73 protein-coding genes and 1 tRNA gene are annotated in these 83628 nt (G+C 62.3%); 16 read left to right on the plus strand and 58 right to left on the minus strand.

Annotation, left to right across the window (positions count from 1 at the left end; genetic code table 11):
- Nucleotides 1–143: 143 nt before the first annotated feature.
- On the plus strand, nt 144–512 hold the full coding sequence (locus P9L99_13865; GenBank protein ID MDP8224442.1) for a DUF2304 domain-containing protein: 369 nt from the start codon (nt 144–146) through the stop codon (nt 510–512).
- On the opposite strand, the gene P9L99_13870 is transcribed toward P9L99_13865, so the two are convergent.
- Genes P9L99_13870 through P9L99_13880 form a run of 3 tightly spaced genes read right to left on the minus strand, consistent with a single transcriptional unit; the run spans nt 509 to nt 4300 of the window.
- The gene (locus P9L99_13870) at nt 509–2215 is read right to left on the minus strand and encodes a glycosyltransferase family 39 protein (protein MDP8224443.1); all 1707 of its coding nucleotides are present in this window, start codon (nt 2213–2215) and stop codon (nt 509–511) included. The genes P9L99_13865 and P9L99_13870 overlap by 4 nt on opposite strands.
- A complete protein-coding gene (locus P9L99_13875) occupies nt 2196–3296 on the minus strand; it encodes a glycosyltransferase (GenBank protein MDP8224444.1) in 1101 nt (366 codons plus the stop codon). Before P9L99_13875 ends, P9L99_13870 begins: the two co-directional genes overlap by 20 nt.
- The gene (locus tag P9L99_13880; protein MDP8224445.1) at nt 3293–4300 is read right to left on the minus strand and encodes a glycosyltransferase; all 1008 of its coding nucleotides are present in this window, start codon (nt 4298–4300) and stop codon (nt 3293–3295) included. The genes P9L99_13875 and P9L99_13880 overlap by 4 nt, the downstream gene beginning before the upstream one ends.
- Nucleotides 4301–4417: 117 nt before the next feature.
- Between P9L99_13880 and P9L99_13885 the strand changes: the two genes are divergently transcribed.
- A complete protein-coding gene (locus P9L99_13885; GenBank protein ID MDP8224446.1) occupies nt 4418–6667 on the plus strand; it encodes a glycosyltransferase family 2 protein in 2250 nt (749 codons plus the stop codon).
- A 6-nt stretch (nt 6668–6673) separates the two neighbouring features.
- Here the strand turns inward: P9L99_13885 and P9L99_13890 are convergent, their stop codons facing one another.
- From P9L99_13890 to P9L99_13925, 8 genes are all read right to left on the minus strand, one after another.
- Entirely contained in the window at nt 6674–7933 is a 1260-nt protein-coding gene (locus tag P9L99_13890; protein MDP8224447.1) for a glycosyltransferase, read from the minus strand.
- Nucleotides 7930–8793 (minus strand): glycosyltransferase, encoded by an 864-nt coding sequence (locus P9L99_13895; protein ID MDP8224448.1) that lies wholly within the window; start codon nt 8791–8793, stop codon nt 7930–7932. The genes P9L99_13890 and P9L99_13895 overlap by 4 nt, the downstream gene beginning before the upstream one ends.
- An 8-nt stretch (nt 8794–8801) precedes the next feature.
- Nucleotides 8802–9641: a hypothetical protein gene (locus tag P9L99_13900; protein ID MDP8224449.1), complete on the minus strand. Its 840-nt coding sequence runs from the start codon at nt 9639–9641 to the stop codon at nt 8802–8804.
- The gene (locus tag P9L99_13905; protein MDP8224450.1) at nt 9634–10893 is read right to left on the minus strand and encodes an ABC transporter ATP-binding protein; all 1260 of its coding nucleotides are present in this window, start codon (nt 10891–10893) and stop codon (nt 9634–9636) included. The genes P9L99_13900 and P9L99_13905 overlap by 8 nt, the downstream gene beginning before the upstream one ends.
- 3 nt (nt 10894–10896) lie before the next feature.
- Nucleotides 10897–11733 carry an ABC transporter permease gene (locus tag P9L99_13910; protein MDP8224451.1) on the minus strand — a complete coding sequence of 279 codons (837 nt, stop codon included), beginning with the start codon at nt 11731–11733 and terminating at the stop codon, nt 10897–10899.
- 73 nt (nt 11734–11806) lie between these two features.
- Nucleotides 11807–12982: a glycosyltransferase family 9 protein gene (locus P9L99_13915; protein MDP8224452.1), complete on the minus strand. Its 1176-nt coding sequence runs from the start codon at nt 12980–12982 to the stop codon at nt 11807–11809.
- 6 nt (nt 12983–12988) lie between these two features.
- Nucleotides 12989–15196 carry a peptidylprolyl isomerase gene (locus tag P9L99_13920; GenBank protein MDP8224453.1) on the minus strand — a complete coding sequence of 736 codons (2208 nt, stop codon included), beginning with the start codon at nt 15194–15196 and terminating at the stop codon, nt 12989–12991.
- 64 nt (nt 15197–15260) lie between these two features.
- Nucleotides 15261–15929 carry a BON domain-containing protein gene (locus tag P9L99_13925; protein ID MDP8224454.1) on the minus strand — a complete coding sequence of 223 codons (669 nt, stop codon included), beginning with the start codon at nt 15927–15929 and terminating at the stop codon, nt 15261–15263.
- Nucleotides 15930–15998: 69 nt separating this feature from the next.
- Here P9L99_13925 and P9L99_13930 point away from each other — a divergent pair, with 69 nt between their 5' ends.
- Nucleotides 15999–16829, plus strand: coding sequence for a hypothetical protein (locus P9L99_13930; protein MDP8224455.1), 831 nt, complete (start codon nt 15999–16001; stop codon nt 16827–16829).
- 264 nt (nt 16830–17093) lie between these two features.
- Nucleotides 17094–20678: a chromosome segregation protein SMC gene (gene smc / locus P9L99_13935; GenBank protein MDP8224456.1), complete on the plus strand. Its 3585-nt coding sequence runs from the start codon at nt 17094–17096 to the stop codon at nt 20676–20678.
- Nucleotides 20679–20803: 125 nt separating this feature from the next.
- Here the strand turns inward: smc and P9L99_13940 are convergent, their stop codons facing one another.
- The 7 genes from P9L99_13940 to tolQ form a co-directional block, all read right to left on the minus strand.
- Complete coding sequence (locus tag P9L99_13940; protein ID MDP8224457.1) at nt 20804–21538, minus strand: OmpA family protein; 735 nt, start codon at nt 21536–21538, stop codon at nt 20804–20806.
- A gap of 100 nt (nt 21539–21638) precedes the next feature.
- Nucleotides 21639–22466 carry a tetratricopeptide repeat protein gene (locus P9L99_13945; protein ID MDP8224458.1) on the minus strand — a complete coding sequence of 276 codons (828 nt, stop codon included), beginning with the start codon at nt 22464–22466 and terminating at the stop codon, nt 21639–21641.
- Nucleotides 22467–22567: 101 nt separating this feature from the next.
- Nucleotides 22568–23257: an OmpA family protein gene (locus P9L99_13950; GenBank protein MDP8224459.1), complete on the minus strand. Its 690-nt coding sequence runs from the start codon at nt 23255–23257 to the stop codon at nt 22568–22570.
- Between the two features lie 108 nt (nt 23258–23365).
- Entirely contained in the window at nt 23366–24787 is a 1422-nt protein-coding gene (locus P9L99_13955) for a hypothetical protein (protein ID MDP8224460.1), read from the minus strand.
- Between the two features lie 21 nt (nt 24788–24808).
- Nucleotides 24809–25507, minus strand: coding sequence for a cell envelope integrity protein TolA (locus tag P9L99_13960; GenBank protein ID MDP8224461.1), 699 nt, complete (start codon nt 25505–25507; stop codon nt 24809–24811).
- Nucleotides 25508–25577: 70 nt separating this feature from the next.
- Nucleotides 25578–26000 carry an ExbD/TolR family protein gene (locus tag P9L99_13965; GenBank protein ID MDP8224462.1) on the minus strand — a complete coding sequence of 141 codons (423 nt, stop codon included), beginning with the start codon at nt 25998–26000 and terminating at the stop codon, nt 25578–25580.
- Between the two features lie 22 nt (nt 26001–26022).
- Nucleotides 26023–26763, minus strand: a complete 741-nt coding sequence (gene tolQ, locus P9L99_13970; GenBank protein ID MDP8224463.1) for a protein TolQ — start codon at nt 26761–26763, stop codon at nt 26023–26025.
- Nucleotides 26764–27009: 246 nt separating this feature from the next.
- On the opposite strand from tolQ, the gene P9L99_13975 reads away from it, so the two are divergent.
- The gene (locus P9L99_13975) at nt 27010–28395 is read left to right on the plus strand and encodes a hypothetical protein (protein ID MDP8224464.1); all 1386 of its coding nucleotides are present in this window, start codon (nt 27010–27012) and stop codon (nt 28393–28395) included.
- Nucleotides 28396–28437: 42 nt separating this feature from the next.
- Nucleotides 28438–29715, plus strand: coding sequence for a hypothetical protein (locus P9L99_13980; protein MDP8224465.1), 1278 nt, complete (start codon nt 28438–28440; stop codon nt 29713–29715).
- A gap of 53 nt (nt 29716–29768) precedes the next feature.
- On the opposite strand, the gene P9L99_13985 is transcribed toward P9L99_13980, so the two are convergent.
- The 4 genes from P9L99_13985 to P9L99_14000 all read right to left on the minus strand — a co-directional run bounded on the left by P9L99_13985 (nt 29769) and on the right by P9L99_14000 (nt 35429).
- Nucleotides 29769–31181: a kelch repeat-containing protein gene (locus tag P9L99_13985; protein ID MDP8224466.1), complete on the minus strand. Its 1413-nt coding sequence runs from the start codon at nt 31179–31181 to the stop codon at nt 29769–29771.
- A 182-nt stretch (nt 31182–31363) separates the two neighbouring features.
- The gene (locus P9L99_13990) at nt 31364–32614 is read right to left on the minus strand and encodes a hypothetical protein (GenBank protein MDP8224467.1); all 1251 of its coding nucleotides are present in this window, start codon (nt 32612–32614) and stop codon (nt 31364–31366) included.
- A 188-nt stretch (nt 32615–32802) separates the two neighbouring features.
- Nucleotides 32803–34062, minus strand: coding sequence for a hypothetical protein (locus tag P9L99_13995; GenBank protein ID MDP8224468.1), 1260 nt, complete (start codon nt 34060–34062; stop codon nt 32803–32805).
- Between the two features lie 110 nt (nt 34063–34172).
- A complete protein-coding gene (locus P9L99_14000; GenBank protein MDP8224469.1) occupies nt 34173–35429 on the minus strand; it encodes a hypothetical protein in 1257 nt (418 codons plus the stop codon).
- 80 nt (nt 35430–35509) lie between these two features.
- Here P9L99_14000 and P9L99_14005 point away from each other — a divergent pair, with 80 nt between their 5' ends.
- Nucleotides 35510–35899, plus strand: coding sequence for a hypothetical protein (locus P9L99_14005; GenBank protein MDP8224470.1), 390 nt, complete (start codon nt 35510–35512; stop codon nt 35897–35899).
- Between the two features lie 12 nt (nt 35900–35911).
- On the opposite strand, the gene P9L99_14010 is transcribed toward P9L99_14005, so the two are convergent.
- From P9L99_14010 to P9L99_14030, 5 genes are all read right to left on the minus strand, one after another.
- Nucleotides 35912–38497: a molybdopterin-dependent oxidoreductase gene (locus P9L99_14010; GenBank protein ID MDP8224471.1), complete on the minus strand. Its 2586-nt coding sequence runs from the start codon at nt 38495–38497 to the stop codon at nt 35912–35914.
- Nucleotides 38494–40452, minus strand: coding sequence for an FAD-dependent oxidoreductase (locus P9L99_14015; GenBank protein MDP8224472.1), 1959 nt, complete (start codon nt 40450–40452; stop codon nt 38494–38496). The genes P9L99_14010 and P9L99_14015 overlap by 4 nt, the downstream gene beginning before the upstream one ends.
- A 181-nt stretch (nt 40453–40633) precedes the next feature.
- Nucleotides 40634–41479, minus strand: a complete 846-nt coding sequence (locus P9L99_14020; protein MDP8224473.1) for an ABC transporter permease — start codon at nt 41477–41479, stop codon at nt 40634–40636.
- Complete coding sequence (locus P9L99_14025; protein MDP8224474.1) at nt 41476–42297, minus strand: ABC transporter permease; 822 nt, start codon at nt 42295–42297, stop codon at nt 41476–41478. The genes P9L99_14020 and P9L99_14025 overlap by 4 nt, the downstream gene beginning before the upstream one ends.
- A complete protein-coding gene (locus tag P9L99_14030; GenBank protein ID MDP8224475.1) occupies nt 42284–43264 on the minus strand; it encodes an ABC transporter ATP-binding protein in 981 nt (326 codons plus the stop codon). The genes P9L99_14025 and P9L99_14030 overlap by 14 nt, the downstream gene beginning before the upstream one ends.
- A 274-nt stretch (nt 43265–43538) precedes the next feature.
- On the opposite strand from P9L99_14030, the gene P9L99_14035 reads away from it, so the two are divergent.
- The gene (locus P9L99_14035; GenBank protein MDP8224476.1) at nt 43539–44411 is read left to right on the plus strand and encodes a DUF4397 domain-containing protein; all 873 of its coding nucleotides are present in this window, start codon (nt 43539–43541) and stop codon (nt 44409–44411) included.
- A 71-nt stretch (nt 44412–44482) separates the two neighbouring features.
- Here the strand turns inward: P9L99_14035 and P9L99_14040 are convergent, their stop codons facing one another.
- Together P9L99_14040 and P9L99_14045 are read right to left on the minus strand one after the other, a co-directional pair.
- Nucleotides 44483–44911 carry a hypothetical protein gene (locus P9L99_14040; GenBank protein MDP8224477.1) on the minus strand — a complete coding sequence of 143 codons (429 nt, stop codon included), beginning with the start codon at nt 44909–44911 and terminating at the stop codon, nt 44483–44485.
- Between the two features lie 206 nt (nt 44912–45117).
- The gene (locus tag P9L99_14045) at nt 45118–45954 is read right to left on the minus strand and encodes an SDR family oxidoreductase (GenBank protein MDP8224478.1); all 837 of its coding nucleotides are present in this window, start codon (nt 45952–45954) and stop codon (nt 45118–45120) included.
- On the opposite strand from P9L99_14045, the gene P9L99_14050 reads away from it, so the two are divergent.
- The 4 genes from P9L99_14050 (at nt 45953) to cysS (ending at nt 50031) form a co-directional block, all read left to right on the plus strand.
- A complete protein-coding gene (locus P9L99_14050) occupies nt 45953–46387 on the plus strand; it encodes a hypothetical protein (protein ID MDP8224479.1) in 435 nt (144 codons plus the stop codon). The two genes, P9L99_14045 and P9L99_14050, sit on opposite strands and share 2 nt — an antisense overlap.
- Before the next feature lie 195 nt (nt 46388–46582).
- Nucleotides 46583–47536 (plus strand): energy transducer TonB, encoded by a 954-nt coding sequence (locus tag P9L99_14055; GenBank protein MDP8224480.1) that lies wholly within the window; start codon nt 46583–46585, stop codon nt 47534–47536.
- A gap of 84 nt (nt 47537–47620) precedes the next feature.
- Complete coding sequence (locus P9L99_14060; GenBank protein MDP8224481.1) at nt 47621–48529, plus strand: thioredoxin domain-containing protein; 909 nt, start codon at nt 47621–47623, stop codon at nt 48527–48529.
- A 29-nt stretch (nt 48530–48558) separates the two neighbouring features.
- The gene (gene cysS, locus P9L99_14065) at nt 48559–50031 is read left to right on the plus strand and encodes a cysteine--tRNA ligase (GenBank protein MDP8224482.1); all 1473 of its coding nucleotides are present in this window, start codon (nt 48559–48561) and stop codon (nt 50029–50031) included.
- Nucleotides 50032–50082: 51 nt separating this feature from the next.
- Here the strand turns inward: cysS and P9L99_14070 are convergent, their stop codons facing one another.
- The 6 genes from P9L99_14070 to P9L99_14095 all read right to left on the minus strand — a co-directional run bounded on the left by P9L99_14070 (nt 50083) and on the right by P9L99_14095 (nt 58028).
- Nucleotides 50083–51483, minus strand: a complete 1401-nt coding sequence (locus P9L99_14070) for a radical SAM protein (protein ID MDP8224483.1) — start codon at nt 51481–51483, stop codon at nt 50083–50085.
- Complete coding sequence (locus P9L99_14075; protein MDP8224484.1) at nt 51480–52565, minus strand: radical SAM protein; 1086 nt, start codon at nt 52563–52565, stop codon at nt 51480–51482. Before P9L99_14075 ends, P9L99_14070 begins: the two co-directional genes overlap by 4 nt.
- On the minus strand, nt 52565–53977 hold the full coding sequence (locus P9L99_14080) for a radical SAM protein (GenBank protein ID MDP8224485.1): 1413 nt from the start codon (nt 53975–53977) through the stop codon (nt 52565–52567). Before P9L99_14080 ends, P9L99_14075 begins: the two co-directional genes overlap by 1 nt.
- Nucleotides 53978–54029: 52 nt before the next feature.
- Nucleotides 54030–54455, minus strand: coding sequence for a hypothetical protein (locus P9L99_14085; protein ID MDP8224486.1), 426 nt, complete (start codon nt 54453–54455; stop codon nt 54030–54032).
- Nucleotides 54452–55987, minus strand: coding sequence for a hypothetical protein (locus tag P9L99_14090; GenBank protein ID MDP8224487.1), 1536 nt, complete (start codon nt 55985–55987; stop codon nt 54452–54454). The genes P9L99_14085 and P9L99_14090 overlap by 4 nt, the downstream gene beginning before the upstream one ends.
- Nucleotides 55988–56186: 199 nt before the next feature.
- The gene (locus tag P9L99_14095; GenBank protein ID MDP8224488.1) at nt 56187–58028 is read right to left on the minus strand and encodes a DUF4388 domain-containing protein; all 1842 of its coding nucleotides are present in this window, start codon (nt 58026–58028) and stop codon (nt 56187–56189) included.
- 108 nt (nt 58029–58136) lie between these two features.
- Between P9L99_14095 and P9L99_14100 the strand changes: the two genes are divergently transcribed.
- The gene (locus P9L99_14100) at nt 58137–58985 is read left to right on the plus strand and encodes a secretin N-terminal domain-containing protein (GenBank protein MDP8224489.1); all 849 of its coding nucleotides are present in this window, start codon (nt 58137–58139) and stop codon (nt 58983–58985) included.
- 3 nt (nt 58986–58988) lie between these two features.
- Here P9L99_14100 and murA read toward each other — a convergent pair whose 3' ends face one another.
- The 5 genes from murA to P9L99_14125 form a co-directional block, all read right to left on the minus strand.
- A complete protein-coding gene (gene murA, locus P9L99_14105; GenBank protein ID MDP8224490.1) occupies nt 58989–60245 on the minus strand; it encodes a UDP-N-acetylglucosamine 1-carboxyvinyltransferase in 1257 nt (418 codons plus the stop codon).
- A 26-nt stretch (nt 60246–60271) separates the two neighbouring features.
- Nucleotides 60272–61123: a peptide chain release factor N(5)-glutamine methyltransferase gene (gene prmC, locus P9L99_14110; protein ID MDP8224491.1), complete on the minus strand. Its 852-nt coding sequence runs from the start codon at nt 61121–61123 to the stop codon at nt 60272–60274.
- 19 nt (nt 61124–61142) lie between these two features.
- Nucleotides 61143–61216 (minus strand) — tRNA-Pro (locus P9L99_14115).
- Between the two features lie 118 nt (nt 61217–61334).
- The gene (locus tag P9L99_14120) at nt 61335–63092 is read right to left on the minus strand and encodes a PKD domain-containing protein (GenBank protein ID MDP8224492.1); all 1758 of its coding nucleotides are present in this window, start codon (nt 63090–63092) and stop codon (nt 61335–61337) included.
- Between the two features lie 136 nt (nt 63093–63228).
- A complete protein-coding gene (locus P9L99_14125; protein MDP8224493.1) occupies nt 63229–64047 on the minus strand; it encodes a hypothetical protein in 819 nt (272 codons plus the stop codon).
- A gap of 205 nt (nt 64048–64252) precedes the next feature.
- Between P9L99_14125 and P9L99_14130 the strand changes: the two genes are divergently transcribed.
- From P9L99_14130 to P9L99_14140, 3 genes are all read left to right on the plus strand, one after another.
- Entirely contained in the window at nt 64253–66001 is a 1749-nt protein-coding gene (locus P9L99_14130) for a PKD domain-containing protein (protein MDP8224494.1), read from the plus strand.
- A 367-nt stretch (nt 66002–66368) separates the two neighbouring features.
- Entirely contained in the window at nt 66369–66920 is a 552-nt protein-coding gene (locus tag P9L99_14135; GenBank protein ID MDP8224495.1) for a hypothetical protein, read from the plus strand.
- 29 nt (nt 66921–66949) lie between these two features.
- Nucleotides 66950–67450: a helix-turn-helix domain-containing protein gene (locus P9L99_14140; GenBank protein MDP8224496.1), complete on the plus strand. Its 501-nt coding sequence runs from the start codon at nt 66950–66952 to the stop codon at nt 67448–67450.
- Between the two features lie 111 nt (nt 67451–67561).
- Here the strand turns inward: P9L99_14140 and P9L99_14145 are convergent, their stop codons facing one another.
- The 18 genes from P9L99_14145 to P9L99_14230 form a co-directional block, all read right to left on the minus strand.
- Complete coding sequence (locus P9L99_14145; protein ID MDP8224497.1) at nt 67562–68149, minus strand: TIGR02594 family protein; 588 nt, start codon at nt 68147–68149, stop codon at nt 67562–67564.
- Between the two features lie 8 nt (nt 68150–68157).
- Nucleotides 68158–69366: a hypothetical protein gene (locus tag P9L99_14150; GenBank protein ID MDP8224498.1), complete on the minus strand. Its 1209-nt coding sequence runs from the start codon at nt 69364–69366 to the stop codon at nt 68158–68160.
- A complete protein-coding gene (locus P9L99_14155) occupies nt 69366–70745 on the minus strand; it encodes a DUF2313 domain-containing protein (protein ID MDP8224499.1) in 1380 nt (459 codons plus the stop codon). The genes P9L99_14150 and P9L99_14155 overlap by 1 nt, the downstream gene beginning before the upstream one ends.
- Nucleotides 70745–72127 carry a baseplate J/gp47 family protein gene (locus P9L99_14160; GenBank protein ID MDP8224500.1) on the minus strand — a complete coding sequence of 461 codons (1383 nt, stop codon included), beginning with the start codon at nt 72125–72127 and terminating at the stop codon, nt 70745–70747. Before P9L99_14160 ends, P9L99_14155 begins: the two co-directional genes overlap by 1 nt.
- Nucleotides 72127–72489 carry a hypothetical protein gene (locus P9L99_14165; GenBank protein MDP8224501.1) on the minus strand — a complete coding sequence of 121 codons (363 nt, stop codon included), beginning with the start codon at nt 72487–72489 and terminating at the stop codon, nt 72127–72129. Before P9L99_14165 ends, P9L99_14160 begins: the two co-directional genes overlap by 1 nt.
- Nucleotides 72486–72905, minus strand: coding sequence for a hypothetical protein (locus P9L99_14170; protein ID MDP8224502.1), 420 nt, complete (start codon nt 72903–72905; stop codon nt 72486–72488). The genes P9L99_14165 and P9L99_14170 overlap by 4 nt, the downstream gene beginning before the upstream one ends.
- Complete coding sequence (locus tag P9L99_14175) at nt 72905–73975, minus strand: hypothetical protein (protein MDP8224503.1); 1071 nt, start codon at nt 73973–73975, stop codon at nt 72905–72907. The genes P9L99_14170 and P9L99_14175 overlap by 1 nt, the downstream gene beginning before the upstream one ends.
- Before the next feature lie 9 nt (nt 73976–73984).
- On the minus strand, nt 73985–75253 hold the full coding sequence (locus P9L99_14180; GenBank protein MDP8224504.1) for a DNA circularization N-terminal domain-containing protein: 1269 nt from the start codon (nt 75251–75253) through the stop codon (nt 73985–73987).
- Complete coding sequence (locus tag P9L99_14185) at nt 75250–77274, minus strand: phage tail tape measure protein (GenBank protein ID MDP8224505.1); 2025 nt, start codon at nt 77272–77274, stop codon at nt 75250–75252. Before P9L99_14185 ends, P9L99_14180 begins: the two co-directional genes overlap by 4 nt.
- Before the next feature lie 65 nt (nt 77275–77339).
- On the minus strand, nt 77340–77876 hold the full coding sequence (locus P9L99_14190; GenBank protein MDP8224506.1) for a hypothetical protein: 537 nt from the start codon (nt 77874–77876) through the stop codon (nt 77340–77342).
- Between the two features lie 10 nt (nt 77877–77886).
- On the minus strand, nt 77887–78264 hold the full coding sequence (locus P9L99_14195; GenBank protein MDP8224507.1) for a hypothetical protein: 378 nt from the start codon (nt 78262–78264) through the stop codon (nt 77887–77889).
- 12 nt (nt 78265–78276) lie between these two features.
- On the minus strand, nt 78277–79749 hold the full coding sequence (locus P9L99_14200; GenBank protein MDP8224508.1) for a hypothetical protein: 1473 nt from the start codon (nt 79747–79749) through the stop codon (nt 78277–78279).
- Nucleotides 79736–80062 (minus strand): hypothetical protein, encoded by a 327-nt coding sequence (locus P9L99_14205; protein MDP8224509.1) that lies wholly within the window; start codon nt 80060–80062, stop codon nt 79736–79738. Before P9L99_14205 ends, P9L99_14200 begins: the two co-directional genes overlap by 14 nt.
- 15 nt (nt 80063–80077) lie before the next feature.
- Nucleotides 80078–80719 carry a hypothetical protein gene (locus P9L99_14210; GenBank protein ID MDP8224510.1) on the minus strand — a complete coding sequence of 214 codons (642 nt, stop codon included), beginning with the start codon at nt 80717–80719 and terminating at the stop codon, nt 80078–80080.
- Nucleotides 80716–81210 carry a phage virion morphogenesis protein gene (locus P9L99_14215; GenBank protein ID MDP8224511.1) on the minus strand — a complete coding sequence of 165 codons (495 nt, stop codon included), beginning with the start codon at nt 81208–81210 and terminating at the stop codon, nt 80716–80718. Before P9L99_14215 ends, P9L99_14210 begins: the two co-directional genes overlap by 4 nt.
- A complete protein-coding gene (locus P9L99_14220) occupies nt 81210–81653 on the minus strand; it encodes a DUF1320 family protein (GenBank protein ID MDP8224512.1) in 444 nt (147 codons plus the stop codon). The genes P9L99_14215 and P9L99_14220 overlap by 1 nt, the downstream gene beginning before the upstream one ends.
- 76 nt (nt 81654–81729) lie before the next feature.
- Nucleotides 81730–82632 carry a Mu-like prophage major head subunit gpT family protein gene (locus P9L99_14225; GenBank protein MDP8224513.1) on the minus strand — a complete coding sequence of 301 codons (903 nt, stop codon included), beginning with the start codon at nt 82630–82632 and terminating at the stop codon, nt 81730–81732.
- Nucleotides 82633–82647: 15 nt separating this feature from the next.
- On the minus strand, nt 82648–83628 hold a 981-nt coding region (locus P9L99_14230; protein MDP8224514.1), incomplete at its 5' end, for a hypothetical protein.

An 83628-nucleotide genomic window follows, 5' to 3' on the forward strand; every position in this document is an offset into this window, starting at 1 on the left:
GAAGTACCGATCACCATGCGCGCCAACCCGGCGGGCAAATCGATGCACGGCGGTGTGCTGAGCGTGTGGTATGTGATCAAAATGCTCATCAGCATGTTCGTAGTCTGGATTACGCGCTTCGAAGCGCCGCCCGAGGAGGAGTCATGACCCCAACCCAACGCGTGTTCGCCGCCGTGGTGGCAATCGTGTTTTTCCTGTTCGTTCTCGACGCCATTCGCCGCCGCCGGCTGGAAATTCAATACGCCGTTCTGTGGTTGCTCATCGCGGTGGGCATCGGCGTGTTGGCCGTCTGGTACGACGCCCTCGTGTGGCTGACCGGCTTGATCGGCGCCGTGTTACCCACGACCACATTATTCCTATTCGGCATCTTGGTGCTCGTCGCGATCAACATTCAATTCTCGATGCGCATCAGCCAACTGCAGACGCGCCTGCGCCTGTTGTCACAGGAACACGCGCTGCTCGAACAGCGTTTGGAAAAGCATGCCTCGGAGGAGGAACCGGCGGTCGGCTAATCGCCGGGCGCGCGAAACAAATACACCGCCTTGCCGCCGTGCGTCGTGCCCGCCTGCAGCGTCCAATCTCCCAACCGATCCGCACCGAGCGTCCCCTGCCGCTTGGCCAGGAGCCAATCGCGCCACACGGCGAACCCTTGCGGATCTTCCAGAGTCAACAGCAGACGATCAGCGGCGACCCATCGGTGCAACTCGCGCACCTGCTCCGGCCGCAACGGCAGCCAAATGCTGGCGCGATCGGCATACCAACCCGTGATCCAGGGGATATCCGAAAAGACAACGTCCTCCGGCCCGGTCTCGCGCCGCAGGAAATCGCCGACCGCGACCGCTTTCTCGTGCGCCGCCGCCGTGCCCCTCGCCTCACGCACCGTGGCGTCGCCGGGCAGGACGGGCAACAAGTGGCCGAAGGGCAGCGGCATAGAAACCGCCAGCACGACAACGGCCGCCGCCGCGCCGCTCAGCCGTGTATCCCATTTCGCCAAGCGCTCGACGAGCAACCCTAAGCCGTAACCGCCGACCAGCGCCATGAAGGGGATGAAGAGGTGGAAGTAGCGCGGCATCACAAAATAGACGATCCCGGCAAAAGCGGTCGCCGCGTACAGCACGCCGACGAGCCCCGTCAGCCGCCGCACCCGGCGATGGCCCCACCCGAGCCAACATGCCGCCAGAAAGAAAGCCGCCCACAGCGGCGCGCCGCTTTCCAGCGCGACAATGCGCGGCAACAGTCGCAGGTTGGTCGCGAGCTTTTGCGCAAACAGCGAAGTCGCCGATTCGTCGCCGCCGCGCGGGTTGTCGATGGAACGCTCCAAGGCGTGCCCAGGAAAGCGTTGCGAGAAGGTCAGGAAGCTGAAGCCCAGAAAGCGATGCAGCAGTTTGTCCGTTGCGCTTTCCGGAGACGCGGTAATCGCCGACGAAGAGGCCGCGACGTACTGCCCGCTCGGCGGCGGACTTGGTGGGAACAGCACCGGCATCATCACGGCTCGCAGCGCAAAAACGGTGACGACGCCCGCGGCGATCCAACCGGCGCGACGCCAGCGGCCGTCTTCGCGCAGCAGCAAGAAACCGGCAAAGGTGAGCGGCGTCACAAAGAGCATCGGCTGCCGTACGAAAAAGCTAAACGCACCCAGCGCGCCGGCCAGCATGCCGGTCCACCAGGCACGGCGGTCGGTGAGAATCAGCCACGCCCCGACAAGCAACAGCACGATGCAAAACGGTTCGGATACGCCCTTCACGGCGTACGCCACCAGCTTCGCCTGGAGGGAGTAGAGCAGCACAGCCAAGCCGCCGGCTTTCACGGAAAACAGCCGCCGCCCGAGCCAAAACACGAGCAGACCGCCAAGCCACCAGAGCAGCGCGTTGAATGCGAAGACCGTCGCATCGCTCGGCCCCAAGAGCGCGAAAGGCAGTGCAAGGACCAGCGGATAGCCGAAATGGCGAACGTATTTTTCCCGCACCTGCGCCGCGTGCAGGCGTTCGGTGAAACGCGAGTCGGCCAGGTTGCGCGGGTAGACATTGTTGGTGACGATGCCCTCGCCTTGCAGAAAATTGCGGGCCGCGTCGGCGTACCGCATGGCATCGGGTGAGGTCAGGCCGCGAAATGTCGGCAAGTGAACCAGCAGCACAAAGATCGCCAGATACGCGGCGACCGCCGTCGTCGCCCATCGTTCCCACTGCCGGGATTCGTTATGGATTGCGCCGGTCATCCCACCACCGTTTCAGCACCGCCCGTAAACCCGCCGCGTCGCCGGGCGCAAAGAGCCGCGCATCGTCTTCCACCATCTCCGGGATTCCACCCACGCGCGAGGCGAACACCGGACGACCCGCCGCCCGCGCCAGGCCGATAACCGTCGGCGAGTTCTCGTGACACAACGAGGGCACGACCAGTGCGTCGCAACGCGCGAAAGCCGCGGCAAGATCGGCGCCCGCCAGAAAGCCGTGCGCGGTGAAACGCTCGTCGTCCCGCACGGAACGCGCCACCGCTTCGCCCCGGGTGCCGTCGCCGACGATTTCCAGGTGCCACGGCACTTCCCGCCAATCGCGCAACGCGTCGATCAAAAAGAGGACGCCCTTGTGCTGCTCGATCTGGCCGAGAAACAACAAGCGCAATGTCTGCGGGTCGCGCGGCGGCGTCTCCACCGCGGGCAGTTCCGGAATCTCGTTGGGTTCGACCTTCGTTTCCGAACGGGGGAAGAAGCCGCGTTCCGTGTGCCGCGCCAGCGCCCACTTTGACGGCGAGACGACGATTTGCGGCGACGCGATCAGCCAACGGGTTACCGCCTGGTAGGCGCGATGCAGGCCGTCATCCAACGTTTTCTCCCGACCGGCCATGACCAGACCGCTGGGCTCGACGAGCTGCGCGTCGTGCAGCCGATGCACGCAAGGCACACCGGCGGCCCGCACCGCCCGCCAAACCAGGTAGCCCAAACCCTTCAGGTTGTGGGTGAGTACGAGGTCGGGCCGCTCGCGCCGCAAGATACGTCGCACGGTGAAGTACGCGTGCAGGTTGAACAGATCCAGCAGGTGGTACACCCACCGTAGCGGCCGCGGCGTCGAAAACAGGCGCGGGTAAAAAAACAGGTTCAGCGCGAAAAAGCGAACCACGCGCAGGCCGTTTTCGATTGTGTCGACGGGGCGTAGGTCGCTCAACCGGCGCAGCGGCTTGGTGGTGATGACGAATACGTCGTCGCCGCGCTCCTGCCGCGCCCGCGCCTCGCGTTCGGCCACGACCTCCGCACCGCCCACGCCGTGGGGGGCCAGCAAACCGCTGATCACCGCGACCTTCACGTCGTCTCCCGTGGAAGGCGAGCGCCCGCGGCTTCCCTGTAATAGCGGCGCAGACGCCACAGGTGCCTCACCGCAAAGCGCCACACCGCGCCCGGCCGGACAGTGGCGAAGCCCGCCGTCTCGCAGGCAATCTCGACCGCCAGACGCCAACGACGGCTGACGAGTGCTTTGGCTCCCGCCGTACCGAGCGTGATGAAATCCAAGTCAGTCGCTTCGCGCGTCGTTTCCCGCGGCCAGGCTCGGGATTCGTCCCGCAGCCAACGCCCGCCTTGCCGACCCGCAAGCCACCGGCGAAACAGCGAATCGCGACGCGGCAGAATGTCCAGCGCCCGCCGGGCAACCTGCGCCGCATTTCGCCGCTGCTCATCGCTCGCCGTCACACCGACGGCCGTGTCATGGACCCGGTAATCGACCAGCGGCCACGGCAGGTTCGCCAGACGCGCCTCGCGCCCAGCCCGGACCCACAAGTCGTAATCCTCCACGTGACGCGCGCCGACCAGATACGCGCCGTGGCGGTCGAAAAACAAGCGTCGCAGCAGCACTGTCGGATGCGACAAAGGCGAGCCGAGCACCAGGGCGCGTTGCACTGCCAGCGGCGTTGTCGCCCGGCGAATGCCGCCGCTGAGGGGGCGACCGGCCCCGTCGATGTAGCGCACCCAACTGCCGACGCCGTCGATCTTCGGATGCCGATCGAGGAACTCGACCTGTACGGCTAGGCGGTGGGGCGCGGCGATATCGTCGGCGTCGAGGCGGGCGATGAGTTCACCCTGTGCGTGTTGCAGGCCGGTGTTGAGCGCCGCTGAAACGCCCGCGTTTTCCTGCCGAACGACGCGGATGCGGGCGTCGTCGCACTTGGCCAGGATGTCGGGCGAGGCGTCGGTACTGCCGTCGTCCACGGCCACCAACTCCCAATCGTCGTAGGTTTGCGCGGCGATGCTCTCCAGCGCAGCCATGAGGTAGTCGGCGGCGTTGAAAACCGGCATGATCACGGAGACGCGCGGCATCCATCAGCCTTTCGTCGCAGCGTGTGTGTGGTGTTGAAAGGTCCGCTCCGTTATATATGATGGTTTTTCACAACGCAAAGGCGACGGCGGCCGTCGCCTCCTGGGAACACAAGCAAAATGGAATCGACCGACCGCACGCCGGCGGCCCGCGCCCTGGCCCAGCGACGCTCATTTGATGCCGCGCCCTACGACGCGCCGCAACTGGTGAACGCGCTGGCGGCCTTCGTGGCGGCCGACTCCCCCGCACCTCCCGCCATCGCGGTCGATGTCGATATTGTGGTGCCCGCCTACAACGCCGCGCGAAACATCACCGAGACGCTGGAGAGCCTACTGTCGCAAACTCACAACCGCCTGCGCGTGATCGTCGTGGACGACGGCAGCACGGACGAGACCGCGAGTGTGGTCGAGGCGGTCGCCGCCCGGGATGCCCGCGTCGAACTGATTCGCACGGTAAACGGCGGGGTTTCCAGCGCCCGCAACACGGCGTTCGCCCAGTGCCGCGCGCCGTACGTCGCCTTGTGCGACGCCGACGACCTGTGGGAGCCGACCAAGCTGACGCGGCAACTTGCGGTTTTACAGGAGCGCGACGCCAAAATCGCCTACTGCGGCGCTTTGTATTACTACGAAGACACCGGGCTCGTCGTGCCGAAGGATTTCATCACGCCTGAAGCGATGCCCGACGCCTTGTGGGCGGGCTGCTTCGTCACCTGCTCGGCGGTGTGTTTCGACCGCAAGTGGTTTGCCGAAAATGTCGGCGGTTTCGACCCGACGCTGCGCGGCTCGGAAGACTGGGATTTCTTCCTGCGCGCCACGGTCAGGGGCGGCAATATCTGGACCGCCGTCGACCTGCCGCTCGTGGTGTGGCGCGATCACTCGGCCAACGCGCAGCGCGACCAAACGATGATGGTGGACTCGCACACCCGCATCTATCGTCGCTACCAACCGATGATGTCGCCGCGCATGCGCCGCCGCTTCCTGGCGCACTACTTCGGGCCGGTCGTTTTGGCGCGTCACCCCGGTGCCCGGTCGGCCATCGCGCGACTCGGCCTCGGCGGGTTGCTCGTCGCCTACGCGCAACGGGCGTGGGACCACTTGGCGAATCGCCGGTGGCCGCAGCGGGAAGCGGACGACGCCGCGCCGCTGGTGTCGATTGTGCTGCCCACGTATAACGGCGCCCGCTATTTGGCCGATGCGCTGGCGGGATGCCTCGCGCAAACCCACCGTAAACTCGAAGTGGTCGTCGTAGTCGACGGCTCCACCGACGAAACCGACGCCGTGCTGCGGCGTTTTACCGACCCGCGCCTGCGCGTCGTTCGCCACGAAAAAAACCGGGGGCTGCCCGCCGCCCTGAACACGGGCCTGCACGCCGCGCGGGGCGACTTTCTCACGTGGACCTCCGACGACAACTACCATCACCCGCGGGCGATCGCGGCGATGTTGCAGCGGTTGCGCAACGAGTCCCGGTGCGACCTGTTGTACACTGACCTGTTCCTGATCGACGCCGACGATTGCGTGCTCAGTCGCACGTATCGGCCGCCACCGGAACGCAGCGTGGCGCGCAGCGATCAGGTCGGCGCGTGTTTCCTTTTCACCCGGCGGTTATTCGAGGAAACGGGCGATTACGACGACTCGCTGATGAGCGTCGAGGACTACGATTACTGGTTGCGGGCCACGGCGCGTTTCGCTTCGACGCATGTGCGACGGGCGTTGTATTTTTATCGCCTGCATGCCGCGTCGCTCACCGAGACGGACGCCGACCGCGTCGCCCGCCTAACGCGTCGCATTCGCGCCAGGCATTTGCCCGCTGCCGCCTACGAGCAGGAGACCGCGCCGGACGCGACGGTTTCGTGGCTCACCCTCGGCAAGCGGTGGGATGAAACGGCTCGCCGGCGGTTGAACGAGTCGCCCGCCAACCTCTGCGCCGTGGCGTGGCCGACTTTGCCGCACGGCGTCGCGTCCCGCTTCGTGACGATCGATTTCCTGCCGCCCTACGCCGCGTTCGCGGTGCCGCAAGCGCTGGCGGACCGCCTGGGCGTCACGCCCGACGCGCCCCTTGCGGAGACGTGGAGAAAAATCCTGGTAGGCGGGGGGGCCGCTTCGATTTCCGTCGATTCGCCCGACCAACCGGCGGCGACGCCTTCGACCGCAGATGATTTTCGACTCGGCTTTCGGATGAACGCATACGCCAACCGGACCGCGCGACAAGAGGCCGCGGGCCTGCTCACGGCTCGCGCGGCGTATCACGCGGGCAGCCTCGCGGCGAAAGCGGTGTTGCTGGCGCGGCATCTTTCCGGGTTGGCGCACGGGCGGCTCGAACAGTGTCTATCCAAACGGCGCTTACGGAAGATCGAGGGCGTCGGCGAATAATCGACCCTACTGAGTCGACGGACTCCGCTTTGCGCGGATGGCGGCGAGCAGTTCCGCGGCGCGGGCGGTCCACGTGTTTGCCGCGGCTTCGCGGGCGAGTGTTTCGCGGTAGGTGGCGTTCTCGGCGAAGGTGACGGCCGATTCAAGCTGCCGGACGAACGCGCCGGGTTGTTCTCCCCACAGCACGCTTTTGTACTTGATGATTTCGCGCATCGGCGTGGCGACGATCGGCTTGCCCGCGGCCATGTATTCGAAAAGCTTGAGTGGGCTGGTGGCGTGGGTGACGTCATTGAGCTTGAAGGGGATCGTGGCGATGTCCATGTGCGCCAGGTAGGCGGGCAGTTCGGCGTAGGGCTTCGAACCCAGATAGAAAATATTCGGCGCCGACGAAGTGAGCGCATCGACCTGCGCCGCGACGGCGGCCGTGGCATGTCCCACGAGCACAAACGACCACCGCGTTTTCTTTGCCGCGACCTGCGCCCACAATTCGAAATCAAACCACGATTCGATGATGCCGTAGTACCCGACAACCGTTTCGGCGCGGCGGGCTTCGCGCATGTCCTCGGGGACCGACGGCGGCGGATCGATTCGCCAATCCTCCACACTTGTCGCATTGGGCAGCAGCATCGCGTCATCACGCTCGCGTCGCAACTGAGATAAAAGGCGGTCGGCCGAGGCGACCACAATGTCGGCCCGCCGCACCCATGCGGCGTGGGTCGCATGCCACCACGGCGCGGCGTCGGGGAGCAGCGCGTGATCGTCGATCATTTCGTAGACGGTCGTGCTGCCGACGTCCTCGACGAGATAATCGACCTGGTGCGGCCAGGAGAATATTTGAGCGTCGGGCCGCAGCAGCCGAATGGCTTTTCGCAGGAAGTGCTCCGGCACGCGCAGATGCCACAGCCGCTCGTCCAATGGCTGCAAACCGTTTTCGCCGGCCCGCTCGCGGCCTTCGGCGGACAACAGGTCATCGTGCCGGCCGGGAATCTCGGCGTAGACCACAACCGCGCCGCATTCGGCCAACGCGCGCGCCATCTGCTGCGGTCGCTGAAAGGCGATGCTGAACCACGGATGACTCGGCAGGAACACAACTACCGTTTCGGATGTTTCCCCGCGCAGCTTCTGCAGCTCGTCCGTCACGTTCGCCCGCGAGGCGCGGCCGAATCCCTTCCCCGAAGAAAGCCGCAACCATCGCTTGAGGGCAAAACGAAAGCCCGGCGGCAAAAGGCGAATCCAACGGTATAGGAAGGCGAGCACATGTTTCATGTCGCCTCCGACCGGTCTTGGTTCGCGGCTAGATATGGCGGCAACCGTCGCGGCGCGCGCGGTTCGAACAGGCGGGCAAAACGACGACGCCACACGAGCGCGATGTGCAGCAGTGTCTCGCGCAGGGTGAAATGATTGTCGGGCAAGCGCCGCTCGCTACTGCCGTAGAGAGCGTGCTCGACCTGCCCGTCGCCGCGACTCCACACTTCGACGAAATCCCGTCCGCGGTCTTGAAGCCGCAGCGAAAGCTCGGTGTCGTTGAAATACAGCGGCAGGTCGTCGCGAAATCCGCTTAGCGCCAAGATCGCCTCGCGGTCGAGCAGCACGCAGGCGCCGTCGATGCGCCGGATGACCACCTCGCGCCAAGCGCCGGAGGCGAACGCCTCTGCCAAAGCGGCGAAACGGTGGACGGCCTCGAAGAAAGTGAACTTGTCCGCCGGGCGCACGGGCGCGTCAAAATCGAACTGTTCGCCGAGAGTTGTTTCGTTCACGCGGCCGGCCATCACCACGCGCTGGTCGGCGGCGATCGCTTCCCGCCCGCGCTCGAGGAACGCGGCGCTTTTAATTTCGGCGTCGGGGTTGAGCAGCAGCAGGAAACGGGCCGACGAGCGTCGCAGCATGTCGTTCCAAATCGGGCTGAGCATGTGATTGCGCCGGTAGCGAGTTGCCGTCACGTTCGGGAGGCGCGAGACGATCCGCCACGTGCCGTCCCACGAAGCGTTGTCGAAAATATGGACTCCAGCGCCGGGCAGTTGGCGGCGCACTGACGCCACGCACGCTTCGATCCAGCGGGCGGATTGGAAGGTGACGATCACCACGTCCACGTCGGCGAAGTCACGGCCGGCTGGGGCCTGTGTCATCGGCTCACTCATCGCCGCCGGAAGCGCCACCACGGCGAGGGTGGCGGCGACGGCTCGGACAACAATTCACGCCAGGCTTCTTCGTCGGCAAAATCGGCGACGATTTCGCCCGGCAATTCGATTTCAAACAGCCGCTTCCAGGCCTCGGGCCACACGGGATGGAAGTTCCGCGAGCCCGGGCCGATGGCGGGCCAGACTTTTTCGAGCCAGTCGGGCCGGATCTCCTGCGAGTGTCCGAAGCTGCCCAACTTCTCCCGCAATTTGTCCTCCGGCAGCAGGTAGGAAAAATGGTAGCAGCAGCAAAGCTCGCGCGGCACGTCGTGTCCTTCCGGCGTCGTAAAATTACGCTTGTCGGCAAAGCGGACGTCGTGCTGCAGATCGATGGCAAACTGAAAGCGCGGCAGGCCCTCGGACGTTTCGATGGCCCAGTGCGCCTTCTTGATCAACTGAATATGCGGCATGTGGTAGGTCGGCGCGGGGTGATCGCGCAGCCATTGCTTGGCGCGCTGGATATCGGCGGCGCGGAAGAATTCGTCGGTGTCGACCACGAGCAGGTAGCGGCCGCCCAGCTTCCGCGCGAGTTCGACCGCCTCGTTGCGCTCGTCGGTTTCGTTGTCCCACTCGCCGCGCACCACGTGCAGCGTGTCGTATTCCTTTTCCAGGCGGGTCAACATTTCGCCGGTGGCGTCGGGCGGAAACAAGTCGCGCGCCCGCGGGTTATAGCCCCACGGCTTGTCGGAAAACATGACGACAACCGCGTCGGCGTAGCGAACGGCGTTTCGCACCCAGGGGCGGAGAAAGTGCTCCTGGTTGAAGACGACTGCATGCACAATCCACTTGTCAGTCATCGTGCGGCGATTCCCTGAACGTCCACGACGCCGGTTCGAACACCGAGCCGCCGCGCGGGTTGAGATAGCGCGTCACGCCGTACGCCGCGCCGGGCACGACTTCGAAACCGAAGGCCGGGTCGATGAAGTCGAGCAATTGGCCGGACGCGTTGCAAATGCCGAACTTGGCGAAGTAGCGTCCCGGGTACAGTTTCACTTCGTTCATCTTGAGTTCGAGATGCACGGTGCCGGTGCGCCCGCCCAGGTCCATGTGATCGTCGGTGCTCACGAATTGATACAACGGCGCACCGCGTTCCGTGGAGATCTCCACCGACACATACGGGTCGCGCATTGCCTCGCGGAATTCGCAATCCAGGCTCAGCGTGAACGGCTTGCCCATTTCCACGACGTTCGGCGGCAAATCGTCCACCGTCGCCAATTCAAAAGCCAGCAGGCGCGCGGGCAGATCTTCGTCGCGCTGCGCACGCGTCGCGAGGAACTCCGTCATGTTCTGGAGGTGCTGCGCGACGATCTCCGCGGTCGACCCGTCGGCGACCAAGCGCCCGCCGTCCAGCAGCACGCAGCGATCGGCGAGCGTGCCGATCATCTCCATATTGTGGCTGACGAACAGCACCGTGCGCCCGGCTTGCGTCGCCTCGCTCATTTTGGCGAGGCACTTGCGTTGGAATGCCGCGTCGCCCACGGCCAGCACTTCGTCGACCAGGAGGATTTCCGGTTCCAGGTGCGCCGCCACCGCGAATCCGAGGCGTACGTACATGCCGCTGGAGTAACGCTTGACCGGCGTGTCGAGGAATTTATCGATCTCGGCAAAGGCGACGATCTCGTCGAGTTTGGCGCGAATTTCCTTGCGCGACATGCCCAGAATCGCGCCGTTGAGAAAAATGTTTTCGCGGCCCGTCAGTTCCGGGTGAAACCCGGTGCCCACTTCCAACAGCGATCCGACCCGCCCGCGCAGCGTGACGCGGCCTTCGGTCGGCGAAGTGATCCGCGACAGGATTTTCAGCAGGGTGCTTTTGCCCGCGCCGTTGCGGCCGATCACCCCGAGCACCTGCCCGGCCGGAATGTCCAGATCCAAGCCGCGCAGCGCCCAGATGGTCGGCTCGCCGCTTGGGCCGGTCGCCGCGTCGCGGCCGCGCCACAGTCTCCGCGACACGTCGGTGACCACATCGCGCAGCGTACCGTAGGCCTGCCGAATCGTGCCGATGCGGTATTGCTTACCGAGGTTTTCGCAACGGATCGCCACGTCGCTCATCACTTACACCACGTCCGCGAAGTTTTTTTCCATGCGACGGAAATAGTACGCGCCGCCGATCAACAAGGCCGGACTGACCAGGATCGATAACGCCATCATCGACGCCGCGGGAAAGGGCGCGTCGGTCAGCGCCCAACGATATCCTTCAATCACCGCGACCATCGGGTTGAGTCCGTATAACCAACGAAACGCGGCGGGCACCATGGAACTGGGGTACACCACCGGCGTGAGAAACAGCCACATCTGAATGGCGAAGGGCACGGTGTACTGCACGTCGCGGTATTGGACGTTGATCGCCGAGAGCAACATGCCGCAACCCAGCGCCGCGGCGACGGCCAGGCCGGTGAAGGGTATCAGCCACAGGGCGCGCAGCGTCGGTGTATGTCCGTACGCCCACAAAACGACAAACAGCACCACGAGGCTGATCAGCAAATCGACCAGCGCCGCGAACGCCGCGCCGGAGGGAATGAACAGCCGTGGGAAGTAGATTTTAGTCAGCAGTTGTTGGTTGGTCACCAAGCTGGTGCTGGCGAAATTCAGCGCGTTGGCGAAGTAGGTCCACGGGATGAGCGCGATCAGCGAGAACACCGCGTAGGGCAGATTGCCGGAGGGGATTTTCGCCAGTTGTCCGAAAAACAAGGTGAACACGGCGGTCATCAGCAGCGGCTGCAGCACGGCCCAGGCAATGCCGATGTAGGTTTGCTTGTATTTTACCTTGATGTCGCGAGCCACCAAGATGCCAAGCAGTTCGCGGTAAGCCCACAATTCGCGGAAATCGATCGGCAGCCACCCGCGGGGCGGCGTGATGATGGTTTGCTTGGGCTGGCCGTCGCTTGCCATGGATTCCTTCGTTGTCGGTCGGTGGCCGAAGTTTGTGTTGTTGCTGAGTAATAACACAGCGGCGCAAACGCGATCAATCTTTCGTCGCGGACTCCAACACCTCGGTCAGCGCCGCGAATACCTCGCTCGCGGATATCTTCACCATGCACCATTGATCGGGATTGACGCATTCGCCGCGCTGATAACACGGGTTCATCGCGCACGGCCGATGAATGATGCGAATCTTCTCGCTCAGCGGCGCGAACTGCTCCGGTTGGCCTGAGCCGAAAAGCATCACGCCCGCTGCGTCGACTCCGGCCGCCAGATGCGCGGGTCCCGAATCGACCGCCACAAAACCGCGCGTCAGGGCAAAAGCGGCGGTCAACTCCCGCAGGTTGAAACGACCGATCAGCGAAATCGTAGCAGGGTCGCGCTCGGTGATCGCTGCGTGAAAATGCTCGTCGCCCGGCGCTCCAATCACGGCCGTCTGCCACCCCGCTTCATGCAGGCGATGGGCCAGATCGCCGAATCCCGGCCACCACTTCCATCGCCATTGCGCGCCCGGCGCCAGCAACACCGTTCGCTTGCGCGACAGACCGGCTTCCCGCAGAACCTGCGTCGCCTTCCGCACGGCCTCGTCGCCCGGCGACAAGGCGAGCCGTTCGTCTTGCGCTTCGGCATCCAACCGCGCCACAACGTCCAACGTGCGCCGCACTTCGTGGCTGCGGGCGGGATCGACCGGCGGCACTTCGTGCGTGAGGGTGAAACCGCCGCCGCGTGTCGCCCGCCCCACGCGCACAGGTATCGCCCACCAGGCCATGGGCAGTAGCGTGAGGATATCGCTGCGCAGATCTATGGCGAGATCGTAGCGCCGCCGTCGCAATCGCCACAGCCAGCGCCAATCGACGCCGAGGCTCAACTCCCGGCGTACGGTGCGCAAGAAGCGGTAGCCCCACGGCGCGTAGGGCAGCACCTCGTCGACATCTTCGATCATGCGCGCCACGTCCGCGGCCCACGGGCCGACCATCAGTTCGATGCGCGCATCGGGGAAACGTTTTCGCAGGCTGCGAAGGGCCGGGGTGGATTCCACGAGGTCGCCGATGCCGTCGCAGCGGGTGACGAGAATTCGTTGCGGGTGGCGTGGGATGACGCGGCGACGCCATCGCCATCGCCAGAGTGCGCTCCGGACGGCCCCGAAACGATCGATCAACCACAAAAAGAGTCGGACCCGCGGGCTGAGGGATTCATACTCGGCGAGTTTTGGCGGCACCGGGGGTTACATCTCGTCGGCCATGTCCGTGCGCACTTCGAGAATACGATCGCCGGGCACCAGGGCTTCGATGACGTCAAGCGAGGCGTCGTCGGTCACGAGCCCGAAGGCTGTGTAGCGATCGTCCAAATGCGGCGTCGGCACGGCGGTAAAGAAGAACTGACTGCCGCCGGTGTCGTGGCCGCTGGTGGCCATGCCGATGGTCCCGGCCGCGAAGCGCAGCATGCCCTCTTCCTCCCGTATGGCGTAACCGGGCCCGCCCCAGCCGAGTCGTTGCGGATCGCCGCTTTGGGCCGCGAAGGCAGGCACGACACGATGGAAAACGAGATTGTCGTAGAATTCGGTGATCGACAACCGCACGAAGTTGTCGCTGCTCAGGGGCGTCAGGTCCCGGCGCACGGCGAAGTTAATGGTGCCCTTCGAAGTGTGCATGTACATTTTGGTGACCGCGTCCCTGCCCTCCAAGAAACGGCGCGCCAGACTTTGGTAGTCGCCGATGCTTTTGCCGGTGGCCACGCCGAACAGTTGTTTTTTGTGAATCTCCCGCGTCAGGCGATGCATTACGCCCACCGAGCGGCGCCGCACGTCCAGACGCTTGTTATCCAGGCCCACGCGCGCCACTTCGCTTAACACGACTTCGGCGCTGACGTTGGCGTCCTTGCTCTTGGCCAACGATTCCAGCGCGTCGAACACCGCCATCGTGACGTCGCTTTCGCGGTCGTCCTCGGCCCGCCGAGCGATTCCCACAAGCTTCTTGATGGCGTCGCGCTCGCCGGTCGCACCGAGCGAATCCACGGCCCTTGCCAGCACGAAGGGATCCTGATCCATCAGCCAACTCTCGTGCTTCTTGACGGCTTGGCCGTCCGGCTCGCCATTTTTATCGTAGGTCAAGGCAAACACGATGCGACGGCGCACCGGCTGACTCTTGACGAAGCGCACCGGCACGCTGGCTCCACCGGCCAACCAGTTCAGTTTGTCCCGCGCGTCGGCGGCGGCAAGCAATTCCACGTAATGCAACGCGTTCTCGTCATTGCCGGCGTAATCCGTCGGCATCAGCCCGACCACGTAATCGGCCGCTCCAGCCTCGGCGGCGGCGAGCTGCGCCAGCTTTGAATAGGGCGTGTTTTGTTCGGATATCTTCCACAGATCACGGCCGATATCGGGCCGGTCGAGTTTCGCCATGGCCGTCAAAATCGCCTGATGCAGGCTCGTAGCCTGTTCGATGCCCGCTTCGTTGAGCGCCTTTTTGAGCATGTCGAAGGCCTGCTCGGGCGTTTCGAGCACGGCGCAGGCTTCCGCGGCGGCGATTTTCTCCTGCAACGACCCGCTTATCAGCAAATCGCGGGCGGCGGCTTTGACTTCCACGTCTTTGATGCCGCGCCGAACCAGCGCTCGCAGCGCCTGGGCCCGAGTCCACGAGACAATCCGCGCGTTGCCATTTTTCTCGGTGTCGCGTTTCAGCAGATTTTTCAACTTAGCCGTCAACTCGAGTTTCGTCGTTTCTTTGCGGCCGGCGAAATACGCGGCGTAGTACACGATATCCCAGTCGGGGTGCGTCAATGCATACCCGAAAACGGCCTCGCGCTGGTTCTTTTTCTCGGTGATCAGCGGCGGCGGTTCAAAAGGAAATTCCGCGCCCTCGGCAGCGGCAACGCGCACCGCGGCCCGGACCAACGGCTTGATATCGCCCTCGAATTTCCCGGCGACGATACCGTCGATCACATCGCGTGCTTGCTTGTAGCCCGTGCCCGGTAACGCCAGGGCGACGGCTTCCAGCGCGGCGGCCCGCACGGCGGGGGATGAATCTTTTTCCGCCACGGCAAGCAGTTCCTTGGCCAACACCGGCGGACGGCGGATGTGGTACGTGTTTTCCGGTGAGTTGGCCCACAGTAGGCCGATGTATTTGGCGATCAGGGCGCGGTCAAGACTCTCGTCACGCAGGGCCTTGAGCATTTGGGGCGAGGCGTCGACGTTGCCGATATGCGCCATGGCTCGTGCGGCTAGGTGACGTTCCAGGGTCGGTCGCTCCTTGTCCAGCAATACCTTGACCAGGAAGGCGTCAAATTGCAGCGAATCCTCCGCCTGGAGAATTTTCGCAATAGTGTCAACGTCTTGGGCCATTACGGGCGTCGCGCTCGTGACGCCGAGAACGACGCACGCGCCGCAAAGTAATGACACAATCAGACTTCTCGCCACAAAGCGACGTATTCTCACCGGCTCCTCCCAACTGTGATTACATCGTGAGTGTGCGGCCCCGAAGCCCCGCGGTCAAGCCGCGTCAGGGTTCTTCGTTCTCAACATACAGATTCAGCACGAACGAATGAAGGTCGTTGACGTAGGTCAAAGAATGCCGGACGCGCTGTGCTTCAATCGCCGAAGACACGACGCCGCCGACCACCGCCACGCCGCACTGCACCTCCACCTGCAACTGGCTGGGGCGCACGCCGGGTACGCGCATCAGGCGGCGGATGACCGTCTTGCGCAGTTTTTCGTCGGCCGCGATTTGGATCAAACTTCGCCGGTCTCCGTGTGTGACCTGCGGGCGAAAACCGCTCTGCAGTTTGATTTCGCTTTTGACGCCGCGAACGCCGGGCAACGTGCGGGCAACGGCCTCGGCAAGGGCCTTCTCCTGGTGCGTGCGTACGGTGCCGCGCATCGTCACGACGCCTTTTTCCACCAGCAGGCGCACGCGCTGGACCTCGGGCCGTTTGGTTGCGGTCAGACCTTCCCGTACGCGCCTAGCGATGACCGGGTCGGGTACGGGCTTGACCTTGAACCTGTCCGGCTCGCCGGGATCCTTCAGCGGCTGGGGGGAAGCGTCGGGCGTGCCTTGGTCGTCACCCGTCGCATCGTCGGCCCAAGCGGGACAGGCGAACATCGCAATTACGACTATGGCGGCTAACCAACGCATCGACGCCAGTGTGCCGCGACGGCCGCGCAATCGCAAGTGTTTCCGCCCTTTGCAAGCAACGCGGCATCTGCTAACACAAGGGGACTTTTTTTTCTGGGGTAGATTTTGTTTCGACGCACTTGGTTGATTTTTCTACTATTGCTCCTTCTGCCCGCCGCGGTTTGGGCGCAAACCATACCGACGCCGGGCGACCTGCCCACCGGGCGACGCCCCAACAGTTGGCACATTTTCAACGGCATGGCCGCCGGTTTGAACGGTCCCGTGCTGGGCGACGTACTCAAAGTGTATCGAAAAATGCCCTGGGGCGTGGGCGACACGCTGCTCAATTGCGACAGCCATTGGCGCGCCGGCGGACAACTCATGACCACGCCCGCGTTTATCCGCCCTTCGGTGATGGCGGGCTTTTCGCCCTGGCTATTCATGGATTTGGACGTTCACTACGGCACGGTCATCAATTTTACCGAGGTTAATTTCGATTCCTATAACGACAGCTACGATGCCCAAAAGCCCGGCGAACCCGACCGTTATTTTACGTTGCAGCAACAAGCGCAGGCCAATCTCACTCTGAAAATGGCTGCCGGGCCCATCGCGGTGCTGCACTTCACCGATTTGGACTGGTGGCTTAGCGACGACTACTACTTCAACTGGGAGTTCGCGACCGTCGTCCGGGACGGGTTTTCGCTGCGCAACCGCACGTTTCTTCTCTACGAGTTCATGAAAAACTGGCGAATCTTCATCAATTACGAGAACAACAACTACTTTGAATCCTATTACATGAACGAGTTGGTCTCCTCCGGCTTTGTCATCATGCATCCGCCTTGGAACAACTTCCTCTGGCTGTTCCAGCTCGGTTACCACGTCCACAACCCCGATTTCGAGGGTCTCAAGGTTTGGTCGGCGTTTGTGATGGAGTGGGATTTCCCCGACGCCGAGTAGCGCTCTTTTTTTCAGCAATTATCGTGTTTATTGAGTATTTCGAGGGGGTTCTTTGTCGAAATAACCAGCCCCTTTCGGCGCTTTTTTCTGTAAATGAAAGGGGTTGGCGGGCGCGGCTTTTTATGTTGACGGATTCGCGTGGGCCACTATATATTGTGGTGTCACACCAGGTGGTTTCAATAACTTGCGTTTGTCTCGTGTTTTGGCGGCTTGGTGTACATGCTAAGTGTATGCGCTAAACAGGTGCGCGAACAGGGGAATTGGATGCGAATTAAGGAAATCGAGCTCGTTGGGTTCAAAAGCTTCGTCGACAAGACCAAAATGACCTTCGACGAAGGTATCAGCGGCGTTGTGGGACCCAACGGTTGCGGCAAAAGCAATATCGTCGACGCCATCCGCTGGTGCATGGGCGAAATGAGCGCCAAGAGCCTCCGCGGCTCCGAAATGCAGGATGTCATCTTCAACGGCACCGAATCTCGCAAGCCGATGGGCATGGCGCAGGCGTCGATCTTATTTTCGTGCGAAGACGGCGTATACCCCTCCGGGTATGAGGGAATGACCGAGATACAGGTGACGCGGCGGCTGTACCGCTCGGGCGAAAGCGAATACCTGATCAACCGCCGGCCCTGCCGCCTGAAGGATGTCATCGACCTTTTCCTGGACACCGGCATCGGCAGCCGGGCGTATTCGATCATCGAGCAGGGGCAGATCAGCCGCATTATCGCGGCCAAGCCTCTGGACCGCCGCGTGCTGATCGAAGAGGCGGCGGGTATCAGCAAATACCGGGTGAAGCGCGAGGAAGCCGAGCGCAAGATCGAAGCCACGCGCACGAATCTCAACCGGGTTAATGACCTGCTCTTTGAGATCAAGCGCACCCTGAACAGCCTGCAACGGCAGGCCGGCAAGGCGCGTCGCTACCACGAATTCAAAGCCGAGCTACGCGAATTGGACGTCGAATTGGCGGCGCGTGAAAAGCGTCACCTGGGCAACGAGTCCGAGCGCGTGCGCACCGACCTGGCCCGCCTTCGCGACCTGCGCGCCGAGGCCGCGGTGCAACTCGAAGCCGACGAAACCCGGCTGGCCGCGCTGCGTTTGGACGTGCTGGAGCAGGAAAAGGCGATCAACACGGCCGTGGAGAAAGTCGGCGGAATTCGCGAAAACGTGCGTGCCGACGAGTCGCGCCGTGAAATCCTCGCGCACGACATACAAACCCTCGAAGAGCAAATCGGCGCGTGGCAGGAAGATGTGGAAAACGCCCGCGGGCGCATCGAGGAAATGGATCAGCAGGTCGCGGCGGCCGTGACCGAAATGGAACAACTCGACGAACAGATTCTCGCTGCCGAGGCCGTGCTTGGCGAGCATCAAGCGCGACTCGAAGCTGCCCTGCTGCGCCGTGCCGAACTGGACAAAACCGCGGAGGCGGCCCGGAACGAATTGCTGGGGCTGGCCGGTCGCAAAGCGTCGCTCGAACGCGCCGTGCAAAACCACGCGGAGAATGTCACGGCCCGGCACGAGCGGTTGGAGCAGACTCGGACACGGCTGGCTGACACCGACAGCGCGTTGGTTGCCTCCGTGAGCGACAAGGAGAAGCTGCACGAGGAAATCGAGCGGCTTACCACCGAGCGCCGCCACCTGGAACAAAACCTGGGTGAAAAGACGGCGCGTCTGGCCGAACTCAAAAGCAACACCGACGGTCGCCGGCACGCGCTCGATGAAAGCCGCGCGGCGTTTCAAAAGAAAAAGGTCCGCCTCGAAAGCCTGCAGGAGATGGCCCGCAATTTGGAGGGCTATCAGTTCGGGGTGCGGCGCATTCTCGAAGCGGCACGCAGTGATTCCGGCGCGCTCAACGGCAGCAGCAAATCGATTCTGGGCGTGCTGGCCGACAAGATTGAAATCAACGAGAAATTCGAGACCGCGCTTGAGGCCGTACTCGGCGAGCGCTTGCAGGCGGTGCTGGTCACCGACCAGGAAACGGGCGCGGTAGCGGCCGATTTTCTCAAGACCGAACACGCCGGGCGTAGTTCCTTCGTGCCGGTCGCGCCGCGATTGATTGAAGCCCACTACCCCGCCGCCACGGCCGGCCAAACGCTCGGCCCGTTGACCGAACACGTCAGCGTGGCATCGGAATTCGAAGATGCCGCCCACGCGTTGTTGGATAACGTGTTGGTGGTCGACAACCTGGAGACGGCGCTTCGTCTGCACAAAGCCAACGGATACACGGGCGCGTTCGTCACGCTCGACGGTGAAGTTGTCGACCCCTCGGGCGCCATCACCGGCGGCCAGGTGGACGCGGTGACCAGCGGTTTGTTGCAGAAAAAACGGGAAATCGCCGCTCTCTCCGAGGGCATGGGCGACGAAGAAGGCGCGGTCAAGAAAGCGGAAGACGAGTACTACAAAGCCGAGGGCATGATCGCCCGCCTGCAGGACGTGGTCGCCCAGGTCCGCAAGGAACTGGACGAGAATCACATTGCGCTCTCGGAAAACCGCGGTGAACTGGGGCGCCTGGACCGCGAAATCGAACGGCTGAACACCGAGAACGCCCGTCTGGCGCAAGCGGCGCATCGCATCACCGAAGAGTTGGACGAATCGGCTCGCCGGCACGAGGCGGAGGGAACCGATCTCGCCCAGATCGAGCACACGCTGGCCGCCGCACGCCACGCCACCGACGAAAAAACGGCCGCGCAACAGGCGCTCACAGCCGAAATCGACGGCATCCAGAACGCGGTGCGCGAGGCGATGCTGCGCGCGAACGAGTTGCGGCAGGCGAAGAACGCCGCCATGTCCCGGCGCGACAATTTCCAGCGGGCCAAGCAGGAAGCGCAGACGCTGGTCGCCCGTCGCGGCGAGCAATCCGAGGAGGCACGTACCAGGCAAAATGCGCACCGGGAACAGATCGGCGTGCTAACCAGCGGCTTGTCGGAGAAGCTCGACACGTTGGAGCAGGCCGAACGCGCCGCGGTGGAAGTGCGTGAAGGCGTGGACGAGAAAGTCACGACCGTCGAGCGGGCCGAAGCGGCGCTTAAGATGTTGCGGCGTGATATCGAAGGCTACGAGAAAGAGATTCACTCGTCGGATCTCAGCGCGTCGGAAATCAAGATGAAGTTCGAGCATCTGGCCGAACGCCTGATGGAAAAGTATGAGATGGCGTTGGAAGACATTCCCGAACCGGCCGACGAGGCCGAAATCGACACCGAGGCGCTGCGGACGCGCGCGCGGGAAATCTCCCAGAAAATTTCGCAAATGGGCGAGGTCAACCCGAACGCGGTGGAAGAATTCGCCGAACAAAAGGAACGCTACGACCACTACGAAGCGCAGAAACTGGACCTCGATAACGCCATCGAAGAGTTGCGGCGCGCGATTGCCAAGATCAACAAAACGAGCAAAGAACGCTTCGAGCAGACCTTCAATTTGGTCAACCACAAGTTCGGCGAAGTGATGCCCGTGCTCTTTGGCGGCGGCATGGCCCGCCTCGTGCTGACCGAACCGGATAAGCCGCTCGAAACCGGCATCGATATCGTCATCCGCCCCCCGGGCAAGCGTTTGACCAACGTGACGCTGCTGTCGGGCGGCGAGAAAGCGCTGGCTTCGATCGGCCTGATATTCTCGATCTTCCTGGTCAAGCCCAGCCCCTTCTGCCTGCTGGACGAAGTCGACGCGCCGCTTGACGACGCCAACATCTACCGTTTCAACAAACTGGTGAACGAAATGGCGGCGCACAGCCAGATCATCTTGATCACCCACAACAAGTCGACGATGGAAGTGGCCGACCGCTTGTTCGGCGTCACGATGCAGGAAAAAGGCGTTTCCCGCATGGTGAGCGTCGAGATGGTGAAGGACGAACTCGACTAGTTCCGCGCAACGACAATCTCACGGCCCACCTCATTTGGGGTGGGCTTTTTCATTTGGTGATAAACGGAAAAAGCCGACCCAGTCGGGTCGGCTTGATAGATTCGTCGTCTTGTCAGTCGGCGTGTCTAGTCGAGGGCGGAATTGAGCAGCACATTCGTCGGCCGCTTGAACAAGACCGTGATTTCCACCTTCCGCCATTCGGGTATCGCCTTGCGCGAGGCATTGGCGCCGATGGCCCGCGTCGCCGGGGTTTTGCCCAGCGCCTGCATGTACACCTTGGAGCGGGAAATACCGTTTTTCGACAAGTAGTACCGCGCCACCAGCGCACGTCGGCCGGCCAGTGCGGTGTTGTCTTCCACGGTGCCGGGCGGGTCACAAAATGCCGAAATCAGCACGTAGAATTTGTGCTCCTTGGCCATGCCCTTCAAGAAGGCGATCGCTTTGTCGAGCTCGGCGCGCGATTCGGCGTTGATTTTGTTGGAGTTGTAGTCGAAGTAAATGACCGCTTTGAAATTCTTCAGTTCGTCAGGCGCGCCGTGAACGTTGGGCGCTTCGCCCCCGTGGACTTTGGCGGTCTCGGCGCATTTTTTCGCCAGATCAGCCAGATTAACGGTCTGCCCCGCAACTATCCCGGCCTCGTCGTCTTCCTCGTCGGCCAACAGCAATTCGGCCTGCTTGAGTTTCAACTCGGCGCTCTGAAACTCTTGCGGACACCATTTGTCGGCACCCTGGTCCTGAGCGTCGGCCACGGCCAAACGAGCCGCTTCGACTTGGGGTCCGGCTCCCAACGGTTGGCTGGCGCATCCGGCCAACATCGCCAGAATGGAGACGGCAAACACGACAAAGATCATCCTTCTCATGGTCTTCCTCCCGGACGAAACCGTGCCGCCCGCACGAAAGGTTGGTATTCCTCTGATTTAGAACGCTTATACCGCGATTGCCGGTACCGTGCAAGTATTCTCAGCGCAAGCCTTTCAACTTCTTGCGGGCCACGATCGCTTCGCGGCTCTTGGGAAATGACGCGATGACTTTTTCGAAAAACAGCTTCGCGTCGGCCGGCTGCCCGACTTCGTAAAACGCCACGCCCATGTGCAAGTAGGTCGGCGCCAAGTGACTGCTGCGGGGGTAATCGGCCGACAAGGTGTCGAAGGCCAGAATGGCGTCCATCCAACGGCCCTGTTTGAAATGCGATTCGGCCAGATAGAACTGCGCCGTGTGGGCTCTTTTGCTCTTGGGATAGAGTTTCAGGAATTCCCGAAATTTCACCTTCGCGGTTTCCAAATTGCCCTGGTTGAACAGCGCGATGGCGGTCTTGAGAAGATCCTGCTCTTTCGGTTTCTTGCCAACATCGACTGGAGCAGTCGTCACGTTCGAAGTGAACACTTCGAGGTTGCCTTTGTCGACGTCCCGCAGGCGCGCCCGCTTTTCGAAGGTGACCAGGCGCTTGTCCAGGGCTTTAAACTGGCGGCCCAATTGCCGCCGCAGGAGGGTGATTTGCTCGGGTGAGAGCTGGCCGCCGCGCGCCATCTCGTCGAGTTTCCCCTGCAAGATACCGACTTCCTGCTGCAACTGTTCGAAACCCAGCACGGCGTCGCCGGCCATCTGCGAACTGGCGTCGAAACGCGATTTGAGATCGGCGACTTGTTGTTCCAGCGTGTCGACTCGCGTATTGAGGCCCCCGACACTGGCTTCGAGTTGGTTGCCTTGCGAAGTCTTAATGGGGCAACCGGGAAGCATCAGTGCCATAAGTCCAAGAGCCAGCGCGGCCAAAAGCCATCGTTTCACCATAACGCACCTCGTCTGTCGATTCGGTTCGGCGGTAAAGAAAAAGCCCGGGGGGCATGTGACTCCCCCCGGGCGATGTACGCTATTGCGTTTGGCTATCCGTCTTATTTCGTCATCGCCGAAATCTCGACGCGACGATTAAGCTGGAAACCCTTTTCGGTCAACGCAGCGCTGAACTTGGTGGTCTCGCCACCAGACTTCTTGGTCAGCCGGGCCGGAGCCACGCCGGAAGCAACCAGGAAGTTGTATACGGTGGCCGCACGGCGTTCGCCCAAAGCAAGGTTGTATTCCTCGGTACCGCGGATATCGCACCAGCCGGTAAGCTGGAAACTCCACGCCGAGAACTTGCCCTTCAACTTGCCCGCTTCGTCTTTCAAACCAAGGATCTGATCCTTACGGATGCCGTACTTGTCATAGTCAAAGTACGTGGTGTAGGTCTTTGGTTTTACGACCGGTTTGGGCGGAGCCGGGGGCGGCGGCGGAGGCGGAGCCTTCGCTGCGTCTTTTGCCTTGATGGCACACATTTTGGCCACGTCGTACAGGTTTTTGGCCTGCTCGAACAGCGGCATAGCAATATCCCACTCTTCGGCAGCGTCAGCTTCCAACGCCTGTTTCATGGTCTGCTCGGCGGCAGCCCACTCCGTGGCACAGTACTCGTCAGCTTCGTTGGCTTTAGCGGCAGCTTGTGCATCAATGGCGTTCTGCTTTGCGACATCATAGCCTTCGGGAGGCCCGCAGCTCGCCACGAGGAACATGCTGACCAGAGCCAACAAGATGAACAAGGTCCTTCTCATGATACCTCCCTTTCGTCACCTTGATAGTTTCTGAACAACGTTTCTTCACTCTGTCATTTGATCGCTTGCAATATAACTCACAAAAGCGTCAATGCAAACGCCCAAAAGTTAATTTAAGAGCCTAGGAGACCACGCCGGATTCTTATCATCGACCCCTACTTTTGTCAAACGTTTTGTATAGCTTCCGTCGACATTGAAAATTCTTAAGGTCCTTCCGGCCCCTTCGCGCGTGGTCATCGCCAAAGCCCGGCCGTCGGGCGAAAAATGCGGGTATTCGCAGGCGGCAAAGCCGTGTCCCTGCGTGATGTTAATAGCATCGGTGCCGTCGGGAGCGATCATCAAAATGTGGTACTGCCCGCTCTCCCGCGCGCTGTAAACGATGCGCCCGCCCTTTTCCGTCGAGGCCCAGTCGGGGCTCTGATTGTACGCGCCGTGGTAGCTGGCGCGCTGCACCTCGCTGCCGTCGCTTTTCATCGTCCAGATTTGCGGCCCGCCGCTGCGGTCGGACACAAATGCGATACGGTCGCCCCGCGGCGACCAGGCCGGAAACAGTTCGATCGCCCGGCTGACGGTCAACCGTTTGGGTTTTCCCCCGCGTGCGGAAATCGTGTAAATCTCCATGTTGCCATCGTAGCTGATGGCCAGGGCAATGCGGCTGCCCGAGGGCGAGAAGCGCGGGCTGAGAATCAATCCCTTGACTTTGAACAACAACTTCGGTTCGCCGCCGCGGGCCGGTATCGAATAGAGGTAGTTAAAGAGATCCTGTTCGTTGCGGTTGTTTTCCCAGGCGAAGACGATTTGGCTGCCGTCGGGCGACCAAGTCGGGTTTTTCGCCTTGCCGAACATCGTGGTCAGCTTGCGCAGGTTCCGCCCGTCCAGGTCGATCACATACAGTTCCTGAGGCAGCGTCGTGTCTATTCCCTTGCGTGAGACGAAGGCGATCTTGGTGCCGAACACACCCTTCTGGCGTGTCAACTCGTACACGAGGTCGTTGCCCCACTTGTGCACCATCAAATACCAGTCGGCGGTCTTGCCGGTGTATTCTTTACCCAGCAGCATCATTTGTTGCGGCACGTGGTAGAGACGGAATTGCACGGTCACGCGGTTGCCGTCGAGCGCGAAATTGCCCTTGATCAAATACTCCGCCCCGATCGGTCGCCAATCATCAAAGCTGAAGGTGCCGGGCTTCACGCCGGCCGTGTGCGGATTCTCGACATACAGTGCGCGGTCGATCACGTCGAAGCGGCCCGTCATGCGCATGTCTTCGGCGGTTTCGTCCGCCAGCCTTTTAGCCAACCCCATCGTGTCGGCGCCCGTCCCGGTGTTTTTGAAAAAGGGAACGGCGATCGGGTCCTTCTTCACCGTCGGCAAGCCTCCGACATTACCGAAGATATCCACCGCGATGCCGTCGCCCTCCTGAGGCGGTGCGGGTTCCTGATCGAGCAAACCGGCCATGAGCGCCGGTGTGCCGAAAAACGCGGCAAGCGCTGCGAGGGTGAAAACGAATAAGGAAAGCTTGGACCATTTCATCAACGAAACCTCATTTTCCGACTAAGGTTTTTTGCTTTTCGGGTGAAAACGGACGGTAATGCCCTTCTCACGCATGTCTTTTTCCAACAACTGGGGCGGCGGCGGCAGCGGGCTGGCTTTCGTAATGGCCGACAGGCAACTGCGGTCCAGCGGTTCGAAACCCGATCCCTTGGTGATGATCTTGTTCGTGATACTGCCCGAGGAAGAAACGTAGATCCGCACTTTGACCGTCGTGCGCAGATATTGATCCGGCAGGCCGCCGGGGAACGACCATACCGAAAGGATGCGCGATTGGACATTGGAAATGTATATGCCCAGCACTCCCTTCGTGTTGGTCGTGCCGGTGCCGCCCCCGCCGGTGGAATCGACCAGCGCCTGTTTCTCGCGGACGCGTTCGATGGCCCGCATGCGCGCCCGATCCTTCCAGCCCAGGCGATTGCTTGTAACATCCCGTTTTTTCGTTATTTTCACGGCATCGGCGCTGGCCTTCTGCCGGCGCTCCTCCATGATGTCCTTCGCCTTGCGTGGATCGGAGCGCCGCACCGCCTCCTGGTTGCGGTCGGGAGCCTTAGGCCCCAAACCCGGCCCCTTGGGCAGGTTGTAGGACAAGTCGACCTCGATCGCCTCCGGCAACGCTTTGTGTTGACTGCCCAATACGTCGGGAGCGAAGGCGAAGATAAGAAAGGCGGCGATGTGAAACGCCAAGGAGATCGCGATCATTTCTCCCAGTAACTTTTCCGGACTGACTGAGAGAAGGTATCGAAGTCTGATCGGCGACCTCTTCAGCATCTCATTTCTCTTGCGGCGGTTGGGTGATCATGGAAAGCTTCGTGGCGCCGGCCTGCTTCGCCAGGGCCATGGTTTGCACGACCACGCCGTAAGACACATCTTTGTCGGCGCGCAGATACAGGGTTTTGTCGGCTCGCTCCGCGAAGATTTCCTGCAACTGCTTGCTGAGTTGTTCCATGGGTACGGCGGTGCGCTTGATGCTCAAGCCGCCGTTTTTGTCCACTACCAGGATGACAGGCTCCTGCTCGTGTTGTTCCAGCGGTCCGGCTTTCACTTCCGGCACGTTGACCGACATGCCTTCCTGCAACATCGGCGCGGTCACCATAAAAATTATCAGCATCACCAACATCACGTCCACCAAAGGCGTCACGTTGATTTCGCTCATTAGGCGGCGATGGCCGCCCCCGCCGGTGCTTATGGCCACGATCTATCTCCTTCGCCCGCTTCTATTTAAGAATGTGGCGTTCCAATATATTCATGAACTCGCTGGAGAAGCTCTCGATGCTGCCCTCCAGGCTGCGCAATTTCGCCGAAAAGTGATTGTAAAACACGACGGCCGGTATCGCGGCGAAAAGCCCGACCGCGGTGGCCACCAACGCTTCGGAGATGCCCGGCGCCACGACGGCGAGCGAAGCCTGCCCCGACGCGCCGATGCTCTGAAAGCTGTCCATGATGCCCCAGACGGTGCCGAACAAGCCGATGAAGGGCGCGGTGTTGCCCACGGTGGCCAGGAAGGGAATCGCCTTTTCCAGTTTGGCGATCTGGTCGGCCGCCGAACGCTGCAAGGCGCGGGCGACGTTTTCGCGCGCTCCGGCGACGGTGCTGCGGGTCATCGGGGCGGGCCCTTCGGTCGTGTAGGCGTCACCTTGCTGGCGAAAGCGCTTCAATTCCTCGAAGCCGGCGGCGAACACTTCGGCGACCGGTGCGTGGATCAGTTGCTTGCTGTGCCGGTGAATGTCGTCCAATTGACGCGATTCCCAAAACGCCCGCAAGAAGATTTCGTTCTCGTTTTGCGCACGGCGCAACAAGAGCCACTTCAAGAAAATGATCGCCCAGCTCACAACGGAAAAAACAACCAACAGTGCCAGCACCGACTTAACGACCAAACCGGCATCCTTGACCAAGTCAATGACGTTGGCCGATTCGGCGGGTACCTGCGCGATGACACATAGAATTTGTTGAATCAAAATGGTTCATCTCCCATAGTAGAAATCGACTTTCGGTCGGCGTCAAAAGTATTGCACAATGTCCGGCAAGTCAAGATTTTCCACCATTTTCGATAGCTTGAGTAAGAAACACGATCTCGCGACACGGCGTGCGAATCGTCTTAACTTCCTTGGAACCCCACTGCACACAAAAGGTTGCACGCCTCCTGGCCGATGACTCTGTTTTGAGTTAGATTAAGTTGTTTGGTCGGCTGCCGGGAGGAATGGATGAGACTGATTTCGAAAATACTGATTTTTTTCGCGATTGCGATGTTAAGCGTCACGTTGGTTATCGTCTCCTGCGGCGACGATGATGATGACGACGACGACAATGACGAGCTCGAAGACGTGCCCAAGGTCTACGACACGACGATCGACGGATGGGCGTTCGGCGACGGCTTGTACCGCTACGCGCAGGGCCATTGGAACAAGGAAAGCCAATCGCCCTTCAACGTGCAGGTTATCGGTTCCGTGTTCACCGACCGCAGTTACGGCTTCGTTTACAGCGGTCAGCGCATATACCAGTACCGCGCCGGCGACTGGATTCCCGTCAACAATTCCAACTTCCCGCCGGGATCGATCACCGACGCCACCTTCATCCCCAACGGCTCGGCCTGGTTCGCGGTCAATAACGCGTACGGCCGCGGCTCGCTGGTCGGCGTTACCGAAGATGCTCAACCGATGATCTTCGACTCGGAAGGAACGCTCGCCTCCGTACCCCTCAAGCTCTCGGCCCTCTTCCAGGTCCCCGAGGACAACGCGCTGCACCTGTGCGCGGTCGTGCCCGAGGCGACGGACTACTTCTTCCAACACCTCCGCTGGGACGGCACCACCGTGACCTCCGAGGTCATGTTCCGCATCGATTTCATGCCGGTCGATCCGCCCGCCGATGACGACGACACCACCACCGACGACGACACGACCGCCGATGACGACACCGCCGGCGACGACGACCAACCCGAGTGGTTGCAGATGGTCGATATCCTCGACATGAAAACCGCGCCCGACGGTACTATCTGGGCCGCCGGTTGGGATCGCGCCGATGATGCCACTCCGCGCGGCGCGCTCTGGCACCGCGTGGCCAACGGCGAAGAAATCACGTGGGAGCGCACGTTGCTGGAAACCTCCACCGGCTGCAAAACGACCATGGCGAAAAAATTCGTCTACGCCCCCGACACCGGACGCGCTTTCGTGATCGCCGATTGCGGCAACTCGCAGATCTATCGGCAAAACGACGACGGCTCTTGGTCGCAGATGCTACTGCCGGGCATCAAAGGCAGCACCTACCGTATCAACGACTTGTCCCTGGTCACCGAAACCAAGGGGTGGGCCGTGGGTTATACCTCCGACAAGAACGCGCCCCTGTTGCTGGTGCGCAGTACCGCGGGGTGGGAGATCGCCGACGCACGTACCTTTGACGTCGGCGACGAGTTGTTCAGCGCGGCCCTCTATTCGGTGCAGTCTCCGGGCGGGTTCTCCGACGACGACACCACGGCCGACGACGACACCACCACCGATGACGACACCACCGGCGACGACGATACGACGACCGACGACGACACCACGGCCGACGACGACGACCTTGTGGGAGACGATGACACGGTCGGCAGCTAACGCAACGCGCCCGACCGGGCGAGCAAGGACCGACCCGGTGTCATGAATCCGGCAACCCGTAAATACCTCGGCTTAAGCGTCCGCTTCTTGGCCGGCGGCTTTTTACTGAGCCTGCTGGTTTCGATGCGCGCTTACCAACTGCCCCACTTCCATTTCGGCTTAATCGCGGTGGTAATCGGCGGCTTCCTGCTCGCCCGACGACGTAATAACCGCGTGCTTTTATTGGACGCCGTCATCGCCTACCTGGCGTTATTTCTCATTCCGCCGGGCTTTATCGGGTGGTCCCTTTCCTTCGCCTGGACGTTTTCTTCCCTCACGCTGGCGTTGCTTGTCGGGCTGGCGACCTGGCGATTATCCGACAGCCGTTTTACGCCTTTTGTGGCGGCGGTAACCGTCGCGGCCATCGCGTCGGCCGGGGCAACGGTCAACACCTTCCGCTTGCAACTCGCCGACATGCCCGTGGAGTGGGCGGGCGTTCCCACAATGATCAACGACGCGGGCATCGACCGCGGCGCACCAACCTCGCGCATGCTGAAAGTCGCCCCACGCCGCAAGCTGGGCGAGTTGCCGCAACCGGTGCCCCACGGCGATCCGCCGGCCGGGCGTGTCGTCGGCCTCGTGGAGCGCGGCGACGCGGAGTTCTATGTCCGCGGCTTCGCCCATGCCTCGAGCGCGGAAATCACGCCCTCGCGATTCGTGGTTCCGGAGTGCAATCCGGTGCGCGACATCGATTTCGATCGCGCCTGGCGCCAATGGCTGGTGTTGTGCGGCGCGGGCAAACAGCTCGTGTATTACCAAGGTGACGCCAGGATCACCAAGCTGCTCGACCTGCCGGGCATCTGGCCCTTTCGGCTGACGGTGCACCAGGAACTCGAGCGCGTGTTTATCGTCGATCCCGGGGGCGGATACCTGATCGAAGTGGCTTTGGAAAGCAACGAAATCCTACGCCAGCCGCACGTCGGCTTCGGCATCAGCGACGTGGAGATCACGCCGGACGGCCGCTTTTTGTACATCCCCCAACCCTATCGCTCGCGTATCATCGTCCTGAGCGTCACGGACCTGGAAACCGTGCGGGAAGTACCGCTTTCCTTCGGCGTCGCCCATCTGGCCGTCGACCGGACCCGCGGCCGGATATACGCCGTTGCCATGGGCAGCGGCAAGCTGTTTTCCCTCGATCCGCAAACGCACGAAATCGTCGGCGAGGGCGACCTCAACAGCCCGGTGCTCGATGCCGAGTACGACGACGCCGCGGCGCGTTTGTACTGGACGACGCCGCGCGGGTACCGCTGGTCATCCATCGACTCACTGTTGACCAAATAAAAAAAGACCGGCACCCGCAGGCGCCGGTCTTGGTGGCTTGTTTTTCCCCTGAATCAGCAGCCGCAACCGCTATCGTCATCGTCGTCGTCACCGCCGATCGGTGCCGTATCGTCGTCGGTGGCGTCGTCGTCGGTGGCGTCATCGTCGGCCGCGTCGTCGTCGGCCGCGTCGTCATCGCCGGTGTCGTCATCGCCGGTGTCGTCATCGCCGGTGTCGTCATCACCGGTGTCGTCATCGCCGGTCGTATCGTCGTCGCCGGGAGCCGTCACGGTAACCGTGAAGGCTTGAGTATCGGTGCCTTTTGGGGTGTCGCCGTCATCCACGCTTACTTCCACATCGTAATCATCGGGATCCACGTCGGTGGTATCCCAAGTGATCTCGCCGGTTACGGAGTCGATCACCATTCCCATCGGACCATCCAGCAGTTCGAACTCCAGCTCATCGTAAAAGTCGATGTCGAACGCTTCGACATCGTACTCGTACAAGTCGTCCGCAACCACTTCGGTCACCGCGTCGGACGTGATTTCCGGATCCGCGTTGGCCATCTTCAGGTAGTACGTGGTCGTGTTCTGTCCGGCGGTAATGCGACCGCCGCCCGCGAAAAGATAGTTTTCGGCGTTCACGGCCCACGCTCCGGCGACCGCCACCGGCAGGGAGTCAATTGCCGTCCACGTTCCCTTAGCCGGTGCGAAAGTATACACGTCGTCAAGGAAATCATCCCATCCGGCGAAGCGACCGCCGAGAACGTACAGTTCGTCGCTGTACAACGCGCAACCGTGGTCCCATCGCCCCAGCGGCGCGACAGGCGACAAGGTCGACCACGTCCCGGCGCCGATATCCAAGGCTTCGGGCGTTAAAGGAGGCGGGCTGAATATCAGCGAGTCGACACCACCGGCCACGACGAGATCGCCGCCGATCACGCCGCCGCACGTCAGGAAATCCCCGCCCGGCTGGGTCGCCACGTCGCTTTCGAAAGTATCGGTTTCCGGGTCATAAACCTTAGTCGGCAGGCCGCGTCCCCAGGTGTAGATATATCCGGATACCGGGTCGAAAGCCGCTTGTACGCCTTCCGCCAAAGTAACCGCCGCGCCGGTCGACCAGCTATCGGTTGCCGGATCGTAAATGTTCACGACGGTAGTGCTGGCGCCGTCATCTATCCCGAAGATGAAATAGATTTTCTCGCCGTCGGTTGCGGCGGCGTAACGCGTCAGCTTAATGGGCGCGGTCGCGCCGCTGGTCCACGTGTCGGTCACGGGATCGAATATCCGCACGGCGTCACTAAATGTGAAGGTTGCGGAATCGAAGCCGCCAATGGCGTAGATTTTGCCGTCGATAAAGAACGCCTTGCCGGCTTCATTGCCCGGGCCGGGCATGGTAGAGCCCGAAGTTTCCCATTGCGCCGCGGCGACACCGCAGAACGCGATCAGAAACGCGCCCGCGAGAATTCCAATTAGCATTTTTTTCATTGTAGAAACCCTCCTCCAGTTTGTTTCGATTATCCAATGCTGCACAACCTAGTCGCATAAGGTCCCCATGGACACACTCAAATAAACATCGTTCACGAGCTTTTGGCAAGCGTCTTGAGAAGAATTCATATTACGCCTGGGTGGCGCAGGTGTACGAAAGCGAAAACCTAAAAGATATGTGGTTAGCAGCCGCAGAACATGTCGTCGTCGCCGGACGTGTCGTCATCGCCGGCCGTGTCGTCATCGTCGGCCGCTTCGTCATCGTCGGTCGCGTCGTCGTCGCCGCTCGCGTCGTCGTCGCCCGGACCCACGTCGTCGTCGGAGGCATCGTCGTCGGTCGCATCGTCGTCGTCATCACCTCCCAGGTCGGGAAGGCCGGATTCGTCGCCGCGCGCCACAAAGAGCGGGCTCGGGTGCGCGCCCCGGTAGGCAATCGTCACCACGCCCGCGCTGTCGACGGCCAACGAGCAATCGCGCCCGGCCGCGTCGTCTACTTTGTAGATGTGCCACCAGCCCTTGTCGTTGAGGTTGGCGTAGAGCAACGCGCCGCTGGCTTCATGAACGAAACAAACGTGCGGATTGCCGTCGCCGTCGAGGGACTGGTCGAAGGACGTCCCGACGCCGGTGACCATTTGGTCCGTATGCAAATTGTTCCATGTACCGCGCGCGTAGTAGAGCGCGCCTTTGTCTTCGTTGAGGTAAACGAGGTGGATGCCGCCGGTCGCGTCCACCTGCACGTCGCTATACCTGCCGATTACGTCCCACGATTCGTCGCCGTCGACGAGTTTGAAGTCCCACCCCGCTGTGTGCCCGCGGGCCAACCACATGGCACGACAGTTGGTATCCGGATAGTACCACGACACGATTGACTGACCGTCCGGCGTCACTGCCAGGCCTAGCGCCTCGCCGCCGATAGTATAGAGATCGCCACCTACGTATTTCGTGTGTGGACCGATCGCATTCATGTAGGTATAAGCGATCTCTTCAACGTTGGTCTGGACCGACGCCGTGCGCAACCAGTAGTCCCCGTCGTGCGCGACGGCCAAGCCGGTACCGGTGGGGAATGCTTTATCAATAACTCGGATATTCCAGGAATCGCCGTCCCACGCCGCATACCGCACTTTCCCGTCGCCGTCGTCACGATAGGCCATGTGTGGATCATCGGCGGCATCAAAGAAAATCCCGCAGTTCGAACCCACATTGCCGTCAGCATCGACGGTTTCGGTTTCCCAGGCCGCGCCGGTCCATTCGGCGTAATGGGCCGCGTAATTATCCTTGTTGAGATAACAAATACCGGGGCGGTCGTCGCTGGTTAGCGCGATTTCGGTAAAATACCCGGTATCGCCTTCTTCGACCGTATCGATCACAAATCCGGCGTGGGCAACCGCTGCCATCGCCAATACAAAAACTACCGCATAGATCATTCGCTTCATCGAATGTCCTCCCATTAGATATTCGTTATCAGGAATATGCCGAAAGATAGAATACGACTGCTCTCAATTCCCGTAAAGGGAATATTCTATTTTTCAGCAAAAAGTGTCGGGAGATACGGAAATACTTTAAGGGCCTAGTAGATAACCAAAGGGCTAACGTGCCGGTCGGTAACTATTTTTCCGAAAAACTAGCAGGCGCAACCGCCGCCGTCGTCGTCGTCGTCATCGTCGCCCGCGGCCGTATCGTCGTCGGTCGCATCGTCGTCAGTCGCATCGTCGTCAGTCGCATCGTCGTCGGACGCATCGTCGTCGGACGCATCGTCGTCGGTCGCATCGTCGTCGTCGTCGCCCGTGGTATCGTCGTCGTCATCGCCGATCGCGCCGCCGTACTGCGGCAAACCCGAAGCGTCGCCCCGCGCCACATAAAGCGTGCTTGGCTTGGCGTCACGGTAGGTCATGGTCACCAAGCCGCTATCGTCGACCACCAGCGAACACTCCAACCCGGCGCCGTCGGCCACTCGGTAGGTGCGCCAGCCCGGCGTGTCGCGATAGGCGTAACGCAGCATGTCTTCGGCGGCGTCGTAATAACAGGCGTGGGGAGTCCCGGCCGCGTCGAGGGTCAAATCGAGAGAGCTGCCCGCGTCGCCGTCACCATCAAGCAACTCGACGGAGAAATCCGTCCACGTACCCGCCGCATAATACAGCGACCCTTCGGTTTCGTTGTAATAAGCGATGTGAAATTCGTTGCCCTCGAGCGCCAAGGCCAGGTCGGTACCCAACTGGTCCGTGGTTTCGTCGCCGTCGATCAACAAAAACTGCCAGGCGTCGTCGTGACCGCGCGTCAGCCAAATATCATTCCATTCCGTTTCGTGAAACGCGATGTAGGAAACGTCGCCGCTATTGACCGCCAAACCCGTGGCGCGCCCGCCGACGGTTTGCCAATCCGATACATAGGTCGTGTACGCGCCGCCGCCGTCCATCCAGCTATAGGCCACTTCGACGTAGTCTTCCTGCACCGAGGAGGTCCGCGGCCAGCCCAGGCTGTCGCGCGCCACGCTCAGGCCCAAGCCGGTGGGCGCGGTGCCATCGAGCGTGATAATCGTCCAGGAGTCGTCGTCCCGATAGGCATAGCGCACGAACTTGTCGCCGTTGTCGCGATAGGCGACGTGCGGCTCGTTGTCACCGTCGAAAAACACGCCGCAATAGGAGCCGACATCGCCGTCACTATCGATCGTGTCGATATCCCACGCGTCACCGGTCCAGTGGGCGATTTTGGCTGAGTCGTCGGTTTCGTTGGCGAAGCAAATACCCGGACGCGATAGGCCGTCCAGGGCAATCTCCGGCGTGTAGCCGGTATCGCCGGTTTCGACGGTTTCAACAGTGAATTCGGCAACCGCGGTCGCGGCAAACGCCACGACGACCACCACGATCAGCAACAAACGGCGCATCGCATCCTCCCAATGATTTCCCTGTACCAGCCACGCGCGCACTTCTCCGGTGACTTCCTGTTAATCATTTCTATCGGCGTGAGGGGCGTCGGACTCAAGGTCCGCCGGAGCTAAAAAAGCCACACGAAGCAGAAAATCATCTCCAACGACGTTTGCGAATCCACCGCGCAATGCAGACCGTCGGTGATAAACGTCTTCACGTCGGCCATCGGCGGATCTTCGAAGAACGCCGCGATATCGGCCTCGCTGGAAGGAATCAACGGCGGCAGGCCCAGATCCTCCAGCAGCAGGTTGAAAACGGCCGTGTCGAAGGTTTGATAGGTCAGTGGATAAGCGTCGATTGGTGTGCTTTGGGCGAACGAGGTGTGCAACTCGTCCAAAACAGCCGTCAGCGACGGCACGAAGTCGTTCAACAAGGCGCTGTATTCGGCACCGAGAAAATAGAAAGACTCGCCGTCATCCATTTGCCCGTTACCGTTTTCGTCCAGATAGCCCAGCACGTCGTCTTCTTGCGGATCGGTTTCCGCGGCGGCCGTGCGCCATACCTGTGAGCCGTACCGCGCCGCGAGTGCAAACGCCACCTGCGCCTCCTGAAGACGCTCAAAACCTTCGGGCAGCGGCAGCAGGAAGTGCGTTTTTTCGGGATCTTCCAGAATCACCAGCATTGTCACGGCGACTTCTTCCAGCAACTCGGCGATCTCGACCGGCTGCCCGGATATCAGCTTGCGCAGCGAATTCATCGCCAATAGCGGGCCGATGTCGAAATCCAGATCGATCGATTGCACGAAATCGATGCCGCCCTTCAACGTACACGCGAAGGAGGCAAACCACAGAGCGTCGGCGGCATCCCATTCACCGCCCAAATTGAGCAACTCTTCGCCCTGCAACGTCAGCGGCAGCGAGGGCACGTTGAGCACGAGGTCCGGATCGGACGCCGCAAGCTGGGCAGCCGGAACCATCTCATCGATCACGGGACCCATGATGTACTTGATGAAGTGGTGCAACGTATCGCCCAGCGTCGATCCCGGTTCCAGACCGCCGGGATTGTGCACGGCCTTCGCCAACGCCGGGGTTTCTTCGGCGGTGAAGTCGGCCAGGAAGACCAGCAGGCCGTCGACCAGTTCCACCATGGCCTGCGCGTCCGACAGTGCGACGCCCAAGGCAGCGGCCGCGTCCTCGGGCCGTACCTTTTGCGCCCGCACGAAGCTGTCGTGGGCCGTGTCGCTGTCCCCGTCACCCAGGGCGGCGACGCCGGCGGTCATCAACTCGTCGTAATTCTCCTCGGCCTCGATGCCGTACTCGACAGCGCAGGCAGTGAGAGCCAAGCAGAAAAACACCACGATAATACCGAAATATAGGCGTTTCATAATCGCTCATCTTAAACGGAAACCATGGGGTGTCAAGCGCTCGGGTTGCGCGCGCCGCAACCGAAAGGTAGCCTGCATACATGCGACGCGCAGCCTATTTTTTGGCAACCCTTATCCTGTTCGCCTCGGCGTCTTTGCTTCTGGCCGAAGGTTCGGAGGGCGAACTGCGCGTGTTTCTGATTCTCTCCCAGCGCAGCGGCCCCGACATGCTCAATAAAGTCATTGCCGACATCGGGCCCACTCAGCCGGTGCAGGAAGTGTGGGGCCGCAAACAAACGCTCATCAAGAAAGTCGCCGCCGATCACTACGTGCTCGCCGTGCGCAACGTCGAAGCCTGCCATTTCGACAAATGTGTCCCCTGCCCCGATCAGAGCCGTGACATACACGTGCTCGCCAACCAACGCACGGATGTCATCTTCCGCTTCAAGGCCAAGTACGACCGCGCCGAACATAAGTGGGTGTGTTACTGAGCGAAAAACGTCTTAAGGCGTATGCCTGGCCACCGTGACCGGCGCGCAGGCGCAGTTTTCCAATAAGCGACCAACCGGGAATTCTTCGAAATGGCTCGGGGCGAAAACCAGACCGCGCGCCAATCGCGGATTGAAGCGCAACGGCACGTCCAACTCCACGTTATCCCGCCCCACACACACGATGTCGCCTTCGGCCAATTCCCGGTCCGCCGCATCTTCCGGATGCATCTCGAGCCACGGCGCAGCGCACACCTCGGCGATCGCCGGGGAATACGTTGACAACGTGCCGTTGTGATAGAGAACCGGCCCGCAAACGAGAATCAGGTCGCCTTCCATCGCTTCGATGGGTTCGGGGATTTTGCCGAAATCGAGTTTGACGTCCTCGTCGAGTTGCAGCCGCGGCAAGAGCGCGCCGCGTCGTCCGTCGCTTTTCGCCGCCGCCGCCGCTAAATCGGGCACGTCGACCGACACTTTGTCCCACAGTTCCGCCAGCGTCTCGCCGGCCGGCTCGCCGTCAAGCAAGCGCGCCAATTCGGCCAAGATGCGCCACTCGGTCCACACCCCTTCGGGCGGCTCGACGGCACGGCGCAGCTTAAGCACCCGCCCCTCCGCCGACACATACGTACCCGAACGCTCGGCGGCCGCGGCCACCGGTAAAAAGAGGTGCGCCTTGCGGGCCGTGGCGGTCAGGAAGGTGTCGCACGCCACAACGAAGCCGGTCACTTCCATCGCCTTGCCCAGCGGCTCGGCTTTGGCCGCCTGCACCAGCGGGTTGGCCCCAAAGGTGATCAGCGCGGACAGACGCCCGGCCATGCCCGCCTCGATGATCCCCTCGTAACCCATACCGGGCTCCTCGGGCAGACGCGGCCAACCCTCCGGAACGTGCTCGTAGGTCGCCAAACCCGGTCCACGCCCGGGCACCAAGCCCGCCAGCATCGAGCCGTACAGGTTGCTGCGATCGGTCGAGAGCAGCAGGCCTTTGCCGACCTTGCCCAGCACCATCAGCAAATCGATGGCAAGCCCGCAGATGTCCCGCGCCTGCCGGCCGCTGAGCGCCTGCGCCCCCAGCACAACCACCGGGCGCTCGGCTGCGGCTAAAATGCCCGCCGCATGCGCGACGGCGTCCAAATCCAACCCCGCCTGTTCGGCCAAGGCTGCGGCGTCCAGGCGGTCCAGCGCCGACTTGAACGCGGCGAAGCCCTTGGTGTTCTTGTGAATGAAACGCACGTTCTGCAGCTTGTTTTCGACCAAAGACTTAAGCAGCAACACGAGCAGATTCCGTTGCGCGCCGGGACGATAAGGCAGTTTCACCGTCGCGAAATCATCCAACTTCGTGGGCACCGGATGCGCTTGGATGAGCCGCGCGTCGTCTTCCCGCACCGCGGCGATGACATCCAGGTGCGGCACGGGCATTTCGGCGGCGAGGTCCGAACCGAAAATGAACACCGCGTCGGCGCGACGCAGGTCCGCGAAGGTCGCGGTGGAACCGGGCCTGCCGAAGCGATCGTGCACGGTCTTCATCGCCTCGCCGTATTCGTCCTGTCCCGAAATCGCCACCCGTCGCGTGCCGATGACGGCGCCGAAGGTGTACGCGAGCGCGTAGGCGTCTTCGACCGGCAACCGGGACCCGGCGAGCGCGCCGACAGCTTCCGGACCGCCGGTGGCCAGCGCGTGCCGAATGCCCTCGGCCATCGATTCGAGAGCCTCTTCCCAGGAAAGCGGTACGAGTTCGCCGTCGCGGCGAATCAACGGCGTGGTGGGCCGGTCTTCGCGGCGAAGGATATCCCACCCAAAGCGACCGCGAATGCACAGGCGGCCCCAGTTCGTGGTCGTGTCCACGTCGCTGGTGACGCGAAAGACCTTGTTGCGCCGCACGTGCATTTCAATTTGGCAGCCCGCCCCGCAGTAACCGCAGACGGTCTCAACGGGCTTTAGATCCCACACCCGCGCCGTGTTCTTGAATTGCTTGGTCAGCAACGCGCCGACCGGGCAGATCGCAACGCACTGACCGCAGAATTCGCAATCGAGCGGTCCGCCATCAAACGTGTTGATGCGCGTGTTGTAGCCACGACCCTCAAAGACATACGCGCTCACAGCCTGCACTTCGCGGCACACGGCGACGCAACGCCCGCAACGGATGCAGCGCTCGTCGTTACGCTCGATCAGGGGGCTGAGGGTGTCGATCTTCTGCTCGCCGACGCGCGCCCGATAGGGCACGTTTTCGACGCCAAGCTCGTACGTCAGATCCTGCAACCGGCATTCGCCGGCCTTGTCGCACACCGGGCAATCCAGCGGGTGGTTGAGCAAAATGAACTGTAGTTGCGTCTGCCGCATGCGGTGCAGTTCGTCGTCGTAGGTCGTGACGACCATGCCCTCGTTCGCCATCGTCGTGCATGAGGCGACGGGTTTCTCCAGGCCCTCCACCCGCACGATGCACAGGCGGCAGGAGGCCAGGCGGTGAATCCACGGGTGTTCGCACAACGTTGGGACGTGAACGCCCAAACCACGCGCGGCGTCCAGGATCGACGTGCCGTAGGGCACCGTCGTTTCTTGACCGTTGATCGTGAGGGTTACCGTCGCCGGATCGGTCGTCTTCATAGCGCCACCCCCACCAGACGGTAGCAGCGCAGGCAACGGGCCGCTTCGGTTGTGGCGTTGCGCGCGCTCATAACCGCCTCCACCTCGTCGAAATTCGTGATGCGTGTCTCGACCGGCAGATGGTCGAAGCCCCGTCGGTGCATGCCCTCGGGCAGGTTGATGACCTCGTCGGGATCGTAGGTTTTGACCGAGGCCAACACTCGCTCCATGCGCTGGTAGTGATCCAAATCCACGATCTCGCCGCGCAGAAACCGGTCGATGCTGATCGCCGCGCGATTGCCCGCCGCCACAGCCTCGATCAGCGTCGCGGCGCCGGTGACGCAGTCGCCCCCGGCAAACACGTTGGGCAGCGCCGTCGCCCCGGTGTACTCATCGGCCACGACGGTATTCCACCGCGTGAATTCCAGGCCCTCCGCTTTGGCCAAAAAACCCAGGTCGGGCGATTGGCCGATGGCGGGGATGACCACGTCCACTTCCATCATGAACTCACTGCCTTCCATCGGCACCGGCCGGCGGCGTCCCGACGCGTCGGGTTCGCCCAGTTCCATGCGAATGAGTTCGATCGCGGTAAGCCGGCCCTCGTCGTCGGCGATAAGCTTGGTTGGGTTGCACAGGAAATTGAACGTGACCCGCTCTTCATGCGCGTCGCGGATCTCCACATCGTCGGCGGGCATTTCTTTTTCGGTGCGACGGTAGACGATGTTGACGTCCTCGAAACCCAGCCGCATGGCCGTGCGCACGCAGTCGATCGCCACGTTGCCGCCGCCGACTACGACGATCTTCTTGCCCTCAGGCGTTTCCTTCCCCTCGGCCACGGCCCGCAGAAAATGCACCCCGTGAATGAAGCCCTTGTAGCCTTCGTCTTCGCCTTCGCACCGCAGTTTGTTGGAATGGTGTGCGCCCACGCCGATGAAAACCGCGTCGTAGCCCAGCTTGTGCAGCAAGTCGTCCCACGCGGGTCCGTTTTCGCCGATGCGCTGCTGGTAAAGGATATCGACGCCCAATTCCTGAATGAGTTCGACTTCCCGACGCAATACCGCGCGCGGCAGGCGGTAATCCGGAATGCCCACCGCGGCCATGCCGCCGCCTTCGGCCAGCGCCTCGTAGATCGTCACCGCGTGGCCCATCTGCGCCAGCTTTTCCGAGGCGGCCAACCCGGCGGGACCCGCGCCGAGCACCGCAACCTTCTTCCCGGTGGGCGGCTGAAGAACGCGTCCGCCCGGCCGGTGGCCGTGCAGCATTTCGTAATCGGAGGCGAAGCGCTTGAGGTCTTTGATTTGAATCGCCTCGTCCACGTTGGCGCGGCGGCAGTGCGACTCGCAGGGGCGCACGCACACGCGGCCCAGCACGGCGGGCATCACGCAGTTCGCGCGCGCAACGTCGCTGGATTCCAGGTAGCGCCGCTTCTTGATGTTCTCCACATAGAGGGGAATATCCAGGTGCGCCGGACATGCTTCGGTGCACGGGGCCGCCATGCGGGTGAGTAGTTCGACCGGTTCGATTCTCCGGCCGGACCCGACGCAGGCATTGAAGGTGTCCGCATAATGTTCCAGCGCCTTGAGCACCGGGCGCGGAACCGTCTGCCCGATCTGACACTTGGAGGCGTTCGCGACGCTTACCAACACGTCGCGCAATTGCTGCAAGTCCTCGGCGGTGGCGTTGCCCTCGCACAGCTTCTGCAACAATTCGGCCGCGATGTGCGTGCCTACGCGACAAGGAAAGCACTCGCCGCAACTCGCCTCGCTCTGCGCCGCTTCCATGTACGCGCAGCACAACGCCACCACGTTCACCGATTCATCGGCGATGAAAAACCCGTCCCAGCCAATGAACGCTTTGATGTCATCCGGTTCGCGGTAGGTGAACGGCAGTTTGAGGTCGTCGGGCGCCTCGACGGGCGCTTTGCCGCGGTGGTCGATCAAGCGATCCGACCAGCAACCGAAAGCTACTTTGCCCATGATTCCCCCAGGCTGACGCCGGCGAGCGCATGCCGGCCCACCGGGTGATCGCTGTACCGACGCCGACGCCGGTGAACTGCCAGGGGCGCGGCGTATGCCGGTCGCGCTTGGGTGTAGCACTCAGGCGGCAAAGCGTCAAGATATTGCATGGTTTCGCCGCACGACCGAGCGCGGGCGCTACTTAGTAGTTCGTGGTTTGGTCGATCTTGCCGTGGCGCTTGGCGAGTTCTTCAAAAAAGTCGAAGGCCTTCATACCCCCGGCGGCGGTCACGACGGTCAACGCGAGTAGAACCAGCAGCAACAACTCGGTGGGCAGCCAGGCGAGGTTGGCGTCAAAACCCGTAACGCCGAACGCGCGGCGGCATCCTTCGATCCAGTACGTGACCGGCGAAAGCAACGCCAGGGGCCACAGGAAACCGGGCAGGAAGGTCGTGGGATACAACACGCCGCAAAGAAGCATGAACATGCCGCCGACGCCTTCGGCCAACAGCAGCGAATGCCGCGCGGTCACCAGCAGCATGCCGGCGAAAAACAAACCGAGCGCCAGCGTGGAAATAACGCCCAGCACCGACGTGATCATCAGCAGCGGCCAGTTGATTTGCGCCAAGCCGATGGGCAGGTCGAGCGTCAGCCGGCCGACCACCAGCACGATCACCACGCTGGAGAGCGCCACGATCAAGAAGGTCACCGCACGACCCATGATGTTAAGCTTGAAGGGCGCGGGCGCAATGTAGACGTAGCGGATCAGTTGATAGTGTTCGCGATCGGAAATCACGGCCCAAGAGAGTGACGAGGCCATCGTGCCGAAAATCGTGAAAAACGCGTTGCCAACGAACACGGCGACAAAACGGGGGTCGTCGGCCGGTGTGGCGCTGACCACCTTGAATAAAAAGTAGAGCAGCAAACACAACGCCAGCGGCCGCACCGCCGCATACAGCAAGTACAGCGGCCACTTGGTCCAGTTGGATTCGATTTCCCAACCGATCCTCATCGCCGCCCAGAAGGCGCGCAGGTGTTTGGTTTTCACTGCCATCTCAGCGTCATCGTCCCGTCGTGTTTGCCCTTGATTTCCAGCGCTTTCATCAGCTTCATCGCGCCGATGGTGAACACGATGGTCATGACCAGCAAAATGGCCGCTTCCACCGGGGGCGCCAGAAAACCGATTCCCTTCGCGTCGGGAATCATCAATTGGCGCACGCCGTCCAGGCCGACGGTCAGCGGCAGCAGCGCGGCCAGAGTCAGCAGCACCTTGCCGAACTTATTGACCGGAAAGAACAGCCCGGAGAGAAAATAGACCGGCTCCATCAAAATCATGTTCAGCTTAATGCCCACGCGCCCCACCATGAAGTAGACGCTGGAAGCCGCCATGCCCATGGAAAACAGCGCCGTGAGAGTCAGCACAAAAATGACCGCCAAAAGCAGCGGCTGCCGCACCGTGAAATCGACGCCGAAGATCAACACGCCGAACACCAACACGCCCGCCGCCCGCACCGTGCTCATGAACATGCCGCCCAACGCCATGCCCAACAGCAGCCACACCGGTTCCATCGGCGAGGCCATGTACAAATCGAGGTTGCCCATCTCCTTCTCCCAGTAAAACTGGGATGCCATCGACCACAATACGCCGAGCCAGAAGGGGATCATCGCGCCGCCGAGCACCACGATCGCCTCGTAACGACTCGGCGCGCCCAGGCTGCGATAAATGAAGATATAGGCCGCCAGCGCAACGATCGGCAGCAACACTTCGCCAAGGAGCCATGAGATCTCGCGGTTGGCCCCCACGATGCGCACGTAGGCGCGGGCGCGGATCGCCCGCAGGGCATGCCGTAGTCTACTCGTGCTCATGCAACCGCCGCCCCACGACCTTCAGAAACAGGTCTTCCAAATCGGGTTGGCTTTTAGCGAAGCTCTGCACATGGTAACCCCTTGCCGCGGCCGCCGCGAAGATGTCGGTCAGCTTCTGGTCGTCGTCGAGCACGAACCGCAATTCGTTGCTCTCGCCGCTCGGACCTTCCTTCAAATACGCGTCGGTAACGCCGGGAATGCCGTCGACCAGCGACGTGTCGGTTACCGCGGGAGTCAACTGCAGAATGAACGAACCGCCCTCGCCGACCTTCTTGCGCAACGCGGCGGGCGTGCCGGTCAACACCAGCTTGCCGTTGTCGATGATGCCGACGCGGTCGCAAAGCTGCTCGGCCTCGGCCATGTAGTGCGTGGTGAGCAGCAGCGTGCGGCCCGCTTTCTCGGCGACCCATTCACGAATGTACTTGCGCACCTCGCGCGCCACATGCACGTCCAGGCCCAGCGTCGGCTCGTCGAGAAAGAGAATCTGCGGGTCGGTCACAAAACCGCGGATGATGTTCATCTTCTGCCGCATGCCGGTCGACAAGCGATTGACCTTCGTGCCCGCGTCCTTGGTCAGCCCGAAGCGATCGAGAAACGCGTCGATGCGCTTTTTGGCGACCGCTCCGGGGATGCCGTAGAATTGGCTGAACATCCAGATGTTTTCCCGCACGGTCAAAATGCCGTATCCGCTGGTCTCGCCGCCCGAGACCATGTTGATCAGCGGCCGCACGGCGTCGGCGTCCTTCACCACATCATGACCGGCGACAAACGCCTGGCCCGCCGACGGGTATAGCAGCGTAACCAGGATCTTGATCAGCGTCGTTTTGCCCGCCCCGTTGGGACCGAGCAGGCCGAACACTTCCCCCGGCGCCACCTGCAAATTGACCTTATCAACCGCCGTAAACACGGCGCTTTTTTTCTTCTTGAAAGTGCGAACTAGGTCTTTGGTCTCAATAGCATGCGTCATATCGGCATCCCTGGCCTGTGGAGCAGACAAACTAGTGACTCGGCCGAAATGTGTCAAACCAGCCGCGGCGGGGATACGAAGATACGGCTTAAAAAAATGAGGCCGATAAGCGACCGTTTATCCTGTGTTTACGGCACCGCCGTCTTTTGTCGAGTTTATTTCTGGACAAAAATCGTTGACAAGGCCAACACACTGCTTATCTTCACGTCGTGACCGAGAAAAAATAAAACAACTTAGTGAGAAGTGAAAACTGAACTGTCCGAAGGAGGAGAAAATGAAAAGCTTGACTCGATTCAATTTCTTGTTCGCCATGATGCTCGCCCTGGTCATGGTCATGGGCGTGTTAGCCGCATGCGATGACGATGACGATGACGATGATGATGATGCCGGCGACGACGACGCCACCGACGACGACACCACCGACGACGACGCCACCGACGACGACGCCACCGATGACGACGACGATGATGACGACGACGATGATACGGCTCCCGGTAATGCGCGCATCCGCGCTCTGCACCTAAGCCCGAACGCGGGCATCGTTGACATTTGGGTCGACAACACCCTCGAATTCGTGGCCGACGTTGACTTCACCGAGGGCTCGACTTACGGCGAAGTGCCCGCCGGCATGTATACGATTAACATCGTGCCCGACGGCGGCGACCCGGCCACTGATAGCGTGTTCGACATCCCCGTCGATCTCGCGGCCGACACCGATTACACCGCCGTGGTGTACGGTGAGATCCCGATCTCCAAAGAAGACAGCGGCCTGGCCGCCTTGCTGATCATCGACGACGCCTCGGCGGCGATGGACCCGGCGAACTTCATCCTGTTCGTGGGCCACACGGCTGACGCCGCGATTCTCAATCCGGTAGACGTGTACGCCATCCTCGACGGCAGCGACGATTTGCTGTTGATCGACGAATTTGCGTACGGCGGCGGTGAGTTCTTCGAACTGGCTCCCGCCAGCTACGACATCGGCTTTGACTTGAACGAAGACCCGTCCGACTACGACGCCGCGTTCACGACGCCCGATCTGCCCGGCGGCGCGCAGTACAACGTCTTTGCGGTCTACGACGATCCGGACATCTTCCTGATCGCCCAGTTGCCTGACGGCACCACGGCCCGCATCGACCCCAACATGTAAAACCCACAACAACTAGTCCGCAAAAGGCGCCCTTCGGGGCGCCTTTTTTATTGCATTCGTTTGGCGCGCTCTCACTCCGCCATGGCGGCTTCCAGCGTTTCTCTACACTTTTTGAATTTCGCCTTGTCGTCAAAACGGAGCGTGATGGGGCCGGCGATCTGTTCGCCGTCGTGTTCAATCGTGACTTCGCCGAGGAAAACGCCCGCAGACGCCAAAGCCAGCGCATTCAACGTACTAAGATTGACGATCGACAGGTCAGGCCCCCACGTCATGCCCCGAATGGCAGAATAGGGTATGCTTCGCGCGCCGCCGTTGTCCCCGCGCCAGAGGATGCCCGACGTGGAGAAGAACACCCGCATGCCCGGCCGTGAATTCCCGCTGGAGCGATCGTGGTAAACCAGCGTGCAGGTGCATTTCCACACGACGGCCTCCCCTTGGCCGAGCATCGACGGAACGGCCCGGCCAAACGACATCTGGTCGAAAAAGGCTTTCAATCCCATGGTTTCCCCTTCGCCGGTGAACCCGTGTTTCGGCAAGTCGAATTTTGAAGCCCGAACTCCGCAATGAATGGCAACGGTGGGAGAAATCTTTGGTGCGCTGCGGAGATGTCGTTGATCGTACACTTTACCCAAGCGAAAGGTCAAAGAAACCGATTCGCCCCATGCCCGCGTCGCGCCCCCCAAAAAAAAGGGGATGGAGATGCCGACTACGCGGAGTCCGCCGTCACGCTGTCGGCCAAGCGCTTGACGATCGCCGCCACCACGCTGCGCGGCGCGAGGCGCACCGAAAAGGCCAACAGGTTGTTCAAAAAGCCGGGGATGACCGAAAGGCGCCGGTCGAACATGGCGTCCAGACCGATTTGTGCCACGGTGCCGGCGGACATGCGGAATTTCTTGGACATCGGCCCGGCCTCGCTGACTTCCATCCCGGCCGCGTCGAAAAAGCCGGTGTCGGTCGCGCCGGGCGAAAGCACGGTGACGCTCACGCCGTAGTCTTCCAACTCTTTGGCCAGCGCCTCGCTAAAGTTGAGCACGTACGCCTTGCTCGCCCCATAGGCGGCGATCCGCGGCATGGGCTGGTAGGCCGCACCCGAGGCCACGTTGAGAATGTAACCGCGACCGCGCTGCTTCATGTCCTTACCGAACAGACCGCATAAGGTCGTAAGTGCCACAACGTTGAGCCCGAGCATCTGTTCGACGCGTTGCGGATCCTGTTCCACGTGGTCGCCCCACACGCCGAAGCCCGCATTGTTGACCAACACATCGATGGCGAATCCGCGCCGCGTGATTTCGTCGTACAGGAACCGGGCCGCTTCGATGCCGGTCAGATCCACCTGGATGGCAACGACTTGCGTGCCGCTTTCGGCGAAGCGATCCCGAATTTCGTTCATGCGCTCCAGATTGCGGCTGGCCAACACGAGGTCGTAGCCGCGCCGGGCGAGGCGGTCGGCCATTTCGTATCCGATGCCCGAGGTGGCGCCGGTGATCAACGCGATGGGCCTCGAGGATGAAGTCGGTTCGGTCGTCGCATCAACGTGAGACATGCGTTCCTCCCTGCGTGTGAATCTGCTGCCGGTGGTCGTTGGTAACACGGAATATAAGTCGATTGAAGAGAAAATGCGCGTTTGCGGCGGCTTCGGCTTTGCCCCTACAATCGCCCAAACGCAGGAGAATAGGTTGGGCGACAAACAACGACGACGGTTTTGGTGGCGCACTCTGGGGCTGGGTCTGGCGCTGTCGCTCGTCCTGCACGTGATACTTTTCTTTTTGGCCACGGCGGTTTACCACCATTTCCGGCCCCCCTCAGACCAGTGGGACACGATCGACATCGACCTGACCGAATACACCTACGAAGAACTCATGGACGTAGCGCGGCGCATCGTCACGCGAGACGAGACGAGCGACCCCACATCCGTGCCCGAGGAGCCGAAGGAAAACGACGAACTCGACGCCGAGTCCTCTCCACCGCCGGATTAACGCGGCATTTCCCCTCTGAACGCCCCGCTCTTCCGTTTTGCAAGAAACCGCCGGTCGGCCGACTTGCGCGGTGGCTATATTTGATTGAACAAGGGCGCGCCGTGACGGTCTAATCACCGAGGCGGGCCGTTGCTTGGTAAGCGCGCTTGTCGTATACAGGGCTTGGCGCCCATTTGGCGACCGGAAGGAGAGTTGTTGCCCGAATCCTGGCGCGATCAGATGCGACGATATCGCGACCGTTGGATCGTCGGTGTGGCGGCGGTGCTATCGCTATTGCTGCATGTAGGCCTCGGCTTGCTCTTTTTCGGCGGCGTGATGGATTTCAACGCTCCCACGGACACATCTGAGACGATCGATTTTGACCTGGCCGACATGGCCGCGCTCGAAGCGGCTCTCAAAGACCCCAACAACCCCGACCGCTACCTTTTCCAAAAACCGCCTGCCAACCAGAAAACACCCGACAAAGCGGATGCTTGGGGCTATGAAGACCACGACGCCGGACCGCCGAGCCACCTAGCCGACAGGCCTATCAACGAAATCGATCGCGCGCCCGGTCCCCGCGGACCAGGGCGCGGTACGCGACCCGGCGGCGCTTCGGCTCCGGGCCGCAGAACGCCGTCCATACCCGATATCGGCCAAGGGGTGCCGAACCCCCGTGGTGCGGGCTCGCAAACGGCGGTTTCCTCCCGCACGCCGGGCGGAAGTCGAACGGGGCCGAAAAGTGTGGACCAACTGCTGGCGCGCACCGGCATGGATGCTCCGGGCGGCGGGGAGGACGGCGTCAATCCGTACAATCCGGACGTGGGCGCGCCGGGCAAATCGGTATCGATTTCCACCAAGAAGCTGCGCTACATGGGCTACTTCAGCCACATGCGGGAGAAGATTTACCTCGCGTGGGTGTATCCGCAGGCCGCGCAGCGTTCCGGTCAGCAAGGCGTGACCTTCATGCGCTTCACTGTGGAACGCTCGGGTAAAATCAGCGACGCCCGCGTGCTGCAAAGCAGCGGGTTTCGCCTGCTGGACAATTACGCACTTAAGGCCGTGCGCGAATCGGGGTTCAATCCCTTCCCCTCGCACTGGCCCGATGACAAGCTGACTGTGTCGGCCAGTTTCCATTACCGCCTCATCGGCGCGCGCGCGATTTATTAGCGCCGATTCGCTTGACAACAAAAACGCGGTCGGTATGTTCATAAGGCTAATTTTGAACATTGTTATCCACCGGGAGGGAAAACCGTGGCAAAAAAAGTATTGATCGTATTATTCGCATTCAGCGTGCTCTTTTTGGGCTTCTCGGTCGGCCGCTTCACAAGCATTATCCCGACAAGCAAAATGAGCTACGCCGCGAAACAGAATAAGCAGTTCAAAGAACTCGACGAAATGAACCAGGCTCTGGCTTTGGCGATCGCCGCCTCGAGCCCCACCATCGCCGAGGAAATGGTCAAAAACCTGAAGAAACAGGAAAACCTGCCGCGCGAAGCCTTCACGACCTTGGTCGCCTTGGCCAAAGGCGTACAGGGCAGCGGCAAAGGCAAGCAGGGCCAGCGGCCTCAGCGAACCGCCCCGTCCAACGATCCCAAAGACGTATTCAAGCAGGAAAAAGTCACGCTCGACGTTCCCCAGGGCTCATACTCCGTCGGCAATAAAAACGCCCCGGTTCAGATCGTGACCTTCACCGAATTCCTCTGCCCGTATTGCGCCCGTCTCGACCCGTCCATTCGTCAGTTACAGGAAGAATTCGGCGCCGACAAAGTGCATGTCACCTTCCAGTCGCGGATCGTCCACGGTGAACGCGCCGAGTTCTATCACCGCGCCGCCGCAGCCGCCGGATTGCAGGGCAAGTTCTTCGAATTTGTCGACGCGCTGTTCAGCACCCAAAAGGACTGGATCCGCACACCGCCGGAAAAAGCCTTCGACGAAGTCATTGCCCCGAAAGCCAAGGCGCTGGGCCTGGACGTGGCGAAGCTGAAAAAAGATATGGACGGCGACAAAGTCAAAGCCCAGGTTGGCGCGGAAGACGCGCTGGGACAAAAGCTTGGTGTCCGCGGCACGCCGACTTCCTTCGTCAACGGATACATGGTGCGCGGCGCCAAACCGAAGGAATTCTTCAAAGGCGTGATCGAGATGGCGCTTGAGAAGAAGTAGTTTAGCCGTAGCCTGACCAGGAGCGAACGATGGCACTAGTCGTTTACAACACGCAAAGCCGGACAAAAGAAGAGTTCACACCGCTGCAGCCGAACAAAGTCGGCATGTATGTGTGCGGCGTGACCGTGTACGACTTCTGCCACATCGGCCACGCGCGCAGCCAAGTCGTTTTCGACGTGGTGTTTCGCTGGCTCAAGCACAAAGGCTACGACGTTACCTACGTGCGCAATTTCACCGACGTGGATGACAAGATCATCGCCCGCGCCAACGAGCGCGGCGTTCCGACTACCGAATTGGCGCAGCAGTATATCGACGAGTTCTACACCGACATGAACGAACTCGGGATTCAATCCCCGACCGTCGAGCCGCGCGCCACCGAGCACATCGAGCAAATTATCGAGGTGGTCAAGAAGTTGGAACATAACGGCCTGGCGTACAACGCGGGCGGTGATGTCTACTACGCCGTGCGGAAATTCGAGGGTTACGGCAAGCTCTCGCGTCGGGATATCGATGAGATGCGCTCCGGCGCCCGCGTCGATGTCGACGAGCGCAAGCAGGATCCGCTCGATTTCGCGCTGTGGAAAAATTCCAAACCCGGCGAACCGACATGGAACAGCCCGTGGGGTGAAGGACGGCCCGGGTGGCATATCGAATGCTCGGCGATGAGCAATCACCACCTCGGCGCGAGCTTCGACATTCATGGCGGCGGGCAAGACCTTGTGTTCCCGCACCACGAAAACGAAATCGCCCAATCCGAGGGCGCCACCGGCGAGCCTTTTGTCAAATACTGGATTCACAACGGTTTCGTGCAGGTGAATCACGAAAAGATGTCCAAGAGCTTGGGCAACTTCTTCACGATTCGCGACGTACTCAAAACCATCCCGCCCGACGTGCTGCGCTTCTTCCTCATGGCGGTGCACTACCGCCACCCGTTGGATTATTACGACGAAGCGCTGAACGAAGCTCGGGAGGCGGTCGATCGCGTCTTCACTGCACTGGAAACGCTCGACGCGAATCTGCCCAAAGAGGTTGAACTCGACGAAGCGCAATTGACCGGCAAGCAAAAAGGGCAACTACCGGCTTTGCGGCAGGCGGTCGACGGCTTTACCGCGGCCATGGACGACGACTTCAACTCGCCCCGCGCCATCGGATACATGTTCGAGTTGGTCACCTTGGTCAACACCATCGCGACCAAAGGCAAGCTGCAGGACGAGCCGGGCAAGTCGATGCTGCTGACCGAAGCGAAAAAAGCCTTCGACACCATCCGCGACGTACTGGGCTTTCCCATCGTCGGGACCGCCGAGTACCGCCGGCGAAGCGCCGAAATCGCCATGGCCAAGCACGGGATCACCGAGGCCGACATCGAGGCGAAAATCGTCGCCCGCAACCAAGCGCGCGCGGCCAAGGATTGGGCCACGGCCGACAAAATCCGCGGCGAACTTGAAGCCTGGGGCCTCTCGATCAAAGACGGCCCCGAAGGCACAACCTGGTACGCGAAGTAATAGAAAGCAAATAGGTTCGAACGACGACCGGGTTCGCCCCGGTCGTTTTTTTTAACCCCGTACGATGTCGCCGGCGCGGCGGGCGATCGCCCACAGGTTGCGCGGAGTGAGGCGCCTGGCTTGCCGCCAGATCGGCGTCGGACGCAGGTAGAAACGCCGATAAGCGCGGCGCAGTTCGCGGTACAACACGGCGGGCGTCAGAAATTCGGTCCAAACCGGCGGCTGGAACGAGGAATCCGGATGCCGGGCGAACGACCGCCACACCTCGGGATCGATCAGCCCCCGCGCGACCGCCACCTCGAAAAGCGGCGTCCCCGGGTACGGCACCAACACGTTGAACACCGCGTAATCCGGATCGAGTTCCACCGCGAATTCAACCGTCCCGCGAATATCCGCCACCGCGCGATCGGTCGGCAGGCCGATCATGAAATACGCCGCCGAGGGCACGCCCGCCTCCCGCAGCAGCGCGACGGCTCGCCGGGCGTCATCGGTCGTGATGCTCTTGCCCAGCACTTCCAGGGCCTCGGGCGTGGCGGCTTCGACGCCGAGCTGCACGCGCACGCAACCGGCCGGTTTGAGCAGCCGCGCCAGTTCCGGCGTCAACCGGTCGAGGCGGGCGCGACACGTCCAGGTAAGCGGCAGCTTGCGGCGGATGAGCTCCTCGCACAGCGCGGCGGCCCGCTCGGGTTGCAGGTTGAAAGTGTCGTCAACGAAATACACCTCGCGGAAACCCTGCCCGGCCAACTCCTGCAATTCTTCGGCGACGGCCTTCGGGTCGCGCAGGCGCACCGGCGGACCGGGCGTCGAGCAAAAAGTGCACGCAAAGGGGCAGCCGCGGCTGGTTGATACCGTGGCCAGCGGCCCCGCGCTCACGGCGACGTCGCCATACAGCGAGCGATCCAGCAGCGAGCGATCGGGAGTCGGCAGTTCGTCCAAGTCCTTTGGCCGGCAAACCGGCTCCCCACGCACCAGCTTGCCGTCGCGCATGAACAGCACGCCCGGCGGCGCCGTTTCCGGCAACCCGCCCTTCCACGCCGCCAAAAACGCGGGCAGCGATTCGTCGGCTTCATCCAGGAAAGCTGCGTCAACTTCCTCCAACCCGGCCGCTTCGACCGCGAAGGCGTTGACGTGCGGCCCGCCCAGGACCCGCAGCGCCTCCGGCCGCTGTTGCTTCACCGCGGCCAGCACGTGCACGGCGTCGACGAGTTGATAGGTCGTGGCCGTCACACCCACGACATCGGGCGCGAATTCCTGCACGTGCAACAGTACCTCGCGCACGCCCGCGCCGCTGTTGCCCGCATCGAAAAAACGTACCTCGTGCCCGGCCCGCTTGAGCGCCGCGGCGACGTACAGCAAGCCCAGCGGCGGCAGCCTGCCCCCCTCGCGCACGACGTCGGGAATTTCCCCGGAAATCGCGTTGTCGCCCGGCGGGTTGATCAGCAAGACCTTCATGACACCAACCCTGCGAGACGGCGGATGTCGGCTTCGCTCCGCGGCGAGCGGCGACGCGACATGCCGGCGGTCTGCAGCCGCACCTGATCCCACATCGCGCCCGGGTCTACCGCCAGCAGCGCGACTTCCGCCCAGCAAGGGCGCAGGCAGTCGGGGCAAGACGCCGTTTCCCGGCGGATGAATTCTTCGGTCCATCGCGCGGCGATCTGTTCGACCTCCACCGCGTCAATGGTTTCGAAATGGTGGCAAAGGCTGGCCTTGCCGTCGGGCCGCAACGACAAATAGGCCCGCCCCGCCAGGCAGCGCCACGTCGTGCGGCCTTCGAGAAGGTAGCCGGGGATTTCAGCGAGAAAGGCTCGCGAGTTGGCCACGTGCCCGCGACGCTTTTTGTCGGCCACGGCTTCGTTCACGAAGGCCCGCAGCGCATCGGCCTGCTCGGGCGGAAAGGCGTGCGATGCGTCGCTGCCGAAAAAGGCGTCGCCTTCGACGTCGGCTAGATGCACCGGAATAAAACTCACCTGCGCGCCCAGGTTGTAGGCCAGGTCGGAAATGCGCGGCAGGTCGGCCAGGTTCTTGGCGCTGACGATGGTGTTGATCAACCACCCGGCCGTGTGCGGCAGGGTTTGCGTCAACATGGCCAGGTTGGCCAGTCGTTTATCGAGCCCGCCGGGCAGGCCGTCGAATTCTTCCTGCACCGCCGCGTCGAGGCTGTCGAGCGAAAACGACAGGTCGGCCATGCCCGCGGCCAAACAGGCGCGCACCTTCGCCTCGTTGACGGCCACGCCGTTGGTCAACACGCGCACGCGAAAACCGTGATCGGCAAACGCGGCGACGACCTCCGCCACATCCTCGCGCACAAAGGGTTCGCCGCCGCCGAGACTAATTGTCGTGGCGCCCCGCTCGGCCAGCAAGCGAGCGATCTCCCGCCAGCGCTCCGGCGTTGCTTCCTCGAGCTCCCCCGCCCGCTTGTAGACGCCGCACATGCCGCATCGCAGGTTGCAGCGGTGCGTGATCCCGGCGTGCACGTAGGTAAGGTTTCGGCGCAGCAAATTGACGGCGGTGCGTATCACGCGCGGCGTCATCAGGCGCTCCGTTGGTCGCGGCCGAGTATCAGGTAAAGCACCAGGCGAATCGCTTCGAGGTACCGGCGCACGTCCCGCCAACCATGGATGTTCCTCAAGTGCCGCCACCACAGCTTGGGCCGCAACAGGAAGCGACGATAAAAGCGGCGCTGCGCCGCCATCAGGCTTTCGCGCGTCCAACCGTGCGGTACGAACACCGGCTCCCAGAAAGAAAAATCGGTCGTATCGTGACCGGTCAGCGACCCCCACGACGACCACTGCTCGTATTGCGGCGTGCCGCGCATGGGCGTGTTGATCTGCACGGTCACTTCCATCAACGGCAGACTCAGCGCGAATTCGATCGATCGCCGCACCGACGCGTCGGTCTCGCCGAAATGGCCGAGCATGAAAAACGCCTTCATCTGGATGCCCTGCTTATCGCCCCATTCGGCGGCCTGCCGAATCTGCTCCGTCTTCACGTCTTTATCGATGCGCCGCAGAATCTCCGGATCGCCCGACTCGATACCCAGGCGCGCCCGCCAGCAGCCCGCCTCGCGGAACAAGGCGAACATCTCTTCGTCCACCGTGTCGGCGCGTAGGGTGCAGGTCCACTCAGTTTTGATGCCGCGGGCGATCATGCCGCGCGCGATATCCTTGGCGCGCTCGTCGAGGGTGGCAAAGGTGCTGTCCAAAAAGGCGATGCCCCGCGCGCCGTGTTCCGCAATGCAGTGCTCCACCTCGTCCAACACGCGCTCGACGCTGTGAGCGCGCATGCGCCTGCCGAACACGTTCTTGTCGCAAAAGATGCAGCCGTGCGGGCAGCCGCGGGTGGTGATCATCGGGATTTTCGGCAACTCGCGGTAATCGGCGGGGATGGGCCGGTACAGTTCTTTTTTCATCAGGTGCCGCGCCGGATACGGTAGTTCATCCAGGTGCGAGACGACTTCGGCCGGGCCCGTGTTTCGCAGCCGGCCGTCCTCGCGCACCAACAAACCGGGAATTTGCGGCCACGGCTCGCCGGCCAGAATCCGCGCGAAGGCCGTCTCGCCCTCGCCGAGCACGCCCGCATCGAAGGGTGTATCGCTCAGCGCGTCCTCACGCCACGCGGCCAGGTGCGGCCCCCCCACAATTAAAGGTATCGACGGCCACCGTTGCCGGAAGGCGTTCGCGGTGGCGACGCTCATCACCCAACTGGTCGTCACGCCGGTCAGGCCAATGAGGTCCGGCCCGAACTCGCCGGTACGCCGCATCAGTTCGGCCATCGTGAGGCGCTCGACCGCGGCGTCGATAATCATCGCCTCGTGCCCGTCGCGTTCGGCGATGGCGGCTAGGTAGCCCAGCCCCAGCGGCATGCTGTTGTAAAACAGCCGGGCCACTACGGCGTTGCCCCTTTCCCGCGGGGCAATCGGCGGATTGACGAGCAATACTTTCATCTTGGGAAAGATACCAGGGTAGTCCCGGTCGCAAAAGAGCGAAGGGGGGTTCTCAGTTACGGATCGCTTTTGACAACGAATACCCGGCGCCGCCGAACAGGATCGTGCCGGCAACCAGCAGGATAATGATTCCGGAAATCGGCGGCGAGGGAAAACGCACCGCGATGTTGGTTGTGACCTTGGCGTCTTTGGTCGGGCCCTGCGCTTTGATTTCCACGAGACCCGAAGCCGTCGGTAGCCACCGCAATCGACCGTCGGCGGCGGGCGGGCCGAGCTGGTTGATTTGCGCCGTGGCGGAGTTGGGCCGGTAGGTGACCACGAACGACCAGGCGGTCGGGTCTTCGACGTCACTTAGGGTGACGAACACTTCCTGTCCCCGAATCGGAAACTCGGGCTCGCATTCGATTTTCGCGGCCCAAGCCGGCGCAGTCAGGGCCAACACAAATACCGCCAGCAAAATCGTCGCCGTCGTTTTCATGCCGCGCCTCCTTTCTCACGCCGGTTGCGGAAGAACATAAACACGCCCGCGCCGCCCAGCGTAAAGGTCAACCAGCAGATCACAACCGACCAGTGCATGAAGCCCTGGTACGGACCGGCCTTGAAATCGTGACCGTAGAGCCCGCCCGTGATTTCCTTGTAGATCCCCGAGCCGACGACCAGGATGATCAAGCTCGGCAGCACGTAACGCAGCAGCACTTTGAACCACGCGCCGAGTTTGATCGAACTGTGCCGGTTGATGTGGGCGATCAGCTTGTCGGTGTCGAAAAGCCAGCCCAGGAAAATGCACTCGATCAACCCGCCCAGCAGCAGCCCGTAAGAAAACGCCCAGTGGTCGAACATGTCCAGCAGCGTTAAGCCCAAGGTGCCGTTGTTATCCAACCCCTTGTCGATCACCTGCGGCATGGCGAAGGAAATCGAACCGATGGCCCCCAAAAACGCCACCGCGACCACCACTCTTTTGCGCGTAAAGCCAAAGGCGTCGATGATCGAAGACACCACGGTCTCGACCAGGCTCACCGCGCTGGTCAGCCCCGCGGTCAGCAGCAAGACGAAAAACAGCACGCCGAAGGTGCGCACCCAGAAGGGCATCTGCGCGAGGCCCTCGGGGATAACGAAGAACATCATCCCCAACGTGCTGGCCTTCGGGACGATGGCAAAGGCGAACAGCAACGAGAAAATCGCCACGCCCGCCAGGTACTCGAAGCCGCAGTTCATCAACGAGATGGTCAGGGCGCTTTGCACGTCGTCGTTCTTTTTCGGCAGATAGGATGCGTACGTAGCCATGATGCCGAAGCCCAGCGACAACGTGAAGAAGATTTGGCTGATGGCGCCGAGCCACACCTCGCTGCTTTTCATCACGGCCCAGTCCGGCGTGAACAGCAGGTACACGCCCTCGAGCCCGTTGTCCAAGGTCAGCCCGCGGAAAATAAGGACGATCATAAACAGCCACATCGCCGGCACGAACACCTTGACCACGGTCTCGATGGATTTCGTTCCCCAAAGCACCGTGAAGATGTTCAACATCCATACGAGCACGACGAACGCCAAGGCGTCGTAACGGCTGATCATGTCGAAGAAATGGCTCATCGAATTCGACAGCGTTCCCGCCGCCAACCCGAAGGCCTGCACGTCGGTCGGCGTCCACAACGGCCCGATGGAACGCAGGAGCATGCCGACGACCCAGCCGAGAATCGTGATGTAGTACATCGTGATGACGCCGGCGTTGAGCACGCCGAACCAGCCGAAATACTCGCCGCGCTTGCCGCCGATTTCCCGCATGGCCAACGGAAACGCCTTGCCGGTCATCCGCCCCAGGCCCAACTCGACGATCATCAAGGGTATGCCGATCACGATCAGCGCGAGGAAATAGGGCAGATAAAACGCCCCCGCCCCAAACCGGTAGGCGTTCGCACCGAAAAACACGATGTTACCCAAACCGATGGCGCTGCCCGACGCGGCCAGGATGAAGCCTATCTTGCTACCCCAGGCTCCCCGTTTAGAGGCTGCCATGAATCCTCCCGTCACATCTGCACTTGGATAATGAAAAATCAGGCTAAAAGGCGCGTTGCGCCAAGTCAAGCAAGGTCACGATCGGATACCGGCCGGCGCGACCAGTGTGTTTTCGTTAATGTGGGCGGCGGCGGCCCGCGCTACGGCGTCCAGGTGCTGGGTGGGGCAGACGAAAACGACCAGGCGTTCGCGCGCGGCGTCAGCGGGCGGAGTAGATGTCGCGGATCGCCTCTTTGGCGGCACGGCAATCCGGATCGATTTCCAGGGCTTTGACGAAATACAACTCCGCCATGCTCGTATCGCCCGCCTCCTTGTGAATGCGGCCGAGGTAGACGTAGGCGGTGGTGTTGCGCTGGTCCACTTTGAGCGCTTCGCGCACGCGGGCCGTCGCATTCTGCAGCGTTTCAGGAGTTCGTTCGTGGGTTTTGAAATACGCCCATCCCAGGTACACGTGCAGACTGGGCTCGGCGAAACCACGTTCCTGAGCGATGTTCAACGCTTCGAAACCGCGTTCGAATTCTTCCTGTTCCAGAAGAGCCACGCCCATGCGATAAATTTGATCGGCAGGATCATCGGCTGCGAAATCAAGATGGTCCGGCTCCATATCTTCCCCCATCGCCAACTCGTCCGGCGCGTCGAAGTCGATGTTCAACCCGTCGTCTTCGGCCGCAGCCACGTTGGTGCGGTCGACCATTTCGCCGAAATCGTCGTCGGCATTTTCGGCGTCGATATCCGGCAGCTCGCCGATATCGAAATCGTCGAGTTGATCCAGTCCGATTTCATCCGGTTCCGCCTGCCCGTCGTCGGCATCGGCCAACCGGCCTTCGATAATCTGCTGAAACTCTTCCGCCACGTGCCGCGCGGCGTCCGATTCGACATCGTCCGCCGACGTCTCCGTGGGAGTCACGTCAGCCGGTCTTTCGTGAATGCTTTGTTCCGCTTCCTCAACGTCGCCGGCCCGACCGCCCCGTACTTCCTCAAGCCGTTGCTTGATTCGCGCACGCAGCAAGACCGCCAGAGATTCGGTGGAATCGGCTTGCCGCAAATCGGAGATGTCGACACCCTGCTCGGCCGCTCGGCGCAGAATCTCCGCGGCGAGCTTCATACTCTCGGCATGGTGGTGTTCGTCCTGACCCGCCGCCGCCGGCTCCGGTTCGGGTTCCTGGGCGACTTCCTCGTGGATACGATCCACGCTTTTTTCAGCCTGCCGGAACGCCCATTCCCATTTTCCCTCTTCGGCCGTGGGCGCGGCGGTTTCGGTTTCGCCGCGTTTTTTCTTTCGAGAGACGCCGCTGCGGGCGAATTTCGCGCATTCGATGGTCAGCAGGCCGAAAATCAGGGCGCGCACGTCCGGCGCATCTAGTTCCGACTCCGCGACGATGTCCCCCGGCGTCTTGCCCTCGCGAATCCATTGGCCGATCTGCTTTTCGGCGTCGGTGACCAACACGTCATCAAGGTCGATCAGCGCGTCCTTGAAGGTTTTCAAGGGCGTCGCGGAGCGTTTGCGTAACCGATCCTCGATCATCCCGGGGTGATAATATTTGCGGATACCGTCGATCAGCCAACGCAGCGTGCGCTGGGGGTCGGGTAGCTCCTGAGAATCGGGCATCTCCTGCTCGTAAAACGCGTAATCGCCGCTGCGCCAGTTGAACAAGCCCATGATATTGCGTTCGTAATAGATGCCCGCCAGACGACGAATTTGCCCGTACTGGACCATTTTCTGTTCGATCATCAGGTGCAGCGCGGTGGTCTCTTCCGCCTTCGCCTTCGCGCCGAAATTCTGTAACTCTTCACTGGTAATGACACCGTGGTGCACTAAAAACAAACCGAACTCGGGCTCCTCGAACAGAAACCGCTCACACAGCACCAAACAGCCTTCGTTCAGGTAGAGCCGAACGCGGGTCGGATCACCGTCGAAAGAAAGCACACCCCGTTTTTTGGCCTTGAAGAATCCATAAATTAACCTAGCGGGATGAATCTGGGTTAAACTACCCTTAATAGCGGGCGTTTCTAAGGGGCGAGTGTCGTGATTAATAGGCATCATGTACGAAAATTTGTTCGAGTCTCTGGTTGCGTGTCAAGCCACGTGCGAATTTTCCACTATTTTCGCCACGTTGGAAAGACTAAATTCCAATTTGTCGAAAAAAAAATGTCCTGCCTGCTGATTATTGCCGCCATATCGGCGCTCTTCGCGGTCTCCACATTCGCGGCCGACGACGTTGTCGTGCTGCAACCACGCCACCGGACCGCCCAAAGCCTCCTGCCCGCCCTGGAGGCGGCGGCCGGAAAAACCGCCACCATCGGCATCGATTCGCGCACCGGCCGCATCATCGTGCAGGGCGACCAGGCCGCTATCGCCCGGGTCAAAAAAGTCCTGCAGCAACTCGACGTTCCCCTGCGCAACGTGCTTGTCGAATGGCAGCGCGTCGGCCAAACCGAATACGAAAACCTCGGCATCGACGTCACATGGCGTGTCGAAGGACGCGGCTGGCGCGTGGGCACCCTGCCCTTGGAAGGCACCGAACGAGGTGGCCTCGTCGGCACCCGAGGCGGCGTCACCAAACGCATCCACCGCAGCACCGACGCCTCCCGGCAAACCGTCCGCGTGCTGGAAGGGGGCACCGCCGCCCTGGTGACCGGGCGCAAGCAAGGTTTCTCGCCCGATCGAGTCGCTGTCGGACGTGGGCGGCGCCCGCTGGTCGCCGGAAGCATTCAAGACGTTCAGGTCTCGTTGATGGTGCGCCCGCGCGTGGTGGGCGAGCAGATTGAGCTGGCCGTGTTCCCGCAGACGGTATGGTTCACCGACGCCGGGCGGCAAGTGCAAGTCGCCGAAGATTTGGCCACCGTCGTGCGAATTCAAAGCGGCGAACAGTTCCTACTCGGCTCGGTGACCGGGCAATCGCAAACGACGATATTGCAGGGAGTCTTCGAACAACTGGAGCAGAACCACGCGGCGACCGATACCGTCTATTTGATGCGGGCGACCATCGAGCCCTAACGGTTAGGGTATCGGTTGCTTGGCGCGGCGGATTTTCGCGCCCAGCGCGTTGAGCTTGTCGTCCAGGCGTTCGTAGCCGCGATCCAAATGATAGATCCGCAGCACTTCGGTCACGCTGTCGGCCGCCAGCCCGGCCAACACCAAACTCGCCGACGCGCGCAAATCGGTCGCCATCACCGGCGCGCCGGACAGCAGCGGCACGCCGCGCACCAGGGCGGTGTTTCCTTCGATGCTGATTTGCGCCCCCATGCGCTGCAATTCCGAGACGTGCATGAAGCGATTCTCAAAAATCGTTTCGGTGATCACCGAAAGCCCGTCGGCCAGGCACGCCAGGGCCATCAATTGCGCCTGCATATCGGTGGCGAAGCCCGGATAGGGGCGCGTCTTGACGTCGACGGCGTGTATGCGGTGCGGACCGATCACGCGCAGGTCGCCGTTTTCCGGCTCGATCGTCAGGCCCGCCTGCCGCAGCTTTTCCACGACGGTCTGCAAATGGTGCAGCGGCGCGTTTTTCAGCAGGATATTCCCCCGCGTGACGCCGGCGGCGACCATCAGCGTACCGGCCTCGATGCGATCGGCGATCAGGGTTTGTTCGACACCGTGCAATTCGCTCACGCCCTGAATGCGAATCACGTCGGTGCCGTCGCCCTCGATGCGCGCGCCCATGCCGCGCAGCCAATCGGCCAAGGCGGTGATTTCCGGTTCCCGCGCCACGTTTTCCAGCACCGTTTCGCCTTCGGCGAGCGCGGCGGCCATCATGAGATTCTCGGTGCCGCCGACGGTGACGAAGTCGAAACATACCGTGTTGCCGCGCAGACCGTGCGGGGCCGACGCTTCGATGTATCCGTGCTCCACGGTGATTTTCGCGCCCAGCCGCTGCAAACCCCGCAGGTGTTGGTCCACCGGTCGCGCGCCGATGGCGCAACCGCCGGGTAGCGAGACGCGGGCCCGGCGCAACCGCGCCACAAGCGGCCCCAAAATGAGCACGCCCGCGCGCATGGTTTTGACGATTTCATACGGCGCTTCGTGGCCGACCAAGCCGGCCGGATCGACGCGGATGTCGCCGTTCTCGCCGCTCAGCTTCACGCCAAGGCCTTCCAGCAGCCGTTTGACCGTGCGGATATCGTGCAGTTGCGGCACGTCGCGCAAGGTACTGGGCGCTTCGGTGAGAATCGTGGCGCACAACATCGGCAACGCCGCGTTTTTCGCCCCGCTTACCCGCACTTCACCCAGCAGCCTCTCGCCGCCGGTGATGACCATTTTTTCCACAACCGCCTCCTCGCCGCTTAGCTGCGGCGTCCGATCACTACTCGCTCGATGCCCGCCAGGTCGCAACGCCTCTCGACGCCGTCAAAGCCGCCCGCCGCGAACAACTCGGCTACCGCGTCGGCCTGCCCCGCCCCGCACTCCACGACCAGCCAACCGGCCGGTTTGAGCGCTTCACGCGCCCGGGGTACGAGCTTGCGAATCACATCCAAACCATCCGGGCCACCGTCCAACGCCAGGGCGGGATCATACTGCGCGACCTCGGGCATCAGCGTCGCCAAGTCTCCCGAGGCAATATAGGGCGGATTGCTCAGCACGGCGTCGAATCCGCCGGCCTCGGCATCCAGCAAGCTTACCTCGCACACCTCAACGCGGTCTTCCACCTGGAGCCGCGCAATGTTCTCGCGCGCCAGGTCGGCCGCCTCGGGCGACACTTCGGTGGCCGTTACGCGCCACGCGGGGCGTTGCTTGGCCAGGCTGACGGCCACGCACCCGCTGCCGGTGCCGACCTCGCACAGCGCGGCGTTTGTTTCCGGCAGTAACGCGAGCGCCGTTTCCACAAGCAGTTCGGTCTCGGGCCGTGGAACCAGCGCGCGGGCGTCGCAAAGAAAAGACAACCCGTAGAACTCCCGGGTTCCTACCAAGTGCGCCACCGGTTCGCGGCACCCGCGGCGCCGCACCCATTCGCGCATCGTCGCCAGTTCGCCGGCCTCCAGCGGTTGATCGAAGCGCAAATACAGCCCCACGCGGTCGCAGCCCAATACCTTCGCCAACAGCACTTCGGCATCGAGCCGGGCGCTTTCAATTCCCTTGCCCGCGAAATAGTCGCGACACCAATGGAGCAGTTTTAGAACAGTCCAGGTTTCATTCATGATCGTCTTTCGACTCGATTCGGGGCGGCCGGACTCGAACCGGCGACCCCCGGTTCCCAAAACCGGTGCGCTACCAGACTGCGCCACGCCCCGAAAAATGACACCGGAAAATAGCACGCGGCCACCGCCGGCTCAAGACGAACGATGGGGCCGGCCCCAAGAAAAAGCGCGGCGGAAACCCGCCGCGCTTTTATGTTTCAATGCTACTCGATCAGCAACCGCAACCGTCGTCGTCGTCGTCATCGTCGTCGGCGCCGTCGCCGCCGTTGTCGTCGTCGCTGCCGGTCGTGTCATCATCGCCGGTCGTATCGTCGTCACCGATCGTGTCGTCGTCGCCCGTGGTGTCGTCATCACCAACGGTATCGTCGTCGCTGCCGAACACGGTGATGGTCACCGTGTCGGTGTCGGCATCGGTGCCGTCGTCGACGGTCAGCGTCACGATGATGTCGCCCGCCGTACCGGCCGTGAAGGTCGTCGCCACGGCAGTCGCGTCATCAAAGGTCACGCCGTCGGCTTCCCACAGGTAGGTCAACGGGTCTTCGTCGGCGTCGGAGGAGCCGCTGCCGTCCAGGGCCACGGTGTCACCGAGGTCGACTTCTTGATCATCGCCCGCGTCGGCAATCGGCGGGTCATTAAGCTGCGTGTACTTGTAAACCGCCAAGTCGAACGCGGCGGCATAACCGAGCTTGTTGCTGCCCCAGCCGAAACCGAGTATCGGGTGGCCCCACGGCACGACGGTGTCTTCCTGTTGCCAGGTCAAGCCGCTGTCATCGGAATACATGATCAGCGCTTTGTAGCTGAAGCTGTTACCGGCCGCGCCGCCCAGGAATCCGATTTGGCCGCTGGGCTGGAAGGACATCGCGCCCAGCGCGTAAGACGGAGCGCCCGGAATGTTGGGCTGCGGCACGCGGGAAGTCACATCTTCCCAGGTGTCGCCGGCGTCTTCGGAGACCCACAGGTTGTAGGGATGCGTCGTGTAGACGTGCGGATCGCCCATCACCCAGATGGTGTCCTCATCGACCATTTCGACCCACATGTAGCCATCGCTGGGTGTATCTTGCACTAGTTCCCAGGTCTGGCCGCCGTCGTGGGTGCGGTAGATTTGGCCGTCGGTGTACTTGCCACCCATCAATTCGGGGTGCTCTTCACGATACTTCAAGCGATACATCGGGTCGTGTTGATACAGCGCGCGATGTTTGGCGCTGCGGTACATCGCCATGGCCTCTTCATAGGTCATTTCGCCCTTGGCCTCGGGTTCGTCTTCCATCGAGCCGGTGATGATGAAACCGTACTCCGGCGTGATGAAATCGACGTCGTTGAAGTAAGTCTCGTTGTTGCCCGGCGAGTTGATGCGGTTCCAGCTCGCGCCGCCGTCCTGCGTCCGAATGATGTACTGCGGGCCGCCGACCGCGTACCCGATGGTGTCGTCGGCGTAATCCATCGCGGTGGCCATGTTCATCATGCTGGCGCCGTTAATCTCGGCCACGGTCCAGTTGATGCCGCCGTCGTTGGAGTACTCAATCATGGTCTGCATTTGGAGCATGCAAACGAACATGCACGCCGGGAACGGCGTCTGCTCGAGGCATTCCGGGTTGATGCCGAAGCCGATGAGCTGCACGTTGTCCGGACCCGTCGAGTCGACCTGCAGGAACATGTTCATGATCTGCAGCATCATGCAATCATCGGTTATGTAGGTCATGTCCAATTCGTGAATCGGTACGAATGTCTGGCCGCCGTTGTGCGTGGCCCAAGCGTGCTGAATCGACAGCGCGCCACTCTGATACATGCCCACCGTGTAGGCCGTGTCTTCATCCGGCACCGTAATGCCCATGACCGCGGCGTTGGACAAACCCGGCGGGTACGGCAACGGATCCCAGACTTCTTCCCAGACTCCGTATTCGGCCATCGCCGGCATGGCCCATAGGGCAGCCGCCATGCACAGTGCCAACAAAATACTAACTTTCTTCATTTCGAAAAACCTCCTGAAATATTATGACGCCGCCAAGCGGGATCCGTTCATCCTTATCCGCGGCTTCGCGGGCCGTGATTCCTCAGCCCCTGATACTAGAACGGCCTTATGGAGAGTGTCAATCTTTCCGCGTGACTTAATATTGGACATTGGTTCCCAACAAAAGCATCGTCCCTTGCGAGATATTACGACCGTAGGCGGGATAAATCGCCGTAAAGTCGAAACTCCAGTGGTTACCGGCCTTGATCCCGACTTGAATGTGAGTATAGCCCGCGTCGTAATCCGGGCCGCGCTGCCAATAGACGGTTTGGGCGTCGTCGGCTTCGTTGCCCACCGAGGAGTGGCCGTCCAGCCGCAGCGTGCCGTAAACGATGTTGTAAGCAAATCCGATTTCCGCGCCGTACACGTACAGATCGGCCGGATCCTCATCCCGATATCGGTAACCGACGTCAACGCCCACCGTGAACAGAGAGATCTTCACGCCGCCCAGCACGCGCCCCTCGAGGTCAAGCTGACCGTCGCCCGGCGGTAGCGGCTTGGTTTCGTCGTAAAAATAAGGCAGCTTCACCTTCGCCGACACGCCCAGCGCCGCCCGGTGACCTCCGATGATCCGCCACAACGTGTCCAACTCCACATCGCCGAGCGCCGTTTCGTTTTCCTCGTCGAATTTGTCGTTGATGTATTGGTTGATCACGTGAGCCGCGAAACCCAGTTCCACCTTGTCCAGCACCGCCCAACGCAACGTCAAATGACCCCCGATTTCGCGGTAAAACGCCTCGTGCAGATGATGGCGGTCGCCCTCGCCGTCCAGGTAGTTGCTCGTCACGTAGTAACTCAGGCCCAACCTTCCCATAAGCTGCCGCTCGGACATCGTGAAAGCCGTATCGGCCAGCGCCGGCACGGCTCCCGCCGTGCACAACACCAGTGCAAAAAGAAAAACGGTAGCTTTTCTCATCTGAAGCTTCCCCTGCTATGTGAATGTCGCACCGCGTCACGCATACCACAGCCACATCGGTAATTCAATTTGTTTCCCGCGCGGCTGCGATCCGATCTTACCGGCCCGCCGGGTGAAAACTTGACGCGAGTGAGCCGCTGCCGTAATCTGCGGTTTCGTGTTTGGTAAATACCCGGGCTCGACAGCCCCTTAAGGAGAAACTCCCATGCAACGAATTTCCGTGGCTCTCATTCTCACTTTGCTGCTCGTATCGGCCGCCTGGGCCGGCCAGGGTGAGTGGGAATACCTCGACGCCAGCGCGGGCGCGATTAGCTCCGGCTATCTGGCGGTTTCGGCGGTGGACGACAACAACGCGTTTACCATCGGCATCAACCAATTCTCCGCCTACGGCGCCCAGTGGGCCTGGAAAACCGAAAACGCCGGTGAAACCTGGACCTCCATTTTTCAGTTCGAAGGCACCGGCGACGATTGTGACATGGTGAGTTTCTTCACCTTCATGCTCGACGGCGATTGGTACGACATGGACCACGGCGTCGTCGTGGGCATGGCCGTTCCGGACGAATGCCTGGAAGAGTTCCCCGACATGCCGCAATGCATGTTCGCCTGCATGTTCCGCATGCGCTCGTTCATCTGGACCGTCACCGACGGCGGCGAAACCTTTGTGGAACACGACGGCGGCGGCAACATGACCAAAGTCGCCATGGACCTCAAGATCATCGGCGAAACCATTTACGCGGGCGGCTCGAACGGCTATTTCATCAAAAGCATGGATTTCGGCGACTCGTGGGTAAGCCTGCCCTCACCGGAAACCGGCCTCAATTCCTCCATCACCGACATGTGGTGGCTGACCCCCGACCTGGGCTACGTGGCCACCGGCGCCCCCGGTGAAGCCGACAAAGGCGAGCCGGCCGACGACGACGAAGCGAAAAGAACCTACTACGCCATGCGCGATTACCTCGACTACTTCCGCAACCCGATTCGCCGCATGCAGATGCTCGAAGAGGGCTACGACCCGACCAAGAACGCCGGCGACAAGGCCCAGTACGGCAACTTGTACAAGACGGTCGACGGCGGCCATAGCTGGGAGAAAGTCTACGACGGCGACGGCGTCTACTCCATTTATCGCTTGCAGTTCCTCGATGAGATGAACGGCGTAGTCGTCACCGACGAATGGGCCAGCTCCCACGCCGAAAACACCATCAAGATGACCCACGACGGCGGCATCACCTGGCAGGCGGGCTCGATTCCCGACACCGGCCCCGACAACTCGAAGTACATCATCAGCGACATCCGCATGCTCACCCCGAGCCTCGGCTACGCCGCGGCGGCGCACCAGCGCGGCATCGCTGCCTCCTCCCTCGTGCTCGTGACCACCGACGGCGGCGCAACCTGGACCTTCGACACGATCGGCTCGAATCCCGGCTACACCGGCGATCCGCGCGGTTACGGCTTCATGGCCATGGACTTCGCCAACAACACCCGCGGCTACGGCGTGGGCATGAACCTTTCCGTGGCGCGCTACGCGGGCACCAATGCCGGGCCGGTGGCTGACGCGGGCGATGACATCGCGGCCGACGCGAATACCGTGGTCACCCTGGACGGCAGCGGCTCCAGCGACCCGGACGAAGACTTGCTGCTCTATCTGTGGACCTTGGTTGACGGCCCGGCCGATGTGACCTTGGACGGCGAATTCACCGCCGCGCCGACTTTCACGGCAACCGTGGACGGCGACTACACCTTCGAACTGCAGGTCTCCGACATCGAATACCAGGATACCGACGAGATGATCGTGACGATCTCCGGCGGAACGCCCGTCGACGACGATGACGACGACACGGTCGGTGACGACGATACGACCGACGACGACGACACCACGGCGGGCGACGACGACGACGCAAGCCCCGACGCCGGTGACGACGACGACGATGACAACGACGACGGCTGCGGCTGCTAGCGCAACGTAAACCTGTAGGCGCGCTTTTGGTTTGCTAAATGTCGTCGCATGGATAGTTAATTCACTATATGCGGCGGGGTGAGGCAAAGGGGGCGTCGTGGATTCAAAAGGGCGTTTGGGCCGATCTGGCTGAAAACGCTGAGAAAAGGCGCAGAAACAGCGTCGGAGACTCCAACAGAAGTCGCCGGCGCTGTTGATTTATTAGATTTTCAAACACCGTCTAAAGGGGGATTATCGGCCGTTTCAATGGGCCTGTAAAAAAATGAAATAAACCGAAAAAACACTTGACAACGTAAGGCGTCCACCCTATATTATACCCATGATGACAAACGGAACAAACAACGGGGCAAACGGAAGGGGGCGGGTCATGGAACGGTTCATGCCGACAGAAGCTCAGGTCGCATTCGCCCAAAGATTAGTGGTTGGCGCGATCCAGGCTGGATTGGTCGCCGGCGAGGAAGCAGCCGGGATGGTCCACGGCGTGCGGGAAATGGGAATGGCGAGCCGACGCGAAAGCGTTTGCCGGGAGACCCAGCACACCCGCCGGGTAGCAAGCAGCATCATCGATGATCTTATTGGTTTGGGGGCGGAGCCCGCTGACGGGCCGCTTCCGAGCGAAGAATCGCTTTGCCCGGCCGCGCCGCAAACCCCCATCACCCGCCTGGACGGTCTTGAGATTGACGATTTGACAGAGTTCGTACCGGCCGAAGTGGCGGAACGGTTTGACCGTTTCGGGATCGGGGCTGACGTTCGGACGTTTGGCGGCTTCCCGACTGATTCAGGCCCCGCGCCGGTTCAAATCATCGTAGAGGTTGGCGGAGAGAGGGTGGCGCGGGTTCCGGCGGCGGAGTTGGACTTGGCCCAAAGCCACGACGACATCATTCGTCAGATTCTCTTAGCAGCGAATGAGCAAATCTAACCACCGGCCAAGCCGGGATGGAGGGGGCAATGGCGACGATGACGATGGGCGAGTGGTCTACACTGAAAGAGGCAGCGGACCTGCTGGGGGTGTCCCCTAAGACCCTTCAGGCACAGTCCAAGAAGGGGAAGATCGCCGCTGTCAAACGAGGGCGGGATCTGTGGATTTCCGCCGATGAAATCGAGCGGTATCGGCGGGAACATTTAGGTACGCGCCGGGGCGGCTGGCTGACCTCGGAAGAGGCAGCGGTGGCGCTGCTACCGCGAATCGCAGCGGTTGGCGAGTTCGTTGACCCAGCGATCCAAACCACATTCAGCGGCGGCGTGTTCCACTTCGCCGTGCCTTGGACGCCGCCCGAATGGCTTTACGGCAAGCGCGGGCGGCTGGACAAGACGACCGCCGCACGGGACGGGGAGCGGTATCGAAGGGCCATGAAGCGCAAGCTACGGCTAGCCCTCAAAGCAGCCAAGCTTGACTACGTGCGCACGAGCGCGCACGTGGAATTTACGCCCCCCGACCGATCTGAGTAGATCAGCAGCCCGCCTCGTCGTGGGCTATTACCTCCGCCCTCGATTTCGGCGGCGACGCGTTTGCTTTCGGGTCGCCGCCGCTTTTATTTAATTATCAAAGAGCAAAACCGCTCAGGCGGCCGGGGGTCGGCGGATGTCGAGGACACGGTCTTTCGAGTAGCGGGCGACGGTGACGCAGTCGCCCTGGTTGCCGCCAAGCAGCAGCAGGTCGCCGTTTTCCTCCCCTGCGTAGAACGCGGAGTGGCCGGTCCAATGGTCCGGAGCGATGCGCCAAAGGACGACGATATCGCCCACGCGCGGCGTGTCGGCCGGCTCGCCATATGCGAGGAAAGAGCGGGCGTTAGGCCGCTCCGTGCCTTCGAGGCCCGCCTGCTGCAGGCACCAATTCACAAAGGCGGCACACCAGGCGGTTTCGTCGGCCACGTACATTAAGCCGCTCGAGGCGAGGTATTCCTGGATTCGCGGGTTGTGATCCGGCCCGGCGATTTCCGCCTGGCCGAGCTCGGCCAGCGCGACGCCATACCACGCGGGAACGGCCGGCTCGGTTTTCGCCAGCAGCGCCTCCGGCCGCAGGGCCACGGGCGGCCGTGCCCGCTTTGGTGACGGCAGCGGCGGCGTGATTCGTCGTTTCGGGCACGTAGCCATTCCATACATCCGCCCGAGCCACGCCGCGAATTTGAGCCACCAATTCGTTTTCATGATCTCCCCTATGCTTGGTCGCCACCGAACACGGCGACGCTGAAGCCGGCGTCGGTCGCAGCGCCGGCCAAATTGACCGTCGTGACGGTGAACCCGGCGATGTTCCACGCGCTCGAGTTTGCGACCGCCGGGCCGCTGTTGGCCACGGGTGTCACCGCGTAATTCGCCGCGGCAAAATTCCGCTGGAATGTCAGGGCGTAAACCCCGCTGAGGGCGACGTGGTTGACGGCGTTGACATTGAGCGAGGCGAGGATCGTCCCGTCGGAATGGACCAGTGCCCACGCCTTGGCGAACGACGCGCCGGTCATCTCGTTTTGCGCCGGCGACGCCGCGGGCGGGTCGCCGTCTTCCCACTGCATGGTCGAGCCGTCCATGAGCATGAGTTGGCCGCCGTCATCGACGACGACGACGCCCTCGTCGACGAAGAGCCACGCGCCGTCTTTGATGTAATTGAGCGAGCCGTCATCGAGGAGTAATTGGCCGAAGACCTGAATGTACGCGGCGGCGTCGCACACCAGCGAGGCGTTCGCGCCGGCCAGTTCAATTTGCGCGTTCGTACCGAGCAGGACGGTGGAGTTGATGCCGAGGTCAATCGACAGGTTCCCGACGTCGGCGATGATTTCGGCGGCGCCGATAAAATTGATTGCCGCGTTTTCATCCACCGTCACGTCGGCGAGCTCGTCGATCCAGGCGCCGCGATCGCTATCGGCCAGCACCGCCGCAAATTCATAGCCTGCGCCTACGCGCGGCACGTCCACCGTGCCGTGTAGATCCGTTCGCACGGTCGGCACGACGGTGATGCCCGCGCCGTCCCAGACCATCGCGCGGCCCAGGACGAGGTAGATCGTCTCGTCGAGGGAGCCGGTCGCCGCAAAGCGCAGCCACGCGCGATATTCCATCGCGCCGCCGCCCGCGTCGACGGCCTTTGCGTCGATATAAATATCGTAGGTGCCGGCGTCGACGGGCCCGCCGGCCTCGCCCGCGGTGAGCAAATTGATCGTTTGCGAATACCACGTGTCCATCGTGGCGATGGCGGAGTAGAGTTTCGCGTCGCCCAAATCGCCCGCCGTAACGGTCGTGCCGGTCCAAATGAGCATCTCGAACCCGGTCCAGTCATACGCGCCGGGCGTGAGCGCGCCTTGAAAGTTTTTCCCGATCGCGTCCGCTTCGGCGGCGTAAAGCCACGTCACGGCGTCATGCCAATTCTTCACAAGCATCAGCCTGCCTCCTTCGTCACAAAGTCGCGGCCGACGCACGACGCGCCGACGATGAAGCCCGCATGCCCGACGGCCGGGCGTGCCCAGCCGGGGCCGGCGCCGCGCAGCATGCGCTCGATCGCCGCGTGCGCCATGCGGTCGAGCTCGTTGGGCTCCGACTCATAAATTTGGTATTGCCAGATCATGTTCCCGAAGGCGGCGTACGGCGCGTTCTCCGTGATCTCCGCGTCCGCCTTCACGGCCTGCGCCAGCGCTTCGAGATACGGCACGCTGAGTCGCGGCTTCATCGTCGCCATCAGAATCACCAGGTCACGACGCTCCTGCAGCGTGTGGCCGGTCGCGATCGGCAAGCCGTACTGCCGCTCGTGCCGGTGGATGAGCCCGATCGTGGTTTCCGGGTGAATTTCCTCGTTTTTCAGCGCGACAATCGCCGCATCGAGCCGGTCGAGTTCGAGGCCGAGGGCCGCGAGGAACACGTTGAACAAATTGGCCGTGTCGTCGGTGTAACGTTGCGGCGGCAGCAGCGCGCGCAGCAACCGATAGCCGACACCGGTCGCACGAAGGTCGCCCAGGGTGAACAGAGGGCCTGCCATGTGCGGGCGCACCTCGAGCCGCCGCCAGCCCGGCGTGGTCTGCACGGGCGTGACGATGGTCAATTCGCTGCTGGACACGACCGTCGTCGCGCAAACAGCGTCGCCGGCAGGCGAGACCAACGTGGCCGTCGCGCCGGCGGCGAATCCGCTGCCGTACACTCGAATCGTGTTTGCCAGGTGCTGGCCGAGCAGGCGCGAGTTGATGCGGCCGACGTGGGTCTCGTCGCTGGTGTAGGAGAAGTCGGCCCAGGCGGCCGTGCCGGAAGGCTCGGTCGAATACAGCGTCATCGAAACCAGCGCGTAGGTCTCGGTCCAGTCCGTGACCGTCGCCTTGACGACGAACTCGCCGTCTTCGATCACACCGAACTCCACACGCGCCGCCGATTGCCGCCGCACCGCGAGCCTCGTGTCGCTGCCGTCGTGGGCTTCGCTAAACAGGCCGACGGCTCCGCCATACAGGAAGAGGGAGTAACCCGTGCTTTCCCGCGCGAGGCTCCACGACATCTGCACGTCGGCGTCGGCACCGGAAAACAACAGCCCGGCGGCGATGTTGTTGGCGCCGGCCGGCAGTGCGAAGCTGATCGACACGTCGACGGCCACCTCGCAGCGTGTGGCGTGAAACCAGTCGAGGCTGCGGTAGGCGAGCGCTGCGCCCGTAACGGCCATGTGGCACACGCCGCCGTCTTCTTCGACGGTCCCCGCGCCGCCGTCGGTCCATTCATCGTCGGCCACGCCGTCGGCGAAATCGTCGGTGAACGCGGGATAAATCGGGTAGTCGGTCAGCATCAGCTTGCCGTCTGCAGAATGAGCGTGCCGATGCGCAGCGCCTGCACGGTCGTTTCGTCGACCAGCGCCGTGACATTGCCCGTCGGCGATTGCGTCGCGTCGAGCACTTCGAATTGATTTGTCAGGGTGGCGCGGCCCTTTGACTCGTAATAGCTCGCGCCGATCCGGATCTCCGCAAAGTATGTTTCGATCGCCTCCGCGAGCGTGTCGTATGTGGGGCAACCGGGCATTACCAAATCGCCGGAGCTTGGCGCGACCGGCTCACCATCCGCGTCCAGCAACGGCGTCGCCAGCGTGAGCGTGTCCGCCGTTGCGTCGACCGCACTGATTTTCCGGGCGCGCCGCAGGTCGCGAAACGCAACCCACTGGCCGACCTCAAAGCCTGTCGTATCGATCAGGCGAATCGTCCGGCTGCTGCTGCCCTCCTGCACGGTGGCCGAGGGCGTGTCGCTGAATTCGTACCCCTTGGCCATGTTCAGGCCGAAGGTAAAGTCCACGTCCGTCAGCACCGGATGGACCGCCAGCGGCTGTTCCAGCGGCGGCGCCGCGTCCGGATCCCCGGCGGCGCATACCGGCCGGTTTTCATCCAGCGCGTCCTGCACGGCCGAAAGCACCGCCGCCGTCACGTTGTCGCCTTCCATATCCAGCACCGCCACGTCGCAGGTGCCCACGTCGCGGCGGTACGGGAACGCCTCGGCAAAGCCCACGCCCTCGACGCCCAGCGCCCAGTTCTTGAAGTCCGCCGCAGTGCCGCCCGCGGCCGGATTCTCGATCGACAAATGGTAGCGATCGAGGTAGTGCGCCTGCTTCTCCGCGTCCGTGCCGCCGGTCATGTTGCCGTTTACCGTGGCCGTGGCCGCGATGCCGACCGGCTGGCTTTCCCACAACACCGCCTCGCCGGTGGCCAGCGCCCCCGCGTCGCCGGCGACGATGGCCTCGACCGGGACGTACGCCGCGCCGGTGCCGTCACCCGCGTCGACGAGTTCGCCGCCCGCCGTCGCCTCGTAGCGCTGCGCCGTTTCTTGATGAATGAAGGTGTCGCCATCCGACCAGGTTGCGGCGATCGTGCCGGTGACGTAAAACGCGCCGGCGCCGGCGACCAGGCCGACTGCCTTGGTTGCGGCCAGCGGGTCGCCGATATGGCGGCGCGCGTGGCGCACCAGGTTGTCGTAGGACGCGGTATCGGGAAACGCCTCGTCGGTCGCCGCCTGCAGGTGCCCGTAGGCTTCCTGCAACGCCGCGGCCTTGCCCGTCGCCAGGTCAAACACGTCATCGCCGGCGGAGTCGGCGCGCACGCCTTCGAGCGTATTACGGACGGCCGCGCAGATATCGTCGCGGATCTCGGCCGTCGGCTTCACGGCATAATCAGAGTGTCTCGGCATTACAACAACCTCACAAACTCGCTGAGCACGTGCGGTTTCTTGTGCTCGTCGAGGAAAAAGATTTTTACGTGGCGACGCTTGCGGTTCGTCGTTTCCAACACCTGCACGTCGAGGCCGGAGATCTCGCCGCGGCGCACCATCGGCAGCAACAGCTCGAACGCCCGGTCGCCGACGATCACGTCAATCGCGTCAACCGATTTCGGCGGCCGCGGCGGGTCGCCCCGCTCCGGATCGCTCCACACCGGGCCCCACAACGGCCGCAGTAGGCGCCGCGCTTTATCGACGATCGACGTGGCCCGCTGAATTTGGCCCGCCGGAGAAACGCGCCAACCGGCACCGAAATAGGCAAATCCGTACGTCATGGTAATGGCACCCCCTCGACGCTCAGCCCGCCTTTGATATCCACGCCGGTCGGCGTGATGACCATGCCGCCGGTGCCCGCCACCGGATCGACGATCACGATGCCGCCGCCGGCAGCCTGCGCCTCGATTCGCCAGGCGATCATCGCCTTGGCCGCCACGGGCGAGGGATTGCCGGCGACCACCAGCGGGTCGTCGGTCGCGTTCGCGATGATCACGCTGCAGCCGGGCGGCACGACGACGGCGCAGCCGGGGAACGGCGCGACGATTGCGGGCTCCGGACTCGGCACGCCGTCGAGGCCGACGAAATACGTCTCGACCGCGCCGCCGGTAACCGGGTCTGAAACGGCGCTTATAGCGTGTTGATACGCCTGTTCAAGGCGTGCTAGACGGCGTTCGAGTTCCCGCAGGGTGGCCATTACATCACCCCCGGTTCGACCAGCGTGAGCCGTGTGCGGCTGCCGCCGCTTAGGTCTTGCATCAGGCGCCGCGCGATGACGAACATCGGCCCGGCGACGCCCTTGTGTGGGATCGACACGAGTACCATCTGTGCAACCTGCCACGGCAGGCCGGTCTCGGTCGTGAACCCCGCCACTTCGAGTTCGATCTTTGTGCCCTGCAGGCGGCGCAGCGCGACCTCGCGCATCGCTTTGGCTTGCGCCTGGGCAATCGACTTCGCGTCTTGATCGACGAGTACCAGCGGGCGGTAGACGCCGCGCGAGATCAACTCGGGATCCACCGCCATGCCGAGCGCCGGCGCGCCGAGCATGCCCGTGGCGATGGTGCCGTGGCGGGCGCGTTGGCCGCCGCCGCCCTGGACGACGATGTGCGAGAACCGCGCCTCGACGTCGTCGCGCAGCGTGTAGCTGGTGATGTTATTTGCCGCCGCCTGCGGGCCGCTGGGCATCGACGCCAGCGTGGCGACGGGCGGGATCGCGTAATAGGGCAAGAGCGATTCAATGCGCAGCACGCCCGTCGCGTCACACCACATCGTGCAGCCGCACTCTTTCGCGATCGGCTCGAGGATCGACCACACCGGCTGTGAGGGCGACGCGCTGGTCGTTTGCGCCCGCGGGATCTGCGCGGCGGCGTCGACCACGACCGGCACGGCGAGTTGGCCGCAAAGCTCGGCGGCAAAGGTCGCCAGGCTGCCGGCCGGGCGGCGAAAGCGAATAAGCGGCGGGCTGTCGACGAGCACCTTCGCGGCGTCGCAACCCTCGATGGCGATTTGGTCGCCCGTCTGTGATACCTCGTTGGTCGCGCTGCTGCGGTTGCCGGTGAATATCGGCACCGGGCCGAGCGTGGCGATCAGGCGATTGCAGCGCGCCAGGAGCGGCCACGCCATCGGCACGCCGTCCTGCGTGCTGGGCCCGACCAGGTGCAGCATGTCGCTGGGCACGAGCATGTCGCTGTCCAGATCGATCGACTCCCACGCCGCGAGTATCCCTGCAACGTCGGTGGTCAAAATCAATGGCAGCGGTACGGGCATTTTCTTTCCTTATGCGGCCGGAACGCGCAGGTCGGTGCCGGCCGGCAGGCGGTTCCAATCACCGCGCACGTTAGGGTTGAGGGCTCTTATTTCGCCGGCGCGATTTGCCGCGCCCAGCCAGTCGACGGTCCAAAGCACGAGCGGACGATTGTCGCGATCCAGCGTTTCACGCCGCACCTGCAGACGCGGTGAGCGGATCTGCGCCAGCGTGCGCACGAGGCTGTCGCCCACGCGCGAGAGCTGCGTCACTGCCGGGCCGGCGTAGTACGGGTTTGTCGCCGATTGCAGCGCGATCGTGTTGCGGATGCGCCGGCGCAAGAACACGGCCGCGGCGTCGGCCGCCACGGCGTCGAGCGTTCCCGCCCGCGCTGCCGCCTGCACGTGCGCGATCAATTGATTGGCCGTGTATGCCGCCGCGGCGGTCTCCCACTGCGCTACCGCGACCAGCGCCGCGTGCTGCGAAGCCGGCGGCGAACTCACGCCCGGCGCGGTCGGCGCGCCGCCCGCGTACACGCCCGGATCGTAGCTGTAGGTGCCGTCGAGAATGCCCTGGTAAACGGCCTCGCGCAGGCCCAGCGCTTTGCGCGTGTCGCGGTTGATCTGGTCGACGACGTCGTAACGCGCCTTCACCAGGTCCTCGGTCGGCGAGTCGATGTCGAAGGGGTCGGCCAGCTTGCCTTCGAACCACGACTGCAGGCTGTCGGCCAGGCTGTCGATCGATCGGTCGATCATGGTCGGCAGGTCGCCGGCGATGCGAACGAGCATCATAATCGCGGCCAGCGCCGCCGCGTTCCAGCCCGTAATAAAGGCGAGCGACGCGAGGTAGCGGCCCAAATTCGGCGCCAGCACGATCAGGTCGAACAGGACCGGCACGCCCACGCCGAACTCGGCGGTGATTTCCGGCGCGATGGCGTGGCGTCGGAACGTGACGCTGATGGTGGCGCACAATTCGCGGGCGTCGACTTCTTCGGTATAGCGCAGCGGGTACACCTGCTGCATGCCGCGCGTGGGGTGAATTAAGATGCCGGGTTTCATCGGCACGATCGCGCCGTCGAGCAGGCGCGCGAAGGTTTTGTGGGCTTCGAAGTTCGTGCCGATAAAAACGAAGGTGAGGTCGAACACGCGGCTTTTTGCGCCGAGCGGCTCGTTCACTTCGCCGAGGCGGCCGACGGCTCCGTGCGCGGCGGTATTGAATTCGTAGGTTTGCCGGGCGCTGGCGGCGAACAGCGGGAAGCCGTCATAGAAGGCGGGGACGGAGTTTTTCAGCCAAATATTCATTGGCCTCTCCGGTGCAGCTTCGCCGTGCTGCGCGTGCCTTCCTGGTCGATCGTTACCTTGACGTCGATGGTGTCGGGCATTTTCGCGGCAGCCGCATCCATTTTATCCGCCGCCGCTTGTTGCTTCGCCGCGACGCCGTCGTCGCCGCCGAACACGGCCGTCCACGACTTTTTCGCGCCTTCCCACCAGTTCGACCCGAGGCCGTCATATCCCTGGGCGACCTTGCCCTGGGCTTGGTAGCCGGCGATCGTCGAGCGAATCTCGGCCTGCATCCGTTCGTCGTTCCAGCCCAGGCGCTCGGCCGCCTGCCGTTTTGTTTCGGTGACCGTCTCGACGAGGCTGCCGTGACCTTTACGCCGCGCGAGTTGCGCGTCGGCCACGGCGCGCGCGGCCTGCGCCTCTTTCGCCGTTTTGTCGACCCCATAAATCGCGGCCCCGCCGGCCGCGACGACCGCGGCCGTGGCGGCGACCGCCGCGCCGCCGGTCAACGCCGCGCCTTTGCCGAGCGTTCCCGGCAACGAGCGGTTTTTCGTCAGCCGCGCCATGAGCGAGGCGGACTGGACCGCGTCGCGGCCCGCCGTGCCGGCCGCGCCGCCGCCTCCGAACATGCCTTGGAAGTCGGACACATTGACGACGCTCACCGGCTGCACGCCGGCGATTTTCTCCAGCGATTTAGCTTTGACGAGCGCCGCGGCGTCGCTGCCGAGAAGGCCTTTCATGCCGCCCGCGGCCTTCCAGCCCTTGACGCCCTTGGCTATCCCGCGGCTGCCGAACACCGCGGCCGCGATTATCGCCGCGCTGCCCACAATAAGCGGCGCCGCGCTCATCCCTGTTTGCGCGCCCTCGCTGCCCTGGATTTTGGCCGCCGCCGGCGACACGAGCAGCTCGTTTAGTTTGTTCACCGCGCTCGTCGCCCAGCCCTCGGCGGGCAGGAAGGCGTTTTGCATGCCGGTCGTGAACGTGCCGGTCATGGCGTCCCACGCCTTTTCGAACGTGCCCGACTTCAGCCGGTTTCGCTCCTCGACGGCCAACCGGCCGAGCATATCGGCCTGCACCTTGGCGGCGTCGGCACCGCCGAGCAGCGCCTGGGCGAATAGCGACCCTTCGCTACCGAAAACTTCGTTTAGGATGCGCAACTGGTCGGCGCCTTTGCGGCCGCCGAGGGCCTGCTGCAGCACGCGCTGGACATCGGGTAACGACCTGATCGAGCCGCTTTGTTTGTCGATGATTTGGTCGAGGCCGTACTTGCGGAGTTTGCTTTGTTTGCCGCCCGCCGTGAGTTCGCGCATTGCCGCGGCGACCGACGTCCCGATTTGCTCCGTGCGGATCTCGGACATCATGGCCAGCAGCGTCGCGGCGTCTTCGGCCGACCCGCCCAGCGCGGCAATGGCCGGGCCCGCGCGGCTCATCTCGTGGCTGAATTGCGCGGCGGATTCGAACTTCCCGGTATCCGCACCTTGGACGAGCAGGTTTGCGAAGCGCTCCATTTCGCCGCCCTTGGCGCCGAAGGGCGTGCCGAATTTGCCCGCTTGGCGCAGCGCCGTGGCTTTGTCTTGCCCGGTGGCTTCGGCGAGTAACGCGCCGGCGCGGCCGAGGCCGCCGAGTAGAACGTCTTCGGAGAAGCCCATTTTGAGACCAGCCGCGAACATCTGCTCGACGTCGCCCTGCGTGCCGGTGACGTCTTTGCTGACGTCGAACGCCGTGGCCCGCAGGCGTTTCATCGTGCGTTCGATCGCGGCAGGATCGTCGCCGGTTCGCGACACGGCAATTTTCAAATCGACGTCGGCCGATTTCAGGCCGGCGGCTTCGCGTACGCCGCGGGCGTACCCCCCAAAGGCCTTCTTCGCCACCAACGCCGCGGCGCCGGCCTTGGCGAGGTCTTTCGCCATGCCCTTGAACTGCTGGCCCGCGTCGCCGCCGAGCGCAGAGAGGCGCTCGAGCGCACCGCCGGCAGCGCCGAGTGGCCCGCTCATGCGATCGCGCAAAAGTAATTCTGCGCCGACGTTGTAGGTTTTACCCAAAGGGTCCTCGATTCGTCAGGTTCTCGAGCACAAAACGGGCCGCCCGCTGGCGGCCCCTCGCCAGGTTACAGATCAAGCGTGTCGTGGGGTCCGGCGGGATCCCCGCCAGGCCCACGGCCAGGCCCTCTTCCCAGGTCAATCGCGTTTTCTTCACGAAACGTTTGCTCCGCGGCGTCGACCTCTTCGGCGAGCGTCGTAATGATGGAAAAGTCGCTGGGCAGAAGCTTTCCGACGGCGTCGGGAATATTCGGGCGCGGGATGCCGCCAAGACGGGTTATGCGAAACTTAACCTGGTGGTTGTACCGGGCGGCGGCCATCGCTTCGCCGCGTCTCGCGTCGCCCCGCGTCAGCTCGGGCCAATCCGTTCCTTTGATGCCCTGCTTCGCGCGCGCTTTGTCGTCAAGACCCTGGACCCAAACGCGGGTGATTAGGTCGTAGTCGATCCAGTCGGGCATGGTGGCGTCGGCCATGCCGACGACGTCGACCGTGAGCGGGCCGACAATAAATTCGCGCTGCTGGGCGCCGGCGAATTCCACGCCGATTTCCAAGACGCCACCACGCGTAAGGTCGCCGGGGGTGGCGAGCACAATTCCGTCAGACATGGCGCCCTCCTTAAGCGACGAGCGGTTCGCCGAAGACCTTCAGCGTCCAGTCTTGCTCAGCCGCCTTCTCCGGATCGAACGACTCGTCCTTGTCGCTGACCATCACGTTCATGGTGCGCGTGGTGCCGTTGACGACGTCGACGATGGTGAGAATGCCGGTCACGCTAGTCAGCTTTTGCGCGAGCGCCAACACGTCGAGCGGCGAGGCGGCAAACACGGGTGTGTTGATTGTGACCTCGTGCGTGGCGATGGCGGGGCCGCCCATCACGCCTTGGAACGTGGTTTTGTCCGCCGCGGCGCCTTTGGTGCTGAGCTTGATCGCCCCACTGATGATTTCGAGGCCGTCGAGAAACGCTTTCGCTTTCGTGCCGATTACAAACGCGGCCATGCCGCACCTCCTTTACGGGTTGATTTTGAAAAACTCGACGTCGACGCCGAGGCTTTCGTCGATGATCGGATTCGGGATCCCGATTTGAATTCGCTTTCGATTCAGCGGGTCTTTCTGCACGACGATGCTCCCGAGGTTTTCGGCCAGCGTCGACGCCGACAGATACTCGTACGGCGGGTTAGCGTACAGGCTCAGCACGCTGACGATCTGCCCCTTCACATCGCCGAGTTTTCCGTCGACCATCTTCTTTTTGGCCCGGCTGTCGTAGATCGTATCCAAATGGTCGAGGACCGCCTGGCGAATGAACTTTTCGACGAAGAAGATGTGTACGGATTCATACGCGTCCGACTCGACCCCGCTGACCAGCTTCGTCTTTGTGCTGATCAGGCGCTCTATCTTCACGTCGCCGCTGCTACCGTCCAGGTCGTCGATCGACCCGCCGTGCGCCAGCACGTTCTCGATCGTGGTGTCGTAAGTGGTCGGTCGGGCCCAGGCCGCGCCGAGCTTCACGCGGCTGCGCAGCTCGTCTTGGAACGGCACGCTCGGATTTTGCTCGGCCGAAACGACGCCGACTTCGTACGCCGCGCGATTATGCGGCGGCGTAAGCCACGGCAGGGAACTGAGCTGGAAGAGGACGGCAAAGTCTTTGCGGTTGCGCGCCGCCGTCCACGTGATGAAGTTCGAATACGTGTCGCGAATGCAACCCACGTGCAGCGCGCCGCGGCCCTGCTCGCCGTTGGCCATGAACGTCGCGACGGTCTCCATGTGCTCCACGTCGTCGTCGGTCGCCAGCCAGGGCACGAGGATCAAATCGTAGTCGGTCATTTTGTACAAATCGGTGTACGTCGAGTCGATCGTCGGGTCGGTCGCGCCCGTCACGCCGGCGGCCACAGTCGCCGTCGTGGAGACGTCGGGCATTACCACTTCCGGCGTGCAGTCGTTGCCCATCGCGCCCTTGAATGCGTACGTGACGGTTACGACTGCCTCGACCGCGGCCGCCGTAAACGGTGCATAGCTGTCGGCAGTAATCGCGGCGGCGCAGGCGGTCGCGATTTCGTCGGCGGTGTCTTCGTCGAGGATCGAGAAGTCGACGTAATAGTCGCCGAGCCAGACGCGCGCCGAGCCGTCGGCGATTGCCGTGGTCTCGAACGTGATGGTGTAGGTCGCGGCGGTACCGGCGTCGGCTTCGGCGACGGCAATGGCGTCGAGGTCACACGTCGGGTTTTCGTAGAACAGGCCTCGGCCTTGCGGGTTGGCCATCATCTGCAGCGCGACTCGGCCAAAATAGGACAGCACCAAATCGGCGGTGAGGCCCTCAACCAGGTCGGCGTCGGTTTTGCTGCCCGCTACCTCCAGCGGCAACAGCACAAGGACCTTTTTGCGGCCGGCCCCGGTGGTGGCTGCCATCGATTCGTTCACGGTGGAGCGATTTATTGGCCGCTTGGTCGCGGCCAAGTCGTCGAATTGCGGATCAAACGTCGCCATCGTTCATCTCCTTCTCGGGTTCGGTCGGCGCTTCGGCCGGCGCGGCTTCGGCGGGCGGGGCTTCCGACGCGCCGTCAGGCATCACCTCGAGGTTGCCCTGCTGGAAGATCTCGAGCAGGTATTCGTCCAATCGCACGCGGGTGAATTGGTCTTTGGGCAGGTAGCGCGTGCCGCCGGGGCCATGCTGACGCGGCGGGTACGGAATGAGCGGCACGGGCTTGTCTTCCCGATTGCGCTGCGGTTTCACTAGGCACTTCACGCCGACCTTCGGCGCGAACGGCCTCTTCTTTTCGTTTACTTTCTTCTTGCCCATGATTGCTTCCTTTCGTTATTCGTCGCCGAATTCCAACTCGAATTCGTCTTTGTCTGCCTCCGGCGTTTCCGGGTCTTCGCCCGGCCGCCTATCGAACGTTCCCTCGATCGCCTCGATTACATCCGGGTCGGTCAATTCGGTGCGGCCCGGCACGAACGCCTGCTCGGTCACGAATTGCACCGCCCAGCAGCGCACCCCTTTGTCTTCGATTTCTTTATTGAGCCCGACGATTTTGTCGCCGGCATAGAGCAGCGGCGCGGCGAGCTCGACTTCGTTTTCGTCGTCGTCGAGTTCGGCGTCGCCGGCGCGGGTGCGCTGGACCGGGCGCTTGCCGGCCAGGGCGTCGATCACGGCGTCTTTCAAGTCGTACAAATCGACGAGGGTCGAATCGATTCCCGCCCGATTGCGCGTGGCAATAAACACGATGTATTGCACCGCCGCCTCGTGCTCTTCGCGGCCGGTGCCCATCGGCCCGGCGCTGGGCGCGCCGCCGTACGCGACGGCGAGCAGCGGCAGGTCATATTTGCCGCGCATACGCAGGGCGTCGGCAAAGCCCTCATCCGCGACGATCACGTGCTCGACGTCGTCGGCCACGGGCGCGATCGCCAGTTCGCCGATGATGGCGTTGAGCAGAATGTTCGTGCGGTTGGTCGTCACTGCGCGCCTCCGAATGCCCACTCGACGAGGACCTCTTCAATTTCTTCCCAGTCCTCGGCGAAGGGCTCTTGGATGTATGGGCGGGCGGGTATCCGGACCTTGCGGCCGCGGCCCGCCATGCCGCCGAACTGTTGAATTGCCGCGTAGACGATGTTGCTGCCCCAGGCGACTTCCCAGTTGCCGACGTGGGCGGTGAGCGACTGCATAATCAGCCGGCCGGAATCGAGCAGCGGCTGCGCGCCGGCCATTTTTTTGCGGCCCTTTTTCGTACCCGCGCGGCTGGTGCCGCCGGCGCGGGCGATCAATGTGGCTAACGACAACGGCTGATATTTATCCGGCCGCCCGCCCATCTCGACGGTTTTTTGCACCGACGCGATCATGATTTCGCCGATCGCGGCGAGGGCGTCGGAGGGATCATTCAAACGCCGGCGCATCGCGGTGAGTTCCAACGCGAGGTCGTTGTGTGTCCAGCGGAAACCGTCGTCGGCCACTACATGCCCTCCATCGTGTCGCGCGTAAGTTTGCGGGCTCGGCCGGTGGTGCGGGCCGACGGGTCGGTCTCACGGATGCTCGTCATCTCGTCGGCGGTTTTGTTCGCCCCCTGCCCGGTGAGGATGAATTTGCGCTCGCTGATTCGTTCCAGCTTGCGCCGCAATTGCTTCTCGTCTTCCCGCTCCTGCTCGCCGTAGTTCCAGTTTTTGCGACGGCAAAGCGTGAACCACGCGAGTTGATGCGCCAGGCCTTTGACCTGCTCCGTCGCGGTCAGCGGCGTCGGGTAGCGGCCGGCGGCGTACCCTTCCAAATCGGCGTCGGCGCTCGCGATTGCCTGTTCGATCCAGGTGTCCTGGTCGTCGTCGTCTAAATCGCCGAGCGTCGCGTCCAGATCGGCCGCGACGCAGCGTTCGCGGAATTCGTCGCTCGTTAGGCTGGCCATGTTCGTTCGTCCTCTCTGCGCGTTTCCGGCGCTCTAGAAGGGGCCCGCGAGCGCAGGCCCCCGATTAGAACGTCGATCAGGCGGTGTGGACGCACTTGGATAACAGGTGCCACCACAACGGCATGTCGGTCGCGTAGAAGTCGAACCCGAACAGGCCTTCGGCGTGTTCTTCGCCCGGCTTGACGAGCCAACGCGGGACCGTTTGTTTCGTGTGCGGAAACCCGAACGGTTTCATCCGCTTCGACAGGTCGGCGAGCCCCCACAGAGTGGTGGCGCCGTCAATGTCGAGCACGACGATCTTGAACTTCTTGTACAGAACATTGCCCTCGCCGCCGGCAAGCGGGTTCTTGTCGATGATGTTTTCGGCCGTGCCTTCCAAATCCGGCGTGATCCACAACGTGTCGGGATGGACCCGCATGGAGTGGCCGTTTTCGCCCTTGTACGCCCGCATCGCGGCGCGCACGGTGACGATGTTGGTAGCCGACAAATCGAGGTCGCTCCAGTAGTTCTGCTGCGTGCCCCCGCTGACAATACCGGTGTCGATGGGGTGAGCCGCGGAGAAGAACGACGTTTCGTCGTAGCCAAGGTACGCCGCTTCCGACCCGTGGCCGTCAGCCAAGAGCGAGCACAGCGCGTCGAACTGGTGCTCGACGTAGTCGTCGGCCAAATCCGCCATCGCCGCGGCAACCTGGCCGAGGCGGTCGAACAGAATGTCGCCCATGTCCACCGCAACCGAGTCGTCCCACAACCTCAGGCGACGCGTCAGAATGAACGCCTCCAGGTTCTGCTTCGTGCGGTCGCCGATCCATTCGGTCACCTTCGATTTTCGCACGATCATCTTGTAGGTGATCGTGTCGGTCGTAACAGGAATGTCTTCGAAGAACGCCAGGTGCTCCGTCGGCAGTTCCTGCAACGCCTTCATATACGCGGCGCGCAACGTGCGTTCGGTCGCCCTATAAGTCACAGCATTGAGCAGCATATTGTCCTCCTTCCTTTACGCGTCGTTTTCAACGCCGCTGCTGTAGGTGACCCGAGCGCCGTAGATTTTCACGTCGTCCGTGTCCGCGTTTATGGTCACTTCGATGAGCAGGAACTCGCCGACGCTTACGAGCGCGCCGATTCCCGTCGCCAGCGTGTCGAGGGTTACCCAGCCGCGCGCGGCGGCGTTCGCCATCGTCAACGTATCCGTGACGATGGGCGTGGTGTTCCCATATTCGAAGACGCGGATATCAAGATTGCATTCCTCGTCCGTATCTTCGATCGCGTCGAATTCGATGATTAAGTCAGCGGCGGCGCCGACCGTGGCCAGTTCCGGAACCGTCAGGCCGAACAGGAACACGTCGGCCGCGTCGTCGATGGCGACGTAGCCTTCCGCCGCGCCCGTATGCGCGGCGCCGGCGGGCAACCCGGTCGCCGTGAACCCGCTGAACGGCGGCGCAGTCAGCACCTCCGTTGCGCTGATGTAGCCGAACGGGGCGACCAGTGTCTTTTGAGTATTGCTGTTGGTTGTGAAAGCAATGTCGGATCCCGCATCGACGATGTCGGTCGTGGTCACGCCGGCGTCGGCGTACAGTTCGCCATCGATCTCGACGAGGCCCTCGATGTAGGCGTCCTCGCCGTCGATCGTTTGATCCGGCGTGCCGTTGCCGACCGTCAAGCTGCCGACGAGAATATTGAAGTCGCTCGCCGCGCTGGCCGCGGTGCACTGAAAGTCGTCGCTGGTGGTCTCGTCGTAAAGGCAGCTCCAATCGCTGCCGGCGCCCCAGGCCACCGCCACGTCGTCGCCGACGATTGCGCCGCCGTCGGAATAGATCACGCCGTCGATCTCAACGAGGCCCTCGATGTAGACGTCCTCGCCGTCAATGGTCTGGCCCGGCGTGCCGTTGCCGACGGTCAAGCTACCGACGAGAATGTTGAAATCGCTCGCCGCGCTGGCCGCGGTGCACTGAAGGTCGTCACTGGTGGTTTCGTCGTA

This window comes from Candidatus Lernaella stagnicola, from assembly GCA_030765525.1.
Lineage (GTDB): Bacteria > Lernaellota > Lernaellaia > Lernaellales > Lernaellaceae > Lernaella > Lernaella stagnicola.

Excerpts from the sequence above, each read along its gene's own strand:
- P9L99_14165 (MDP8224501.1), bottom strand. The coding sequence starts at position 72,489 with ATGACGTACGGATTTGCCTATTTCGGTGCCGGTTGGCGCGTTTCTCCG.
- P9L99_14075 (MDP8224484.1), bottom strand. The coding sequence starts at position 52,565 with ATGACGCCGCGCGTGATACGCACCGCCGTCAATTTGCTGCGCCGAAAC.
- P9L99_13870 (MDP8224443.1), bottom strand. The coding sequence starts at position 2,215 with ATGACCGGCGCAATCCATAACGAATCCCGGCAGTGGGAACGATGGGCG.
- P9L99_14190 (MDP8224506.1), bottom strand. The coding sequence starts at position 77,876 with ATGTCTGACGGAATTGTGCTCGCCACCCCCGGCGACCTTACGCGTGGT.
- P9L99_13890 (MDP8224447.1), bottom strand. The coding sequence starts at position 7,933 with ATGAAACATGTGCTCGCCTTCCTATACCGTTGGATTCGCCTTTTGCCG.
- P9L99_14070 (MDP8224483.1), bottom strand. The coding sequence starts at position 51,483 with ATGAAGGTCTTGCTGATCAACCCGCCGGGCGACAACGCGATTTCCGGG.
- prmC (MDP8224491.1), bottom strand. The coding sequence starts at position 61,123 with ATGAATGAAACCTGGACTGTTCTAAAACTGCTCCATTGGTGTCGCGAC.
- P9L99_13880 (MDP8224445.1), bottom strand. The coding sequence starts at position 4,300 with ATGCCGCGCGTCTCCGTGATCATGCCGGTTTTCAACGCCGCCGACTAC.
- P9L99_14120 (MDP8224492.1), bottom strand. The coding sequence starts at position 63,092 with ATGAAGAAAGTTAGTATTTTGTTGGCACTGTGCATGGCGGCTGCCCTA.
- P9L99_14095 (MDP8224488.1), bottom strand. The coding sequence starts at position 58,028 with ATGCCTATTAATCACGACACTCGCCCCTTAGAAACGCCCGCTATTAAG.
- P9L99_14225 (MDP8224513.1), bottom strand. The coding sequence starts at position 82,632 with ATGCTGCTCAATGCTGTGACTTATAGGGCGACCGAACGCACGTTGCGC.
- P9L99_14040 (MDP8224477.1), bottom strand. The coding sequence starts at position 44,911 with ATGGGATTGAAAGCCTTTTTCGACCAGATGTCGTTTGGCCGGGCCGTT.
- P9L99_14125 (MDP8224493.1), bottom strand. The coding sequence starts at position 64,047 with ATGAGAAAAGCTACCGTTTTTCTTTTTGCACTGGTGTTGTGCACGGCG.
- P9L99_14200 (MDP8224508.1), bottom strand. The coding sequence starts at position 79,749 with ATGGCGACGTTTGATCCGCAATTCGACGACTTGGCCGCGACCAAGCGG.
- P9L99_14080 (MDP8224485.1), bottom strand. The coding sequence starts at position 53,977 with ATGAAAGTATTGCTCGTCAATCCGCCGATTGCCCCGCGGGAAAGGGGC.
- P9L99_14205 (MDP8224509.1), bottom strand. The coding sequence starts at position 80,062 with ATGGGCAAGAAGAAAGTAAACGAAAAGAAGAGGCCGTTCGCGCCGAAG.
- P9L99_14050 (MDP8224479.1), top strand. The coding sequence starts at position 45,953 with ATGCGTTCCTCCCTGCGTGTGAATCTGCTGCCGGTGGTCGTTGGTAAC.
- P9L99_14220 (MDP8224512.1), bottom strand. The coding sequence starts at position 81,653 with ATGGCCAGCCTAACGAGCGACGAATTCCGCGAACGCTGCGTCGCGGCC.
- P9L99_14000 (MDP8224469.1), bottom strand. The coding sequence starts at position 35,429 with ATGAAACGCCTATATTTCGGTATTATCGTGGTGTTTTTCTGCTTGGCT.
- P9L99_13990 (MDP8224467.1), bottom strand. The coding sequence starts at position 32,614 with ATGAAGCGAATGATCTATGCGGTAGTTTTTGTATTGGCGATGGCAGCG.
- murA (MDP8224490.1), bottom strand. The coding sequence starts at position 60,245 with ATGGTCATCACCGGCGGCGAGAGGCTGCTGGGTGAAGTGCGGGTAAGC.
- P9L99_14010 (MDP8224471.1), bottom strand. The coding sequence starts at position 38,497 with ATGAAGACGACCGATCCGGCGACGGTAACCCTCACGATCAACGGTCAA.
- P9L99_14195 (MDP8224507.1), bottom strand. The coding sequence starts at position 78,264 with ATGGCCGCGTTTGTAATCGGCACGAAAGCGAAAGCGTTTCTCGACGGC.
- P9L99_14015 (MDP8224472.1), bottom strand. The coding sequence starts at position 40,452 with ATGGGCAAAGTAGCTTTCGGTTGCTGGTCGGATCGCTTGATCGACCAC.
- P9L99_13975 (MDP8224464.1), top strand. The coding sequence starts at position 27,010 with ATGAGACTGATTTCGAAAATACTGATTTTTTTCGCGATTGCGATGTTA.
- P9L99_13955 (MDP8224460.1), bottom strand. The coding sequence starts at position 24,787 with ATGAAATGGTCCAAGCTTTCCTTATTCGTTTTCACCCTCGCAGCGCTT.
- P9L99_13945 (MDP8224458.1), bottom strand. The coding sequence starts at position 22,466 with ATGGTGAAACGATGGCTTTTGGCCGCGCTGGCTCTTGGACTTATGGCA.
- P9L99_14175 (MDP8224503.1), bottom strand. The coding sequence starts at position 73,975 with ATGCCCGTACCGCTGCCATTGATTTTGACCACCGACGTTGCAGGGATA.
- P9L99_13960 (MDP8224461.1), bottom strand. The coding sequence starts at position 25,507 with ATGATCGCGATCTCCTTGGCGTTTCACATCGCCGCCTTTCTTATCTTC.
- P9L99_14100 (MDP8224489.1), top strand. The coding sequence starts at position 58,137 with ATGTCCTGCCTGCTGATTATTGCCGCCATATCGGCGCTCTTCGCGGTC.
- P9L99_14150 (MDP8224498.1), bottom strand. The coding sequence starts at position 69,366 with ATGCTTGTGAAGAATTGGCATGACGCCGTGACGTGGCTTTACGCCGCC.
- P9L99_13980 (MDP8224465.1), top strand. The coding sequence starts at position 28,438 with ATGAATCCGGCAACCCGTAAATACCTCGGCTTAAGCGTCCGCTTCTTG.
- P9L99_14045 (MDP8224478.1), bottom strand. The coding sequence starts at position 45,954 with ATGTCTCACGTTGATGCGACGACCGAACCGACTTCATCCTCGAGGCCC.
- P9L99_14005 (MDP8224470.1), top strand. The coding sequence starts at position 35,510 with ATGCGACGCGCAGCCTATTTTTTGGCAACCCTTATCCTGTTCGCCTCG.
- P9L99_14140 (MDP8224496.1), top strand. The coding sequence starts at position 66,950 with ATGGCGACGATGACGATGGGCGAGTGGTCTACACTGAAAGAGGCAGCG.
- P9L99_13895 (MDP8224448.1), bottom strand. The coding sequence starts at position 8,793 with ATGACACAGGCCCCAGCCGGCCGTGACTTCGCCGACGTGGACGTGGTG.
- P9L99_14090 (MDP8224487.1), bottom strand. The coding sequence starts at position 55,987 with ATGGCAGCCTCTAAACGGGGAGCCTGGGGTAGCAAGATAGGCTTCATC.
- P9L99_13985 (MDP8224466.1), bottom strand. The coding sequence starts at position 31,181 with ATGAAAAAAATGCTAATTGGAATTCTCGCGGGCGCGTTTCTGATCGCG.
- P9L99_13910 (MDP8224451.1), bottom strand. The coding sequence starts at position 11,733 with ATGGCAAGCGACGGCCAGCCCAAGCAAACCATCATCACGCCGCCCCGC.
- P9L99_13885 (MDP8224446.1), top strand. The coding sequence starts at position 4,418 with ATGGAATCGACCGACCGCACGCCGGCGGCCCGCGCCCTGGCCCAGCGA.
- P9L99_14085 (MDP8224486.1), bottom strand. The coding sequence starts at position 54,455 with ATGAAAACGACGGCGACGATTTTGCTGGCGGTATTTGTGTTGGCCCTG.
- P9L99_14170 (MDP8224502.1), bottom strand. The coding sequence starts at position 72,905 with ATGGCCACCCTGCGGGAACTCGAACGCCGTCTAGCACGCCTTGAACAG.
- P9L99_13950 (MDP8224459.1), bottom strand. The coding sequence starts at position 23,257 with ATGAGAAGGACCTTGTTCATCTTGTTGGCTCTGGTCAGCATGTTCCTC.
- P9L99_13900 (MDP8224449.1), bottom strand. The coding sequence starts at position 9,641 with ATGACTGACAAGTGGATTGTGCATGCAGTCGTCTTCAACCAGGAGCAC.
- P9L99_13995 (MDP8224468.1), bottom strand. The coding sequence starts at position 34,062 with ATGCGCCGTTTGTTGCTGATCGTGGTGGTCGTCGTGGCGTTTGCCGCG.
- P9L99_14025 (MDP8224474.1), bottom strand. The coding sequence starts at position 42,297 with ATGAGCACGAGTAGACTACGGCATGCCCTGCGGGCGATCCGCGCCCGC.
- P9L99_14135 (MDP8224495.1), top strand. The coding sequence starts at position 66,369 with ATGGAACGGTTCATGCCGACAGAAGCTCAGGTCGCATTCGCCCAAAGA.
- P9L99_13865 (MDP8224442.1), top strand. The coding sequence starts at position 144 with ATGACCCCAACCCAACGCGTGTTCGCCGCCGTGGTGGCAATCGTGTTT.
- P9L99_14145 (MDP8224497.1), bottom strand. The coding sequence starts at position 68,149 with ATGAAAACGAATTGGTGGCTCAAATTCGCGGCGTGGCTCGGGCGGATG.
- cysS (MDP8224482.1), top strand. The coding sequence starts at position 48,559 with ATGGCACTAGTCGTTTACAACACGCAAAGCCGGACAAAAGAAGAGTTC.
- P9L99_14130 (MDP8224494.1), top strand. The coding sequence starts at position 64,253 with ATGCAACGAATTTCCGTGGCTCTCATTCTCACTTTGCTGCTCGTATCG.
- P9L99_13940 (MDP8224457.1), bottom strand. The coding sequence starts at position 21,538 with ATGAGAAGGATGATCTTTGTCGTGTTTGCCGTCTCCATTCTGGCGATG.
- P9L99_14160 (MDP8224500.1), bottom strand. The coding sequence starts at position 72,127 with ATGCCGAGACACTCTGATTATGCCGTGAAGCCGACGGCCGAGATCCGC.
- P9L99_14155 (MDP8224499.1), bottom strand. The coding sequence starts at position 70,745 with ATGCTGACCGACTACCCGATTTATCCCGCGTTCACCGACGATTTCGCC.
- smc (MDP8224456.1), top strand. The coding sequence starts at position 17,094 with ATGCGAATTAAGGAAATCGAGCTCGTTGGGTTCAAAAGCTTCGTCGAC.
- P9L99_14180 (MDP8224504.1), bottom strand. The coding sequence starts at position 75,253 with ATGAATATTTGGCTGAAAAACTCCGTCCCCGCCTTCTATGACGGCTTC.
- P9L99_14035 (MDP8224476.1), top strand. The coding sequence starts at position 43,539 with ATGAAAAGCTTGACTCGATTCAATTTCTTGTTCGCCATGATGCTCGCC.
- P9L99_13905 (MDP8224450.1), bottom strand. The coding sequence starts at position 10,893 with ATGAGCGACGTGGCGATCCGTTGCGAAAACCTCGGTAAGCAATACCGC.
- P9L99_14030 (MDP8224475.1), bottom strand. The coding sequence starts at position 43,264 with ATGACGCATGCTATTGAGACCAAAGACCTAGTTCGCACTTTCAAGAAG.